The organism is Caulobacter sp. 602-1 (genome assembly GCF_003931565.1).
Classification (GTDB): Bacteria; Pseudomonadota; Alphaproteobacteria; order Caulobacterales; family Caulobacteraceae; genus Caulobacter.
In genome coordinates this window covers 394389-509731 of the sequence record NZ_RRYI01000002.1, presented here as the reverse complement: position 1 = coordinate 509731, position 115343 = coordinate 394389, and the positions used below count along the sequence as shown (strand labels likewise).

Here is a 115343-nt window from a genome sequence, read left to right as displayed (position 1 = left end):
GCATCATCGGCAGCGACCTGGAGGCCCAGATGATCGCCCAGACCCCGCTCGGCCGCATGGGCCAGCCGTCGGACATCGCGCCGGTGGCGACCTTCCTGGCCTCGCCTGAGAGCTTCTGGATCACCGGTGAGATCATCGCCGTTGCTGGCGGCAACCGCTAACCGTTCGTCTGGAGCGCGTCCGGGCGGCGAACCGCCCACACTTCGCCGGACGCGCTCACGTCACGCCATCCGATAGTGCCGCGCCAGGCGCTGCAGGGCGAGTTTAAGGACCGTCTTGCCCGCCCGGCGCGGCAGCTTCAGCGACCGCTCGGCCATCTCCAGCGCCGAGCCGAGCAAACAGACCCGTTCCAGGATTTCCCGAAGCCCCGGGCCGACCGCCGCCAGCGCCTGGGCGATCCGCTCGCGGGTCGCGATGTCGCGCTCGGCGGGCGCCAGGCTCGGTCGACCGCCATCGACGCGAGGCGTGGCGTCCCAGCGCATGGTCATCCGGCCCTGGGTCCCCAGGCTCTCGAACTCCTCGCGCAGCCGCTCGCCGGCGGCGACCTCGACCGGCGTCAGCCAAGGCCGCCCATCCCCGTCGCGACGGCGCGCCAGCCAGGCGATCGGCGACTCGCCGAGATTGCGCCGCACCGGGCCATCCGGCCCGGCGACCTCAGCCTCGATCACGCCCGGCCGTCCCGGCGGCGGCGACGCGACGGGCTCCGGCCGCGCCGTCATCGTCCAGCCGCCCTGGGCGCGCGGCCGCAGCGTCGCCTCGCGGGCCAGCACCTGGAACGCCGCCTCGTCCAGACTCAGCATCACGCACCGTCGGCGACTGGCGCCCAGGCGCACGCCGTAGCCCGTGCCCCGCGCCTCGATCACCGCGCCGGGGCGGGACAACAGCCGCATGGCGCGTTCGGCCTGACGGCGGGCTTCAAGCTCCGCGTCGAAGATCTCGTCGGGGGCCGCGCTCACGCCGGAATCTCCTCGGCATGGGCCGGCGCCTGCCGCAGGCAGGCTTCCAGGTCCGAGAGCCGGCGATCGAAGGTCACATCCTCGCGCATGTCCTCGATCTTGCGGCAGGCGTGGCCACAGGTGGTGCGGTCGCGACCGAACGCGAAGGCCACCCGCGCCAGCGACCAGTGGAAGGTGATGTGGGTCAGGTAGATGGCCATCTGCCGCGCGCGAACGGCGGCGTGGGTGGCGCGGCGGGGCGCGCTGATCTCGACCGCCGGCACGCCGGTGGCCAAGGAAACGAGATGGGTGACAAAGCCGACCGTCAGGCGGTCGCGGCGGGGATCGGGCGTGATCGCCCAGATGTCCTCAAGGGCTTCAACCAACATGGCGTCCTCTCCTCCCTGCCGCGAGCGCGGCGGGCGAGAACCACTATAGGTATATTTTCATAGAGAGAGGAAGATATTCCTATTTCGCTCTAGCTTCGAGACGATAAGCCATTGATTTTTCTAGGCGGCGACATAGGCAACTCCCGCGCAGGAACGGGGATTGGCGTCCGAAGATGTTGCCTCTCCCCTCGCGCGACTCGCCGCGCGGATGATCCGGATCATGGGCACGCGATCGAAATCCGCCGCCATGCGGCTCACCCAAGCTTCGTCGATTTTCGTGCGGGCCTCGCGCAGCTCGCGGCAGGCCGAGACGGCGGCCTCGACGCCAGTCACGGGACTGGCGGCGAGGATCTCCTCCGGGCAATGAACCCTTAACTCCCGTTCGATCTCCTCCGGGGCCGGAGGCCCTTCGCGTAGCCACCGCTCGGCGCGCCGAAAACCATCCGTGCCGAACAGGCGCATCATGTAACCGGTCTTGGACTGCAGCAGCACGCGTTCCTCACGGTCGACGATCAGCATCGGGAATAGCGGCGCCAGGGCCGGCAGGACCGTATTGGCGTAGGTGCGCACGCCCCAATAGAGTTCGGTGATCTGGGCGAAATGCGCCGCATCGCGCAAGAGCTCGAAGCCGGACTCCGCCATCGGCAGGATCTCGACCTTGGCCTTGTTGACGTCGACCGTATCGTTGGAAACGTCCACATAGAGCGGTCCGAACTGGATCGCGTTCTGCAGGTAGAGTCCGCGCAGGGCGCCCCAGATCAACGTGCCTCGACCGCCATGTCGGAAGAAGGCGTCCAGCGCGCGCTCGCCCGGCGATCGTCGGCGGGCCGCCGCCTGACGTAACCGGCCGATCACATCGGCGGTGATCTCGTAGCAATAGCCGTAGGGATAGGGCTTGTCCCGCCGCGCCGTCGCGCCCGGCGCCAGGATCGCGTCCGTCTCGGCGCGAATTTCCAGAAGCGCCGCCTCCACGGCGGGCAAGGCGGGAAGCAGAAAGCGTTTCGTCAGCGCCGTCTGCAGACGGTCAGGGACGAGATCCTCGGGAGGTTGAAGCATGGCGAACACAAAAGACAAAGCACGCGGCTAGGCCCCTAGGGCCAAGCCGTGCGGGAGAATAGCGCCCCTGTGCGAGACCACCAGCGCGGCGAGCGCGTGCGCGCGTCGCACCGCTTCCGGAATGGGGAGTCCTCCAAGCCGAGACGACAGGTACGCGGCGTTGAAGCTGTCGCCCGCTCCCGTCGTGTCGACAGCCTTCACCCGGCCCGGCGGCGGCGTCGCCGTGCGACCTTCCGGCTGGTGGACATTGACCGCGTGGCTCTCGTCGCGGGCCACTACTTCGGCGCCGGCCGCGGCCCATTCGGCGGCCAGGTCCTCGGCCTCACGTCCATAGAGCGGTCGGCTGTCCTCGCTGCTCAGCGAGATGTAGCGGCACGAGGGCACGACGCCGTCCAACGCCGCGCGGGCAGCTTCAGCGCTGGGCCACAGGGCCGGGCGGTAGTTGAAGTCCAGCGCCACGGCGACGCCCAGCGAGTGAATATAGGCGAGAATGTCCTTCAGGCGCGCCCGGCCGATATCGCCGACCACCGCCAGGGTGACACCCGACAGGTAGACGAGATCGCTGGCCTTGGCCGCCTCGATCAGCTGGTCGGCGGTGTGGGCCGAGAACAGGTCTCGGATCGGAGCCCGCTCGCGCCAGTAGTGGAACTTCCGCTCGCCGTGCTCGTCCAGGACGATGGCGTAGAGGCCCGGCAAGCGGTTCTCGATCTGGCGGACCAGCCGCGTGTCGATCCCCTCCCGGCGCATGGTCGACAGCACGCCCTCGCTGAAGGGATCGCCCTGCCCCAGCGCCGTGCAATAGGCGACCTCGTCGCCCAGCCGCGCCATGTAGATGGCCGTGTTGAACGTGTCGCCAGCGAAACCCATCCGGTAGAGACCGTCCGCGCTCTCGGGCGACAGCTCGACCATGCATTCGCCAAGCACCGTGATTCTAGCCATGGTCAGCCCTTCTTCTTGGCCGGCTGGGCCTGGGATTGCTGGTCGATCCAAGCGTCGATCCGGGTCTCCAGCACCGCCAGCGGCAGCGAGCCGTGCAGCAGCACCGCGTCGTGGAAGCCGCGCTCGTCGAACCGGTCGCCCAGCTTGGTTTCGGCCCGCTTGCGCAGGTCCAAGAGCCTCAGCTCACCGATCTTGTAGGCCAGAGCCTGGCCGGGCCAGGAGACGTAGCGCTTGAGCTCGACCTCGATATTGGTCGGCGACAGGGCGGTGTTGTCGGTGAAGCAGGCGCGGGCCTGTTCCAGGCTCCAGCCCTTCCAGTGCATGCCGGTGTCGGCCACCAGGCGGCAGGCGCGCCACATCTCGTAGGACAGGCGGCCGAAGACCTCATAGGGGTCGCGATAGATCCCCATCTCCTCGCCCAGCCATTCCGAATACAGGCCCCAGCCCTCGCCGAACGCGGTGAAGTAGAGGTTGCGGCGGAACTCCGGAACATTGACCTGTTCGCCGGCCAGCGAGGTCTGGATATGGTGGCCAGGCGCGCCCTCGTGCAGCACCAGGGCCGGCAACTCGTACAGTGGCCGCTGATCCAGCTCGGAGGTGTTGATCATCAGCCCGCCGGCCCGGCCGACCTTGGCGTCGCCTCCGAAATAGCGGCCGGTGGTGTAGCCCTTCTCGATACTGGCCGGCACGGGACGCACGCCATAGGTCAGGCGCGGCAGCACGCCGAAATGGGCCGGCAGCTGGTCGTCGGCGCGCTTGGCGATCTCGCTGGATTTCTCCAGCAGTTGCTGGCGGCTGGTGGCGTAGAAGCGCGGGTCCTTGCGCAACATGGCCAGGAAGGCCGGCAGGTCGCCCTGGAAGCCGGCGGCCTTCATGGTCTCCTCCATGCGAGCGCGGATGCGGGTCACCTCTGACTGGCCGATGTCGTGAATCTGGTCCGGCGTCAGAGTGGTGGTCGTGTGCCGGCGGGCCAGGAAGGCGTAGTAGCGCTTGCCGTCGGGCAGGTCCGAAGCCGCCAGGCTCTTGGCCGCGTGCGGGACGTACTCGTCGGTCATGAACTTCAGGAAGGCGGCGCGGGCGGGCGCGACCTTGTCGCTCATCGCCTTCTCGCCCTCGGCGACGAGGGCCTCGCGCGTGGCTTCAGGAATGCTGGCCGGCAGGGCGCGCAGCGGGGCCATCAGCGGATCGTCGGCCAGCGGCGTGGCGACGGCCCGCTGGGCGCGCTCCCTCACCGCCTGAGCGGTCGGTATGGCCTGGACGAAGCCGGTCTTCACGCCGCGCCGGGCGTTGTCGATATTGGCCGCATACCAGCCGGGCATGGCGTTCAGCAGGCCGATCCAGCGTCGAGCCTCGGCCTCGCTCTTCAGCTTCATGCCGCTGGCGCGGTACAGCATCATCACGTCGAAGCCGCCATCGCTGCTGAACGGCATCCGCGACTCGTCATAGCCGGCAGCCTCGATCCGGTCCTTGACGGTCCAAAGCAGGAGATCGCGGGTCAGCTTCTCCTCGTCGGAGAGGCCCCCGGCCTCCATGGACGATAGCGCGCCGGCGATGGCGTTCAGCTTGGTCAGGCGCTCGGCGTCGGCGGCTGGCGAGACATCGGGCAGACGCCAGCGGGCCTCGTTCGAGCCGCCGGAATCGGGATCCTCGTCGGCCGCGCCGAGCGCCTCGTAACGGGCGACCAGGCTGGTCAGGGTATCGGAGGGCGCGGCCGACGCGGCCGAAACGACCAGGGCGGCGAGACAGACGCCGGCCAGGGCGGCGCGCCAGGGTGCGATGCGAGTCATGAGGCTTAGCTTAGGCGAACGCGTATCGCCCCGCGACACGCGAATCGCCGACCGCGATCCCTTGGCGGCGACCGGTAAGAGGCGTCTGAATTTTCGGAAGAAGATCGAGAATGGAGCGGGCGAAGAGATTCGAACTCTCGACCCCAACCTTGGCAAGGTTGTGCTCTACCACTGAGCTACGCCCGCCCATTCGCGAGATATATAGTCGCTCCATTCCCCGGAAATTCCGGAAGAATGGAGCGGGCGAAGAGATTCGAACTCTCGACCCCAACCTTGGCAAGGTTGTGCTCTACCACTGAGCTACGCCCGCATCGGCGAGGCTCAAAAGAGCGCCCCGCGACGAGGAGGCGGCTTATGGCAGAGCGCTTCGCGGTTTGCAAGCACCCTTTGAGGGGTTGCCGACAGGCTTTTTTCGGAGGCTTGATCCGGACGGCTTTAGGCTGGGTTTTCTGGGGGCGGAGTTCTAGGCGTTGCGTCTGTTCGTGTTCGGTATGGGCTATGTCGGCGCGGCGTTTTCGCGCGCCTTGCGGGCCCGCGGGTGGGAAATCGCCGCCACGGCGCGGGACGCGGATCAGGCCGATCGGCTGCGCGCCCAGGGAATCACGTCCGCCGATCCGAACGACCGCGAGGCCATGGCCACCGCGCTCCAGGGGGTGAACGCCGTGCTGGTCACCGCCCCGCCCGGTCCCGACGGCTGTCCGGCCCTGGAATCGCTGGTTCCCGCCCTCGCCCAGGCACAGGCCTTCCCTGACTGGATCGGCTACCTGTCGACGACCGGCGTCTATGGCGACTACGAGGGCCGCTGGGTGTTCGAGACCGCGCCGCTGAAGGCCCAGTCGGTCGAGGGCGCCCGCCGCGTGGGGGCCGAGCGCGACTGGCGCGAGGTCGGGCGCGGCATGGGACTGACCGTCACCGCCTTCCGCCTGCCCGGCATCTACGGCCCGGGCCGCAGCGCCCTGGACCGCCTGCGCGCCGGCGAAGGCCGTCGCATCGTCAAGCCGGGTCAGGTGTTCAGCCGCATCCACGTGGACGACATCGTCTCGGGGCTGCTGACCTCGCTGGAGCGGCCCAGGGCGGGCGGGATCTACAACCTGGTCGACGATGAACCGGCCCCGCCTCAGGACGTCATGGAGCACGCCGCCCGTTTGCTGGGCGTCCCGGTCCCGCCGGACCTGCCTTTCAACGAACTGGGCATGTCGCCGGCGACGCGAAGGTTCTACGCCGAGAACAAGCGCGTCTCGAACGCACTGGCGAAGGCGGAGCTGGGCTGGCGGCCGGCTTATCCGACCTACCGCGAAGGCCTGGCGGCGATCCTGAAAGCGGGCGGTTGAGCTGGCTCCTCCCTAAGGGAGAGGGACTTTGAGCCTACTCATCATCAATCGCCGGGATCCTCGGCGTGATCCCCACCGCATCCAGGCCCGCCGCGTTACGCAACCGCGCGGCGCGCGCCAGGCGGCGAGAGACCAAGTCGCCCTCCTCCGGTTCGGCCAAGCCCTTGGCTTCCGCCACCGCCGCGACTAGGCGCTCCAGATCTTGGGGACGCGAGAGCCGATGGTCGCCATCCTTGATCAGGGTGAAGATGACGTCGTCGCTTTTGAGGACGTTCGCCAGTTCCAGAGCGTGGGTCCACGGCACGTCGGGATCGGCTCCGCCTTGCAGCACGCGCACCGGGACGTCGATCGGCACGGGTCCCGGCAGGATCGACCACCGCGCCCCGTCTTCGAGCAGTTCGCGGGTGATGGCGTAGCCGCCGTCATCATAGTCCGAGGGCCGGATCCAGAAGCCGTCGCGGGCGATGGCCGCCCTGGCCTCGGCCGACAACTCGGGCTCCATCAGCTTCTCGGTGAAGTCCGGCGCGGGGGCGATCAGCACCATGGCCTTCACCCGGTCAGGCCGGGCGATGGCGGCCAGGCACGACAGCCAGCCCCCCATGGACGAGCCGACCAGCACAAGCGGCCCCGCGGTCAGCGCGTCGATCACCGCCAGAGCGTCCTCGCGCCAGCGGCTGATCGTGCCGTCCTTGAAGGCGCCGTCGGACTCGCCGTGGCCGAAATAGTCGAAGCGGATGTAGGCGCCGCCGGTCGCCTTGGCCTGCTCGGCCAGCACCTCGGCCTTGGTCCCCGTCATGTCGCTGTGGAAGCCGCCCAGCCAGACAACCGTGGGGCCCTCGCCCTCGACACGGCGGAAAGCGATCTTCGAGCCGTCTTCGCGCGTCAGAGCGCCCGGGGATTCGGTCATGGCGTCGCCTTGATCCTTTCGATAACTAAAACGCGTTCGTTTCGCCGAGAGTCGCGTGCCCGACCTACCCGCCGACTTCACCCTGCTGCAAGTCACGCCTGAGCTGGAAACAGGCGGGGCTGAACAGACGACGATTGATGTCGCCCATGCCGTCGTGGCGCAAGGCGGCAAGGCCCTGGTCGCGACCAAGGGCGGACGCATGGCCTCTCGCCTGGAGGCCGACGGCGGCCGGCTGGCCCAGATGCCGGCCCAGACCAAGAACCCGCTGATCATGCTGGGCAACGCCGCGAGGCTGATCGACCTGATCCGGCGGGAGAAGGTCAGCCTCGTTCACGCCCGCTCGCGCGCTCCGGCCTTCAGCGCCCTGTGGGCGGCGCACGCGACCAAGGTCCCCTTCGTGGCCACCTATCACGGCGTCTACAACGCCAAGTCCAATCTGAAACGCTGGTACAACGCGGTGATGACCAAGGGTGATCTGGTCATCGCCAATTCGGAATACACCCGCGACCACGTCATCCGCGAACACAACGTCTCGCCCGATAAGGTCGTGGCCATTCCGCGCGGCGTCGACCTGTCGCGCTTCGAGCCCGGCGTGGTCAGCGCCGAGCGCATCCAGGCGCTGCGCAGGGCCTGGGGCATCGCCGACGGCGAACGGCGCCTGAAGGTGCTGCTGGCCGGCCGCCTGACCCGCTGGAAGGGCCAGGCCCTGATGATCGAGGCCATGACCCTGCTGAAGGCGCGGGGCGAGGATCGCGTGCTGCTGCTGCTGGCCGGTGACGACCAGGGCCGCAAGGGCTATCGCGCGGAGCTCGAGGCCGCCATCGCCGCCGCCGGACTGCAGGACGCGGTCAAGCTGGTCGGACACTGCGACGACATGCCCGCCGCCTATCTGCTGGCCGACGTCGCCATCGCCCCGTCGCTGGAGCCGGAAGCCTTTGGCCGCACGGCGGTCGAGCCGCAGGTCATGGGCCGTCCGGCCATGGCCTCGGACCATGGGGCGACGCGCGAGACCATCATCCCCGGCGAGACCGGCTGGCTGGTCGCGCCCGGAGACGCCGAGGCCTGGGCCGATGCTCTGCTCGAGGCCTGCGAAATCGGCGCGGCCGGACGACAGACCCTGGGCCAGGCCGCACGTCTTCGTGCGCGGCGGTTGTATTCAGTGGACGCTATGTGCGAAGCGACCCTCAAGGTCTATGCACGCATATTGGGTTCGGAGCGTTCGTCTTGAGCAAGGAGATCAAGAAGGTTCTGGTGATCAAGTTGGGCGCTCTAGGCGACTTCGTCCTCGCGCTCGCGGCGATGAAGAAGATCCGCGAGGCCCATCCCAAGGCCAAGATCACGCTCCTGACCACGCCCCCCTTCGAGGCTCTGGCCAAGCTCAGCCCGTACTTCAACACCGTTGAGACCGATGGCCGCCCCGACGATCTGGGCGAGACCCTGGCCATGATCGGTCGTGTCCGCAAGGCGCGCTACGACCGGATCTACGACCTGCAGACCAACACCCGGACCAACTGGTACTTCCAGCTGCTGCGCCCCTTTCCGCCGCAGTGGAACGGCGTCGCCTTCGGCGCGTCGCTGCCCCAGAAGGGTTCGGCCCGGCTGCGCATGCACACCCTGGAGCGCCAGGCCGACCAGCTGCGCGCCGCCGGCATCTGGCCCGACGCCCCAACAGAACCGGGCAGCGCGCCGCCGCCGGACCTGTCGTGGATCCTGCGCAAGCAGAAGGAACCGCGCCCCGTCGCCGGCGCCGCCGCGCCGCGTCCCTACGTCCTGTTCGTGCCGGGCGGCTCGGCTCACCGGCTGGAGAAGCGCTGGCCGGTCGAGAACTACGCCCAGCTGGGCTCGCTGCTGAAGGCGCGAGGGCTGGACATCGTCATCATCGGCGGTCCGCAGGAAAGCGCCATGGCCCGCCAGATCCAGAAGGCCGTCGGCGGGGCCCGAGACCTGACCGGCCGCACCGACTTCGCCCAGTTGGCCGTGCTGGGGGCCAAGGCCGCCCTGGCCGTCGGCAACGACACGGGTCCGACCCACCTGCTGGCCGCCGCCGGCGCCCCGACCATCGCCCTGTTCTCAGACGCCTCGGATCCCGAGCTGTGCGGCCCGCGCGGCCACGTGGCGGTGATCCGCTCGCCCGACCTCAAGGCCCTGCCGGTCAGCACCGTGGCCAGCGCGGCGATGGCGCTGCTGCCGCACTGATTTCGCGGGTCAGTACCCCGCGTACCGGCCCGGCTTGTGATTGGCGATGATCACCGCGCTCAACGCGACGGCGCTGGCGATCGACAGCAGCAGCTTGTCGAACGGAATCGTGAAGAAGGCCGCCAGGACGACCAGGCAGTCGGCGGCCATCTGGACCTTGCCGGCGCTGACGCCGCGCCGTTCGTGAAGATAGAGCGCCAGCACCCCCACCCCGCCGACGCTGGAACGGTGCCGCGCCAAGGCCAGGATTCCCATGCCGATGATCGTGCCGCCGAACACGGCCGAGAAGATCGGATCGACGCGTTCGACCTTCAGCCAGTACGGCATTCCAAAGGCCAGACCCGCCAGCAGCAGGTTGGTCACCAGGGTCTTGAAGGTGAAGCTCCAGCCCATGGTCCGTTGGGCCAAGACGTAGAATGGCAGGTTCAGCAGGAAGAACACCGTCCCCACGGGCCAGCCGCCCAGGTACGAGACGATCAGCGCCACCCCGGCCACGCCGCCGGTGACAAGGCCGGCGGCCTTGAGCAGGGTCAGCCCCACGGCGATGAAGCTGGAGCCGATCAGGAGGGCGTGAACGTCCTCCAAGGCGGTGTGGCGATGCTGATTCATGGAGCTCGGGCGGGTGTCTTGAAGAAGAAAACATGTCCCCGTCTCGCCGTTTCCACCCCCGCGCACGCTGGGATCAGAAAAAACTGGACCCGCTCGACGTCTCTTTGGTCGCCTTCGCTTGATAGAGCGAGGCTGGCGCGTCATATATCACTTTCTCGCGGCGCGCCCAGCGCGGTGCGCGCGCGTTCAGCTATACCTTTACGACTAGACCCTACGAACCACGCTTCACATCAACAGTACCGGAGCCGCCCCTATTCGCCGTCCTATGCAAACGCCGCCCGTTAAAGACGGACCGCGTATCAACGAAGACATCCGCGTCCCCCGCGTCCTGCTGATCGACCAAAACGGCGAGAAGCAAGGCGAAATGCCGACGTCCGCCGCTCTGGAAGCGGCAGAGGAAGCCGGCCTGGACCTGGTGGAAATCGTTCCGAACGCCAATCCGCCCGTCTGCAAGATCCTGGACTATGGCAAGTTCAAGTTCCAGGAGCAGAAGAAAAAGAACGAGGCGCGCAAGCGGCAGAAGGTGGTCGAGCTCAAGGAGATCAAGCTCCGCCCGAACATCGACATCCACGACTATGAAGTGAAGGCGAAAGCCATGACGCGCTTCTTCGAGGAAGGCGACAAGGTGAAGGTCACCCTGCGCTTCCGCGGTCGTGAAATGGCTCACCCCGAGCTGGGCATGAAGCTGCTCCACAAGGTCAAGGCCGACTTCGACGAAGTCGCCAAGGTCGAGTACGAGCCGCGCATGGAAGGCCGGCAGATGATCATGATCCTGGCCCCGCGCTAGGATCAATCATTGGGTAGACATCGAAACGCCCCGGCCCTCGCGGCCGGGGCGTTTTGTTTTATGCGTCCAAATTCGAGCGCTCGACACAAACGCGCGCCTTGGTAGAGTTGCGCATCGAGTTTGGGGGACTTCGTGCTCAAGACCTTGTTCGCCGCGACCGCGGCCTGCTTCGCCGTGCTTTCCGGCCCCGCCATGGCCGCTCCCAAGCCGGACCTGGCCATCTATGGCCAGCTCCCGACCATCGAGACGGTCGAGATCTCGCCCGACGGAACCAGGCTGGCGATTGTCGCCTCCAGCGGCGACCAGCGCATTCTGACCGTTCGCCAGATCGGCGGCGGCGTCATCAGCGGCATGAACATCGGGGCGGCCAAGCTGCGTGGCGTCGAGTGGGCCGGCCCGGATCACCTGCTGCTGGTGGGCTCTCAGACCACGATTGTCCCCGGTGTCCAGGGACCGAAGCAGGAATACTTCATGGTGTCCGACTTCGACGTCGCCACCGGCAAGCAAGCGCCCCTGTTGAACGATCAGGCCAGCGCGATGAACATCATCGTCGGCTGGCCGATGCCGCGCATCATCGACGGCCAGGCCGTCGCGATCCTGGAAGGCGTTCGTTTCGTCGACAACCGCGGCCAGGTCACGCTTTACCGGACGCTGATGTCCACCCGCGCCAGCAAAATCCACGACCTGGCGGGCGAGCCGAACACGAACGGCTGGCTGGTCAATGCCGCCGGCGAGGCCGTCGCCCAGTCGCTCTACGACCAGAAGCGCGGCGTCTGGTACCTCAAGACCAAGACCCGGGGCGCCTGGCGACAGATCGACGAGGCGGTGACGCCCATGGGCTCGTACGGGCTCGCGGGCTTCGGCCGCGACGGCAAGTCGATCCTGGTCTGGCGCACCGACGACAAGGACGAGAGCATCCTGCGCGAATACCAGATGGACGGTACGCACCAGGACCTGGCGCAGGGCATGGATCAGACAGCCCTGATCCATGACCCCGTCACCCTGGCGCTGCTCGGCGGCTACAAGCTGGACGGCGACGACCTGCGCTACACCTTCTTCGACGCCACGGCCCAGAAGACCTGGGACGCCGTCCGCAAGCCGTTCGGCGCGGACTATGTCAGCCTGGCCTCGTGGTCGCACGACCGGCGCAAGGTCGTCGTGCGCGCCGACTCCCAGACGGAAGGCCCCGGCTATTTCCTGGTCAATCTCGACACCAAGCGAGCCGACTTCCTGGGTCCAGTCTACAAGGGCGTGGACGCCAGCACCGTCTCGCCGGTGCGTTCCATCAAGTACAAGGCCGCCGATGGCCTCGAGATCAGCGGATATCTCACCCTGCCCAAGGGGCGCGATCCCAAGAACCTGCCGCTGATCGTGCTCCCGCACGGCGGCCCGCAGGGGCGCGACACCCCGGCGTTCGACTGGTGGAGCCAAGCGCTGGCATCGCGCGGCTATGCCGTTTTGCAGCCCAACTTCCGCGGCTCCGAAGGGTTCGGCTGGAACTTCATCAAGGCGGGCTTCGGCGAGTGGGGCAAAAAGATGCAGACCGACCTGTCGGACGGCGTCCGCGATCTTGCCAGGCAAGGTATCGTCGATCCCAAGCGCGTCTGCATCATGGGCGCCTCCTACGGCGGCTACGCGGCCTTGGCCGGCGCGACTCTGGACAAGGGCGTCTATCGCTGCGCCGTCTCCGTGGCCGGCCCGTCCGACCTGCAGGCCATGCTGGCGACGGACCGAGAGCTGCACAATGGCGAACGCTCGTCAGCTCAACGCTATTGGATGCGCTTCATGGGCGCCAACGGCCTTAGGGATCCCGACCTGGCCACCCTCTCGCCGGCGCGTCAGGCGGCCAAGATCGACATCCCCGTCCTGCTTATCCACGGCAAGGACGACACCGTTGTGCGCTATGACCAGAGCCAAACCATGGCCAGCGCGATGAAGCGCGCCGGCAAGCCGGTCGAGTTCGTCACCCTGGACGGCGAGGATCACTGGCTATCGCGCGGCGCCACGCGCCAGAAGATGCTGAACGCCGCCGTCGCCTTCGTCGAGAAGCACAATCCGCCGGAGTAAGGACGCCCCTTCGCGCCGCGCACGTCCGATTGCGAGCATCTGGACACCCCAGCGCCCCATGGTAGAGCTTGGCGCGACGGGGGGAGTTTTCAGTGCTCAAGTCTATTTTTGCGGCGGCCGCGGCCAGCTGGGTCATGCTGTGCACGCCGGCGCTTGCCGCGGACAAACCGAGTCTGGCGATCTACGGCGCACTGCCGAACATCGAGGAGGTGAAAATCTCCCCAGATGGCGCGAAGCTGGCGGTCATAGCCACGGACGGAGACCAGCGCTTCCTGTCGATCCGACAGGTCGGCGGCGGTGTCCTGAAAGGAATTATCGTCGGGTCGACCAAGCTTCGCGGTGTGGAGTGGGCCGGGCCCAACCATCTCCTGCTGATAACCTCGCGCACGACCGAGGTGTTCGGCCTGCAAGGCCCGGCGCGCGAATACATGATGGCGACCGACTACAACATCGCCACGGGAAAACAGACCCCCCTGCTGAAGGACCAGCCCGATGCGATGAACGTTATCATCAGCTGGCCCATGGTCCGAATGATCGACAACGAGGCGGTCGTCTTCGTCGAGGGCGTCCACTTCGTCGAGCAACGCGGCCGTGACATGCTCTACAGGATCAATCTGGACAAGCGCGCTACGCGGATGCTGGACTTCGGCGCACAGGAAGACACCGACGGATGGCTGGTCGACGCCGCCGGAGCCCCGGTCGCGCAGTCCCTGTATGACGAGCGGAACGGACGCTGGTCGCTGAAGATCAAGACCAACGGCGCATGGCGCAAGGTTGACGAGGCTGTCACGCCTATGGGGTCGTACGGCTTGTCGGGCTTTGGCCGCGACGGCCAGTCGATCCTGGTCTGGCGAACCGACGAGGAAAACAACGACCTGCTCCGCGAATACAGGCTGGACGGCGGGCATCAGGATCTGCCCAAGGACGTCAGCCTTTCAGGTCTGATCCACGATCCCGACACCCTGGCTCTGCTGGGCGGCTACAAGCTGAGCGGCGATGATCTGCATTATACCTTCTTCGACCCAAAGGCTCAGAAGACATGGAACATGGTGGCCAAGGCGTTTGGCGATGACCGTGTGAGCCTCGCCTCGTGGTCGCGGGATCGACGCAAGGTCGTGGTGCTGGTCGACTCCAAGACTGATGGACCAGATTACGCCCTCGTCGACCTTGATGCGCGCAAGGCCGAATTCCTGGGATCAGTGTATCGCGGCGTCAATGCAGACACGATCTCGCCCGTCCGATCCATTAAGTACAAGGCCGCCGACGGCCTGGAGATCAGCGGCTACCTGACCCTGCCCAAAGGGCGCGATCCCAAGAATCTGCCGCTGATCGTGCTCCCGCACGGGGGACCGGAAGGGCGCGACGAACCGGGTTTCAACTGGTGGAGCCAAGCCTTGGCCTCGCGCGGCTACGCCGTGCTGCGGCCCAACTTCCGCGGTTCCGAAGGCTTCGGCTGGGACTTCGTCAAGGCGGGCTTTGGCGAGTGGGGCAAGAAGATGCAGACGGACTTGTCCGACGGCGTCCGCGACCTCGCGCGACAGGGCGTCGTCGACCCCAAGCGCGTCTGCATCGTCGGCGCGTCCTATGGCGGTTACGCGGCGCTGGCGGGCGCGACCCTGGACAGGGGCGTCTATCGCTGCGCCGTCTCGGTGGCGGGGCCATCCGACCTCAAGAAGATGCTGCAGACGGTCCGCGACGCGCATAACGGCGACATGTCGGCGACCCAGCGCTACTGGTTGCGCTTCATGGGCGCGGACGGGATCAAGGATCCCGACCTCATCGCGATCTCGCCCGCCAAGCTGGCCGCCAAGATCGACATCCCCGTCCTGCTGATCCATGGCAAGGACGACACCGTGGTGCGCTACGACCAGAGCCAGGCCATGGCTGACGCCCTGAAGAAGGCCGGCAAGCCGGTCGAGTTCGTCACCCTGGACGGCGAGGATCACTGGCTGTCGCGCGGCGCCACGCGGCTGAAGATGCTGACCGAGGTGATCGCCTTCGTCGAGAGGAACAACCCGCCGGACTGAGTCGGGCTGACGGTGGCGGCGGCGCGCGAGTACTTCCAGGCCCTCGACTTGGATCTGGCCTGCGGCAAGCAGAAATCCCTCCTGCACGGCGCGAGAGAAATCAACTTAAGATTTACAAACCTCACCCTTTCGCCGCACTCTTCCGACGAGTTCTTAGGCTGGGGAGTTTGTGATGCTGAAGGTCATTCTGGCGGCGAGCATGGCAGCCGTCGTCGGCCTGGCGGCGCCCGCCGTCGCGGCGGACAAGCCCGACTTGGCTGTCTACGGCGCCCTTCCCAAAATCGAAGAGGTGGTCATCTCCCCCGACGGCTCGAAGTTGGCGGTGGTCACCACCGATGGAGGGCAACGTTACCTGACGGTGCGCAAGACCGAAGGCGGCGGCATCGCCGGCGTCGCGCTGAAGGCCACCAAGCTGCGCCACGTCATGTGGGCGGGCGAGGAGCATGTCGTGCTGGTCGTCTCGCAGGCCTCGCAGGGCATGACCCTTGCGGGTCCGCCGCGCGAATATTTCATGGCCAGCGACTTCAACATCGCCACGAACAAGCTGCGACCTTTGCTGGACGGCGCCAAGAAGGTCGGCACCAAGATCGGCGTGGAGGAAACCTTCAACATCATCGTCGGTCCGCCCCAAGTCCGCGTGGTCAAGGGTGATCCGGTGGTGTTTCTGGAAGGCGTCCGCTACCTGCGCGGGACCGCGGCCGACACGCTATACGCCATCAACCTCCGGACGGGCACGCTGCGTCTCGCTGAGAACACGCCGCGATACAGTACAGACGGCTGGCTGGTCGACATTGACGGAAAGCCGGTCGCCCAATCCACCTATGATATCAAAAGCGGCCGAGGCGCCCTTTTGATCAAGGCCGGCGGGGGCTGGAAGAAGGTCGACGAGGCCGACTCGCCGACGGGCTCGTACGGCATTTCCGGCCTGGGGCGCGACGGCAAGTCCGTGCTGGTCTGGCGTCGCGGCGACGACGACGTCCTGCGCGAATACAGCAGAGGCGGCGGGCGCGAGGCGCTGCCGGGCGATCTGGATTTCGACGGCCTGATCCACGATCCGTACAGCGCCCGCCTGCTCGGCGGCTACACCCTGGACGGCGACGAACTGCGCTACACCTTCTTCAACCCGGCGGTTCAGAGCGCCTGGTACGCCGCGATCAAGCCGTTCGGCGATGCGCGCGTCAGCCTCAAGTCCTGGTCCAGGGACTGGAGTCGCGTGATCGTGCAGGTGGATAAGCCCGCCGAAGGCCCGGCCTACTACCTGATCGACCTCAGGACCGGGAAAGGCTGGTTCCAGAGCCGCGTTTACGAAGCGGTGAAGCCCGAGGCGATCTCGCCGGTCCGCTCGATCAAGTACAAGGCCGCCGACGGCCTGGAGATCAGCGGCTACCTGACCCTGCCGCGCGAGCGTCAGCCCACGAACCTGCCGCTGATCGTCCTGGCGCATGGCGGCCCCGAAGGCCGCGACGCCCCGGGCTTCGACTGGTGGAGCCAGGCCTTGGCCTCGCGCGGCTACGCCGTACTGCAGGCCAACTTCCGGGGATCGGCGGGCTTCGGCAAGGATTTCGTGAAGGCCGGTTACGGCGAGTGGGGCCGCAAGATGCAGACCGACCTGTCGGACGGCGTCCGCGACCTCGCCAAGCAGGGCATTATCGATCCCAAGCGCGTCTGCATCATGGGCGCCAGCTACGGTGGCTACGCGGCCCTGGCCGGCGCGACCCTGGACAAGGGCGTCTATCGCTGCGCGGTCTCTGTCAACGGCCCGTCCGACCTCAACCTGGTTCGCCAAGAGGTCGTCTCGCCCAAATCGGTATGCTACTGGGTTTTCGACTGGGATACCCCCTGTCCGAAAACCGGAGCTGGCCCCGTCAATCCGGGCCGCATGCTGTCTTCGGACCTCGAAGATCACGGCGCCCGATCCTCGACCTCGCCGCGCTACTGGCTGCGCTTCATGGGATCGGACAAGAAAGCCGACCTCGACGCCATTTCGCCGGTGAAGCTGGCTGACCGCGTGGATGTCCCAGTGCTGCTGATCCACGGCACGGACGACACCATCGTCCGCTTCGAACAGAGTCAGGCCATGGCTGACGCGCTGAAGAAGGCGGGCAAGCCGGTCACGCTGGTGCCTCTGGAGGGCGAGGACCACTGGTTCTCGCGCGGCGCGGGACGCGTGAAGATGCTGACCGAGGCCGTCGCCTTCGTCGAAAAGAACAACCCGCCCGACTGATCGCGGCGATTGGCGGATCGCCAAGGCCGAGGTTCGGGCGTAAACCGCGCGTCCCCATGTCCGAACCCGCCAACAGTCCCCGCGCCCTGGCCGTCCTGCTCCTGGTTGTCTTCATCAACCTGGTGGGTTTCGGCGTAGTCATTCCGCTGCTGCCCTTCTACGCCAAGGCCATGCACGCCGCGCCGTGGCAGGTGACGACCATGTTCGCCGCCTACAGCCTGGGCCAGTTCTTCGGCGAGCCGTTCTGGGGGCGGATGTCCGACCGCATCGGCCGGCGGCCGGTTCTCATCGTCACCATCGTCGCCAACGCCATCGCCTACCTGGCCCTGGCCTTCGCGCCCAACATCTGGATCGCCATGGCCATCCGCCTGGTCGGCGGCTTCGGCAGCGGCAATATCTCGACCATCCAGGGCTACATGGCCGACGTCACCCCGCCAGAAAAGCGCGCGGGCCGCATGGGTCTGCTGGGCTCGGCCTTCGGGGCCGGCTTCGTGATCGGCCCGTCGCTGGGCGGTCTGCTGGCCCATCCCAGCGCCGGGAGGCTAGGCTTTCAGATCCCGCTGTTCGTGGCCGCCGGCATGGCGGCGCTGGCGACGGTCGGCGTCCTGCTGTTCGTGGCCGAGAGCCGCGCGCCCTCCGCCCCCGGCGTCAAGCAGCCCGGCCGCCGCGAGGCGCTCAGCGCGGCCTCGGCCCATCCGATCCTGTCGCGCGTGCTGCTGGTCACCCTGGTCTCGACGGGGGCTTTCGCGGGCATGGAGTCGATCTTCGGCCTGTGGGCCAACGCCCGCTTCGACTGGGGGCCGCGCGAGGTCGGCCTGTGCTTCGCGGTGATCGGCGTCATCGCTTCGCTCGGCCAGGGCCTGCTGACCGGCCGCCTGGCCCGGCGGTTCGGCGAAGGCCGGGTGCTGACCACCGGCCTCGTCATCATTTGCGCCAGCCTGTTCGTCTCGCCGTTCGTGACCCATCCGGGCCTCGCGATCGTCGCCGTCGGCTGCACGGCCTTCGGCCAATCCCTGGTCTTCCCGTGCGTCGCGGCCCTGATCTCGCGCGCCAGCCCGCCGGACCGCCAAGGCCAGATGCTGGGCCTCAACATGGCGGCCGGCTCCCTCGCCCGCATCGGCGGTCCGCTGCTGGCCGGCCCCCTGTTCGGACTCGCCACCGGCGGGCCCTACTGGTTCGGCGCGGCCCTGACGGTTCCGGCCATCTTCTTCGCCATGACCATCGTTCACCGCGCGAAAGCGGCGGCCTGAGGCCTAAGGCCTTGCCTTGGACGAGTCTTTCCCTTAGTAACGCCCCCTTTCCGGAACCGCCTGGCCAATTGGCATGCCATGGCGGTTCGTCTTGCTATCCCAGAGGACGGGGCGAAAGCTCCGACGCGAAATGCCTAAGTTGAAGACCAAGTCGGGCGCCAAGAAGCGCTTCAAGATCACGGCCACGGGTAAGCTGAAAGCCGGCGTCGCCGGCAAGCGCCACCGTCTGATCGGCCACAACGGCAAGTACATCCGCCAAAACCGCGGAACGAAGGTGATGAGCGAGGCTGACGCCAAGACCATCCGTTCGTACCTGCCCTACGGCCTTTAAGAGGAGCGCTGACACATGGCTCGCGTCAAACGTGGCGTCACCGCCCACGCCAAGCACAAGAAGGTTCTTGAACAGGCGAAGGGCTTCTACGGCCGCCGCAAGAACACCATCCGCACCGCCAAGGCCGCCGTCGACAAGGCCGGTCAATACGCGTACCGCGACCGCAAGGTGCGCAAGCGCGCCTTCCGTTCGCTGTGGATCCAACGCATCAACGCCGGCGCTCGCATCGAGGGCTTCACCTACTCGCAGTTTATCCACGGCCTGGACGTGGCGGGTGTGGTGATCGACCGTAAGGTCCTCGCCGACATCGCGGGCAACGACCCGGCTGCGTTCAAGGCTATCGCTGACAAGGTCCGCGCCGCCCTGGCCGCTTAAGGTCTTTTTCGGGTCCTACGATCCGAGTTCGATCTGAAAAGCCCTCCGGTGCGAACCGGAGGGCTTTTTGCTGCGCGTTATCCGGTTCCAACCGCCCCCGAAACCGCCTAGACGGATGCCCGTCATGACCGATCTCAACACCCTCGAATCCGACGTCCTGGCCCAGGTGGCCGGAGCGACGGACCTCCAAGCGCTCGACGCCGTCCGCGTGGCCGCCGTCGGCAAGACCGGCTCGATCTCGGGCCTGCTGAAAACCCTCGGCGCCATGAGCCCCGAAGAGCGCAAGACCCAAGGCGCGGCGATCAACGCCCTCCGCGACAAGGTCGCGAACGCCATCGCCGAGAAGAAGGCTGGCCTCGAAGCCGCCGAACTCGACGCGCGCCTGGCCAGCGAGACTCTGGACCTCTCCCTGCCCGCCCCGTATCGCCGCAAGGGCAGCGTCCACCCGACCATGCAGACCATGGACGAGATGATCGCCATCTTCGCCGAGATGGGCTTCGCCGTAGCCGAAGGTCCGGACATCGAGGACGACTTCCACAACTTCACGGCCCTGAACTTCCCGCCGAAGCACCCGGCCCGCGAGATGCACGACACCTTCTTCTTCAACACGAAGGAGAACGGCGAGCGCATGCTGCTGCGCACCCACACCAGCCCGGTGCAGGTGCGGACCATGGTGTCGCAGAAGCCGCCGATCCGCATCATCGCGCCCGGCCGCACTTATCGCGTGGACAACGACGCCACCCACACGCCGGTATTCCATCAGGTCGAGGGCCTGGTGATCGACAAGGGTATCCACATGGGCCACCTGAAGTGGACCCTGGAGACCTTCCTGGCCCGGTTCTTCGAGACCGACGCGGTGACGACCCAGTTCCGCCCGCACCACTTTCCGTTCACCGAGCCGTCGGCCGAGATGGACGTGCAGTGCGATCGCTCGGGCGGCGAGATCAAGATCGGCCAGGGCACGAGCTGGCTCGAGATCCTGGGCTGCGGCATGGTTCACCCGAACGTGCTGCGCGCCTGCGGCATCGATCCGGACGAGTACCAGGGCTTCGCCTTCGGCATGGGCGTCGACCGCCTGGGCATGCTGAAATACGGCATGCCGGACCTGCGCGACATGTGGTCGTCCGACGTCCGCTGGCTGGCGCACTACGGCTTTAGCGCGTTCGCCGCGCCGAACCCGGCCAGCGGCCTGAGCTGATCGCCCTTCTGGAATTCCACCAACCCCTGCGCCAAGCGTCGGGGCTTGGAGACGCAAGACGATGAAATTCACTCTCTCCTGGCTCAAGGACCATCTTGAGACCACCGCCACAGTCCCCGAGATCGTCGCGGCCATGACCATGGCCGGGCTCGAGGTCGAGCACGTCATAGATCCGGCGACGAAGCTCAAGCCCTTCACGGTCTGCAAGATCGTCGAAGCCGCACGCCACCCGAACGCCGATCGCCTGCAGGTCTGCCAGGTCGACACCGTCGACGGCCGCAAGGAGATCGTCTGCGGCGCGCCGAACGCTCGCGCGGGTCTGACCACGATCTACGCCCCGATCGGCGCCTATGTGCCCGGCCTGGACGTGACCCTGGTCGAGAAGCCCGTGCGCGGCGTCGTCTCCAACGGCATGCTCTGCTCGGCCGCCGAGCTGGAATACGCCACCGAGAGCGACGGCATCATGGAGTTGCCCGACGCCCTGCCGGTCGGCACGCCGGCCGTCGACGCCCTGGGCCTGGAAGCCGTGATCGACTTCGAGGTGACGCCCAACCGCCCCGACTGGCTGGGCGTGGTGGGCATCGCTCGCGATCTCGCCGCCGCCGGCGTGGGCAAGCTGAAGGACGTGTCGATCGCGTCGATCCCGGGGACCTTCCCGTCGCCGATCACCGTCAAGGTCGATGGCGAGGCCTGTCCGGCCTTCGCTGGCCGCTATATCCGCGGCGTCAAGAACGGCCTCTCGCCCAAGTGGCTGCAGGATCGTCTGACCGCCATCGGCCTGCGCCCGATCAACGCCCTGGTGGATGTCACCAACCTGATCACCTACGACCGCGCCCGGCCGCTGCACGTCTATGACGCGCACAAGCTGTCGGGCGCCGAGATCTCGACGCGCCTGGGCCGCCATGGCGTCCACGGCGACGAGCACCTGATCGCTCTCGACGGCAAGACCTACGAGCTGACGCCCGAGATGTCGGTGATCGCCGATGCGTCCGGCGAGCGCCCGATCGGCCTGGGCGGCGTGATGGGCGGCGAGAGCACTGGCTGCTCGGAAGAAACCACGGACGTCTTCGTCGAGAGCGCCTGGTTCGACCCGATCCGCACGGCCCAGACCGGTCGCGCCACCGGCATCGCCAGCGACGCCCAGTACCGCTTCGCCCGCACGGTCGACACCGGCTCGCTGGTCCCGGGCATCGAGCTGGCCACCAAGCTGATCCTGGAACTGTGCGGCGGAGAGCCGTCGGAAGTCCTGCTGGTCGGCGAGGCCCCGGCCGCGCCCAAGCCGATCCTGTTCGATCCGGCCTATGTCGGCCAGCTGTCGGGCCTGGAGATCGCGCCCGAGCGGTCCTTGCAGATCCTGCGCGACCTCGGCTTCACCGTCGAGCCGCCGAAGGACGTGTCGGCCGCCGACTTCGTCACCCATGCCGAAAGCGTGGTCTGCGTCACCCCGCCGACCTTCCGCCGCGACGTGGAAGGCAAGGCCGACCTGGTGGAAGAAGTCGCCCGCATCGCCGGCTACGGGGCCCTGCCCTCGACGCCGCTGCCGGAGGTTCCACGCGCCGTCGGCGGCATCCTGACCGCCAAGCAGGCCCGCGCCCGCACCGCCCGTCGCGCCCTGGCGGCGGCCGGCTATTCGGAAGCCGTGACCTTCAGCTTCACCAGCCACGAGACCGCGCGACTGTTCGGCGGCGGCCAGCCGGAGATGCTGCTGGCCAATCCGATCGCCTCGGAACTGGACTGCATGCGTCCGTCGCTGCTGCCCAACCTGATCGATGCGGCCGGCCGCAACGCGCGCCAGGGTTTCCCCGACGCGGCCCTTTTCGAGATCGGCCCGACCTTCCATGGCGAGCGTCCCAACGATCAGCGCACGGTGGTCGCGGCCATCCTGGTCCCCAAGGCTCCGCGCGGCTGGAACAAGGCCGCGCAAGACGACGTGTTCACGGTGAAGGCCGACCTGCTGGCGCTGCTGGAAGAGCTGGGCGCGCCGGTGGCCTCGCTGCAGACGGCGCAGGGCTCGGCCTCGTCCTGGTGGCACCCGGGCCGCTCGGCGCGCCTGCAGCTGGGTCCCAAGGCGGTGATGGCCGAGTTCGGCGAGATCCACCCGGCGGTGTTGAAGGCCCTGGACGTGGCCGGCCCCGTCTACGGCTTCGAGATCACCCTGGAGGCGATTCCCGAACCGAAGAAGAAGTCGATCAAGACCCGCCCGGCCTTCTCACCCTCGGCCCTGATGCCGCTGACCCGCGACTTCGCCTTCCTGGTCGAGAAGACCAAGGCGGCGGGCGATCTGGTCAAGGCCGCGGCCGGCGCCGACAAGGCGCTGATCACCGCCGCGCGCGTGTTCGACGTCTATGAAGGCCCCGGCGTGCCGGAGGGCTTCAAGTCGATCGCGATCGAGGTCGTCGTGCAACCGCGCGAAGCCACCCTGACCGAGGCCGAGATCGAGGCCCTGTCGGCCAAGATCGTGGCGGCGGCCGAGAAGGCCGGCGGTAAACTGCGGTCGTAAGAGAAAAGGGGCTGGTTTCGTACTGGCCTCTCCCCGGACCCAACGACCTCGCCTGTGAGATCAGGCGGGGTCGAGCGCCCAATTTTTGACCACCCCGCTCAGAAACAATCAAAACCTGCCCGCCCCCGCGACCGATCGCCCATCCCGCAGGCAAGACCTTGCGCGATGGCCACCGTCGCGCTACCTGTAACAAGCGCTAACTGGACTCATCGCTTCCACATGCAATCGACCTTCGCCTTCGCCGCCTTCGTGACCACCGGCCTCGCCGCCGTGGCTGCGATGTCGTGCGCCGTGGCGATGTGGAACATGATTAACCAGATTAAAACCGTGCCAATCCGGACGGGGCAAAATCGGCGCAAGCGGTAGGAAACCTACCCTCCACACAGCCGAAGGATCGCAAGATCTCCAAAAGCCCCGCTCCCACGAGCGGGGTTTTTTGTTGCGCGGTTCCTCGGTCCTCCAAGCCTCTCATGCATAGGACCACCCCCAATGAGCTACCTGCCCTCCCCACCTTCCTTCCATAGCGACCAGGAAGGCGTCACCGTCCACCAGCTGCTGCTGGCCGCCCAGGACGCGCCCAGCGCCCTCGAGGCCGTGCGCCAGGGCCTGAGCGACAGCGGCGCCGAGTTGTGCGGCCTGACGATGAAGCCGGTTGGCCAGATCGTCGAAGCCAGCCTGCGCGTCCGCCATCTTGGCGACCAGGCCGCCCGCCTGCTGGCCCGCGACCTGGCCGCCTGGCCCGGCGTCAACTCGGCCTCGGTCGAGCATCAGTGGTTCCGACCGTGAGCCCCCTCGTAGACCCTCTCAAACCGGACGAAGAGAAACGCCGTCTCTTCCTCATCACCACCGACGACACGCCCGACGCCCTGATGCGGGTGCTGGGCGTGGCCTCGGTGCAGCAGACCCGCCTGCGCGCCCTGTCCGCCGCTCCCGAGGGCCAGCACATGGCCATTAGAATCGAGATCGACGACCAGGGCGACGACCGGGCGCAGGTGCTGGCCTCGCGCCTGGCGGCCTGTCCCAGCGTGCGCGGCGTCGGTTTCGGCTGGCGGGCGTAACCTTTCGCCGCTTCCCTGCGTATCTAGGATCAAGTCCGCTTCTGGAGAGACTTCGATGCGCCGCCTGCTCGCCCTCCTCGCCACCCTCTTCGCCCTGACCGGCGTCAGCGCGTCCGCCGCGGCGACGCCGAAAACCGAGACCGCCGTGTTCGCCGGCGGCTGCTTCTGGTGCATGGAGCACGACATGGGCGGCATCCCCGGCGTGCTGAAGGTCGAAAGCGGCTACACCGGCGGTCACGTCAAGAATCCGACCTATCGCGACGTCACCAGCGAACGCAGCGGCCACTACGAGTCGGTGCGCGTCACCTATGACCCGGCCAAGCTGGACTACGGCTTCCTGCTGTATCGCTACTGGAAGCTGGTCGACCCGACCGATGACGGCGGCCAGTTCTGCGATCGCGGCCCGTCCTACCGCCCCGCCGTCTTCGTCACCCCCGCCCAGCGCCCGATCGCGGAGAAGTCGCAGGTCGAAGCCGCCAAGCGCCTGAAGTCCGGCACGATGAAGGCCCAGATCCTGCCTCTGCAGACCTTCTATCCCGCCGAGGAGTACCACCGCGACTACGCCAAGCGGCACGCGCTGGACTACAACCTCTACCGCGCCGGCTGCGGCCGTGACGCTCGTCTGAAGCAGGTTTGGGGCGGCTAGGTTTAAGCTCAACCCAGCCTAGACTCCGCCGCAATCCCGTGCTGTTTTACTTTTGTAAACACACGGGAGGACGTCCATGCACCGTCGCGCTTTGCTGGCTTCGGCTGGCCTGCTGCTGGTCCCTCTCACGGCCCGTGCTCAGGCTCGGGAGGTCTCGATCACCATCTACAATTCAGATCTGGCGCTGGTCGAGGACGCCCGCCCGCTGGACCTGAAGGCCGGCCGCCAGAAGCTGGAGTTCAAGGACGTCTCGGCCCAGATCCGTCCCGAGACGGTCAGCCTGTCGGCCCCTGGGGTCAGCATCCTCGAGCAGAACTTCGACTACGACCTGCTGACCCCCGACAAGCTGATGGAGAAGGCGGTCGGCCAGCAGGTGAGGATCGTCCGCACCAATCCCGGCGACGGCAAGGAAACCACCGAGGTCGCCACCGTGCTGGCGGCCAACCAGGGCGTGGTGCTGAAGATCGGCGACCGCATCGAGGTGCTGCGCGACGACGGCGTCCCCACGCGGGTGATCTTCGACAAGGTGCCAGAGACCCTGCGCGCGCGCCCGACCCTGTCGGTCAGCGTCGAGGCCGCCAACGCCGGTCCTCGCCAGGCCAAGCTGAGCTACCTGACCTCGGGTCTGTCGTGGAAGGCCGACTATGTCGCCCTGTTCGACGAGGCCAGGAACGTGCTGGACCTGCAGGGCTGGATCACCCTGTCCAACACCTCCGGCACGCCGTTCGAGAACGCCAAGACCCAGTTGGTGGCCGGCGACGTCAACCAGCTTAACTCGACCACCCCCTATCGCCCGATCCGGCGCGCCGTCCCCGGCAGCGTTCCCGGCGTGGTGCGCGCGGGCACGGAGAGCGGCGCGGGCGAACGGATCGCGGACTATTACGTCTATCCCCTGCCCGAGCGGACCACGATCGCCTCCAACCAGAACAAGCAGGTCGGCTTCCTGTCGGCCCAGGGCGTCGCGGCCAGGAAGGTCTACGAGGTGCGCGAGGGCTGGTTCTCCAGCCAGGCCGAGCCGGTCAAGGCCGTGGTCGCCATTCAGTTCGGCAATGGCAGGCTAGCGGGCCTGGGCAGCCAGCTGCCGGCCGGGGTCATGCGGGTCTACATGCGCGACGCGGCGGGCGATCCGAAGTTTGTCGGCGAGAACGCCATCGGCCATACGCCGGCCGGCTCGGAGCTGTCAATCAAGACCGGCGAGGCGTTCGACGTCTCCAGCCAGGCGACCCTTGTGGCCGAAACGCGGGTCTCCAAGACCCGCACCCGCTACGAGATGAAATACCTGCTGCGCAACGCCAAGGACCAGCCGGTCGTGGTCGAGCTGCGCCAGGGGGGTCTGTGGCGCGACGGCGAGGTCAAGGCCGAGAGCCTGAAGAGCCGCGTCATCGACGCCCGCACCCTGGGTTGGAGCGTCCCCGTACCGGCGAACGGCGAGACGACCCTGACCTTCTCCGTGGAGACGGGGTGGTGAGTATGCGCGCCCTGGCGGGCGCGCTCGCTTTCGCCGCCGCGCTCCCCGCCCACGCAGACACAATCGCCTCCCGCGCGCCCGAGACGGTGGCCGTAACCCTCTATCGCGACGGCGACGGACCGTTCCAGGCGCTGAACGCCTGGCAGCGCGCCCAGGCCGCCGAGAAGGGCCTGATCCTGGTCACCGAGACGCGCACGGTCGACCTGCCCGCCGGCCGTCATACGATCCGCTTCGACGGCGTGGCCGAGGGCCTGATCCCGCAGAGCGCGGCGGTCGAGGGCTTGCCTGGCAGGGCGGTCGAGCGCAACTACGACTACGCCCTGCTCAGCCCCGGAACCCTGGTCGAACGGTCGCTGGGCCAGCCAATCCAGGTGGTCCGCACCAACCGCAAGACCGGCCGCCAACGGACGGTCGACGCTATGCTGCTGCAGGGCCCCAACGGCCTGCTGGTCCAGACAGCCGATGGCGTCGAGGCCCTGGGCTGCTCCGGCGGGCCCGAGCGCCTGGTGCTGTCGTCCGTACCAGAGGGCCTAACCGACAAGCCCAGCCTGTCGACCATCGTCGACGTCCCCGCGCCCGCCCGCGTGAAGCTGACGCTGTCATACCTGGCACTGGGCGTGAACTGGCAGGCCGACTATGTCGCGCGCATCCATCCGGACGGCAAGCGGTTGGACCTGACCGGCTGGCTGACCCTGGTCAACAGCGGTGGCAGCCAGTTCGCCGACGCCAGAACGCAGGCCGTGGCCGGACGGCTCTCACGGCAATATGCGCGCGTCGACAAGGGCCAGCCTCTGCGGATCAACCGCACCTGCTGGCCGATGGACACCACGCATCTGATCGAAAGTGACTCGGACATCCAGGTCCAGGCTCGCGCGGCCTTCGGACCGCCACCGTTGCCCATTCCGCCGGTGATCTCCGCGGCTCCGCCGGTCCCCACCAACGCCGTCGCCCGAGCCAAGCTGGCCGAGCAATCGAACCTGGGCGACTACAAGCTCTACACCCTGCCCGCGCCGGTGACCCTGAACCCGCGCCAGACCAAGCAGGTGGCCTTTCTCGACCAGAAGGACGTCGCCTTCCAGCGGCTCTATGTCGTGACGATCAATCCGTGGGACAGCGGTCGCGAGGACGAGGGCTTCCGCGCGCCGGCCGTGACCCTGCGCCTGGACAACACGGTGCGAAACGGCCTGGGCAAACCCCTGCCCTCCGGCGCGCTCTCGGCCATGGAGACGATCGATGGCCGGCCGACCTTCGCCGGCGAACAGGCCGTGCGCGATGTCGCTGTCGGCGAGCCGCTGGATCTGGTCATCGGCCAGGCCGTCGACATCCTGGCCCGCCCGCGCCTGGTCGCCGAACAGAAACTGAAGAAGAGTCGCGTACGCCGGACCTACGAGGTCGATCTCTCGAACGCCAAGACCATCCCGGTGACCGTCGAGGTGCGGCAGAATCCGAACCTGACCAGCTTCAGGGTCGTCGCCGAACCGCACAAGCACGACATCCGCCAGGGCATGGTCGCCTGGCGCGTGACGCTCGCCCCCAACCAGTCCCGCGGCTTCCGCTACGCGATCGAGTACGACGGCTAAAGCGGCATCCAGCGGCGTTTGCGGCTGTAGCCGAGGTAGCCGACATTGGCCCCCAGGCGCAGGCCGACCCCGGCGCGGATCGGGGCCAGGGTGATGTCGTCAGCCTTCTGGTAGTTCACGCCCAGACCGCCGATGAGATAGGCGCTGCCCTCCACACCCGGGAAGCGGCGGTAGATGGCGTCGGGGTACTGCAGATTATAGCAAAGGGTGAAGACGCGGCTGGCGTTGCCGCCCCAGTCCCAACCGATCGACGGACCCTGCCAGAAGGTCTCCAGGGTCGGACGGCCCTTCATGTAGAGCAGGCCGCGACCATAGCGCAGACCGGCCACGAAGGCGCCCGAACCTTCCTCGCCGGCGATATAGGCGGTGGGCTGACCCTTGTCCTTGAAGATCTTCTCGATCGCCGCGCCGGCGCTCTCGGCCGTCACGCCCAGGAAATCGGACGTCGCCCGGATCATCTCGTCGGCCGAATAGGTCTGGGCCCGGCCGGTATCGTAGGCCGGCGTATTGCCGTTCGACGCCGGGGCCGGAGACGGCGGCGGAGAGGCGTAGGCGTCCCGAGCGACGGGCGGCGACGGCGACGCGTATGGGTCGCTCGGAGCGGGGCTGGCCGGACCGATCGGCTGCGGCGGCGGCAATTGTTCGCTGTAGCGGCTCTGGCGGGCCAGGGCCTCGGTCGCCACGGTGCTCAGACCGACGGCGGCGCCCGAGAGGATCAGCTTGCGACGGTCCATGTCAGGCCCTCCGGATCAGTTTCATTGCAACACTGTTGCAAGCCATTGAGACCGGTTTGCGGCTCCAAACTTAACGACCGGTTAAGCATGGCCGACCCGTCGCCGCGGACGGGACGTGTTCAGCCCTCGCGAAGCGGGCCAAATGTGCTATGCGCACGGCCATGACTTCGACGCCTCTCGACAAGATCCGCAACTTTTCGATCGTTGCCCATATCGACCATGGGAAGAGCACGCTCTCCGACCGCCTGATCCAGGAGACCGGCGGCCTGACCGCGCGCGAGATGAGCGCCCAGGTTCTCGACAACATGGACATCGAGAAGGAGCGCGGCATCACCATCAAGGCGCAGACCGTGCGCCTGAAGTACAAGGCCGACGACGGCGAGGACTACATCCTCAACCTGATGGACACCCCCGGCCACGTCGACTTCGCCTACGAGGTCAGCCGCAGCCTGGCCGCCTGCGAAGGCTCGATCCTGGTCGTCGACGCCTCGCAAGGCGTGGAAGCCCAGACCCTGGCCAATGTCTATTCGGCCATCGACAACAACCACGAGATCGTCCCGGTCCTCAACAAGATCGACCTGCCCGCCGCCGAGCCCGAGCGCGTGCGCGCCCAGATCGAGGACCTGATCGGCCTGGACGCCAGCGACGCCGTACTGGCCAGCGCCAAGTCGGGCCTGGGCATCCACGACGTGCTGGAAGCCATCGTCAAGCGCCTGCCGCCCCCCAAGGGCGACCGCGACGCGCCGCTGAAGGCCCTGCTGGTCGACGCCTGGTACGACGCCTATCTGGGCGTGGTCGTGCTGGTGCGAATCTTCGACGGCACGCTGAAGGCCGGCCAGCAGGTCCGCATGATGCAGACCGGCGCCACCCACCGCATCGACAAGGTCGGGGTGTTCACGCCCAAGGCCACCGACGTCGCCGAGCTGGGCCCGGGCGAGGTCGGCTTCTTCACCGCCTCGATCAAGGAAGTGGCCGACGCCGCCGTCGGCGACACCATCACGGACGAAAAGAAGCAGACCGCCCAGGCCCTGCCGGGCTTCAAGGAAGTCCAGCCGGTCGTGTTCTGCGGCCTCTTCCCCGTCGACGCCGCCGACTTCGAGGACCTGCGCGCCGCCGTCGGCAAGCTGCGCCTCAACGATGGCAGCTTCACCTACGAGATGGAATCCAGCGCCGCCCTGGGCTTCGGCTTCCGCTGCGGCTTCCTGGGCCTGCTGCACCTGGAGATCATCCAGGAGCGCCTGTCTCGCGAGTTCGACCTCGACCTGATCGCGACGGCCCCGTCGGTCGTCTACAAGATCCACATGCGCGACGGCACGGAGAAGGAACTCCACAACCCCGCCGACCTGCCCGACGTGATGCAGATCGAGAGCATCAGCGAGCCCTGGATCAAGGCCACCATCTTCACCCCCGACGAATATCTCGGCGGCGTGATCAAGCTGTGCCAGGACCGTCGCGGCATGCAGCGCGAGCTCAGCTATGTCGGCAACCGCGCCATGGTCGTCTACGACCTGCCGCTGAACGAGGTGGTGTTCGACTTCTACGACCGCCTGAAGTCGATCTCGAAGGGCTATGCCAGCTTCGACTACCAGGTCGAGGACTACCGGGTCGGCGACCTGGTGAAGATGTCGATCCTGGTCAACGCCGAGCCGGTCGACGCCCTCTCCATGCTGGTCCACCGCGACCGCGCCGAGAGCCGCGGCCGCGGCATGTGCGAGAAGATGAAGGAGCTCATCCCGCAGCACATGTTCGTCATCCCGATCCAGGCGGCCATCGGCGGCCGGATCATCGCCCGCGAAACCGTCCGCGCCCTGCGCAAGGACGTGACCGCCAAGTGCTACGGCGGCGACGCCTCGCGCAAGCGCAAGCTGCTGGACAAGCAGAAGGCCGGCAAGAAGCGCATGCGCCAGTTCGGCAAGGTCGAAATCCCGCAGGAAGCCTTCATCGCCGCGCTGAAGATGGACGAGGATTGATCGAGCCGACGCCGACCGATCTGAGCTTGAACGCCCTCGCCAGCGAAAGCCGGCGGGGGTGTTTTCTGTGGACCCCGGCTGCGGCGGCGGAGATAGAGTCTAAGCCGCCAACTTTGCGGCGGCGGCGTCGATGGTGAAGTGCCCCACGCGCCGCGCCAACTCGTGCGCCTCGTCGGCCAGAGACCGGCTGGCGGCGGTGGATTCCTCGACCATGGCGGCGTTCTGCTGCGTAACCTGATCCATCTGATTGACCGCGACAGCGACCTCGCCCAGTCCCTGCGACTGCTCCTGGGCTGCAGCGGCGATCTGCTCCATGACCTGGGCCGACTGCCTGACGCCGCCGACGATCCGCTCCAGCGCCTCGCCCGTCTGGCTGACGAGCAAAACGCCGCTCTCCACATGGTCCGAACTGGCCAGTATCAGGCTTTTGATCTCCTTGGCGGCTTCCGCCGAGCGCTGGGCGAGGGCGCGAACCTCTTGAGCGACCACGGCGAAGCCTCGACCTGCGTCGCCGGCCCGGGCGGCCTCGACCCCGGCGTTGAGCGCCAGGAGGTTCGTCTGGAACGCGATCTCGTCGATGACGCTGAGAATCTGTTCGATCTCGCGAGAAGACTTTTCGATGGCGCTCATGGCGACTATCGCCTTGCCGACAATGGCGCCGCCGCGCTCGGCGTCGTCGCGCGCGGTCTGGACCTGAGTCTGAGCCGAGGCGGCGCCGTCGGCCGAGCGGCGGACCGTCGCCAGCAGTTCTTCGAGCGCGGCGGCGGTCTGCTCTATGCTTGCGGCCTGGCGTTCGGTGCGCTGGGCCAACTGATCGGCGGCCTTGCTGATCTCGGACGAGCCACTGAGGATGCTGCTCGCGCCGCCGTTGATCGCCGCCATCGCGATGTTGAGATGCTGGATGGCCGCGTTGAAGTCTTCCTTCAGCTTGGCGGCGGTAGCGGGAAATCCGGTCTGGATCTTATAGGTGAGATCGCCGGCCGCCAGACGATCCAACGCCACCCCCAAATGTTCCACCACGATCGCCTGTTCACGGGCGTGGGCGGCGCGCTCGGCGTCATGGACCGCACGGTCGCGTTCGGCCGCCTGTCGCTGATCCTCCGCCTCTTGCTCCACCTTCAGCTTGTCGATCGCCGATTGCTTGAAAGCCAGAACAGCGTCGGCCATCTGCCCGATCTCATCGCCTCGTCCCACGGCGGGCACTTCGACGGTGTTGTCGCCGGCCGCCAGACTGCGCATCGTGCGGGTCATGTCGCGGACTGGATTGGCGATCGCCCGGGTGAGAATCCAGCCCATGGCGCAGGCGAGACCGATCGTCAGCAGGCCAACGATGACCAGGCCAATTTCAGCCCAGTAATAGAGCGCCGACAACGAGGCCTCACGCTGGCTCCGCGCGGACGCGGACGCCGCGGCGATCTCCTTGACAACCTTGCGGGTGGCGGTGAGGCGCCCCGCGGTCAGCAGCGATGCGCGGGCCGCTTCCAGCTTGGCGGGATCGCCACCCTTGGCGATCTGGAGATCAGTCTCCTTCGAGAAGGTTTGAACGGCGGCGTCGAAGCGCGTCAAACGGTCCTTGTCGCCGTCGTCGGTCGCCTCAGCGACCAGGACCTTGAGCGCCGCCGCATAGTCGGCCTTGAAACCGTTGTAGCGCTTGAGGAACGACGGATCGTTGGTCGCCAGATAGCCACGCACCGCGTTCTGCTGCTCGACCAAGGCGTCGGTGGCCTTGGCCATGAGGCTTTCGCGCGTCAGGTCGCGGCGATCCTCGGCCGCCCTGGCCTTGATGGTTTGCTCGCCGGCTAGGACCAGAACGCAGACCAGGGCCACCAGAGTCACCAGCACGGCGAAGGCCGCCACGAGCTTGTGGGCGATCTTTAGGGAGCCAAACATGTCGAACCTCGCTGATTGCGGGCCAAGATGCTCACGCGTGATCTTAACGGAGACTTTGGCTTGGGCCTTCCGCGTCAGTTAGTCGCGTTTTCAGGAGGGTCTGCATTCCGGCCTAACCCCACATGGTCAGTCCTGGCGCATAGCAGCGCTCGCCAGTTGCGCCTTACATATCGCGCGAAGCTGCTCCGCACGGTCTGAGCCGCCGCGCCCTGTCCGACTGGCCGCGTCGGCTTCGGAGTCTGGAAGCCCTCACCCGAACGGCGGCTTCATCCTGTAGAACCGCGCCTCGCCCAGCAGGCCGTAGACGCGGCGGATGCGGAAGGCTTCGGGGCGGGCCTCGGCGAGGTCGAACTCGGCCTGGCTGAGGCCGAAGGGAGAGACCTCGCCCGAAAGGGTGGTCTTGACCACGATCAGGCGCGGGGTCTCGTCCAGGCCAAAACCGATCACGTCGCAGCCGTCCGGATCGCCGTCGCGAGACGGACGGATCTTCGCCGCCAGGTCGGGTCGACCGCGATCGGACAGGCGGCGGGCCTCGAAGGCGATGATGCTGGAGACGCCCAGCCCCTTCAGAAAACGATCGTCGGCCTCGCGCCCGCCCATGTCGAAGCGCTGGATCACCCGGATCAGGCGCTCGTCCATCGGCATCGGCCGGGGCGGCGCGGCCTCGATCAGCGGCACGGCCGGCGGGGCGGTGAACAGCGAGGCGGGGCGAACGGCGGCGCTGAGCAGGGCCGGCTTGGCGGCCAGCTGCTCCTCGACCGCTTCCAGCAGCGCGGCGTCGTACGACCAGCGCGGCGGCTGGTCGCGCAGGATCGGCAGGCCGATCAGCGACAGCACCGCCGAGATCTCGCCCTGCTTCCAGGTGATCGGCATGTCGGACTTGCCTGTGACGAAGCGGACGGCGCGATCGTGAGCGCCGCGATCGACGGGCTTGCCGGCGAGCGTCTTCTCCAGCTGGGCGACATAGTCGCCCACCACCACGGCGAGGTCAGCCCCCGTCCACTCGCGCCCCGATTCCCCCGTCATCGGACGATGATGCGTCACGACGGAGTGTTTCGCCACAAGCTAGGGTAAACTTGGCTGTTTCATCGCGCCCGCCACGGCCATGGGCGCGTCCTGCACGGGCATCTGGTCGGCCTGCAGCTTGGCGGCCTCCATGGCGCGGCGCACGGTGGTCACCGGCGCGTCGGCGTCGACCTTGAAGGTCAGCACGGCGGTATGGGCCGGGTTCTCGCCGAGATTGGCGAAACCGCCGGTCCGCTCGGCATTGAAGGTCACGCCATAGGTGCGGTTGGCCAGCACCCGGCACAATAGGACGAAGGTCTTCTGATCGCCCAGCAACCGGGGCGTCTTCACGCAGTCCATCGGCTCCGCGCCCGGCGCGGGGGCATAGTTCCAGACGCTCGGCGACATCTGCTGGTCGAAGGCGGCCTTGAGGATCAGCACGCCCGGCGGCACGGTCTGGTCCTGGGCCGGATAGGTCGAGACCAGGTTCGGCGGCAGGGTCGGCGGCAGGATCAGGACGGGCGAGACGGTGTTGGGGGCTTCCGGAGCCGGCTTCGTCTGGGCGTGCGCGCCCGCGGCGGCCAACATGGCGAAAGCGATCAGGACGGGAACCGAACGGCGGCGCGACATCTTTCCAAAGTGACCCTCAAGCGCGGCCTTCTCAAGGCGCCTTCACAGGCCTACATCGCCTTCATGACCGACAAAACCGAAGTCCCCGCCGACGAGACGCCGATGCAGCGCGCCCTGCGCCTGAAGAAGGCCGCCCAGGGCAAGCACGGCCACGGGGCCAAGGCCTCGACCGGCAAGGTTGAGCGCGCCAGCGCCGCGGCCCCGACCGGCAAGTCGAAGCCCTGGATGACCCGGTGACGATCCCCAAGGTCCTCGGGCGCGCCTCGTCCATCAACGTCCGTAAGGTCCTCTGGACCCTGGACGAACTGGGCCTGGCCTATGAGCGCGAGGACTGGGGCCAGGGCTTCGCGCCCACCAGCGACCCGAAGTTCGTCGCGCTGAACCCCAACGCCCTGGTGCCGGTGCTGATCGATGAGCATGGCCCGGTCTGGGAAAGCAACGCTATCTGCCGCTACGTGGCGGCCGACACGCCGCTGTTCCCGGCCGACCGCCGCCAACGCGCGCTGGTCGACCAGTGGATGGACTGGCAGTGCACCGAGCTGAACACCGCCTGGCGCTACGCTTTCGCCGGCCTGGTCCGCAAGACGCCCGGCTTCGACGATCCCAAGCAGATCGCGACCAGCGTCGCGGCGTGGAACACGGCCATGGGCCTGCTCAGCGCGCGGCTGGTAGACACCGGGGCGTATGTCGCTGGCGACACCTTCACGCTCGCGGATATCGTGCTGGGCCTGTCGGTGCATCGCTGGCTGTTCAGTCCGATCGAGCGCGAGGACTGGCCCACGCTTACCGCCTATTACGAGCGGCTGAGCCATAGGCCGGCGTTTCGGACGTGGGCTGATCCGCGGGTTCCGTGATCGGCTCGGAGCCTTCCTGTGGCAGGCTGGAGATCGGCACGCCGGGCAATAGCGGCTCGCCCGTCCACTCCCAGTGCCAGGGCTCGTAGGCGTAGTTGACGAAGCCGAACCGCGGCGCGTTCACGACCATCCAGCGATAGACCGACGAGCGGGCCATGACGAGCCGGTTTGCGTCTGCGGAGCTGTCGGGCCTCGAGCCCGGCACGGCGTCGATGACCACGTCCATGGCCAGGCCCGTGCGGTGGGCGGAGCAGATGGTGCGCCTCAAGCCCTGGCAGTTCTTGTCTCGCGCGCACCGCTGGGCGTCGGCGTCCGGGGCCCGGAAGCCCGAGAAGATCGTCAGCGACTCCGGCCTCGGCAAGGCCCCCGCCGCCCGCGCCTCGGCGACCATCTTTCGATAGGCCTCCAGCGCGCCCGGCCGCAGGCGGATGGCCTTGCCGCCATAGCTCTCCTTGGGGCCGGCCAGAGCGAGGCTGGCCTCGGGCGGCGCGCCGGGGCACATGCCCTCGCGGTTCACGCGCACGAACGGTCGCGCCAGGTGCCAGCGCACCAGCATGGTCCCGAACACCGCCGGGTCGACGACACCCGTACCCCGCAGGCCATGCGCGCCCTGCCAACGCGCCAGGGCCGAGGCGAAACCGTTCGAGCCCGGGCCGCAGGTCGTGCCGATCTCGGCGGCGATGCGCGGGGCGTAGATCTCCCAGCCGGTCTCGGGCTTGCCGAACGGGCTCCAGGCCAGGCTCGACAGCGAGGCGGCGTTGGCGGCGGCGGCGCCCTCGGGAGCGTCACGCCCGTCGCAGGTCTCCGGCGCGCCCGCCAGCGGCGGGGGCGTCGGCGGCGGGTCGATCGAGGTGAAATGCTGTTCCGCCGGCGTCGCGTAGGCGGGCTCATCGCGCGGTTGGACGCCCGGGGGCGAGGCTGCACCGTTGGGCCACGTCACCCACAGCCAGAACCCGCCGCTCGCCAGCAGCAGAAGGCCAAGGCCCCAAAGCCATCGTCGCAGAACCCTCAAGTCATTCCCCGCATCCGGCCTCGCGATCCCACGGAACTTCGCCATGGCTCAAGTCTTGAGACGAGGCAGTCGTTCCGTCTTGGAGTCCTTATGACCGTCCTGGTTTCCCGCTTCGCACTGATCGCCGTGCTGGCCCTGTCGGCCTGCGATGACAAGCCACCGGCCAAGCCCACGCCGGCCAAGACGGTCCAGAAGTCCGCGCCCGCCCAGCCTCCTGTCGTCGCCGCGCCGGCGGCCGTCGCGGCCAGCTCGCCCCTGGCCCAGACGATCAACGCCGCCGCGTTCGATCCCGCCGCGACCGATCCCGAGGCGCACCGCAATCTGCTGGTCCGCGTCCAGACCCTGCTGGACCGCGCCCACTTCTCGCCAGGCGTCATCGACGGTCGCGACGGTACGAACCTGACCCTGGCGATCAAGGCCTTCCAGGCCTCGCGCGGCCAGACGGCCGACGGCCAGATCACGCAACAACTGATCGACACCCTGACCGCCGGAGACGGCGGGCCGGTGCTGGTCGACTACACGATCACCGCCCAGGACGAGGCCGGCCCGTTCTCGCCGCCGATCCCCAAGGACGACTACGAGGCGATGGCCAAGCTGCCGGCCCTGAACTACCAGACCCCGCTTGAGATGCTGGCCGAGCGCTTCCACATGGACGAGGCGCTGCTGCAGGCGCTGAATCCCGGCGTCGATTTCGGCGCGGCGGGAACGACGATCGTGGTGACGGCGGCCGGCGCGGACACCTTGGATCGCAAGGTCGACCGTATCGAGATCGACAAGGCTATCGGCCAGGTCCGCGCCTTCGACAAGGACAACACCCTGCTCGCGGTCTATCCCGCCACCGTCGGCAGCACCGAGCGCCCCGCCCCGTCCGGCGAATGGGCCGTGCGCACCCTGGCCCCGAATCCGACCTATACCTACGACCCGTCGCGCCTGACCTTCGGCAAGCCCAAGGGCAAGCTGACCATCAAGGCCGGACCGAACAATCCGGTGGGCTCGACCTGGATCGACCTGACCAAGGACACCTACGGCATCCACGGCACGCCCGATCCCAAGCTGGTCAACAAGCGCGCCTCGCACGGCTGCGTGCGCCTGACCAACTGGGACGCGGCCGAACTCGGCTCGGCCGTGAACAAGGGCGCCAAGGTGGTGTTCATGGGCGCGGAGGCGCGGGCGAAATAGCCCTTCCACACGCACCAAAATTGTCATCCCGGAAAGCCTGCAAGGCTTGTCCGGGACCCGGGGGGTGCGTGAGCGTCGTGCCGGCCGCCCCTGGTTCCCGGACAGCCTCTACGAAGCTTCCGGGATGACAAGGGTTTGCATCACTTTGGCTTGCGGAACTTCAGGATGAACTGATCCGTCTTTCCCCGAATGCCCGGGTCGAAGACGCTCGCCGTATGCGGATCCGCCGCGCTCGCCAACAGCGGGCTCTCGGCCTCCAGCTTGAACCCGGCGGCCTCGACCTCGCTCTTCACCTGGGCGATGTCGATGCGGTGCAGGGCGTCCGGCGCGGTCGTCGCGCCGGGCAGAGCCGCATGATCGATGACCAGGAAGACGCCGCCCGGCTTCAGCGACTTGAAGATCTCGGCATTGGCCTTGGCGGCCGTGTCGACCGGAAACGGCTTCACGTGCTGATCGTGATAGTTCTGGACGGTGATCACCACATCGGCGCCGTCCGGCAGGTCCAGCGCGGTCATCGGTCCGTTCAGCGGCTTGACGTTGGCGAGAGCGGCCGCGACCGTCTTCTGGTCCTCGCCGTACTGGGCCTTGAACTTGATGAACTCGGCCGGCTGGTAGGCATAGACCACGCCCTTGGGACCGACGGCGGCCGACAGGATGCGGGTGAAATAGCCGCCGCCCATGATGTAGTCGATGACCGTGTCGCCCGGCTTGACCTCGGCCAGGGCCAGAATCTCGCCGGGGTGGCGGGCGGCGTCGCGGGCCGTGTCGGCGGCCGGACGCGTCGGATCGGCCAGGGCCTTCTCGATATTGGCGGGGACCTGGGCGAACGCGCCGCCGCTGGCGCCGAACGCCCCGATCGCCAGAACGCCGGCGAGTACCGAAACCAAGTGTTTGCGGGCCATGAGCGCGCCTCCCTTTTCGCTGCGTCGAACCTAGCAGCCAAGCTGGGGATGGCGAACGACGTTCTCGCGACATTTCAGCCAGCTTTCGTCGAAAGCGGCCCTAGGCACGACCAAGCAGGCCCGACATGATCGGCAATAAACAAGGTGGCTTCATAAGCCAGATGGGGAGGCTCGGATGAAGTGGATCCTGCGCGGGATTGGCGCCTTGCTGGCGCTCGTGGCGCTGGCGGCGGCGACATTGATCGTCATCGACCAGGCCAGCCTGCCCAAGGCCCCTTCTCGCCAAGCCTTGCTGGACAAGGCCAAGGCCTACGACGTCCGCATCCGCCGCGACGAGTGGGGCGTGCCGCACGTCCTGGGCAAGTCCGACGCCGACGCCGCCTTCGGTCTCGGCTACGCCCAGAGCGAGGACGACTTCGCCACCCTGCAGGACGTGGTGCTGGCCACGCGCGGCGTGCTGGCCCGCGACAAGGGAAAGGCCGCCGCGCCGACCGACTACGTCACCGCCCTGCTCGACGTCTGGCCGACGACCAACGCCCACTATGCCGAACTGCCCGCCGACCTTCGCAAGATCCTGGAGGCCTATGCCGACGGGGTCAGCGTCTACGCCGCCAAGCATCCCGAAAAGGTCAAGGCGGGCCTGCTGCCTCTGACCGGCCACGACATCGAGGCGGGCTTCGTCTTCAAGCAGCCGTTCTTCTACGGGCTGGACGGGGAGCTGAAGCGCCTCACGACACCGCACGCCCCGCCGCCGCCGGCCAAGGGCTCGAACGGTCTGGCGACCGCGCCGTCCCGCAACGCCGACGGCGCCACGCGGCTGCTCGTCAATTCGCACCAGCCCTATACCGGCCCGGTCGCCTGGTACGAGGCCGTGGTCGAGAGCGGCGAAGGCTGGCACGTGGCCGGCGGTTTCTTCCCCGGCTCGCCGTTCATGCTGCACGGCCACAATGCCGATCTCGGCTGGGCCAATACGGTGTCCAAGCCCGACCTCGTGGACGTCTACCGCCTGACCCTCAATCCGGCCAACAAGAACCAGTACCGCCTCGACGGCCAGTGGAAGGACTTCGACAAGCGCTACGTCACCCTGCGCGTGAAGCTCCTGGGCCCCATCGTGCTGCCGGTGAGGAAGGCGGTGCTGCGCTCGGTCCACGGACCGGTGCTAGAGACCGATCACGGCGTCTTCGCCATCCGCTATGCCGGCATGGGCGAGTGGCGCCAGCCGTTGCAGTACTGGCGGCTGAACAGGGCCAAGACGATGGTGGAATGGCGCGCGGCCATCGCCACCCACGCCATCCCCAGCCTGAATTACGTCTATGCCGACAGGGCCGGGAACATCGGCTTCGTCCACAACGGCCAGTATCCGAACCGCGCGGTAGACGCCGACTGGAAAGGGATCCTGCCCGGCGACCGCTCCGACCTGATCTGGCAGGGTTACCGCCCGCCTGAGCAGACGCCGCAGCTGTGGAATCCGAAGTCGGGCCTGGTGTTCAACTCCAACAACAGCCCGTTCCAGGCCAGCGAGGCGGCCGACAATCTCAAGCCCGAGGCCTTTCCCGCCTCGATGGGCCTGCAGACCAACATGACCAATCGCGCCTGGCGGGCGCTGGAAACCTTCGGGATCGACCACGCGATCACCGACACGAGCTTCCGCGCCCACAAGTTCGACGTGGCGTTCAGCGACCGCTCGTCGGTGATGGAGATGGTCCGCGAGGTCACCGCGATCGACCCCAAGGGCGACGCCGATCTCGCCAAGGCGCAGGAAATCCTGCGCGCGTGGGACAAGAAGGCCGACATCCACGATCGCGGCGCGGCCCTGGCGGCGCTGATGACCCAGCCGATCCTGTTCGCCCGCTCGAACGACGATCCGGCGCCGACGCCGCTGGCCAGCCTCCAGGCGGCGATCAAGACGCTGAAGGCCCACTTTGGTCGCCTGGATCCCGAGTGGGGCGAGGTCAATCGCATCCGGCGCGGAACGGTGAACCTGCCGATCGACGGCGCCGCGGACACCTATCGCTCGGTCTGGGGCAAGCCGGAGATGGACGGCACGACCACCGCCGATGGCGGCGACACCTTCATCATGTTCGTCACCTGGGACAAGGCCGGGGCGCTGCGCTCGGAGAGCATCCACCAGTTCGGCTCGGCCACCCTGGACGCCAACTCGCCCCACTATGCCGACCAGACACCGCTGTTCGTGGCCATGAAGACCAAGCCGGTCTGGTTCACCGAGCAGCAGCTGAAAGGACACGTCAAGGTCGACTACCGCCCGGGCGAGCGTTAACTCTCAGAGCTAGACCGTTCAGGCGCCGTTCAGTTGGGGGACGGTTAGCTGGGCTTCACATGACGAAGCCTTCTTTGGTGGGGAAACAGAGACATGCGCAAGACCCTTGGCCTGATGGCCCTTTCCGTTGTCGCGTTCGCGGGCGCGGCCTCGGCCCAGGCGCCGAACTGGAACGGCCGCTATGACGATCCGCCGCGCGGCTCCTACACGCAGTCCTGCCGCGAGATCACGGCCTTCAACGGCCAGGTCTGGGCGCGTTGCCAAAGCAGCCGCGGCGGCTGGGAGTGGAGCAGCGCGCGCGCGCGCGACTGCGGCGGCCAGGGTCTGGAGAACCGCGACGGGCGTCTGCAGTGCGCCGGATTCAATGGTCCTGGCCAAGGCGGCGGCTGGGGCGGCAACAACGGCGGCGGCTGGAACAATGGCGGCGGCGGTCGTCCCCGAGACGGGGTCGTGCTGTTTGAGGATCCCAACTACCAGGGCCGCGCCTTCGAGGTGAACGGCGACATGCCCGACCTCGGCGCCGTGAAGTTCAACGACAGGGCCTCGTCGATCCAGATCGGCCGCGCCAGCGGTCGCTGGGAGATCTGCGAGCACGCCAACTACCAAGGCCGCTGCAGCCGTCTGGACGCCGACCAGGCCATCCTGCCCCGGGAATGGAACGACGCGATCAGTTCGATCCGTCGCGTCCGCTAGGAGATCGCCATCATGCGCAACATCGCCTTCCTGATCGCTTGCGGGGCCATGGCCCTGGTCGCCACCGGCGCCGTCGCCCAGGACCGTTACCAAGACCGCTACGATCGCTATGATCGCTATGATCGCTATGATCGTCGTGACGACAGACGTGATGACCGTCGCGACGATCGGCGTGATGACCGGCGGGGCGACCGTTGGGGTCCCGGCGGCCAGGTCGTGCTGTTCGAGCACGACGGCTTCCGCGGCGAGGCCCGCCCCCTGCGCGGTGACACGCCCGACCTGTCGCGCCTGGGCTTCAACGACCGCGTCTCGTCCATGCGCATCTCGCGCGGGACTTGGGAGTTCTGCGAGCACGCCTACTACCAGGGCAAGTGCTGGCGCTACGACTACGACATGGCCAGCCTGCCCAAGAAACAGAACGATCGCTACAGCTCGGTCCGCCGGGTGCGCTGATCCTTAAGCCGCGCCGGGCTCTTGAAGCTCGACGCGGCCCACGGTTAAGGTCCGCCGCCTTCCAAGCTGGAGCTCTGATCTATGCGTAAGTTCGTCGTTCTCGCCGCCGCCGCGGCCGCCCTGCTGGTTTCGGCCTGCAACACCATCGAAGGCGCCGGCCGCGACGTCTCGTCGGCCGGCAAGGCTGTCGCCGGCGCCGCCCGCGACGCCAAGCACTGATCCTAGGCGTCTTCCTCGCGCGAGGTCTCCGCGCCGATCGCTCGCTTTTCATGTGGAGCGACGGCGGCGTCCGATGCGTGACGGACGGCGTGTTCGGCCTTGGAGGCGCCGGCGCCCTTGCGCGGCGGCGTCTCCTGACCGGCTTCGGGTTTGGTAGGGCGGTCTGGCGTCATGGCGCGTCTCGGCTGCAATTCAGACGACCAACGCGGGCTCTCCACAACTGTTCCAGAGACCTTGGACCAAGGCCGAAGGTCCCGGGACGCGGCTTTTGAAATAACCAGCGTAGAACAGGATCTGCGCCCGCGCCGTCCAGATATCGTTTGCACCGTTTGATCGAAGCCGATTTCGCGGCGCATCCCGCTCCAATGACCGCAAAAATATACAAGATCTCACGACAAGCTTGGGCATAACGTCGCCGTGCGACGGCTGGTCGCCCTTTTCCCGCCGGATCCGAAAGCGCATATGGGTGGCATGTCAGAGCTTCAGTCCTCCGCATCGCCCCTGCTCGTCGGCCTTACGCGCGGCGTGCGACATCGCTGCCCCAACTGCGGCGAGGGCCGTCTGTATCGCGCCTACCTGAAGGTCGAGCCGGTGTGCGAGGCCTGCGGCCACGAACTGGGCAGCTACCCGGCCGATGACGGCCCGGCCTATTTCACGATCCTGCTGGTCGGCCACCTGGTCGTGGCCCCATTGCTGTTCTTCCCGGTGATCTGGGAGGGTCCGCCGCTGATCGTCGCGCCCATCTGCCTGACGACGCTGGCCGCCCTGACCCTGTTGCTGCTGCCGCGCGTCAAGGGCGCGGTGATCGGGGCGCTGTGGGCCATCCGCCTGCGCAAGGCCGAAGACACCCCCGCCTAGGCGGAACCAAACGGCGCGGAACCGACAAGCGCCGCCGCGTATTCCGAATGCAAGACCCTAGCGTCGCCGTGGTGGCGGACGCGGGCTTCTAGGACTTTCGGACCATGCTCGGCACGATCCTCATCATCATCCTGATCCTGGCCCTGATCGGCGCGCTGCCGACCTGGGGGCACAGTCGTTCGTGGGGCTACTTCCCCTCAGGCGGCCTGGGCCTGATCCTCATCATTCTGATCATCCTGGTTCTGCTCGGCCGCATCTAGCGCCTCTTCCGGAGAGCCGGATCATCCAATGCGATGAGCCGGTGGTTGCTCCGGAACGCGGTTCGCCTAAGCTCCCCTCCCAAACGGGAGGGGAGTTCACATGACGGCGAGCGCCGACGCGGCATCCGGAGCGCGACTGTCGCCCGTGGCCCGCGCCAAGGCCATCCTGGGCGGCTCCGCCGGCAATCTGGTCGAATGGTACGACTGGTTCGCCTACGCCGCCTTCACCCTGTATTTCGCGCCCGCCTTCTTTCCTAAGGGCGACCAGACCGTGCAGCTGCTGCAGGCGGCGGCGGTCTTCTTCCTGGGTTTCGTGGCCCGTCCTGTCGGCGCCTGGCTGATGGGGATGTACGCCGACCACGCTGGCCGCCGCGCCGCCCTGTCGGCGTCTGTGGCCCTGATGTGCGGCGGGGCGCTGATCATCGCCGTGACCCCCGGCTTCAACGCCATCGGCCTGTGGGCCCCGGCCATACTCCTGTTCGCACGCGTGCTGCAGGGCCTGTCGGTGGGCGGCGAGTACGGGGCCAGCGCCACCTATATGAGCGAGATGGCCGGCAAGAACCGCCGCGGCTTCTGGTCCAGCTTCCACTACGTGACCCTGATCGCCGGCCAGTTGATCGCGCTGGGCGTGCTGATCGTCCTGCAGCGAACCCTCGGCGAGGCCGAACTGAAGGCCTGGGGCTGGCGCATCCCCTTCATCATTGGCGCGATCCTGGCCGTGGTGGTGTTCTGGATCCGTCGAGGCCTGGAGGAGAGCATCGCCTTCAAGCGCTCCGCGCAGCGCGAGAGCCTTTCGCGCGGCCAGGTGGCCAGCGCCGCCGTCTTCCTGGCGCTGACGGTGATCGCCGGCGTCTTGGGCGTCACGACTGGCCCGCTGGCCAAGCCCGGCCAGTATCTGGGCGCGTTGTTCCTGCTGGCGTTCTTCGTGTCGCTGATCGTGCCGCTGGTCCGCCGCCATCCGCGCGAGAGCCTGCTGATCATGGGCCTGACAGCCGGCGGCTCGCTGACCTTCTATGTCTACACGACCTATATGCAGAAGTTCCTGGTCAACACGGCCGGCTTCAGCAAGGGCCAGGCGTCAGAGATCAGCGCGCTCAGCATGATCGGCTTCATGCTGGCCCAGCCCCTGGCCGGCTGGCTGTCGGACCGGTTGGGGCGCAAGCCGATGCTGATCCTCGCCTTCGGCGGCGGCGCCCTGACCATCTGGCCGATCATGACCGGCATCAGCCACGCGACCTCGGTGTCGAGCGCCCTGGCGCTGATCCTGGCCGGCATGGCCTTCCAGTCCTGCTACACCTCGATCAGCGCCGTGGTGAAGGCCGAGATGTTCCCGGCCGAGATCCGCGCCCTGGGCGTAGCCTTGCCCTACGCCCTGGCCAATGTCCTGTTCGGGGGCACGGCCGAGATGGTCGCACTGGCCTTCAAGCACGAAGAGATGGAGAGCGCCTTCTATCTCTATGTCGCGGCGGTGATGACGGTCGGCCTCGTCTGCTCGGTCCTCCTGAAGGACACGATGCGCAATAGTCTGATCCACGAGGATTGATCGGCGTTTTCCGACTCTCCGCGCCCAGTTAGGTTGGCGTCATGCCGCTGCTCGACATCATCGTCCTGACCGTATTCGCCGCGTGCTGGCTGCTGTACGAGCCGCTGCTCAAGCGGCTGGGCGAAGGCGGCGGCGTGCTCAATACCGACATGACCGTCATCCGCCGCCGCTGGATGCAGGAGATGGCGGTGCGCGAGGTCGCCCTGCTGGACGGGCAACTGTTGGGCCACGCGATCAATTCGGCCAGCTTCTTCGCCTCGTCGAACCTGATCCTGATCGCCGCCGCGGCCGGGGTGCTGTTCGGCGGCGACAGCGCCTGGAAAAGCGTGGAGGGCCTCGCCGTGCTGGCCAAGACCTCGCCGATGATGTTTCAAATCAAGCTGGGCTTGGTGCTGGTGGCCCTCGCGCGCGGGCTGCTCGACTTCATCTGGTCGATCCGCCAGATGAACTACTGCCTGGCCGCGATCGGCGCCGCGCCGATGTGGGCCCCGCCCGCCGTGCTGGCCGAATACGCCGAGGCCGCCGGCGGCATCCTCAACCCGGCCCTGTCGGCCTTCAACGCCGGTGTTCGCGCCTACTACTTCGCCCTGGCGGCGGCCGTGTGGCTGTTGGGGCCCGCGCCCTTCATGGTCGCCACCGCCGGAGCGATGAGCCTGCTGCTCTGGCGCCAACGCCGCAGCCGCGCCTCGATGGCCGTACGCAAGGTTCGCCAGATCCTGGAGCGCCAGCCCGTCGTCCACGGCCCTCATCTGGCCCCTCCGGACCGCGCGCCGCCGGAAGATCGCATCTAGAAGCTTGGCCGGAGGAACATCCGGTTCGCCACGGCGTTCCTATCGCGCCCCCTGAGACCGAGAGCCCTCTCGGACGCAATAAGCCCCGCCGGTGACTAGGTCTCCGGCGGGGCTAATGGGAAGTCTTGTGGGTAGACCCCTATTACATACCTTAACCGGCCGCGCTTCGCAACCGGCGTGATACGAGAATCCGACATTTCGTCGTGATTTCGGGTTGCAACTTCCGCTATTGCAGAGCTTCCCTCAGATTCCCGCGGCACGGCTCAAATATCGGAGGCAAAGCCCGCCCCCAACCCCAAGGCGCCCGGCGATCTTCAATTTACAGAGTTCTCCAAAGCGGGATTGCGCACCCCAAGTCTAGCCCGAAATTGAACCTCAAAACACTACCACTCCAAGCGCACTTCATCCTTGGATCAGAACTACATTTCGAAAACGCCCGATTACGTTCAAATTGACCTAAGGATTTGGCGATCACTCTCCGGAGGCGAAGCGGTCTTTGGACGGAAAGCCGGCGACACCCGCGCCAGCTATCGTCAAAAGTGTTCGACCTAGATCCCCAGCGCCGTCCAGATCGGCAGGGTCTTTTCACCCCACGCCTCCGCCTGGGATGTCAGCTCCGTCAGGTTGTCGTCCCCCTGCAGGGTCGCGCCGTCCTTGATGATGTTCTGGTTCTGGCCCTTGAGCACCGACCAGGCGAAGCCGGCCCAATCCGCCGCCGTCTTGCCGCCATTCTGCTTGCCGAGCCAGAAGAGCTGGCTGAAGCGCTGCGCCTGAACACCGCCGCCCGTGACGGGCGAAGCGAAGTAGACGATGTCGCCCACCGACAACGAGCGACGCGCTATGGCCTTGTTGAACGCCAAGCAGCGAGCCTTGGCCTTGCTGTAGTCCTGGGCCGGCGCGGCGGGCTGCACGACCCCCAAGCCGAACAGGATGTTCAAGGCCGAGCTCAGTTGGGAGAACGGGACACCCTTGCTGGCGAGGTGTGTCTCCAGCTCCAGGACCGTATGCGGCTTGTGGTCCAGCAACAGCTCATAGATCGGCTGGTAGATATTATCGAGCAATCCCGCTTCACCCAGGACGCCGCGCACCTTCGTGGGCAGATCGGCCTTGCCGACAGTCAGAACGACACGCTCCTCGCGCAACGCCGCTATCTGCTCGTGACCGACCAGCGCGCGCACCCCGCGGATCCAATAGTCGCGGCGGAACTGCTGGTTCACGCAGTAGTCGCGCACCGTTTCTCGCAGCGAGATATCCGGGACGCCGCGCATGAACTCCGTCTGCGCGGGGGTCATGTTCAGTTCGTAGAGATTGTCCAGCGTGTGGGCGGAGCTGGCGAAACCGACCTTGGCCTCGCTGAGCCAGTTCTCGATATCGGCGAAGTACATCGGGTTCCAGTCCCGGTTCATGTACTCGTGCGCCAGATACTTCCTGTCCTGCCCCTTGATCTGCTTCAGCCGCTCGACAGCGCCGGGATTGGCCTTGGCATAGCCCGGCTCCAGCGCCAGGAACTGGTCGATGAAGCCGAGAGCCGCGTCGGTCTGGGCGATGATCCCTTGCCCGGGCGAGCCCATCACATCGGCATGGCGCTTCATCAGGTGGCGCAGCGGCGCGGAGGCAGACCAGCCCGGAAGCGTGTTGTACGAGATGTACAGAACCCCGCCTGGGCGCAGCTTGCGACGGATGAAATCGACCAGCACGCCGCGATTGCTGTCCGAGATCCAGGTCCAGATGCCGTGAAGGCCGATGAAGTCGAAATCCGGGAGGTCCTGGCGACCGCAGAACTCGGAAAAGGCCTCGTCGTAGAGCTTGGCCTCGGCGCCCGAGAGACGGACCATTTCCGACGCGAAGGCGGCCTGGGACGGATTGAAGTCCGTGCCATACCAGTTGACGCCCGGCTGGGCGGCCGCGTGGATCGACACCGAAAGTCCCTGGCCGAAACCCAGCTCGCAGGCGTTTTCGATCCTCGGCGCGTGGCGACCGATCATCAACAGCGGAAGACGGCAACGCAGCGGATTCAACTCGCCGTAATAGCCGAAGGTGTAGTTAACGTCCGTGACGTAGCCGGCATTCCACTCAGTCGACACAAGTTCCCCGCGCTGCTGCTGGATGGTTTGATGAGATGCTTTTGACGCCCTGGCCGCTCGGCGCAGCCTTTCCCGTAGGTCCCGAACGCGACTACTCGTTATAGGTTCACTTCCACGCCGAACGTTGCAACACCCTTGTCGATGAAATCCAGTCTTCTTTCCCTCTGGCGACGCCTACCGGCGCCCGTGCGTCGTGCGGCGCACCTGACGGCCGGAGCGCCACGGGGACTGTATCTGTCGGCGAGCAAAGCCTTCGACGAGGCCGCCGAGGCCTGGGCGGAACGCCGCGCGCAAACCCGCGCGCGACGACGAGCCCGACGGCGGAACCTGCCCGCGACCCTGCCGGTGACCATCGTGGGCTTCCACGGCGCGGTGCATGGTCTGGGAGAAGGCGCCCGGATGCTGGCGCGCGGCTTCGCCGATGCGGGCATGCCGGTCCGCGTCGTCGATCTGTCGGCCGAAGTCGGCTTCCCGATCGATCTTCCCGCCATGTTCCCCGCGCCGACGGCCGAGGAGCGCGGCGTGGTGATCTCGCACATCAACCCGCCGGAACTGCTGCGCTGGACCCGTGACACCGGCGGCCGCCCGCTCGAGGGGCGTCGCCACATCGGCTACTGGGCCTGGGAGTTGGAAGATGTTCCAACCGATTGGGCGCCGGCCTTCGATCTGGTCGACGAGGTCTGGACGCCCTCGATCTTCGCCGCTGACGCCATCCGCAAGATCGCCCCCGCCCGGGTAAAGGTCTCGCCGGCTCCCTACCCGCTCTACCTGAACCCGCGCCCGACGCCGGACCGCGAGCGCTTCGCCCTACCGGACGACAGGGTCGTGGTGCTGATGGCCTTCGACCTGCGCTCAACGGCCCAGCGCAAGAACCCCTATGCCGCGTTGCGAGCGTTCCAGAAAGCGAGAACCGAAAAGTCCCTGCTCGTCTGCAAGGTCGTCGGCGCGGACCTCTATCCAGAGACCTTCCAGGCGCTACGGGACGAGGTCGCCGCCGATCCGGCGATCCGGCTGATGACCGAGAACCTGTCGGCGGAGGACATGGCGCGCCTGACCGCCAGCAGCGACATCGTTCTGTCGCTGCATCGGTCGGAGGGTTACGGTCTGCTGCTGGCCGAGGCCATCTGGCTGGGCAAGCCGACCCTGGCCACTGGCTGGTCGTCGAACGTCGAGTTCATGGACCCCGCGTCGAGCCAGTTGGTCGACTACACCCTGATCGCGGTCGAAGGCGATGGCGCGATCTATCGCGCCGGGCGCTGGGCGGACGCGGATGTCGAGGACGCCGCCGCCAAGCTGGCGCGCATGATCAAGGACGGCGCTTGGCGCGCCGAACTCGCGGCGGCCACGGTCCGCAATCCTCACGTCTCGTTCGATCGCGACGCGTGGCTGGCGATGACGCGCCGGCTGCTGCCGCTGACCTAGCTTTTCGGCGCGGTCTTGACCGGCGCTTCGTCGCTGAGCGCGGGCAGGTCGTTGATCGACTGCGGCGGCTCCACCTTGTCGGCGGACACGGGGGCGGCGGGCAGATCCGACGATGGCGGCCGGATCGGCGTGGTGTCCCCGGCCTGCGGCTTCTTCGGCTCCATCGGCAGGGCGATGTGATCCAGGGTCTGGACGATCAGATCCGTCGGCAACATGCCCTTGTAGCGGACCTTCTTGAAGTGCCGCTCGGGATCGTAGGACTGGACGCCCGGCGCCAGGTTGCCGACCTCCAGCGTCCCCACCTGGGCCAGGAGTTGCACGCGGCCGACATATTCGTTGGCCCGGCCCCGAACGAAGCTGATCTGGGCGTTCTGCAGTTCGGCCTGGGCGTTCAGCACCTCGATGGTGCTGCGCAGGGCGAACCGCTCTTCTTCACGCACGCCGTAGAAGGCGATCGTATCGGCCTTCATTTCCGCTTCCAGAGAGACCAGCGACTTGCGGGCGGCGACCAGGTTGTCCCAATACTGCGAGACGCTGAACACCGTGTTGCGGCGCGCGTCGTCGATCAGCAGCTTGTCGCGGTTGTTCTCCTCGATCGACTGACGGACCGAGGAATTCAGTTGGCCGCTCGAAAACAGCGGCTGGGTCAGGGTGATCGACGCATTGACCGAGTTGGAACGGTTCGAGTCTTTTGCGCTGTAGGGCAGGTAAGGCGCGTTGCGATAGTCAGCGCGCGCCGAGACAGAGAACAGGCGCTGGGCTCGCGCCTCGGCCACGCCCAGACGGGAGGCCTTCTCGGTGAAGAGCGCCGCGTTCAGCGTCGGATTGGCTTCCTCGGCCTGGTTGAAGGCCTCTTCCAAGGTGGCGGGCAGACCGTCGATATCCGGCTCGGGCTCGAGATCGGCGGGCAGATGACCAACCAGAGATGCATAGGAGGCGACGCTGACGTTCAGCTGCGCCTGGGCGTTGGCCAACTGCGTGCTGGCGGACGCCAGACGAGCCTTGGCCTGCTGAACATCCGTGAGGGTGACTTGGCGAACGCCATATTTGTCCTCGGTGTCCTGCAGTTGCTTGCGCAGGAAAGCCTCGCCGCCTTGGCTGATCCGCAACACCTCGCGATCCCGGCGAACCGACACGTAGGCGTTGGTCACCCGGATCAGGAGATCCATCTCGATGCGCCGGAGATTCTCACGGGACGCTCTTATCTGGGCCTCGACCCCGGCAAGACGCGCGGCGTAACGGCCGTTCGTGTAGAGCGCCTGGCTAACCGACAATTCGTTCGACTGGCTGATCGCCTCCTCGGATGTCCTTCTGTAGGAGGGGAAGGTGGTGGTCGTTTGCGGCCCCCGGGCGTAGGCATAGCCTTCCGAAACCGAAGCACTGGCCTGCAGGCCGTAGGCCGCCCGCGCCTGGGTGTAGTTCTCGTCCAGGGCGCGCATGGCGGCGCGCTGGGCCTGGATGTTCGGATTGCTCTGGTAGGCGGCGGTGATCGCGTCTGCCAGGGTCTCGGCGTGAGCGAGTTCGGCGCGACCGCTCACAGCCATGGCGATTGCCAGGGCGATGAAGGACGAACGAACGGACAGAACTTTCGACAGCACTCGCGTTTCCTAGACTTGGGTCAAACTCGCCGTAACCCGGCCTTCAACCCAAAATTTGTGGCTTAATCAAGAAGACGGCGGACCGTCTCATCCCATGTGACATTCTTATCGCGCCAGAGATCGCGCGCGGCGCTCCCCAATGACTTAGCCCGAACCTTGTCCGACGTCATGCGATCCATCGCATCGGCCAGGGCGCGCGGCGTCGGTTCGGCGACCGCGCCGGTGGCGTCGCTGACGATCTCCAGCAGGCCGCCGGAGTCGGTGACGGTCAGGACGGCCTTGCCCGCGGCGAAGGCCTCCATCGTCACATAGCCCACGCTGTCCTCGTCGAAGGGCAGATAGGCGCAGGCCAGGGCGTCATTGGCCCAGCGGGCGATATCGGCGCGCGGGTGGAAGCCGAAGCGCAGGTCAACGCGGTCCTTCAGATCCAGATTCTCGACCAGCTTGGTCAAACGGTCGGCGTAGGCCTGGTTCTCCGGCGGACCGGCGATGATCAGGCGCGGACCGCTCGGCAGCAGGGCCAGGGCCTCGATCAGCAGGTGCTGGCGCTTGCCCGCCGCCACCCGGCCGCCGGCGAAGATATAGTCGCCATAGTCGCCACCGGCGAACAGCTCGCCGTCGTTCAGCGGCGGGTAGAGCACCTCGCTGCCGACGCCGTTGAACCTCATCAGGCGATTCTGGGTCACCGGCGAGTTGCAGAAGATCTTCCGGCATTCGGCGAAACAGGCGTTGTCGGCCTGACGGATCGCCGCCTTCACCGCCCTGCCCGTCTCGTCGAAGTCGAGGTGGCTCTGGCCCGCTTCGGACAGGTCATAGGCTTGGCGGAACTGGTGCAGCAGCCACAGCACCTTGTCCGGGTGCGGGATCAGATAGGCCGGGAACTTCAGGCCGATCACGCGGTCGACATTGTACAGCCGCATCCCCTTGGAGATCAGCATCTCCTCGATCAGGCGCTCGGCGGGCTCCCAGGTGAAGGGCACGCGCACCAGTTCGGACTGTACCCCGGGCGTGGCGTTCAGGCGGCGGACCAGGTGGTCGGCCAGCTCCTCGGCGCCGCCGCGCTGGAACGGCGCGGCGTTGTTGACGACCAGAACCTTCATGCGGTCAGCCGATCCACGACGGTGCTCCAGTCGATCTTCATCTCGGCCAGACGGTTCAGCGAGGCGGTCCCCATCTTGGCGACGCCCGGCTTGTCGGCGTGCAAGCGGTCGAACTGCTCGGCCAAGGCGCGCGGATCGGGCGCGCTGATCAGGCCGTTGCGGCCATGCTCGACCAGCTCCAGAACGCCGCCGGAGTCGGTCGTCGTGACGACCGGCTTGCGGGCATGGGCGCCTTCCAGCGACGGGTAGCCGTAGCTGTCCTCATCCTTGGGCAGGTAGGCGATGGCCAGCGCGTCTTTCAGCATTTCGGCCTTCTCGTCCTCGCTGATCCAGCGATCCTCGAGAATGACGCGATCCTGGACGCCGAGGTCCTTGGTCATCTGGACCAGCTGGCGGCCGTACTCGGCGCTCGACGCCGTGCCAGCCAGACGCAGCTTCACGCCGGTCTTCACGTGCTGCATCGCCTCGATCATCAGGGCCTGGCGCTTGTGCGGCTCCAGGCGCGAGATGGCGACGATCTCGTCGCCGTAGCCGGTGTGAGTGAAGCGCTCCGGCTGGTAGATCGGCGGATACAGCGGCGTGGCGTCCAGGCCGTTGAACGCCTTCAGGCGGTCGGCGACCACCTGGGAGTTGGTGAAAACCGCCCGCGCTTCCGAGATCGCCCGCGTGTCGAGGGCCCGCAGATTGTCGCGGATCGCGCGGTGATGGGCGTCGTCGGGCATGCCGCGATAGGGCGTGTCCCACAGGTCGTAGAAGGTGCGGATGTGGTGGATGAACCACAGCACCTTGTTGGGGTGGTCCACCACATAGGCCGGCGGCCGGAAGCAGATCACCCGGTCGCACCATTGTGTCAGGTCCATGAGCCGCCAGGTGGCGATCTGGTGCAGGATCTCGTTCGGATCGTCGACGAACGGCAGGTAGAACCGCTCGACCTCGTGGCCGGCCTCAAGCAGCTTCTCCTCGAGCCACTCGACGATGAAGCGCGCCCCGCCGTTGATGAACGGCACGATCGAGGACAGCAGGACGATCCGCATCGGCTAGACCAGCACCTGGTCCAGGGCGGCCACGACGCGGTCGATGTCCGCTTCGGAGAGGCCCGCGTGGGTCGGCAGGTTCAGGCCGTCGGCGCCGCAGGCCTCGGCCTGAGTCAGGTCGTCCGTCGCCAGATGGGCGTAGGGCGGCATGACGTGCATCGGGTGGAAGACCGGACGGCTCTCGACGCCCAGCGCGTCCAGGTCCTTGATCACCTGGTCGCGCGAGGTCGACAGGCCCTCGCCCAGGCGCACGGTGTACATCCAGAAGACATGCCGGCCAGTGTCGGCGACGTACGGCTTGATCACACGGTTGCCGAGGCGCGAGAGCTTCTCGTCGTACCAGGCCACGACCTTCTCGCGGGCGGCCAGGTGGTGGTCGACGCGTTCCAGCTGGGCCAGGCCGATGGCGGCCTGAATGTTGGTCATGCGGTAGTTGAAGCCGACAACCGGGAACCAGTAGCGACGGTTCGGATCCATGCCCTGGCTGCGATACAGCCGCATGGTCTTGGCCAGTTCGTCGTCGTTCGTCGTGATCATCCCGCCTTCGCCGGTCGTGATGATCTTGTTGCCGAAGAAGCTGAAGGTCGCGCAATCGCCCAGCGCACCGGACATCTTGCCCTTATAGGTCGCGCCGACGGCCTCGGCCGCGTCTTCGATGACCATCAGCTTGTGCTTGCGGGCGATCTCCAGGATCGGGTCCATGTCGGCCACCTGGCCGTACAGGTGCACGGGCATGATGGCCTTGGTGCGCGGCGTGATCTTGGCCTCGATCAGCGCCGGATCGACGTTGAAGGTGCGCGGATCATTGTCGACCAGCACGACGGTGCCGCCACAATAGGTCACGGCGTTGCACGAGGCGATGTAGGTCAGGCTGGGGATGATCACTTCATCGCCCGGACCGATGCCCATGGCCACCAGGGCCAGGTGCAGCGCCGTCGTGCCGTTATTGCAGGTGATGGCGTGCTTGACGCCGCAATAGTCGGCGAAGGCCTTCTCGAAGTCGGTGATGAATCGGCCGGCCGACGAGATCCACGTCGAGTCCATGCACTCCAGGACATAGTCGCGCTCGTTGCCGTCGAGGCTGGGCGCGGCGACGGAAATCCGCGGCAGGCTGGTCAAGAACGCTCTCCTTTGATCCGGGCCGGCACGCCGACCGCCACGACGGACTCCGGCAGATCCCGCACCACGACGCCGCCGGCGCCGATGACCGTGTCGGCCCCGATGGTCACCCCTGGTATGGCCCGCGCGCCGACGCCGAGGAAGGCCCGCTCGCCGATGGTCACGCCGCCGGCCAGGGCCGCGGCGGGACCCAGGTGGCAGGCCGCGCCGAGGTCGCAGTCGTGGTCGACGATCGCGCCCGTATTGATGATGGCCAGATCGCCTATCCGGCTGTCGGCGTTGATCGCCACGCCAGCCATCACCGCCACGCCTTCGCCGAGACGCGCGGTCGGCGAGATCACGGCCGAGGGGTGGATGGCGCTGACCAGGGTGAAGCCGAGCTCGCGGGCCTCGCGACCCAGCTTCTCGCGCAGGCGGTTGTCGCCGATCGCCACGAACAGCTTCGAAAACCCCTGGCCGCGCAGATCCGCCAGCGCCAGGTCGTCGCCGATCACCGGGACGCCCAGCACGGCGCGAGGCGTGGGATCGGCGTCGACGATCGCCGCGACCGTCTCGCCGCCCGCCCGCAGGCTCTCGATGACCACCTTGGCGTGGCCGCCGCCGCCGATGATGACGACGCCGGTCGTCATCAGTTCCGCGACCGACGGACGATGTCCGCCTCGACCATTTCGGCGATCAGCGCCTGCATGGTGATCTTCGGCTCCCAGCCCAGCTTTTCCTTGGCCTTGGTCGGATCGCCCAGCAGCAGCTCGACCTCGGCGGGGCGCAGGAACTTCGGATTGATGGTGACGTGATCCTGGTAGTTCAGGCCGACGGTGGCGAAGGCCACCTCGCACATCTCGCGCACGGTCCAGGTCTTGCCGGTGGCGACCACGTAGTCGTCCGGCGTCTCCTGCTGCAGCATCATCCACATCGCCTCGACATAGTCCTGGGCGTGGCCCCAGTCGCGCTTGGCGTCGAGGTTGCCCAGCTCCACCGTCTTCTGCTGGCCCAGCTTGATGGCCGCCACCGCGTCGGTGACCTTGCGGGTCACGAACTCGATGCCGCGCAGCGGGCTCTCGTGATTGAACAGGATGCCGGCCGAGGCGTGCAGGCCGAAGCTCTCGCGATAGTTCACCGTCATCCAGTGGGCGTAGAGCTTGGCCACGGCGTAGGGCGAGCGCGGATAGAACGGCGTCTTCTCCGACTGCACCGGATGCTGCACCAGGCCGTACATCTCGGAGGACGACGCCTGGTAGAAGCGGGCCTGCGGGCACTCCAGGCGCACGGCTTCGAGCATATTGGTGGTTCCCAGCCCCGTGACCGAGCCGGTCAGGTGCGGCTGGTCCCACGAGGCGCCGACGAAGCTCTGGGCCGCCAGGTTGTAGACCTCGTCCGGCTGTAGGCGGCGCATCAGGCGCGACAGACCGCCGGCGTCCAGCAGGTCGCCCAGTTCCAGGCGAACGTCGTCATAGACGCCGATCCAGCGCAGACGGTCGCCGATCACGTCGGCCGAGGCCGAGCGACGCAGCATGCCGTGAACGGTGTAGCCCTTCTCCAGAAGCAGCTTGGCGAGATACGCCCCGTCCTGGCCGGTCACGCCGGTGATCAAAGCCGTCTTCGCCACTATCGACTCCAGTAAGAATGAAGGTGTCTGACTACACTATTGGAGACGATTGGAAAGCGGCCTTAAGCCGCTTTCCAAAAAGCTTGGGAAATCAGGCGGTTGAAATCCCGCCCCTACTCCTCGCGCATGGTGGTGCGCAGGGTGTCCCGCAGCGGCGAGAACAGGTATTGCAACACGGTGCGCTCGCCGGTCGGCACGATCACCTGGGCCGGCATGCCGGCGCTGACCTTGCTGCGGAATTCCTTCGGCAGTTGCTTCATGTCGACCCGGATGATGCCGAGGAAATACGTGGTCTTGCCTTCCGGATCGGACAGGCGGTCACGCGAGATCGACTGGATCTGCCCGTTCAGGATCGGGATCCGGCGCGAGTGGAAGGCCGGCAGGCGGACCTCGGTGACCATGCCCGCGTGGACGTTGTCGACGTCGGTGGGCGCGAAGTGGGCCTGGATGACGAAGGCTTCGTCGTCGGGCGCGATGTCGACCATCGGCTCGGCCGGGCGAACCACGGCCCCTTCCGTGAAGAAGCGCAGGTTCTGGGCCGTGCCGCTGACCGGCGAGACGACGTTGATCCGACGCTGGGTGTCGGAGGCCACGATCTCCTTCTCGGTCACCTCGGCCAGCTTCACGCGGGTCTCGCTGATGCTCTGGCTGACTTCCTCGAAGAACTGCTGCTTGATCTGGCGAATCTTGAGCTGGGTCTCGCCCATGCCCTGGACGGCCTTGGCGCGGTCGGCCATCAGACGGCCGATCGAGCCCGACAGCGAGGCCTGTTCGCGCTCCATGGCCAGCAGGCGTGGCCGCGGCACCAGACCCTTGTCATAGATCTTGCGCAGGTCGCCCAGCTCGTCCTCGATGAAGCCGAGTTGCTCCTTCAGGCCCTGGGTCTGGCGATCGATGCCTTCGATCTCGCTCTGGTACTGGCTGCGCTGGGCGTTCATCAGGTCCGTCTGGCCCTGGATCGTCTGGCGGCGCTCCTGGAACTGGACCTGCTCGTCCGAGAGGGCGCGGGCGACGGCGGGGTCGCTGCGCTGGCTGAGCAGATCCGCCGGGAAGCTGATGCTCGGGCGCTGATCCCGCTCGGCGATCAGACGAGCCTCCATGGCCTTCAAGGCCACGTACTGGTTCTTGGTGATGCCCGCGACGGCGTTGGCCTGGGTCGGATCGAGCTCGAACAGGATCTGCCCGGCCTTCACCTTCTGGCCCTCATGCACCAGGATCTTGCGGAGCATGCCGCCTTCGAGGTGCTGGATGGTCTTGCGATTGCCTTCCGCGGAAATGAAGCCGCTGGCGATCACGGCGCTGTCCAGCGGCGCGAACGCCGCCCAGCCCAGCAGGCCGACGAAGGTGAAGGCGATGACGGCGTAGCCGATACGGGCCACGCCCTTGTAGTTGTCCGTCGGACGCTGGATCTTGGGGGGCTTCATTCTGTTTTCAGCCTATGGGCGCGCCAGGCGGCGGCCTCTGGATAAGGATACGTACGGACGGATCAGTTGGCGCGGGCGGGCGCCGGCGCCAACGGCGGCGGACTCGGCGGCGGGGCTTGCCCCGTCAGCTTGGCCAACATCGCGTCACGCGGACCGAAGTCGGCGACCACGCCCTGGTTGATCACCATGATGTAGTCGGCCTGGCCCAGCAGGTTCAGCTTGTGCGTGGCGAAGATTACCGTCCGCTTGGCCGCCTTCAGCCGGTTCATGGCCTCCATCAGCGCCAGCTCGCCCGTCTGGTCGAGGCTGGCGTTCGGCTCGTCCAGCACCAGCAGGGCCGGCATCCGGAACACGGCGCGAGCCAGCGCCAGGCGCTGGCGCTGACCGCCGGACAGCGACGCCCCGCCTTCGCCGATCGGGGTGTCGTAGCCCATCGGCAGGGCCTGGATCATGTCGTGCACGCCCGACAGGGTGGCCGCGTCGATGACTTCCTGCGACTCGTACTCGGTGAAGCGGGCGATGTTCTGGGCCACGGTGCCCTGGAACAGTTCGATGTCCTGCGGCAGATAGCCGATGTGACGGCCCAGCTTCTCGGGATCCCACTGCTTGATGTCGTAGCCGTCCAGGCGGATGACGCCCGCCGCGCACGGCCAGACGCCGACGATGCCGCGCAGCAGCGACGACTTGCCGGCGGCGCTGGGACCGACGATCGCCACCGAGGTGCCGGCGTCGATGCGGAAACTGGCCTGGCGCATGGTCGGCTGCTGAGCGCCGGGGGGCACGATCGAGGCGGCTTCGGCCGACAGCACGCCGCGCGGATCGGGCAGCGGCATGTGGTCTTCGTCGTTCTTGGCGTCGCGAAGCATGCCTTGCAGGCGATCCCAGGAACCGCGCGCGCCCAGCAGGTTCTTCCATTGGCCCACGGCGCCTTCGATCGGCGCCAGGGCGCGGCCGACCAGGATCGAACCGGCGATCATCGAGCCGGCCGAGATCTTGCCCTGGATGGCGAGATAGGCGCCGCCGCCCAGGATCAGGGTCTGGACGACCTGACGGAACACCTTGATGCCCGACATCACCGCGCCGCCGGCGTCGCTGGCGGCGGCCTGCCAGGCCACCTGCTCGTCGCGACGGCCGCGCCAGCGCTGCTGCAGGCCGCCCCACATGCCCATGGCCTTCATCACCTCTGCGTTGCGCAGGGTGGAGCCGGCGTCGTTCTGGGCGGCGATCGAGGCCATGGTGGCCATCTGGATCGGATTCTTGGTGCTGCGGTCGTTCATTACGGCCAGGCCGAAGATGATGAAGCAGCTGATGACGGCCAGAACGCCGAAATACCAATGCAGCATGAACGAAACGATGATGAACACCGGCGTCCAGGGCGCGTCGCAGAAGGCGATCAGCCCGCCCGTCATGAACTCGCGGATCTGGTCCATGTCGCGGAACGCCTGACCGCCCTGGCCCTTGCGGGTCAGGGTCGAGTCCAACACCGCCCTGAAGATCGGGTCGCGGGCCACGCCGTCGAATTTCAGGCCGCCGCGCACCAGCACCTGGGTGCGCAGCGCCTCGAGCAGGCCGTAGACGATGAACAGGAAGACGCAGATGACCGTCAGCACCACCAGCGTCGCCACGTTGCGGCTGGACAGCACGCGGTCATAGACCTGCAGCATGTACAGCGGGCTGACCAGGGCCAGGATGTTGATGAAGAAGCTGAAGACCATGGCGGTGACCACCGCCGGTTTCATGACCTCGACCGCGCGATCGAGAATGGTGGGCTTCGCGCTGGAGCGAGTGAAGATCATGTCGAGCCTTCAAGACGCCGCGCCAGGAGGGCGGGCCGTATACAGTAACAACTGAGGTTGGCTCTCGACCACGAAATTGTGGCCGAAAGTGAGCAACGGGAACCTCAGGGCTAGATCACAAGGGAAACGGGTTCGCAAGAGGTCTGGCCCGCCAAGCGCTTCGCGGTCGCAACGTCTAGAACCCGACAAAAAGAAACCCCCGACGCGAACGCCGGGGGCTCTCGATAGTCGATCATCATCGGGATCGCCCGGCGAACCGGGCGATCCTTCAGGATGATTAGAACACGTACAGCGAGTCAGTCGTGACCGTGTCGATGCCGTGCAGGCCGGTGGCGCCGACCAGCTTGACCACGGTGTCCGAACCGCCGCCTTGAACGAAGACGTAGCTGTCGCTCAGGTATTGGAAGACAACCGAAGCGCCAGCGCCGACAGCAGCGCCGTCAGCCAGCGTGATGGCGTCAGCCAGGGTAGCCGGGCCAGCGCCGTTGAAGGTCAGCAGGCCGTCCTTCAGCGTGATGGTCGCCGTGGCGGCGATATCAGCGGCTTGGGCAGCGCCGGTGGCCTTCAGGACGTCGAAGTTGGTCACCAGAGTGGCGTTTTCGCCCGTGCCCAGCTCGACGCCTTGGATGGCGCGGCCGTTGCTCAGGGTGATGACGTCGTCGCCAGCGCCCAGCTTCAGCACCGAGCCGTAGCTCGCCGCGTTACGCATGTCGCTGAGGTCGAACGTCAGGGCGCCGGTAAAGGCCGAGGCGTCAACGCTGGTGACGGCGGCGGTGCCGACGACGAGATCCAGGGTCAGAGCCTTGTCGCCCGTGACGGTCACCGAAGTGATGTAGTCGCGGGTGGTCGAGGCGTTCACGGCCGAGGTGTAGTTCAGCACGTTCGACACGTTGGTGCCGCCCGAGGTCACGGTCAGGCTGGTCGCCACCGAACCCGTCACGTTCAGCGTGGCGGTGTTGGCCTTGGTGTCGGCATGGTCAGCAGCGAACGCGGCCGTCAGCGACGTAGCGTTCGTGGCGACGATGCCGGAGACCACGTCAGCCGTAGCCACGCCGTCGTTGGCGCCGTCCGTGTCGACCGTGACGGTCAGCGCGCCGGCGGTCTTCTGGGTCAGGTTCAGCACGCCTTGCTGGACGCCGGGGTCGAACGTGTTGGCGTCGTAGGTGTTGTCAGCGGTGGCGCGGAAGCCAACGCCGGCGCCGATGTTGCTCAGCGTGACGGACGGGAGAACGGCGGTCACGCCCGACGTGGCGCTCAGGGCGCCCGACGAGACGATCTCGCTGACGGTGTTCTTCGAGGCCAGGATGTCAACGTCCAGGTTGGTGGACATGCCGACAACGTCGAAACGCTCGAAGTTCGAGAACGCGCCGATGTTGGCCGAACCCACAACGCTCAGGCGCAGGGTGTCGATGCCAGCGCCGCCGTCGACGAAGTCGGTAGCAGCCACAACGCCCGTGCCGAGGAACTTGTCATCGCCATCGCCCAGGTCGACGGTCAGCTTGCCCGTACCGTGGCCCGTGTGAGTGATGGTGTCGTTGCCAGCGCCGCCCGAGACGGTGGTGGTGCCAGCGCCCGTGGTGTTGATGGTGATGGTGTCGTTGCCAGCGCCGGCGTTCAGAACGGCCGAAACGGTTTCGTCGGCGGGGGTGGCCGAGTTATCCTTGACGGTCGTCGTGGCGATCGTCAGGTCGTCCTTGCCAGCGCCGCCGACGATGTTGGCGACGTCGGTGTCACCGACGAAGGTGATCGCGCCGGTGCTGCCCGACAGGTCAACCGAGGTCACCTTGTCGGTGCTGCCCGCGTCGATAACCGTCAGGGTGGTGGTGAAAGCCGAGCTGACCGAGACCGACGTGACATCGTCACCGACCTTGAAGTTCAGAACGGTCGCGGCGACCGAGCCATCGCTGTTCGTGTCGGCGACGGTGCCCGACAGCGTGACGCTGGCCAGAGCATCCGAAGCCGAGCCATCGACGTTGACGGTGCTGGCTTCAGCGACGTTGCTCAGAGCGACCTTGGCCGAGGCGGCCGTGGCGTTCGTGGCGACGTCGAAGGTCGCAGCGGCAGTGAAGTTCTTAAAGCCGGCGATCACGCCCGTGGCCAGATTGGTCACGGCGTCTGCCTTGTTCACTTGCCACAGCTCTTGGACGCCCTGGTACTTCGAAGCGTCAGCCAGAGCAGCGGCGGTGGCGCCGGCGTTCAGGATGTTGACGATTTCGACGTTCTTCACGGTGGTCGAGGACGGGAGCGACATGTTGAAGCCGACGCCCGTGTCATCCGTGTAGATGTTCAGGGTGTCAACGCCCGCGCCGCCATCGATCGCGTCGAACGACGAGAAGGTGGTGGCGTTCGTGCCGTCAGCCTTGATCGACAGCGCGTTGAACGTGTCGTTGGCGTTGGTGCCCGTCAGCGGGTCGGCGCCCGGGGTCAGCGTGTAGGTGGTGCCCACGGCGCCGGCCGACGGATAGGCCGTCAGGATGTTCACGCCAGCGGCAGCGTCGGTCGACAGCGAGCCGTCCGACAGGTCGGCGATCATCGCGTTGGTCGAACCGGCATAGCCACCCAGGCCCGATTGGAAGGCGGCGTTCAGGATTTCACCGATCAGCGCGGCCTTGACGGCCAGGTCGATGTCGGCGGCCGTGGTCAGGGTGGTGTTCGCCTTCACGAAGTTCGTGAGGTAGGTGATGTTTTCAGCGCGGCTGAAGAACGCGACCGAAGCGGCCACGTCGACGCCAGCGGCGGTGGCGACCGAGTTGCCGATGATCTTGTCATAGGCCGTGGCGACGGTCTGAGCGTACGAAACCGAGCCGTACGAAGCGGCGAAAGCGGCGGCGCCTTCACCCGCGCCCGTGGCGAGGTTGATCGAGAAGTTGATGAAGCGGTTTTCCGCCGAGAACTTCGCGTAGTAAGCGTCGTTCAGGTCGTTGGCGTTCGTGGTCGAGTTGACCAGGTACGACAGACCCGCGGCCGACGGCGCGTGGTTGGTGAAGAACTGATAGGTTTCGATCGCGACGGCGGTCGTGTTGCCCACCAGCTTCAGGGTGTTGGCCAGAGCTTGCGTGTCGCTGTAGGCGCCCGTGGTCGTGCCCGAGGCGTAAGCGTCGATCGCCAGGGTGGTGGCGGCGTCCGGCGTCTTGCCGAGGTTGGCGTTGGTGTAAGCGTCCACCAACTGCTGCGTCGTATAAGCCATGTGGCTTGTCTCCCAAAAAAATCCCACACCCCCGTGCGACCTGATGGCGCGCATGGGAGCAGCGATGGCTATAGAGCAAACGTCATACGTCGACAATAGCCGAAATTCAGCTGTACAGCATTTTTCTAACCGGTACAGCAAATTCCTATATAGCGTTCCTTGTACCCCCGCTGCGAAAGGGGTATATGGGCATGTGATTTATTCGTCGGAGAGGCGAGCGCGCACTCGCGCGGCCCGGTCCGAACGACCCGCGAGGCTTTATAATGTATGGCAATCCGCAACGACGCAGCGCCACGGAGGTCCAGGATCTCCGCCGCGAAGGCGGCCGCTGGCTGAAGGAGCAACGCGAGGCCGCAGGCCTCTCGCAGCGCCAGCTCGCGGCCAAGGTGGGCGCCGACTACTACACCTTCATCTCCCAGCTGGAGACAGGTCGAGGGCGTATTCCGCCGGACCGTTACAGGGACTGGGCTCAGGCGCTTGAGGTTCCGGAGAAGACTTTCGTCCGCGAACTGCTCCGCTTCTACGATCCTATCACCTACGAAATCCTGTTCAGCGAAGCGTAGTTCGGTTAGGGTGAACGGCCGGCCCGGGAGCCGGCGCTTGTTTTAGGCGTGGGGAAACGTCCGCCGCATGGCCGCTCAGGTCCTTTCGTTCTTCCAGCGCTCGCCGCGCCACGCGCCGAAACCGGCCGACTGGAGCCAGCAGGAGCTGGCCGAGTTCTACCGCGTCGAGAGCGCCCTGATCCGCGCCGGCATCCGCGTCGGCACCGATCGCGGCATGAGCGACGAGAACGAGCCGTGGTTCTGCTTCTATCGCTCCGACGACGGCGAGGTGGTGATCCACTTCGCGCGCATCGACGGCGAGTACATGATCGCCGGCCCCGCCTATGAAGAGATCGCCCGCGGCTTCGACTTCTCGAGCCTGGTGCGCAACATGGTGGCGCGTCATCCGCTGATCCGGCGCGCGGACAGCGGCGGCAACATCTCGATCCACCCCGCCGCCCTGCTGGTGGCCGTGGTCGGCACCGCCTTCTTCAAGACCGGCGAGGCCCGCGCGGCCGAGACCGGCGCCGGCGCGCCCCAATCGCATCACAGCCGCCCCGCGCTGCTATCGTCCAGTTCGAACGCCGGCCTGACCGGCGGCGTCGCGCCGCTGTTCACGCCGACCCCGACCTACGACACCGCCCAGCTGCCGGCCAATCAGGCCGTGCTGATCCTGGCGGCCGCGCTGCTGGCGTCGGACTACAGCGTCGATCCGACCAGCCTGGATCCGGCCGCCCACGCGGCGATCTCGGCCGCCGCCGCGTCGCTGGACTTCGGTCCGGCCGCCGCCACGGTCCACAGCGTCGCGAACGACTTCACCCTCGCCACCGGCGCGCACGCCACGGTGATGGTCGACAACTCGCCGGCTCAGACCGTGTCGTCGGTGCTGTCGCTGGTGACGATCCTGGCGACCCTGCCGCAATCCGCCGACAGCTCGGCCGCGGCCGAGGCCCTGCTGAGCGCCGCGAGCGACTTGGCGCACCACGACCTCTCCCTGAACGCCCTGCCCTCGAACGAGAACGGTAGCTGGGCGCTCGATGTGCGCCTGGGCCTGAACCCCGGCGGCCTGCCCTCCGTCGAGGCCGTGCAGCTTGTGCGCGGCATCGCTGGCGACGCGGCCATGCAGAAAATCTCGGTGATCGAGGTCAGCAAGCTGCCCGAGGTTCTGGCGGACCTGGTCGCCAAGGGCGATCACTATACCGTCGCGCAGCCGCAGATCGCCCAGCCCACGGAGACCGTGTCCACGCCTACGCCGCCCACCACGATCACCGATCCGCCTCCGGCGAACGGCGGCGGCGGCGGCGGCGGCGGCGGCGGTAATGGTGGTAGCGGCGGCGGCGGTGATTTGCCGCCGATGGATCCCGGCCTGCCCGAGACCAAGCCGACTCCGAGCGATCCCGCCCCGACCTTCGCCTCGCCGACCCTGGTCAAGCAGTTCGTCGACTACTTCATCGCGCACACCGGCAGCGTCGAGATCATCGCGAAGGGCGCGGATATCGTGATGTTCGATTCCCGCGTCCTGCATGACACCGGCACGATCGGTCACCTCGGCAGCATGACCTTCGACTTCGCCGATGGCAGCTCGATCAGCCTCGTCGGTGATCATTCGTCCTTCCTGCACGACGGGATTCTGGTCTAGACGAAACGCCTGGAGCGTCCGCTCCGGATGTCGCGAGATCAGAGGAATGACGGCCTCTCGCGGGGCCGCGTTCGGGAAGGACTGCCTTGAGGCCCGCACGCCTGGACCTGGCGATTAGTTCCGCCATGCGCGCTCCCGCCGCCGAAACGCCGGAGGCTTCGCCCGCCCCGCCCGCCGGTCCGCCGCCGCGCCGCCGCTTCGGGTTCGCGCGCCGCCTGATCGGCCCGGTGCTGTCGCCGGTCGCCAACTATGCGCGCCGCTATCTGCAGGCCAGCGTCGAGCACGAGCTGCGCCAGGCCCAAGCCCACCTGAATATCCTGTCCGCCGACCTGCACGCGACCCAGGCGCGCCTGGATCACACCCAGAGCCTGCTGCATCTGGTGCTGCAACAGCAGCAGGTCGCCACGGCGACCCTGCAGACCCTGTCGGCCCAGCTGTCCCACGTCCAGAACCGCGGCGACCAGGCCTATGGCGAACTGGCTCGTCTGCCCGGCCTGTTCGGCCCGCGCTTCGACGAGCTGGAGATCAAGGCGCGGCCGCTGATCCATTACGACGCGGAGTCCACGGCCATCCGGATGCGCGATGGCTATATCCTGGCCCCGACCGCCCTGCCGACCTTCGTGACCATGCTGGCCAACGCCACCAGCCGTGGCTTGGAGCCCGGCACCGGCGACGTGCTGCGCCGCCTGGTCCAGCCGGGCATGGTGGTCGCGGACGTCGGCGCCAATATCGGCCTGCTTACGTTGATCATGGCGTGGGCCGCCGGCCCATCTGGCAAGGTCATCGCCTTCGAGCCCGAGGCGATCCCGCGCGCCAACCTCGAGAAGATGCGTCACCTCAACGGTCTGTCCTGGGTCGAGGTGCGCGATCAGGCCGTCGGCGCGCAGGCTGGCCAGCTGACCTTCCACGTCAGCGACATCATCGGCCACAGCTCCCTCTACGCCCTGCCCGAGACCGAGGGTTCGCGCGAGATCCAGGTCGAGGTCGTGCGCCTGGACGACGTCGCGCCCGCCAAACGCATGGACGTGGTCAAGATCGACGTGGAGGGCGCCGAACTGGACGTGCTGGCCGGCATGTCGGGCCTGATCGCCAAGAACAAGGACCTGGCCATCGTCGCCGAGTTCGGTCCCGAGCACCTGGGGCGCGTCGGACAGACCCCGGCCCAGTGGTTCAAGGCCTTCGCCGACGCCGGCTTCAAGGCCTACATCATCGACGAGACGACCGGCGCGGCCGAGCCGACGAACGCCAAGGCCGCCGCCAAGGTGGTCTCGGCCAACATCGCCTTCGTGCGCGCCGGCGGCGACGCCGAAAAGCGTCTGCTGGCTCGCTAGATGAAGATCTGCTGGGTGACGCCCTTCGTCCTGCGCTCGTCGATCGGCCGGGTGAGCGCCGAGGTCGCCAAGGCCCTGGCCCTACGGGGCCACCAGGTCGAGATCCTGCGCTGCGAGGAGCGGGACGACCCGGCCGAGCCGCTTCACCCGACCGCCCAGCGCATGCATCACTGGCGGTCCTACGACCTCTCGCGCCTGCGGACCGAGTTCGACGTGGTCGTCGTCAACATCGGCGACAACTATCCCTTCCACGCGGGCGTGTTCGCGATCCTCGACGCCGCGCCGTGCCTGGGGATCTTCCACGACTTCTACATCTACAACCTGTTCTCGGGCTGGCTGCATTACAACCGCCTCGACTATCGTCGACACGACGCCGAGATCGTCGCGACCTATGGCGAGGCCGCCCTGCCACACGCCGTGGCCGTCCGCTCGGGCCAGATGCTGGATATGGGCGAGATCGCCCAGCACCTGCCGATGACCGAATGGCTGGCCGACCGCTGCGAGGCCGCCCTGGCTCACGCCGAGTTCTACGCGCCCAAGCTGGAGGCGGTTGTTCAAGGTCCGGTCGCCGTCACCCCGCTGTGCTGCCCCGACCGCGCGACGCCTCCTGGGCCTCCGGAGGCCAAGGCCCAACTGACCCTCACCACGGTCGGGGTGATGAACCCCAACAAGCGCGTCGACGACGTAATCCGCGCCATCGGCGGCTCCGACACCCTGAAGGCATGCGTCTATCGCCTGGTGGGTCCGATCTCGGACGCGGAGCGCGCCAAGCTGGAAGTCACCGCCGCCGAGGTCGGGTTCGGCAATCTGATCATCGAGGGCGCGGTCGACGACGACACGCTGGACCGCCGCCTCGACGAAGCCGACATCATGATCGCCCTGCGCAAGCCGGTGCTGGAAGGCGCCTCGGGCTCGGCCTGCGAAGGCATGCTGAGCGGCCGCCCGACCGTGGTGGCCCGCGCAGGCTTCTACGGCGAGCTCCCCGATGACCTGGTCTTCAAGATCGACGGCGGAATCGTGATCGAGGAGTTGCGCGACGTGCTCGAGCGCCTAGTCGCCGATGAGGCCCTGCGCCGCCAGACCGGCCAAGCCGCCCGCGCCTGGGCGCTGGCCAACCTCAACGCCGCCCGCTACGCCGAAGCCATCGAGGACCTGGCCCAGGCCCAGGTCACCAGCCGCCCTCTGCTGGCCGTCGGCCGTCGCATCGGCGGCGAGCTGACCGCCATGGGCCTGACCGACGCCGACCCGGCCGCGGGGCGGATCGGGGCCACACTGCAGAAGCTGTTCGCGCCGCTCCCGATCTAGGCGCTCTTGCTCACCAGAGGCGCGCAGTAGCGGTCGAGGAAGGCCTGGTGCTGCGGCAGTCGGGCCACCATGCCGTCGATGTTGCGCTTGAGGTCCTCCAGCGCGCCCTTCAGCTGCTGAGGCGGCATCAGCCGACCCATGTGGTGGTAGGCGCGAGGCTGGATCCGCTGGCCCAGCAGCACCTGAAGCCACGAGTCGACCTGGAACAGCTCTCCAGGCGCCTGGTAGACCTGGGCGCTCTGGCGGAAGAGTTCGATGCGCTGGGCAAGGCTGTCGGGGATGCCCATCTCGCGCACGCGATCCCAGAACGGGCTGTCGGTCCGCTCGGTCGCCTTGTAGTGCAGGATGATGAAGTCCCGGATCTTCTCCAGTTCGTCGTCGGCCTGGCGGTTGTAGCGATCGACGGCCGCCAGGCTTATCCCGGCGAAGGGAAACAGCTGCATCAGACGCGTCACGCCGATCATGATCAGGTGGATCGAGGTCGACTCCAGCGGCTCGACGAAGCCGCTGGCCAGACCCAGCGCCACGACGTTCTTGTCCCAGGTCTTGCGGCGACGGCCTGTTCGATAGCGGATCAGTCGCGGCTCGATCAGGGTCTCGCCCTCGATCTCGCCCATCAACTTCGCGCGCGCATCGTCATCGGACATGAAGTCGCTGCAGTAGACGAGGCCATTGCCGACCCGATGCTGCAGCGGGATCTTCCAGCGCCAGCCGGCCTCGTGGGCGATCGCCCGGGTGTAGGGAACGGCGGGCTCGGTCGAACGGGTCTGCACGGCCAGGGCGCTGTTGGTCGGCAGCCAGTGGTCCCAGTCCTCGAAGCCGGCCTTCAGGGTTTGTTCGATCAGCAGGCCGCGGAAACCCGTGCAGTCGATGAACAGATCGCCCTCGACGACCTCGCCGTTCTCCATGACCAGGGCCTCGACGAAGCCGTCCTCGCCGCGCTGGCGGACAGAGGCGATCTTGCCCTCGACCCGGCGCACGCCCTCAGCCTCGGCCATGCCCCGCAGGAAGCGCCCGTAGAGGCCGGCGTCCAGGTGATAGGCGTAGTTCAGCGGACTCTCTTCGCCGGTGTAGAACCGGTTCTGCTCGGCGGCCTTCAGCTCCAGACAATAGTCGCCGAGGTCGCCGCCGAACCCCTGCTCGCGGGCCTGCATCCAGAAGTGATGGAAGCCGCCCATCCAGGTGGATTTGCCGACCTGGCCGAACGAGTGGATGTAGCGGTCGCCGACCTCGCCCCAATTCTCGAACGAGATGCCCAGCTTGAAGGTCGCCTGGGTGGCGCGCATGAACGCGGCCTCGTCGATGCCGAGCAGCGCATTGAAGGTGCGGGCCGTGGGGATCGTCGACTCGCCCACCCCGACCGTGCCGATGTCCTCGGACTCGACCAGGGTGATGTCGAGCAGCGGCCCGAGCTGCTTGACCAGCGCGGCCGCCGCCATCCAGCCGGCCGTTCCGCCGCCCGCGATCACCACCTTGCGGACCGTCTGCTGGGTCATCGCGCCCTCCCCTTGGTTCTTCTTATCGGTTCAGTCTTATCGGTTCAGGCGGTCGAGCAGATATGCTCTCAGCCGCCTGGCTTTCAGGTCATCCATCGGTCCCAGCGGTCCCCGCGCGGCCTCGGGCAAATGCGCCCCGGCGCGATCGGCGGGGCCGAACAGGTAGTAGTCGAACAGGACCTTCCAGCCCTGCTTCTCGAAGTCGGGCCGGTCGCGCAGGCTCAGAAGGCCGTGCAGCAGGGTGTTCATCGGCGTGTCGACGAAACCCGGCGAAGCGTTCCACCAGTAGTTCACCAGCACGTTGAACGGCTCCAGCGCCTCGACCTGATGCCACCACAGCGCCGGGTAGACGAGGACGTCGCCGGGCTCAAGCTCGGCGACCTGGGCGTTGGCGATCGCCTCGCGGAAAAGCGGATGCTGCTCGAAATCGGGCGTGTCAAAATCGACCAGGCTGACCACCTGGCCGCCGGGCGTCGGCTCCAGCGGGCCAGGGTAGAGATTGGCGACCTGGTCCGGCGGGAACAGGGTGAAGCGCCGCCGGCCGACGGCGCAGACGGCGATATTGTTGGACATGTCGTAGTGAGCCGCCGCGGTCGTGCGGTTGCCGATCCAGATGCCCGCCATCGGCGGCTGGGGGCCGAACACCTCGGGTCCAAGGCCCAGGTCGTTGGCGGCCTTCAGGCTGGGGAAATAGGCGTCGAGATCAGTCGAGCCGACATAGACCGACGGAGCGTCGTCGCGACCCTCGACCGCTTCGAGGCGGCTCAGAAAGGTCTCCAGCGGCGCGCGTTCGGCCTTGAAGTTCATGGCCGTCCGGGTCTCGTCGTAGAAGAACCGGCCATTGATCGACGGATCACCGCTATAGCCCACCACCCGGCCGCCCTGGTCGTGAGCGCGGATATAGTCGCGCGCCGCTTGGCTGGATTCGAGGCCTGCCCGTACTAACGGCCAATCCCGCGCCAGGCCCTTGAACACCATCGGCGTCTGGCCGGCCAACACGGCGTCGAACGGGATCTCGGCCGGCGTCGCGACCGTAGTCTCCAGCGTCCGGCGGGCCGTCAGGGCGGGCACGTCAGGCCAATCCAGAGGAAGCGGCGCGCTTGCGGGTCTTGCGGGCGATGAGGTCCTCGATATTGCCCATGGAGGCGATCATGGCCCAGGCCGCGCGCAGCAGGCCCGACTGGTGCAGCCGCTCCAGGTCCGTCCCGGCGACGGCCGCCAGGCGATCGGGCGCCAGGGTGAAGACGTCCGGCACGTCGTAGCTGGTCTGGTCGTCCAGCTTGATCTCGATGTCGATCGGCTCGATCAGGCCCAGTTCGTCGAAGGCCGCGAACATCGGGCCGGCCACTTCCAGGCCCTCGTGGATGAGACTCAGCGTGCGGTTGACGCTCTGCAGGTACGGCGCGGCGCCGCCGGCCGGCAGGAACAGGCGCTCGCCCGCGTTCCGGCTGACGCGCGGATGGTCGAGGTCGACATGGATCATCGGCCGCGGCTCGGCGCCCAGTTCGTCGCGTTGCAGGGCGATCGAGAACGGCCCGCGCCGCTGGACGGCGGGGATGTAACGGGCGTTCCAGCCGGTCTCGTCGAGGAACAGGTTCTCGTCGCGATCCAGGCCCAGCAGCGCCACGGCCTGGTAGGCGCCGGCGGCGTCCTTGCGGATCAGGATCGGATATTCGCGCTGCGCCGCCTCGAACTCTGTCGGCAGGAGCAGCGTCTGGTTGATCGCATCGCCGTAGGCGACGCCGTGGCCGGCGAGCACGCGCAGGTCGGCGTGATCGATGTTGTTGAGAAGCACTCGGTTCATCTGGGCTCGCTCACGCTGTCATACGCGTAGTTCAAAGGAAGAAAGGGGCCGCCGCAAGCGCGACGGCCCCCTGCCCCCAGCCTCTAGAGACTTCCGATCCTAGAAGCGGTAGCGAGCGCCGAGCAGGAAGCGGCGATCCAGCTCTTGGGCGAACCACAGCTGGTTCGGATCGCGACCGTAGGTGCGCAGGCTTTCCTTGGTGAGGTTGATGCCTTCCAGGGAAACCGCCAGCGCCGGCGTGATGTCGTAGCTGACGCTGAAGTCCAGCTGACCGAACGGCGCGACATAGACCGGGTTACGGTCGTTGCCGCGATTGGTGGCCTGCAGGAACTTGTCACGCCAGTTGTAGGCGATCCGCGCCGAGATCCCGTTCTTGTCGTAGATCAGGGTGGCGTTGGCCGTGTCCGACAGACCCAGCAGAGCGAACTGGTCCTGGCCGGGGCTGGCGCCGTTGTCGAACGCGACGTCGCCACGCACCAGGGTGTAGGCCCCCGACACACCAAAGCCGGTGTCGCCGAAGAAGTGCTGCGCCGCGATTTCGAAACCGTGGATCTTGCCGGTCCGGTTGTTGATCGGCTTGGAGACCTGGAAATTGAACAGCGGGTCGCTGGCGTTGGCGGTGATGTCCACCGCCGCCAGGATGGCGTCGGCGAAGGCCTGGTTCAGGTCGCCGCTGGGGCCGCGATTGGCCTGGAACTGGGCCGTCGCCGCCGCCGCCGAACCGCCGTTTTGCTGCAGCAGGGCCGTCATCGTGAACAGGTTCACGTCGGTCGGCCCGGCTCCGATGGCGTTCAGCAGATCCCTGGCCGTGCCGGAGCGCGTGCCAGCCTGACCGGACGTCGGGTCACGCAGGCCGAACAGATTCTGCATCACCGTGCCGGTGCCGACGAAGTTGTTGACGCGCTTCTCGAAGAAGCCGGCCGTGATGAAGCTGCTGGGCTTGTAGTACCACTCCAGCGAGACGTCGAAGTTGTCCGAGATCAGCGGCTCCAGGTCCGGGTTGCCGCTGGTGCCGAGCGGGGTGGCCCCGTTGGCGACCGGACGTCCCGGCGCGTTGACCGTCTGGGCGGCGAACAGGTTGCCGTAGTCCGGCCGCGCGATGGTGCGGCTGAACGAGAAGCGGCCCACCACGTCATCCCGAAGGTCGACCTGGAAGTCCAGCGAGGGCAGCAGGTTGTTGTACTTGCCCTTGCCCGACAGCGGCGAATAGGTCGACGCCGTGTCGATCCGGAAGTCGTTGTCCGACGTCCAGACGATGGCCGTCGGCGTACGCACCGCCGAGATCGACGTGACCTTGGTCTGCTCGTAGCGAACGCCCGTGACCAGGGTGGCCGGGAGGCCGGCCAACTCGGACTTCCAGGTCAGCTGGCCATAGGCCGCGGCGATGTCCTCGTCGACGCGGTTATTGTTCTGGCCGGTGACCCGCACCGGGTTGCCGCGGGCGGTGTAGACAGGCGACAGGGCGTTCAGCAGATCGACCGCGTCGGCGCGGAACGACACCAGGCCAGGGCCGGTCTGCTTCAGGTCCAACTCGCTGAAGCGACAGGCCATGCAGAAGGCCTTGACCAGGCTGCCGGCATATTGCTGGACGTCACGCGGGTTGGAGATGCCCCACGAGCCCAGTTCCTGCTCGGTGTTGGTCGTCGACTGGGTCATCTTCGAGGTGCGATAGTCCGCGCCGAAGTCCAGGCGGCTGCCGTTGTCGTCCAGGTCCCAGGTGAAGTCGATACGGGCTTCCTTGACCTCGTGCTCCTGGCGCTGCGCCGAGGTGCGGCCCACCTGGCTGCCCAGGTCGCCGACGTCGAGCTGACCGTTGCCGTTGCCGCGCGGGGCGGCGTCGTTGATCGTGATCGACTGGATCGGAACCTTGCCGCTGTAGTCAACCGAGTGCGACGAGATGATCGGCGCGCCGATGGAGACCATGGTCGAGCTGCTGCCGTTCGGCGCGCCCGGCTTGGAGTCCGACTTCGAGATGTGGCCGTCGATATTGACGCGGAAGCGGTCCGACAGGTCCCAGGCCGCGTTCAGGCCGTAGGACTTCAGGGAGTCCGTGTTGGCGCGATACTGCTGCTCGAAGCCCATGTCCTTGGTGCCGCTCAGGTTTTCCTGCAGCAGGACGGCGGTGGCCACGACCGGGTTGTCGTCGAAGGTCACCTTGTCGAACGGGCGGTTGAACCAGTTCGTGCTGTCGTTGCGGCGCTCGTACGACTTGTTCTTGGCGTACAGGGCGTCGGCCGTGATCGTCAGGCTTTCGGTCGGGCGGAATTGCGCGGTCAGCTGGCCGTTGACCCGTTCGCGCTGGCCTTGCGAGAAGTGGTAGCGGCTGTCGTTCGGGATCGCGACCAGGGTGTTCGGATTCGAAGGCGCGTTGGTGATCTGGGTCGCGCCGCCGTTCCGCACGAAGCCGTTCGCCGGATCGTTGAACTGAGCGAAGGTGCGGATGTTCCAGTCGTTCGAGGTGACCGAACGGCTGGTGAAGTTACGCTTCTGGTAGGCGCCGAACAGGGCGACGCCGAACTTCTCGCTTTCATCGAGATAGTTCAACAGGCCCGAAACTTCGGGCGTGTACTTCGACGTGTCCTCGAGCTTCTCGGACATGCTCTGGTCGTAGACGCCCTTGACCCCGATGCTGCCCGACAGGCCGTGCTCTCGGGCGTCCAGAGGATGGCGCGTCTTGACGTTGATCGTCGCGCCGATGCCGCCCGAAGGGATCGCCGCGCGACCGGTCTTGTAGACCTCCAGCGTGGTCACGCCTTCCGAGGCGAGATTCGAGAAGTCGAACGAACGGCTGGTGCCCGCGGCGAAGTCCGTGGACTGGTCGCCGCCGACCGTGGCGACGTTGGCCGTCGGCATGGTGCGGCCGTTCAGAGTCACCAGGTTGAAGCCGCCGCCAAAGCCGCGGACGGTGACCTGCGAGCCTTCGCCGTTGGTGCGGTCGATGGACACGCCGGTGATCCGCTGCAGGGATTCGGCGAGGTTGGTGTCCGGGAACTTGCCGATGTCCTCGGCGGAGATGGCGTCGACAACGCCGCTGTTATTGCGCTTGATCGCGATCGACCGTTCGAGAGAAGCGCGGATGCCGGTGACGACGATTTCGTCGACGGCGGTGTTTTCTTGGGTCTGCTGAGCCAGCGCTGAGCTGGCGAACATGGCCGCCGTGATGGCGACGCAAGAGGCAGACGCGTGCAAGCGACGAAGCCGCTTCATAAGCCGTTCCCCCTAATTAGCCCCTGTGGGGCGCTGTTTTTGTTACGCGCCGGAAGCATTCCCGGCTGCTCTTCCCGTCCCGCGAGCGCTGGAAAAACAACCACCGCACGAGGTACTAGTTAGCGGTAACATCGGTCGCGGACCGCTGCAATGACAAAATGACAGCGCTGGCAGGATTTTTTCAAGCCGGTTTGAGCTGGTTTCCGTGACGATGGAACGGAACAGTTCGGCCCGCCTAAAGCGGCGCCTGACCCCGCCAATTCAGGCCTTCGCGTCTTGGTTGCTCCATATTTCAGGACGGTAACCGGTGTCCTGCGGACAAATCGGCGGCTAAAGCCGGATGCGGAGTCCGAAACCGAAGGAACGCCCCGAGCGGCCGATCTGCAGCGGGCGGTCGCGCTGCCCCTCATAGGCGGCCTCGACCGTGTCGGTCAGGTTGCTGGCCTCGACGTATAGCGAGACGCGGGGACTCAGGTCGTAGGACCCGGCCGCGTCGAGATAGCCGGCGCTGGCCACCACGAAGCTGGACACCCCTCCCCCCTGCATGTCGGCCTCGGAGCCGAACGGCGAGCGCCAGGTCCAGGACAGGTGAGCGTGAAGCGGACCGCGCTCGACGAAGGGGCTGATAGACCAGGACAGGCGCGAGACGCCGTTCAGCCGGCCGCGCCGGCCCTGGTCGTCGCGGCTGGCGGCGTCGACCCAGGTGGCGCTGGTCCAGATCCCGACGCCGTGGGCGAAGCGCCGGCTGAAAGCGGCCTCCAGGCCCGTGACCTTCGCCTCGCCCGCGTTGCGCGGCCGGGACATCATCACCGTGGCCACCACCGGCGGCCCGGCGCGGGTGGCGAAGGCCAGGCGCTCGGGTCGCGCCGAGACGACGATGAAGTCGTCGATGGTCTTGTGGAACAGCGCCAGACTGACGCCGCCGAACCCCTCGAACTCACGCTCCAGCGAGAGGTCGTAGTTGGCGGCCAGGTACGGCTTCAGCGCCGGATTGCCGCCGACGCCGGAGAACAGGGTCCCCGGCGAGGGATTGTCGATCTCCGCCTGGCCGCGCTGGTAGAGGATCGAGACGAGACTGCTGGCCGGCACCGTGGCCGAGCGCAGGTCCGCCAAGGATGGCCGGGTGATGCTGCGCGAGGCCGCCAGCCGCAGCCGCCAGTGCTCATCCAGCGCGATGGCGAGGTTGACGCTGGGCAGGGCCACGGCGTGGGCGCCGGCATAGCGGACCGACTTGACGTCCATGGAGCCGGTCGGGGCGACGCCCAGCAGCGTGCCGGTCACGTCCGTCCGGGTCCGGGCGGTCCGCAAGCCGACATTGCCGGTGGCCGGCAGGCCCAGGACGCTCGTGGCGAAGTCCAGGCGACCGTAGGCGGCCAGGATTCGCTCGCCGACCTTGTAGGAGCCCTGCAGATCCGCGCCGGTCGGCACCAGGTCCTTGGCGTCGACGATCACCCGGTCGGCCTCGCCCGGCAGCACGAAGCCGGCGCGAAAGGCGGTGAAGTCGGCCGAGGTCCAGGCCGGCGGTCGCGCGGCGATCAGCCGGTCGAAAGCCTCGCCGGGCGTGCCGATGTCGAAGAAGCCGGCGTCGACGACCATCCCAGACCGTGGCGCGGCCTCGCGGTCGCGGCGCTGGAAGTCGCGCCCCCGATCGGTGACCTGCCCGCCCAGGCGCAGACGCTCGAACCGCAGGGGCCCCAGCGTCCAGTCGACCGGTCGCTCGACGGCGACCAGTCCGGTGACGTCGTGGTCGTCCACATGGGTGGCGCGGACGCCATAGCGCGAGAAGGTCAACTGGGCGGGATCGGTCAGGTCGAACGATGTCGACAGCAGCGGCGCCCTGCGGCGCTCGATGAGATCGGCCCCCAGGTCGAAACTGTAGGAGACGCCCAGCGGGCTGACCGCGCCGATCCGCTGCAGCGGCGTATCGAGGTTGGATCGGGCGCGGGACAGGCTGAGGCGCGGATCGAGCGTCCAGGCGCCGGCCTCGGCCTTCATGGCCAGGCTCACGGAGACGTTCTCGTGGACCTGGTCCGAAACCTCCAGATTGTCGCCGATCTGGCCGTCGGTGACGCGGCCGCCAAGCAGAGTGCGCCCCTCGATCCGCGCGTCGCCCGCCGCCAGGACCTGGGCCGCGTAGTCGCCGATCCCGTAGACGATGCGGTCCTCGCGGATGCTGTTGTCGAAACGCGAGGCCAGGGTGTCGAGATAGAGCGTGACGCTCGGCGCGACCCGCCACTCGGCCCCGGCGAAGGCCGTAGTCCGCGCGCGCTGCTCCTGCTCGATCGTGGTTCGGATATCCTCGGGAACGGTCAACGACGCGCCGTTGACGACAAGGTCGCGATAGCGCGAGACCTGAAAGCGGTCGTACTGGACCTCGCGCCGCTCGGTGGAGACGCCGGCGACCACGCCCAGCCGACCGTCGGCGCGCCGCCAGCGGCCGGAGATGGCGACATCCGGCGACACGGCGTCCGAACGCAGCTCGGCGTGGGCGTCGGCGCGGATCGACAGGTACGACGCCCCCTCCAGCCCGCGCACCGTGCGGATGTCGATGTTCGAGCCGATGCCGCCATCCACCAGATCGGCCGTCGCCGACTTGGCCACCACGGCCCCGGCCAGCAGGTCGGCCGACAGGGCGCGAAACCGGAACTGCCTGCCGCTCTGGGTGGAGTTGCGGATGTTCTCGTTGAACGCCACCGGCGCGCCGTTCAGGGTCACCGACTGGAACAGCGGCCCCAGGCCCCGGACGCTGACGAACTGCCCCTCGCCAACCTCGCGCTCGATGGCCACCCCCGGTACGCGCTGCAGGGCTTCGGCGAGGTTGGCGGCCGGGAGTTCGCCGATCCGGCCCGCCGAGACGGCGTCGACGATGGCGTCGGCGCGCCGCTTCTGGAGCAGAGAATCCTCGATGCCGGCCACGAAGGCGGCGGTGATCGTGACCGCATCCAGGTCTGTCGGCGCTTCGGGAGCCGGCGCGGCGCGAGGCGGCGCGAACGCCGCCTCGGCCCAGACCCGCACCGAGGCGCGGTCGACGATCTCGTAGCGCAGGCCCGTGCCCGCCAGCAGGCGCTTCAGAGCCTCCGGCCAAGGCATGGTCCCGGACACCGCATTGGCGCGATAGGCATGGCCTGGCTGGGTCGACAGGGCGAAGGCGCAGCCGGCCTTCAGGCACAGGGTCATCAGGGCGGCGCGGGCGTCCTGGGCGGGGATGTCGAAGCGCGGCGCCGGGCCTTGCGCGAACGCCGGCGCGGCCGCGGCCAGCGCCGCGATCGTCAGGGCGGGCACGCGACGGAAAGACATGCGGCGACTGGTGAAAACCCCCGGCGCTGCTGGGCGCCCCGGGGTCTGGTACCGCCGCTTCGTGACAGACTTGCGAAGAGCCTGCCCTGATCGGCGTTGTTCAAGCCGAGCAGGATAAGCAGGCGCGGCCAAAAGAGCCGGCTTTCTTGCGAGAAGCGCCTATCTCGCCGTGGCGACAACCTCGCCCGAACCGGTGCGCTTCAGCATCACCGGCAGCACCTTGGCGGCGCGGTCGATCACCGTCCCGCGGCCGTCCAGCGGCAGCATGGCGGTGACACGCTGACGGCCCAGGACCGGATCGGCCAGGCGGATCCTGACGTCGGTGTAGCGGTCCAGTTCGGCCAGCACCTCGGACAGCGCCGCGTCCTGGAACACCAGCCGGCGCTGGCGCCAGGCGACGGCGGTCGCCGGGTCGATCCGGGCCTCGCGCCGAACCGCGCCGCCGGCCTGGTAGGTGACCTGGTCGCCGGGGACAAGACGGACGGGCTCGGTCGAGGGTCGGGGCTGCGTCACCTCGACCGAGCCCTCCAGCAGCTCCACCCGGGCACGGCCGTCGCGGAGGCTCGTGGCGAAGTGGGTGCCGGTGACGATGACTTGCCGATCGGCCAAGGCCACCTGGAACGGGTGGGCCCTGTCGTGGGCGACCGCGAAATAGGCCGCGCCCTTGTCCAAGGCGAGGCGTCGGACCTTGCCGTCGACCCTGGCGCGCAGGGTGGTGGCGGTGTCGAGCGTGACGACCGATCCGTCGGCCAGGGTCACGTCGCGGATCTCACCGACAGCGGTCGTGTAGGTCGCGGCGCCGGCCAGAGGATCCTGAAAGCGGCTGAACAGGGTCGGGGCGACGGCCACCGCCAGCACGGCGGCGGCGAGGCCGCCGGCCAAGGCCACGGGCGTCCAGCCGGTCCTTTTCGGGCGACGCGCGACCATCGCCGCCGCCGGGATCAGGTTCAGCTCGCCGACGAGCTCGGCCCGCAGGTCGCGCGTCCCGCGCAGCAGACCCTTGGCGTCCTGATAGTCGGCGAGGTTCTTCGGATCGGCCGCCAGCCAGCGCTCGAAGGCCGCCAGGGTCGAGCGCGGCGCATCGGGACGGCCCAGGCGCACGACCCAGTCCTCCGCGGTGCGCGGCTTGGCTTCGAACAGGCTGGCGAGACGATCGAGCATCTTGGCGGTTAGGCCTTCCCAATGAGCAGCGTGGACCGGTCTTGCCCGGGGCGCATCTTCACAACGATCCACAAGCGCGACACCTCAGGTCCCCCGCGCGGCTTTCAGCCGACGTAGCGCCTCGGCCAGGTGCTTTTCCACCATGCTGACCGACACGCCGAGGCGGTCGGCGATCTGGCGATAGCTGAGGTCCTCGAAACGATGCAGCAGGAAGGCGTCGCGGCAGCGCGGCGGCAGCTCGCGAATGGCGGCCGCGACGCCGGCCAGGTCCTGGCGGGCGATCGAGCGGCGGTCGGCGGCCGGGTCCTCGCTGGGCGCGTTCTCCCAGGCCGCGGTCGTATCGTCGGTATCGAGCCACAAGGTGCGGGCCCGCTCGCGGCCGGCCTGCTTCCAGTGGTCCTTCAGGAGGTTCTTGGCGATGGCGAACAGCAGCGGCCGGCTGTCGGCCTGGCCGATCTCGTGACCGGCCCGATGGAAACGGACGAAGGTTTCCTGGACGATGTCCTCGGCGTCCTCCAGCGACTGGCCGCGTCGCTGGAGAAACAGCACCAGTTCGGCGCGCAGCCCCGTCATGCCGCCTCTCCAGTCGCTCCTCTTGGGACGCGCCGAAGCGCTCCCCCCGGCGAAGGGGGGAGCGCGCCCGGTGATGGCGTCCAGCGGGCTCAGAAGTTCATCCGCAGGCCGAGCGAGAAGCGCCGTCCCGACTTCTCGTACATGGTCGGGAACGACGGATCCATCGTGTAGCCCTTGGTGACCTCGTCGGTGACGTTGATCCCCTCCAGGCTCAGTTGGACGCGCTCGTTGACGTTGTAGCTGACCGAGATGTCGGTCTGGCCATAGCCCGAGCGCCAGATCGGATACATCTCGTAGCCGATGCCCTCGACGTACTTGCCCTTGTAGTTATAGGAGACGCGGGCCTGGAACCTGTCGTTCTCGTAGTAGAGCGTGAGGTTGTAGGCCTTGTCGGCCAGGCCAACCGGCGGGGTCGGGACGCCGATGATCGACTGGCCGCTCAGCGAGCTGTCCAGGATCGTGTAGTTGGCGTTGACGCCGAAGCCCTTGGCCGGTTCCCACAGCAGGCCGAACGGCACGATGGCCACCAGCTCGACGCCGTCGACATTGTACGAGCCCGCGGCGTTGATCGGCTGGTAGACGTCGAAGTCGTAGACGCCGTCGATCGTGCCGTTGGCGTTGTACTTGGTGACGCCCTTGACCGTGCCCGTCAGGGCTTGGCGGACGACGCCCTCGATCTTCTTCTTGAAGTACGAGACCGCCAGCAGGCCGCCTTCCGGCAGGTACTTTTCGAGGCCGACTTCGTACTGCTCGGCGAAGGTCGGCTTCAGGTTCGGGTTGCCGTCCGTGAAGCGGAACGAGTTCCAGCTCGCCGTGCGCTTGTAGGCCAGGTCGGTCAGGGCCGGGCGCATCAGGGTCTTCGAGGCTGCGCCGCGCAGCACGATACTGTCGGTGATGTCGGCGGTGAAGTTCACGCTCGGCAGCAGCTTGTTGTAGCTGCCGTCGCTGGACACCGGCGCAGGGGTATAGGTCGTGCCACCGGTCGAGGTCTGGACCTGGTGGTAGCCCGACGAGGTGATCGAGGTGTCGACATAGCGAACGCCGCCGTTCACCGCCACCGGCACGGGGCCGACGTCGAAGCCGAGGTCGGCCATGGCGTAGACGCTCGTGACCTTCTCATCGACCTTGTAGTAGTCGCCCGGCGTGAACGGCGTGGTGAAGCCAGCGTAGCGGAAGGTCTTGCGCGCGTAGTCGTTGGAGATCTGGCTCCAGGTGATGTCGCGGACCGTGTAGTCGCCGCCCGGCACCAGGTCGCCGATCGGCGTCAGCGGGCTGTCGGCCATGGTGCGGGTGTTGAGCCAGGCTGTGCTGCCGGGCCCCGGCCCCTGGATGTTCAGCGCGCCGTAGCGGCGCTCCTTGGACTTGTCGGTGTAGCGGGCGCCGACCTGGATGGTCTTCAGCGCCGGGAAGAAGCCGATCGAGAACTCCTTGGTGTAGTCGGCCTGGGCCGCGTACTTGTCGTCGGTGATCTTCTCCAGCGTCGTCTCATAGGCCTCGAACAGGTACTTCGACGGCGAATTGTACATGTCGATCGAGGCCGGATTGGCGCTCTTGATCGTCTCGCCGCCGGTGGCCGTCCAGCGGGTGCGCGACGGGGCGTAGGCCACGTGCTTCAAGTTCGAATAGTCGAGCGTCTTCTTGGCGCCCGAATAGCCGGCCAGGGCGTGCAGCTTCCAGGTCTCGCCGCGCCAGTTCAGGTCCGAGCCGAACTGGGCGTAGTCGGTCTTGTTGATCTGCTCCTTGCTGAGCATTTCGTGCTGGGTCGCGGTGTAGGAGACGTCGCGCAGCACGACCATGTTGTAGTCGGCCAGGGTGGTCTTGTCGTAGCTGTGGATGGTCTCCAGCGTGCTCTTGCTCGAGGCCGAATAGGCGGCCGCGTCGTACTGGTCCTCGGTCGCGTCATAGCCGCCCAGCATCAGGTCGAAGGCGATGTCGAAATTGGCCGAGGGCTTGTACTGCAGCGAAGCGGTGCCGCCCCACTGGTCCTGGGTGTTCAGGTAGGCGCGGTCGCCGACCTTGTCCTGGAAGATGATGCGGCCGGTCTCGTCGCGATTGGTGTTGCTCTTGACGACGACGCCGGCGTCGCGGGCCAGGACGGCGGCGGCCTGCGAGGCGCGCGTGCCGCCCGCTTCCAGGAAGCGGAACATCGGGCGGAAGTTGATGCCCGAGTTGGAGTCGGTGCGGTTCGTGCGGCGCGCGGCCGAGAACGACACCAGACCGCCCCAGTTCCCCCACGTGTCGCTGGCCAGGAAAGCGACCTTCGGGTCGGTCTTCTTGGAGATCGAGTTGTAGGCGCCTTCGGTCGAGGCGATCAGCTTGCGGCCGCTGTAGTCGAACGGGCGGGCCGTCGAGATGTAGATCGAACCGGCGATGCCGCCTTCCTCATCCGAGGCGCGCGGCGACTTCTGCACGGTCACCTGCTGGATGACTTCCGAGGCGAAGATGTCGAACTCGACGTCACGGCCGCCACTGCCCGACGCCGTGGCCAGGTTGTTGATGGTGACAAAGGTGAACTCGCTGGGCAGGCCGCGGACGCTGACCCGGCCGCCGAGGCCCTTGTTGCGCTCGATGGTCACGCCCGGCATGCGCTGCAGCGCCTCGGCCAGGTTCTGCTCGGGGAAGTTGGCGACGTCGGTGGCCACGATCGAGTCCGAGAAGCCGATCGTCTCGCGCTTCATGTCCACGGCCTTTTCCAGGCTGCGACGATAGCTGCCGGTGACGACGATCTCGTCGACCTGGGCGTTCTCGGCGGCCGCCGCGGCGACGGCCTGCGCTTGGGCGCCCGTCGCCGAGAACAGGCCGATGGCGGCGCAGCTGGTCATCAGCCAGGCCAGGTGGCGCGCGCGGCCGCCGTTCGTGTTCAGTCCGATCATCCGCTCAATCCCCGAGGTGTTGTTGCGACGGCGGGAGGACCGAACACGCTGGTTCGACCCACGCCCCCGACGGCTTCAACGACCGCCCCGGACGCCCCCTCAGCGGCGAGATGTTGATTTCATCAAAACTTCACGGCCGGGCGGGTGAGGCGCTCTTCGCGCCGCCTTGCGAGAGGATCGCGTCCAGCTCGGCGCGGGCCGCCTCCATGTCGCGGCGGAAGTACGGCGAGACGTGTTCCGCGCCGTAAATCGTCGCCCCCGACTGCATGCCGGCTTCGGTGGCGCTGACGCTGTGCGAGCCACAGACCCAGCGGCTTTCGGCGTAGTCGCGGCCCCGGGCGTAGAGCGCGTCGGCCCGGCTGGGGGCCAGCTCGGCCAGGATCATCGCCACGTGCATGCCGAACGCCGAGTGCCCCGACGGATAGTCCGGATTGCCGGCCAGGTGATCGCTCTTGGCCTCGCAGATCGGGGCGTTGGGCTTGTCCAGATAGGGCCGCTTGGTCCCCCAGTGGGTCTTGGCGACGCCAACCACCGAGCGGTCTTCGCCAGCGCGCTCCAGCAGAGCGGCGAGGATCGGGGCCTGGGTCGGGTCGATCGTGACGCCCAAAGCCTCGGAGAAGTGCTTCCAGGTCGCGCCGTCGACATCGTCGGTGGCCCGCTTCCAGCGCGCGGAGCCCTTCAGGCTTCGGCTCTGGTCGAAGATCGCCGCGTCGGCGATGGCGCGGGACGAGCCGGCGGCCGGCGGGGCGGCCAGGATCTTGGTGAGATCCGGGCGCTGGGCGGGGTTCAGATAGCCCTGAACCGGCGCGCCGGGCACGCTCTCGAACGGGGCGTCGCAGCCCTTGGCCATGCGGACGGGATTGCAGGTCGCCGCCTCGCCGCCGGTCAGGCGCACGGTGTAGCCGCCGGCGAAGCGCGGGTCGGCCCACAGGTAGTCGGTCGAGACGTATTGCGCGCCGCTGGACAGCGCGGCGCTGCGCATCGTCACGTCGTTCTTGCGGGCCTGGACGGTGTCGGCGTCGGCGCGGGTGCGGACGATGAAGCCGGCCTTCACGGCGGCGGCGATCCGCGCGCGCTGGCCCACGGGATCGTTGAGGGTCAGATAGGCGGCGGCCGGCGAGGCCTCGTCGGTGTTGACGAACATCGCCCGGCCTTCCAGCGACTTGCGGGCTCCGCGATAGGCCGCGACCTTCTCCGGGCTTTCGTCGAGGGCGAAGAACACCTTGCCGCGCGCCGCGCTCAGCGTCGGCCAGCCGTCGGCCAGCACCGCGTCGCGCAGGGTGGCGCGCTTGCCTTGGACCTGGTCTGGGGTGATCAGTTCGGCGTCGGCGAACACCGACCGGATCTCGGCGTCGAGGGCGTCGAAGGCTTTCTCGTCGAAGGGTAGGGCCGCGACGCCGCCGGGGAAGCTGGACGGACCGTCCTTGGCGTTCAGCAGGATCAGGATCGGCGCGTGGTCCGGGTGGGCCTTCGACCAGGCGCGAATCTGGGTCAGGCATTCGACGAAAGTCGGACAGGTCGTGCGGAAGTCGACGTCCTGCATGTGCAGGACCTTGTAGCCCGGCTTGGCCATGGCCGCCGCCCAGGCCGGCGCCGGGACGACGCCCTTGCCGAACGCGGTGGCCGGCTTGGCGAAGCGGCCGCCATCGGGATCGCGCGCCACGTCCAGCTCCAACTGCCGGGCGCCGGCATCCAGTTCCTCCGCCAGCGGACGATGGCTGTAGTCGAGCCCCAAGGCCCCCTGCCCCGCCGCCGCCAGCATGGCCGTCATCTCGTCGGCCGGGATCGCGGCCTTGTAGGAATTGTGGGTGCCGACCGCGAGAATGTCGTTCATCCGCGCCGCTTGGGCGCTGGGTTCGGCGGCCATCAGGGCCAGCAGCAGGCTCAGCATCGTCTTCTCCCGGTACAGGTCGAAGCGGAGCCGTAATGCGGTTTTGTGACAGTCGTGCGCGAGCGGCCAGGTCCTAGCCCGATCTTCAGTCGCCGAGTTTCAGGCGGGTTCGTTCAAAAGGCGACACGACCCGCCGAGCCGCGGAGCCCGTCCCTTCGTAGCCTGAGCACGCCTAATTCGTCGCGACCGACGATAGCGTTTTTGGAAACAGTGACTTTCCACCATTTCCATTTATGCGGCGATGCGTCGCGGCCAGAGTGAGCTTGTCAGAACAACGGGGCGGCCGGGAACGGTCCTCCACCCAACGCAAAAGGACATCCCATGACCCTCGTCGCCACGCCCACCGCCGGCCCGCAACTGCTGACCCCGACCGACCACACCCTGGTCATGATCGATTTCCAGTCGCAGATGGCCTTCGCGACCCACTCGATCTCGGCCACCGAGCTGCGCACCAACGCCGCCCTGGTCGCCCGCGCCGCCGCCGGCTTCGGCGCCTCGACCCTCCTCACGACCGTCGCCGAAAAGAGCTTCTCGGGCCCGATGTTCGACGAGATCAAGGACGCCTTCCCCGGCGTCGCCGCTCTCGACCGCACCTCGATGAACACCTGGGAAGACGCCGCCGTCATCGCCAAGGTCAACGAGATCGGCAAGCCGCGCATCGTGCTGGCCGGCCTGTGGACCAGCGTCTGCATCGTCGGCCCGGCCCTGTCGGCCCTCGCCCAAGGCTTCGAGGTCTATGTCATCGCCGACGCCTGCGGCGACGTCTCGGCCGAGGCCCACGATCGCGCCATGGATCGCATGGTCCAGGCCGGCGCCCGCCCGATGACCTCGTTGCAATACCTGCTGGAGCTTCAGCGGGACTGGGCCCGTTCGGAGACCTACGATCTGACCACCGGCATCGCCCGCGCCTATGGCGGCGCGTACGGCCTGGGCATCACCTACGCCAAGACCATGTTCGGTGCGTCGGAAGGCCACGCCACCGCCGCCTGACCCCTGTCCTCGGGGCGGGATCCCAAGGTCCCGCCTCACTTCAGTTCACGGAGCGTCGGCGATGAAACCCTACCTGCTGTCCCTCGGCGCCGGCCTGCTCGTCGGCGTGATCTATTCGCTGCTCGGCGTGCGCTCGCCCGCCCCGCCGGCCATCGCCCTGCTGGGCCTGATGGGAATGTTGCTGGGCGAACAGGCGGTCCCGATCGCCAAGCGCCTGCTGACCAGGGCTCCCGTCGTGGCCTACCTGAAGACCCCCGAATGCGCCGGTCAGGTGCTGGGCCCGCAGGCTGTCGACCCGCAAAAGGCCGAGGGCCAGGCATGACCCTCAATCGCCGCCAAACGGTCGCGCTCGGCGCGGCCTTCCTCTCCAGTCCCGCTTTCGCCCGGAGCCCCGGCCCAATGTCCTCCCAAGCCGACCTGCTGCTGATCAACGGCAAGTTCACCACCCTCGACCGCAGCAATCCGCGCGCCGACGCGGCGCTGGTTCGCGACGGCAAGTTCGCCGCCGTGGGCGAGGAGGGCGAGGTTCGCGCCGCGGCCGGCCCGAACCCGACGATCATCGATCTTGCGGGCCGCCGCGTGATCCCGGGCCTGATCGACAGCCACATGCACATCATCCGCGGCGGGCTGAACTACAACATGGAACTGCGCTGGGACGGCGTGCCCACCCTGGCCGACGCCATGGCCATGCTGAAGAAGCAGGCCGCCAACACCCCGCCGCCCCAGTGGGTGCGCGTGGTCGGCGGCTTTACCGAGCACCAGTTCGTCGAGAAGCGCCTGCCGACCCTGGACGAGATCAACGCCGCCGCGCCCGAGACGCCGGTGTTCATCCTCCACCTCTACGACCGCGCCCTCTTGAACCGCGCCGCCCTGCGCGCCGTCGGCTACACCAAGGACACGCCCAACCCGCCGGGCGGCGAGATCCAGCGCGACGCCTCGGGCGAACCGACCGGCCTGCTGCTGGCCCAGCCCAACGCGACGATCCTCTACGCCACCCTGGCCAAGGGCCCCAAGCTGCCGCCCGAGTACCAGCTCAATTCCACCCGCCACTTCATGCGCGAGATGAACCGCCTGGGCGTGACCGGGGTGATCGACGCCGGCGGCGGTTTCCAGAACTACCCCGACGACTACGAGATCATCGAGAAGCTGCACGCCGACGACCAGCTGACCCTGCGGATCAGCTACAACCTGTTCACCCAGAAGCCCAAGGCCGAGCTGTCGGACTTCCAGTCGTGGTCCAAGCAGGTCAGGCCGGGCCAGGGCGACGACACGTACCGCCACAACGGCGCGGGCGAGATGCTGGTCTACAGCGCCGCCGACTTCGAGGACTTCCGCGTCGAGCGGCCGGAAATGCCACCAAGCATGGAGACCGACCTGGAGCCGGTGATCCGTCACCTGGTCGAGAACCGCTGGCCCTGGCGGCTGCACGCCACCTATGACGAGACCATCACGCGGGCGCTGGACGTCTACGAGAAGGTCAATCGCGACATGCCTTTTGGCGGCCTGCACTGGTTCTTCGACCACGCCGAGACGATCAGCGATCGCAACATCGACCGCATCGCGGCCCTGGGCGGCGGCATCGCCGTGCAGCACCGCATGGCGTTCCAGGGCGAGTACTTCATGGAGCGCTACGGGGCCAAGGCCGCCGAGGCCACGCCGCCGATCAACAAGATGCTGAAGGCCGGGATCCCGGTCGGCGCCGGCACCGACGCCACCCGCGTCGCCAGCTATAACCCGTGGGTTTCGCTGAACTGGCTGGTCACCGGCAAGACGGTGGGCGGCGCGCGCCTCTACCCGCCGGCCAACCGCGTCGACCGCGAGGAGGCCCTGCGTCTCTGGACCACCGCCAACACCTGGTTCTCGAACGAGGAAGGCAAGAAGGGCCAGATCGCCGTCGGTCAGCTGGCCGACCTGGCCGTGCTGTCGGACGACTACATGACCGTGCCCGAAGATGAGATCCCGCACCTGTCGGCGGTGCTGACCCTGCTGGGCGGCAAGGTCGTTCACGGTCAGGGCGACTACGACAAGCTGGCGCCGGTGCTGCCGCCGCCCATGCCCGACTGGTCGCCGGTGCGGACCTTTGGCGGCTATCAGGACCGCTCGCGCGGCCACGCCCGGGCTCTCGCCAGCGCCTGCGGCTGCGCCAGCCGCTGCAACGTCCACGGCCACGACCACGCTTCGGCCTATGCCCGCGCGGCGCCGACCAGCGACGCCCGCTCCTTCTGGGGCGCCATGGGCTGCGGCTGCTGGGCGGTATGACCATGGACACCCCCGCCCCCATCTCCGTCCTCCTGCGCTCGACGGCGTTCGGAACCTTTGCCCGCGCGGTCCTGACCCTGCCCTACTGGTGGAGCGGGATCGCCAAGCTGACCGACCTCAACGGCGCCCTGGCCGAGGCCGCCCATTTCGGCCTCAAGCCGGCGTGGCTGGTCGTGGCCGCCACGGTGCTGGTCCAGCTGGGCGGTTCGATCGCCCTGATCCTGGGCCGGGCCGGCTGGCTGGCGGCCGGTGCCCTGGGCGTCTTCACCGCCTTCGCCACGCTGATCGCCCATCCCTACTGGACGGTCGCCGACCCGGTGGAGCGCTTTCACGCGCTGAACACCTTCCTGGAGCATATCGGCCTGATCGGCGGCTTCATGCTGGCGGCGATCCTGGTCGAACGGGAGAAGTGGGCGTGAGCGCGCCGTCGCCCCGCCTAGCCGCCGCCACTGGCGTCGGCATGGCCCTGGTCGGCGGCTATGTCGACGTGGTCGGCTTCGTCCTGCTGTTCGGCCTGTTCGTGAACCACGCCACCGGCAACCTCGTCATGCTGGGCGTCTCCCTGGCCGGCGGCGGCCAGGGCATCGCCACCAAGCTGCTGTCCCTGCCGGTGTTCATCGCCGCGGCGGCCGCGACCTATGTGATGATCTGTAGGCGCCGGGCGCGCGGCCAGGCCAACGAGGCGGCGGTGCTGCTGCTGCAGGCGGCGATGCTGCTGGTCTTCATGTTGCTGACCGTCGTCGCCCTGCCGGCCGACAACGCCGACCAACCGGCGGTGATGCTGGCGGGCCTTGTCGGCGTCTGCGCCATGGCCGTCCAGAACGTGGGCGCGCGGGTGGTGTTCAGTCACCTGGCCCCGACCACGATCATGACCGGTAACGTCACCCAGATCGCCATCGATCTGGTGGACCTGCTGACCTCAAAGAACGGACTGGACGAAGCTCTGCGGGCGCGGATCGTCAAGACCTGGCCGCCGGTCATGGCCTTCGCTGTCGGCGCGATCGGCGGCGCCATCGGCGTCCTGGCGGCCGGCGCCTGGAGCCTGCTGCCGGCGGCCGTGGTTGTCGCGATCCTGGGCTGCCTCTACGCCCGCGCGCCGCGCCCGGTGAAAGCATGAGGGCGGCGGTTCTTGCGGCGGCGCTGCTGACCGGCCCTCTCGCCACTGGAGCAGCCCAGGCCGCCGAGCCGCCCGCGTTCAAGCTGGTCCGGTCCGACGAGGACTACGCCTACCTGAAGTCCGCCCCGAACCTGACCGGCCTCGATCCGTTGCGCTATATCCCGCTGGGCGAGAACGGCCATCTAACGCTCGGCGGCGAGGCCCGCGTTCGGCTCGACACCATCGACGCCCCGCGCTTCGGCGTCGGCGGCGCCCAGGCCGACACCTTCGCGCTCTTCCGAGGCCTGGTCAGCGCCGATCTGCATCTGAACTCCGCCGTCCGGGTTTATGGCGAACTGGGCCTGCATCGCGACATCGGCAAGGGCGAGGCGCCGGCGATCACCGACCGTGACGGCCTGGACGCTCAGGTGCTGTTCGTCGACCTCACGCCCGCCCAGCACTGGCGCCTGCGCCTGGGTCGCCAGGAGCTGAGCTTCAACCCGACCCAGCGTTTCGTCTCGGTGCGCGAGGGCCCGAACATCCGCCAGAGCTTCGACGGCGCGCGACTGACCTATTCCGACAAGAGCCTGAAGGTCGACGCCTTCTACACCCACCCGATCGCGCTCGAACCCGGCGGGTTCAACGACAGCCACAACGCAAGCCAAGCCTTCTGGGGCGTCTACGCCACCGCCCCCGTGGGCAAGGCCGCCAGCCTCGATGTCTACAGCCTGAACCTCGACCGCGACCGGGTCCGCTTCGGGGCGGTCACCGGCGATGAGCGACGCCGCGGCGTCGGCGCACGCCTGGCCGGCAAGACCGGAGCGGTCGACTACGAGGTCGAGGGCATGGTCCAGCGCGGTCATTTCGCCGGTCAGGACATCCGCGCCTGGGGCGGCTCGGCCGGGGTGGGCTACAGCTTCACCGCGCCGTGGAAGCCGCGCCTGTCGGTGCGCCGCGACATCGGTTCCGGCGACAACGATCCGGCCGACGGCCAGCTGAAGACCTTCAACCCGCTGTTCCCCAAGGGGGCCTATTTCAGCGAGGCAGGCCTGGTCGGCTGGAGCAATCTCTCGGCCTGGCGGATCGCCCTGGGCGCCACGCCGACCAAGTCCGTCTCGGTCGGGGTCAGCCACACCGATCGTCGCCGCCAGGCTGGCCGCGACGCCATCTATCTGCAGCCGCTGGCGGCGCTGGCGGGGGGCGGCGCGTCGACGGCCAAGGCGGTCAGCGAGGACTGGCAGGCCGATCTCGGCTGGCAGGTCAGCCGCAACGTCAAGGTTTCGCTGGAGGCCGTCCACGCCGAGGCCGGCGCGGCGGTGAAGGCGGCCGGCGGACGCGACGTCGATTTCGCCATGGCGATCGTCCAGTTCCGCTTCTGAGGCTCCTCTCGGAGGCTCATTTCCGCGACAGCGCGCGACCGGCCGATACCCCATTTGGGGTAGTGAAATGTCACCCGTTGGCGGCTGACGCCGAACGCGTCCATCGACCATGGTCTCTCACGGACGAGACGCAGGCGCGCGTCGTGGCCAAACCCTGAGGGACGCTATGCTCAACGCCGTCGGAACCATCGAGACAGAACCGTTCGCCGTCGGCGATACAGGCATGATCTCCGAATTGCTGGACAAGGCCCTGCGCCTGTTCGAGGGCGACCGCATCGCGTCGCGCCGGCTGGTCGAGCAGGCCTTCACCCTGGCGGACCGCTCCACCCATCCCGCGCCGCTGGCTCAGGGGGCCCTGGCCGCCTGGCAGGCCCGGCGGATCGAGAGCTTCGTCGAGCATAACCTGTCGCGCCCGATCCGTATCGACGCGGTCGCCGCCCTGGTGTCGCTGAGCCCGAACTACTTCTCGCGCGCGTTCAAGGCGACGTTCGGCGTGACCTTCTCGCACTACGTGATCCAGCAGCGCATCACCCTGGCCAAGCAGATGCTGCTGACCTCGGACGCCTCCATCGCCGAGATCGCTCTGGACTGCGGCCTGGCCGACCAGTCGCACCTGACGCGCCTGTTCAAGCGCGCGGTCGGCTCGCCGCCGAACGCCTGGCGCCGCGCCGCCCGCTGCGACGCCTGGACGACTGGGGTCGCCTAGATGTCGATCAACCCGCGCCGCACCGCGACCGTGACGGCGTGGGTGCGATCGCAGACGCCCAGCTTGCCAAAGATGCTCTTCACATGGACCTTCACCGTCTGATCCGAGATCGACAGCCGCCGGGCCACGCCCTTGTTCGGCTCGCCGCGTGAGATCAGGCGCAGCACCGCCAATTCGCGGTCGCTGAGCCTGTCCTCGTTCATGTGCGACAGGATCTGCTCGGCGACCGTCGGCGAGACGTAGCGGCGGCCCGCGCCGACCGTGCGGATCGCGTCGACCAGTTCGCGGTGCAGCGAGCTTTTCAGCAAGAAGCCCAAGGCCCCCAGGCGCAGGGCGCGCTCGGCATAGGCGTCGCCGCCATAGGTGGTCAGCACCGCGATCCGGGAGTCGGGCGCTTCCTTCAGGATCACCGGGATCGCGTCCAGACCACCCAGGCGCGGCATCTGCAGGTCGATAAGGATGACGTCGGGCCTGAGAGTCCGCGACATCTCGATGGCTTCCGCGCCATCCGACGCCTCGCCGGCCAGTTCGAAGTCGGGTTCGGCCTGCAACGCGTTGGCGATGCCCTCCCGCATCAGGGGATGATCATCGACGACGAGCACGCGTGTCTTCCGGCCCTCGGGCGTCATGGCGTCATCGGATCCAAAAGCGGGATTTGGCCTCAGCAATACGCGGACAGGTCAGGACACTTTAGGCGAAACATGGCCACAACCAAAATGGGTTTGGCGATGGTTTCGGACGTCATGGCCAGTACGCCCTGCGAGACCGCCGACAACGCTTGCCCACACGACATCCGTGCGATCAGAGAGCCCATCCCCAGGCGTGAAGGTAACCGGCGACCTCAGCGCTCGACGCTCTGTCGCGACGAAGCTAAAAATGCGCCCGCGCGCCGGACTTGGCGAGGGCTCACGTCTGGACTGAAAGCGATCGGCGATGCCCTGGGGACGGGTTTTCCTACGCGCTCTGCCCCTGGCCCTCGCCTTGATTTGTGGATCCTTGACGCGCGCCGACGAGCCCCAACAACAGCTCCCGCGACTTCTGCACACAGCCTGGCGACAGGAGACCGGCGCGCCGCCGAACATCTGGGTGATCGGCCAGGCGCCGCAGGGCGACCTGTGGCTGGGAACCGGGGCGGGCCTTTACCGCTTCGACGGCGTGCGCTTTAGCCAGTTCCGGTCGGACGGCGTCCGCACCCTGCCCAGCGAGATCGTGACGGCGATGCTGGTCACCCGCGCGGGCGAGGTATGGGTCGGCTATCACGCCGGCGGCGTCTCGGTCATCCGCGACGGCAGGATCACCAACTACGCCAAGGGCCCTCCGGCCGGGACGGTGAAGCAGGTCGTCGAAGGCCGCGACGGCGCGATCTGGATCGCCGCGTTCGGCGGGGTGACCGTGTTCCGCGACGGTCGCTGGACGCCGATCCCGTGGGATCCGGCTTATGGACGCGCCTTCAATATGCTGGTCGCCCGCGACGGCGGCGTCTGGGTCGCGACGCAATACGCCCTGCTGCGCATCGATCCCGCCTCTCTGGCGGTCCGCGAGACCAACGAACCCGTCGAGGGGTCCTGGGCCCTGACAGAGGCGCCCGACGGGCGCCTGTGGTTCGCAGACCAGGCCCTGGGACTGCGGGCGCTGGATCCTGCGCGCCTGTTCGACCGCGTCGCGCCGACGCGAACGCCCCCCGCCAGACCGAACCGGCTGGTCTCGCGACGAGTGATTCTCGACAGTACGGGCGCTCTTTGGGGCGCGTTGGAGGATGGCAAGGGCGTCTATCGCATCCTCCATCCTGAACGCGTCCCGACCGGGCGCGTTCTCTCGAAAGCCGATGTCGACCAGACCTTCGGCGCCGCCCAAGGCCTGACCGCCGACCTGACCGCCGCCCTGTTCCAGGATCGCGAGCGCAATATCTGGGTTGGCAGCCTGCTGGGTCTGGACCGTTTCAGCGCCGCCGACATTGTCATCGAGCGCTCGATCCCGTCCAGCACGCGCGAGGGCTACCGCGCTGCGGTGACGCCGAGCGGCGCGCTCTATCTGACCGACGCGGACACGCTGTACCGGGTCGACGACGCCGGTCGGGCCCAGGCGCTGCATCGTGGCCTCGGTCGTTCCAACGAGCTTTGCGCCGGCAAGGACGGCGAGGTCTGGATGGCCGCCGACAAAGGTCTCTCGCGGGTCGACGGCCCGCGCGTCGTCCCGGTCCCCCTGCCCGCCGCGGCCCAGCATCGCGTCGTCCTGGCCTGCGCGCAGGACGCTCGGGGCGGTCTCTGGATCTCGATCGGCGGCGCAGGCCTCTTCCGCCAGGATGGCCAAACCTGGCGGCCGGTCACCGCCCATCTGCCCAAGGACTTCCATCCGCGAATCCTGGTGGCCAGCCCCGACGGAAAGATCTGGGCGGCCGAACCCGGCTTCGACCTCTATGCGATCCGCGGCGGCGGCGCGCGACGGTTCACGGACCAGGACGGCCTGGTGATCGGCGAACTGAAGACGCTCGCCATCGACCGTCAGGGCGTGGTCCTGGCCGGCGGCGAGCGCGGGATCGCGCGACTGACGGGCGATCGCTTCGTGTCCCTGACCGTCGACCGCCACCCGGCGCTCAGTCTCGTCTCGGGCTTGGCCTCGGACGGCCTGGGCGGCGTCTGGCTGGGAACGATCCGCGGCGTCTCGCGGATCTCCGCCGAGTCGCTGGACAGAGCATTCGCCGACGCCGACGCGCCGCTTGAGCAGAAGCGCTTCGACTATCGCGACGGTCTGCCCGGCGCGCCGCAGCAACACTGTTGCCACGGCACGGTGGCGGCGGACGGCGCCCACCGCGTCTGGCTGCTGACCAACCGCGCGGTGGCCTGGCTGGACCCGGCCGACCTGTCGCACAACCCCGTACCGCCGACGGTGACCATCACCGGCGTCACGGCCAATACCATGCCGCTCCCCGTCCGGCAGGACATGCGGCTGATGAGCGACATCCGCGACCTGCGGATCGATTTCGCCGCCCCCAGCCTGGTGGCGCCCGACCGGGTGCGGGTGCGCTATCGCCTGTGGGGCGTCGACGCCGACTGGGTCGATCCGGGCGCGCGACATCAGGCCTTCTACACGCGCCTGCCTCCCGGCCAGTATCGGTTCTCGGTCATCGCGGCCAATAACGACGGGGTCTGGAACCGCACCGGCGCGACACTGGCGTTCGTCATTCCGCCGACCTTCGTCCAGTCCAGGACCTTCCTGGGCCTCCTGATCCTGGGCCTGGCCCTGTTAGGGGGCGGGGCCTTCTACCTGCGCCATCGCCTCACCGCCCGCCGCGTGGCCCAGCAGTACGAGGACCGGATGGCCGAACGCGAGCGCATCGCCCGCGAGTTGCACGACACCCTGCTGCAGAACGTCCAGGCCCTGGTCCTGAAGTTCCACAGCCTGACCAAAACCCTGCCCGACGACGCCTCGCGCGGCCAGGTCGCCGAAGCCATCGACCGCGCCGAGCAGGTGGTGGTCGAGAGCCGCGAGCGGATCATGGATCTGCGCACTGCGCGCTCGAGCGAGGACCTGGCCCAACGCCTCGGCGTCGCCGCCGACTTCGCCGGCGCGATGGCCAAGCCGGAGCTGCGGGTGACCACGCTGGGCGAGACCCGCCAGCTGACGCCCTCGGTGCTGGACGAGGTCACCCAGATCGGCTCCGAGGCCATCCGCAACGCGATGCGCCACTCGGGCGGCGGCCTGGTCACCGTGGAGCTCGCCTTCGAGCCGTCCGCCTTCCGCATGGTGGTGCGGGATGATGGCGTCGGCATCCCGGCCGGCCGGCTGGACCGCGCCCAGCAGGCCGGCCACTACGGCGTCGTCGGCATGCGCGAGCGCGCCCGGCGCCTGAACGGCGCGCTGAAGGTCGAGAACGACGGCGGCGCGCGGATCGAGCTCACCGTCCCGTCGCGACAGGCCTATGGCCAGCACGGAAGGCTGGCCGGGTTTCTGGCCAGGATCCGTGCGAGATTTCCGGGAAACCAGTAGAAAACAGCGGCGCCCCGCCAAGCCGAGGGCGTTAGTCCGTTCAGCGCGCGACGCCCAGACTGAACATCAGGACATGGGTTGGCGCGGCGGGATCGAAATTGTCGTCGGACATCAGCACTAGGGTCCGGCGGCCGTCGCGCGAGGGTCCGAAGGCCATGGCCTCGAGATTACTGGTCGGAACGTTCGCGAGGCGATCGAAATTGACTAGCAGCTTCTTCCTCAGCGGGCGGACGGAATCGTCCAGCCGCTCGCGACCGGCCACGTCCGGGGCCCCACGCACGTCCACGACGTAGAGCCGGCAGTGATAGGCGAAGCGCCCGGCCGCGCCCTCGACGCCGGAGCGCTCCAGCACCAGCAGGCGGTGATCGTCAAGGGCCAGAATCTCGCTGATCCCGTTGTCGCCACGCCGGACGGGGGCGGCCTGGATCGGGTCGAGACGGTAGGCGTACTGGGCGGCGACCTTGCCCTGGCGGTCCAGACGGGTGATGCGCGTCAGCCCGCCCTCCGCGACGCTGCTGACCGGACCGTCCTGGGCTAGGGGCGCCTCCATCGACAGCCAAAGCCACCGACCCTCGGGCGAAAAGCTCAACCCCTCGAAGGTCAGGTTCGGCCGCGCGCCGTGGCTGAAGCGAAATGGCGTCGGGACCGCCCCCTTAGCGGCGCCCTGCCGATCCACCCAGCGCAAGGCTGGATCAAAACCGCGGGCGGCGTCCCCCTCGGTCGTCCAGAGCAAATCACCGCCCCGCGGATCGATCCGCAGCGTCTCGGCGTCGACGCGTTCGCCGGCCGGGCTGACGGTCGATGGGAAGGTCGAGCCGTCCTCGCGGCGCAGCGGAACCTGGCGCGTGACGGTCAGCCCCCTGGCGTCCAGCCGTCCGACGAAGACCCTCGCCGGGGCCTTGTCCGAGCGATCGTCGGAGATCATCAGCCACTCGCCGGTGCGCCGGTCATAGTCGAGGCCGGAGATTCCGCCGAACGGCGCGCCGTCGACGGCCAGGCCCTGAGGGACTTCAAAGCTCGCCAGCAGCTTCAGCGCCAGGGCGAGGCCGAGCAGCGCGCTCACGCCAGGAAGCGCACGCTGTCGCGCGAGATCAGCTCGACATTGAACACCACCCGCCGGCGCGGCTCGCCCCGGGCGCTCATCCGGCGGATCAGGGCCTCGACGGCGGCGGCGGCCATGTCCTCGACCGGCATGTCGATCGTGGTCAGGGCCGGCGTGTGCAACTGAGCCCAGGGGATGTCGTCGAAGCCCACGACCGAGACGTCGTCCGGCACGACAAGGCCCATGCTCCGGATGTGGCGCATGGCCCCGATGGCGATCAGGTCGGCCCCCGTGATCACCGCCGTGGCCGTGCGGCTCTCCAGCGCCTTCGTCACCTCGGGCTCCAGGTCCAGCGAATAGGCGTTGTGGACGTGCCAGACCAGATTACCGCGCTCGCGCACCGCGCTGATCGCCGCCTCGGCCCGCTGGCGGGCGCTGGAGGCGGCGTGGGGACCGGAGATCACCCCGATGTTCACATGCCCCGCCGCCAGCAGATGCTCGGCCGCGAGGCGCCCGCCGTCGGCATAGTCGGCCTGGATGACGTCATAGCCCGGCAGGTTGCGGTCCAGCACCACGGTGGGCACGCCCTCGATCAGCTTGCCGACCGGACCGTCGTCGGCGATCGGAAACCAGATCACCCCGTCGACCCCGTGGTCGATCATCAGATTCACGGCCCGCTCCTCGGCCTCGGCCGAGCCCTCGGTGTCGGTCAGGAAGACGCTGTAGCCGTGAGCGCGCGCGGCCTGGATCACCACCTGGGCCAAGCTTGGGAAGAACGGGTTGGTCAGGTCCGGCAGGATCAGGCCGATCGCGCCGGTCTTGCCGGTCTTCATGGCCTTGGCGCTCTGGTTGGGCCGATAGCCCAGCTCGGCGGCCACCTTCAGGATGTGCTCGCGCGTGGCCTCGCCCACCGAGCCCGCGCCGTTGATCGCGTAGGAAGCGCTGGCCAGCGACACGCCGGCGGCCTTGGCGACCTCTTTCAAGGTGGCGCGGCGCGGTAGGTCTTCGCTCTTGGCCATTCGGGGATTCCGTCGGGAGATAGCCAGGACGTGAAACCTTTCATGGGCAGCGTCAAGAAATGGGTCAAGGATCGGGGCGGATCTGACGACCCGCCCCTTCCGGAAGCGCCTAACAAGGGGAGAAGACGCTCCCGAACCTGACCCTAGAACCGCGCCTTCACCGAGAAGGTGTAGGTGCGCGGCGCGCCGACGAAGTAGCGGTCCAAGGTGCGGCCGTTCGGGTTCGCGGCGCTGTAGCCGAACTCCGGCTGGGTGGCCGTCGAGCCGCTGACCGCGCCGATGTAGTCCTCGTCGAACAGGTTATCGACGTTGAACTGGAAGCGCAGGTCGGGAACGCCTTGACGCTTCAGGTCATAGGTCGCAGTCAGCCCGACCAGGGTGTAGGCGTCGAGCATCTCGACACCCAGTTCCTGGAAGGTGGTCGGGGCGACGATGTGGCCGCCGACCCGCTTGCCGACATAGCGGACATTGGCGTCGATCTTCAGCCCGGCCAGCGGCTTCCAGCCGACCTGGCCGTAGACGCTGTCCTTGGGAATGTCGCGCACCCCGGCCCCGCCGATCACCGCGACGGCGGCCAGGGCGGCGCGGGCGGCGCTGCCGACGGCCGGGTTGTCGTGCTTGGCGTCCTGGTGCGAATACGAGCCATAGAGGTCAACGACGCCGAAGTCGTAATAGCCGGTCAGCTCGACGCCCTTGGTCTTGATCCCGGCGATGTTGACCGCCTTGGTCGCGACATTGCCGCGCACGACCTCCTGCGGGTCCAGGGTCGCGGTCGGATCGCGCGGCACGATGCCGACATTGTTCTTCAGATCGACGTCATAGGCCTGGATCGAAAAGGCCATGTTCGGCTTCACATAGCGCAGGCCCAGGTCGACATTCTCAGTCGAGACCGGGCTCAAGTCCTTGGGATTGATCACCGCCGTCGAGCCCAGGAAGGCGTCTTCCGGTATGCCGGCGAAGTTCTTGGCGTAGCCGCCGAACAGCTCCCAAGCGTCGGCCAACTGGTAGGTCGCGCCGAGCTTCGGATTGAGGTCCGAGTGCTGCGAGAACTTGACGTTGGCCTTGTATTCCAGCGGCGACTTGGCGTCGTACTTCACATTGTACCAGGTGACGCCGAGGTCGACCTTCAGCTTGTCGTCGAACGCCCGAAACTCGTCCTGGGCGTAGAACATGGTGGTCTCGACCGAGGCGCTGCGCTCGTACTCGACATAGTTCAGCTTGCCGCGGTCATAGGCGATGCTCTGGGCCGAGTTGATGATTGGGTAGAAGTTGCGCTTCTCCGTGGAGTCGCCGCCTTCCCACCAGCCGCCGAAGCGCAGGGCGTGAGCGCCGAGCCTGGCCTTCAGCTCGCCGGTCACGCCGTAGCGATCGCGATCACGGGGGGTCACCCTCATGTCGGCCGGACCGCCGACGAGGTTGCTGTTGCGGATCGTGGTCAGGGTCGGCCGCACAGCCCCGCCATTGGCGTTGTAGCCCGTCACCGCGCGCGGATCGCCGCCCGTCAGGACGCGCTGCCGGTCCTGGTAGCGGAAGGATTCGCCCTTGAGGTTCTGGTAGTACGGATTGACGTCCAGGCTGATCGCGTCGCTCAGCACGACGTGGCTGTTGGCGTAGGCCAGCCAGTCCTTGCGCCAGCCGCCCAGGGCGCCGCCGAAGTCGATGTCCTTGGCCGGTATGCCGGTGATGGCGTCCAGCGCCCGGTCGCTGCGCGGCGCGGCCTTGAACTCGCCCTTGGTGACGATGTTGAAGTCGTTGTCGGTCTGGTCGTTGTACGAGACGCGACCCTTCACGAAGGAGCCATTGTCAAAGTCCTTCACGACCTTCAGTTCGTAGTGATCGCGCTCCGAACCCCGGCTGGCGCGGCCGGCCCAGACGTCGTTCTCCTGGTGAGAGTAAGTGAAGTAGCCCGACAGACCCGGCGCGACCTCGCCGCTGTCGATGCGGCCATAGATGCGGCGGAAGTCGAACGAGCCGACACCGGCCTCGACCGTCGCGCCGAAGTCCTTGCGCGGGGCGTCGGTGACGAAGTCGATGAAGCCCCCCAGGGCGAAGCGCGACGGCGCGCCGATATCGCCGGCGCTCTGCGAAACGGTGATCCGGCCGATGTTGCTGCTCTCGATGAAGCGCTGCGGGGGCGAGCCGCCGTTGAAACGGCTGTCGCCCGTGGGAACGCCATCCAGGGTCAGGCCGACCTGCTCGTCGGACAGGCCGCGCATATAGATCTCGAACGAGAAGCTGCCGCCCCGGCTGTCGCCGGTCGAGACCTGCACGCCCGGAACCTTGACCAGGGCCTGGGTGATCTCGGCGCCGAGCGGGCGCTCCTGGATGTCCTCGGCGCCGATCGTGAACGTGGCGCGGGCCAGGCCCGAGCCGAAGCGTTCGGCGGTGACCACCACCTCGTCGACGGTCTCGGGCGCGGTCTGTTGCTGAGCCATGGCGGGCGCGGCCATGACCAGACACAGCGCGCTCGAAGCCAGCCAGATGGACGTCTTCATGTTCAAGCCCCCTTCAGGCGACCCGCCCTCGGCGGTGTCGGTACAATTTAGTGAAACGTTTCATATTCGAATTCAATGACAATTTCATCACAGAGGGCCGCCATTCGACACTGGATCGATTTGCTCGCTCACTTTGCAATTCCTGGGATTTTTCAGGCAGATCGGCCAAGCTCGGATGATAGCTCACCAAAACTGCCCTGTTGCCCACTTCCCTGATCCGTCGCTATTTCATTGAAACGTTTCACTCTCTATAGAGTCACCCTATCGCCGTCGGAGGGGACATGCCGGACAACGAAACCGCGCGGGCGCTGCTGGGCGTCGTGGCGTTCCTGGGGCTCGGCTGGCTACTGTCGGAGAACAAGCGCGCCCTGCCCTGGCGGCCGGTGCTGGTGGGCCTGGCCTGCCAGATCACCCTGGCCCTGTTGCTGACCAAGGTCCCCGCCATCACCGCCGGCTTCGCCGCCGCCACCCACGCGGTCGACGCCCTGCAGGCGGCGTCACGGGCGGGATCCAGCTTCATGTTCGGCTATCTGGGCGGCGGCCGCGCGCCGTTCAGCGTGGCCGACCCCAGCGCCGCCTTCATCTTCGCCTTCCAGGCCCTGCCGGCCATCCTGCTGGTCGGGGCGCTGTCGGCGCTGCTGTGGCACTGGAAGGTGCTGATCGTCATCGTCCGCGCGGCGGCCTGGGCGTTCGGCAAGCTGTTCGGGGTCAGCGGCCCGGTCGGGGTCTCGACCTCGGCCTGCGTGTTCCTCGGCATGGTCGAGGCGCCGCTGCTGGTGAAGCCGTTCCTGCCGCGCCTGACCCGCGCCGAACTGTTCATCATCATGGTCGACGGCCTGTCGGTGATCGGCGGCTCGATGATGATCGTGCTGGGTTCGCTGATCGCGGCCAAGGTGCCCAACGCCTTCAGCCACCTCTTGATCGCCTCCCTGATTAGCACCCCGATGGCGATCGGCATGGCGAGATTGATCATTCCCGGCGAAGCCAGCGCGACGCGCGAACCGATCGTCCTGACCAGCCCCTATCGCAGCAGCTTGGAAGCCCTGACCTTCGGTACGCTGGACGCGGTCAAGATGGTGCTGAACATCGCCGGCCTGCTGATCGTCTTCGTCGGCCTGATCGCGCTCATCAACATGGGCCTGGCCGCCTTCCCGCACGCCGGAGCGCCCCTGACGCTCGGCGGAATCCTGGGCTGGCTGCTGACGCCGATCGTCTGGCTGACCGGCGCGCCGCTGCCTGACCTGCAGGCCGTGGGCGCGATCCTCGGCACCAAGGTCGCCGCCAACGAGGTGGTGGCCTACAGCGACATGATGGCCCTGCCGCCTGGCGCGCTGAGCGACAAGAGCCTGCTGATCCTGACCTACGCCCTGGGCAGCTTCGGCAATGTCGGCAGCGTGGCGATCCTGATCGGCAGCCTCTCGTCCATGGCTCCCGAGAAGGTCGGCGAGGTCGTCGAGCTGGGCTTCAAGGCCTTGGCAGCCGCCTTCCTGACCACCTGCCTGACGGCGACGATCATGGGACTGATCAGCGGCTAGACAGCAACGCCCCCGCCGCCGCGATTCCAGCTTCGGCCGCCGCGCGCGGCGAGCCGCCTCCAATCAAAACCGCCAGCGCCGCGCCGGCGAAGGTGTCACCGGCGCCTGTCGCGTCGTCGACGGACAGCGGCGCGACCGGCAGGTCGAACACCTCGCCCGCCTCCACGCGGACGCCGTCCGCCCCGCGTGTCTCGAACAGGATCTGGCCCGCGGGCGCGGGACCGGTCCGGCCGGCCTCCAGCCAAGCGCGTTCGCCTGCGTTGCAGAACACGACCTCGGCCCGCGCCGTGAGCCGCGCTACAAGCTCGGGCGGGAAGCAGGCCGGGTCGTCCTTGGCGATCCAGGCCAGGCGCGGGCCTTCGATCTCGAGCAGACGCGCGGTGACCGCCGGCGGCGCGGCGGCGATCACCAGCCACTCGGCGGCGGCGGCGAGGCGCAGCTGGGCCTCGGTCAGTTCGGCGGGCCCCGGCCGCAGCAGACAGCCATAGCTTCCATCGGCGTTGTAGATCAGCAGGCACCGCGTCGACGGCGCGCCGGGCGTGATCGCGACGCCGTCCAGCGCCCCGCAGACCGCGCGATAGGTCGCGCCGTCGGCGTCGTCGCCGATCCAGGTCAAGGGCGCGGCGGCCACGCCCGCCTCGACAAGCGCCGCGCTGGCGTACAGGGCGGCCCCGCCGGCGCGCGGCCAGGCCGCTTCGCGCATTAGCCGCGTGCCCCGGCCGGTGAAGTCGCCCTCGACCCGGACCACATAGTCGATCGTCGCAAACCCCGCGACCGCCACCCGCACCATCTCGCGCCTCTCGTTTCAGCGACTTGACTGAAACGTTTCACTTGCTAGTTTGCAAGGACATTCTTGTCTCGGATCACCCCATGCAGCCGCCCAGTTTCATCGCGTTCACCGGCGTCGACCGAGTCGAGCTGCTGCCGGGCGCGAGGGCGCTGTCGGCCCGCTATCCGATCGAGTGGGGTGTGCTGGTCGATCCGGCCCAGGAGGACACCGCGCTCTTTCCGCGCGCCGAAATCCGCAACACCCTGCTGGCCGCGCGCGACCTGCGCTGGGCGGCCCATGTGTGCGGCGAGGCGGCCAAGGCGGTCGCGACTGATCCCTTGAACGCTCCACTGGCCCCGGCCGGCGTCCAGCGGGTGCAGGTCAATCACAGCTTCAAGGGCAGCACCCCGACCCAGGTCGCCGCCGCCCGTGACTACGGCCGCCGCCTGGGCGTCCGGACCGTGCTGCAGTGCTCGGGCGCCTTTCCGCTGAACCAGACCGGCGTCGACTGGCTGTACGACGTCTCGTTCGGCACGGGCGCGCGGCCTGATCGTTGGCCCGCGCCGTCGCCGGCCGACGGACCGTTCTGCGGCTATTCCGGCGGCATCGGGCCCGACACGGTCACGGACATCCTGGCCCGCATCGCCGCACCCGACGGCGCGCTCTACTGGATCGACATGGAGTCGGGCGTTCGCACCGACGGGGCCTTCGATCTCGCCAAGTGCGAGGCCGTCTGCCGCGCGGTCTACGGATGACCACCGCGCCGAGGCTGGTGATCCTCGACACCGATCCAGGCGTCGACGACGCCCTGGCCCTGCTCTATCTGCGCGCCAGAAGCCAGCGGGAAAGGCCTGACCTGCGCTTGCTGGCGATCACGACCGTGTTCGGCAACGCGGATATCAAGACCACGACCCGCAACGCCTTGTGGCTGCGCCAGCGCCTGGGCCTCCAAGCGCCGGTCCACGAGGGCGCGGCAAAGCCCTTGAACCGGCCGCGCGGCCGCTCCCCCGTCCATGTCCACGGCGAGAACGGCCTGGGCGACATCGATCTTTCCGGCCCCACCCCGCCGCCGGCTGATCGTGGCGCGGCGCACCAGAAGATCGTCGACCTCGTCCGCGCCCTTCCCGGCCAGGTGACGATCGTCGCCATCGGTCCGCTGACCAACCTGGCCCTGGCCCTGAGCGTGGCGCCCGACATCGCCAGCCTGGTCGCCGAGGTCGTGATCATGGGCGGCGCCTTCGCGCGCGGCAACGTCACCCCGTTCGCCGAGGCCAACATCCACAACGATCCCGAGGCCGCCGCCGAGGTGCTGGCCGCGCCGTGGCCCGTCACCCTGGTCCCGCTGGACGCGACCCTGCCCTGCGTGCTGACCGACGCTACCGCGCGCGCCATGGCCGAGACCGGCGATACGGGCCGCTTCGTCCACGACCTCACGCGAGGCTACGCGGCGACCTATGCCCGCCACGAGGGTCTGGAGGGCTGCGTGCTGCACGACGTCGCGGCCCTGATCCGCCTGACCGACCCTGAACTGTTCGAGGTCCGGTCCGCGCCGGTGTCGGTGACCCTGGACGGCGACCGTCTGGGGCAGACCACCTGGTCCGAACAAGGCCCGGCGCGGCAGGTCTGCCTGAACGCGAACGGTGCTGAGGTCGTGCGGCGCTTCCAGCGGACACTGGCCTAAGTCCGGCCATCCGGTTTAGCTGGCAAGCCAGTCACGACCGGAGACGCCCATGCCCTTGCTTGCCCTGCTCGCCGCCTTTGCCTTGTCGCCGCCAGCCGCCCAGGTCCCCGCGCAGCCGGCGCTGACCGAAGCGATCGCAGCCCGGGACGCCGCCCTGTTCGGCCTGATGTTCAACGGGTGCGACCCCGCCGCCCTGACGGCCTTGGTCACGGATGACATGGAGTTCTACCACGACAAGGGCGGGCTGATGGGCCACGACGCCTTCGTCGCCGATTACGCCAAGAGCTGCGCGGCAAAGCGCGCCCCGGACGCCTGGCGATCGCGCCGCGAACTGGTGGCAGGAACCTTGAAAGTCTACGCCATTCCAGGCTTCGGCGCGGTCGAGGAAGGGGCGCACGTCTTCTACGAACGTAAGGGCGATGGCCCCGAGCGGCTGGCCGGCAAGGCGCGGTTCTCGATCCTGTGGAAGCTGGGCGCCGACGGCCAATGGCGCATGGCGCGAACCTTCAGTATCGACCACGCGGCCGCTCCCTAAAAAAACGGCCGGCGCTCTCATGCGCCGGCCGCTAGGGGGAGGCAGTTCCGGCCTGGCGATAGGGATAAGGACCCGTCGCCAAGCCTCGCGTTCGACTAGAACCGCGCGGTCACGCTGGCGTAGACCACCCGGCCCTCGACGTCATAGGTCGCCGAGAACGTGTTGTTGGAGGGGGCCGACGAGCCGACGATCGGCGGGTTCTTGTCAAACAGGTTGCGGACGCCGGCGGTCAGCGAGATGTCCTTGGTCACGTCATAGCCGCCGGTCAGGTCGAAATAGTTCTGAGCCTTGATGGTCGGGGTGGTCAGCGTCGCCTTGTCGGGGAACGCCGCGCCGAGACGCTTGGGCAGCAGATAGGTGTCGACCGTCACCTCGCCGATATAGCGATGGCGCAGGCTGAGCGTCGCCGGGCCCGAACGCCAGGTGATGCGCGAGGCGCCCTTCCAGCGCGGGATCGGCTGGCCGCAGGTCGGGCCGAACGAACCGACGCAGTAGTTCTTGGTCGCCGGCAGCGCCTGGACCGGCGTGGCGGTGAACTCGTCGGTATAGGTGAGGTTGGTTCCGATATCGAAGCGGCTGTCGCCGAACGGACCCCAGGCCAGGTTGAAGCGGTAGTTGGCGTTGATGTCGACGCCCGAGGTCTTCAGGCCGCCGGTGTTGCCGTTGGTGGTGGTGACATAGCCTGGCGCGGCGATCTGGCCGGTCAGGGGATCACGGGTGATCGCCTTACAGAACACGCTGCTGGCGTCCTGGATCGTGTTGTAGCAAAGGCTCAGCGTGTTCGCGATGCCGCCGCCCAGGGGCGCGATGGCGCCGTCCAGGTTGATCTTGAAGTAGTCGATGCTCATCGCCAGGCCGGGGACGAACCGCGGCTGCAGCACCACGCCGAAGGTGGTGGTGTCCGACTTTTCAGGGCCGACATTGGGATTGCCGCCCGAGACCTGGCTGATGAAGGTGTTGGGCTGAACCGACAGGGTGAAGACCGAAGCCGCCGGCACGCCGGTGGCGACGCAGATCGCCCGCACCGCCGCCGTCTGCTGGGACGTCGGCTGACGGCTCGAGCAGGGGTCGACCGCCGAGGGGCCGCTGGTGGTGTTGCCGCCGAACAGTTCGCCGACGTTCGGCGCGCGGATGGCGTGCTGGAACTGGCCGCGCAGGGTGACGTCGGAGATCGGCGCGTACTCGCCGCCCACCGAATAGGTCCAGACGCCGCCGACGCCCGGGAGATTATAGTCGGAGTAGCGGAAGGCGCCGTTGACGCTGGCGCGTTCGCCCAGGGGCGAATCCTTCAGCACCGGGACGCGGACTTCGCCATAGACCTCTTTGACGGACTCCGAGCCCTGGGTCGGTTTCGCGGCGTTGAAGCCGGAGACGTCGCCAGAGGCCAGGAAGCTGTCGGGCACGAACCGCGCCGAGGCCTTGCGGTATTCGGCGCCGGCGCTGAAGTCGATCGGACCGGCCCAGGTGTCGAACAGCTCGCCGGCCAGGCTGGCGGCCAGCACCTGCTGCGAGGATTCGGTGTAGTTGGTGGACGCCACGGAGATCGAGGCCGCGCCCTCCGGCGACAGGTTGGCGCCGAAGATGTTGAGGACGGGCGGAGCCCCGTTCACCGACAGCAGGCCGGCCTGCACCTTGCTCAGCGAGATGGCCCCGTTGGAGGTGCTGGTGTCGGTGGTGCGGGTGTAGGTGTAGTAGGCGTCGTACTTCAGGTTTCGCAGATAGCTGTCGGAGACGCTGCCGAGGTCGCCGCGCAGGCCGATCGCCGAGCGGAAGGCCGAGCGGTCGGCGGTGTTGGCGCGGTTGCCTGTCTCCGGCGTGCGCCGGTTGATGTTCAGGATCGCCAGGCCGTCGCCCGCGGTCGTGGTCAGGGACGAGGTGCCGTTCGTCGCCCGAACCGTGCCGACTTCAAGCTGGTCGAGCTGGCGCAGAACGTCCTGAAGCTGCGGCGTCAGATAGGGGTTGTTCACGTTCAGCAGGAAATTGCCGCCGAAGCCGCTGGGCGCCAACTGCATCGAGACGCGGTTGTTGCTGTAGTTGGCCTCGGCGTAGCCGGTCACGTGGGAGTTGAACTCATAGTGGCCGGCCATGTTGGCCAGCCAGCGACGCTGGGGGATGACGATGTAGTTGGCCGGGGCCAGATCGTAGTCGTCGCCCGGCGTCGTCGCCGGCCGGGCCACCTTGCCGGCGTTGTCGAAGGTGAAACCCCGCGAACCCAGGCCGCTCAGGCCCGCGGCCGCCAGGGCGGCGGTCAGCGAAGGGCTCGAAGGCGAGCCGACCGGAACGAAGCGACCGTTCGGAATGGTGCCGCTGCCGCCGAAGATCAGGCCCGGACGGCCGCCGGCCGTCAGACAGGTCTGACCGGCCGGAATGGCCATGGGCGTCCCGGGCCGCGTGGCGCTGTAGCTGGAGGCGGTGACGCAGCCGTCGGCCATGGTGGGCATGGCCCAGCCGCCGCGGTCAGCGCGCGAGTAGCCCCCACGGTCCAGGTAGTTCAGGGCCACGACGACATTGCCGCGATCGTCGGCGAAATTCGTGCCGAAGGTCAGGTCCGCCGTGTAGGTCTTGGTCTTGGTGTGGGTGTCCTGACGCGCCTCGGCGGTCATCTCCACGCCCTGGAAGTCGTCCTTCATGATGAAGTTGACGACGCCGGTGATCGCGTCCGAACCGTACACGGCCGAGGAGCCGCCGGTGACCGTCTCGACGCGCTTGATCAGCGCCGCCGGGATCGTGTTGATGTCGGTCGTCTGATCAGGCCCGGTGATCGTGAAGCGGCGACCGTTGACCAGGACCAGGTTTCGCTGCGCGCCAAAGCCGCGAAGGTTCAGCGTCGCCGTGCCGCCCGGGACGGTGTTGGCCGTGGGACCGTTGTTTTGCGACCCCAGGAACTGCGGCGTGTCGTTCAGCAGCGTCTCGACGTTCTGCGTGCCCGACAGGCCGATCTCCTCCGAACCGATCACCGTGACCGGGGTCGGGGCCTTGAACCCGCGCGCCGACAGGCGCGAGCCCGTGACGACCACTTCTGTGACGGTTTGGTCGTCGGCCGGAGCCGGCGCTTGCGTCTGCGCGATTGCCAGCGCTGGCACAAGAAGGGCGGCGGCCATCGCCAGCGCGGTCTCGCAGCCCATGAATAGACGTTTTTTGTGGTTGGCGCTCATCGTCCCCTCCCAAAGTTACCGCTATCATCTGCGGCCGTTTTCAAGACGCTAAAGCGAAATTCCGATATGTGCAATAGCTGTCCACAAAATGATACGACTGCGATAGTGAGCCGGCGAGGCGCCGAAGCGTCCGCGTAGTGGCCTAGGAGGCGATTTTGACGGTTATGGATCTATCCCGACGCGCCGTGCTGATGGCGGCCCTGGCCGCGCCCGGCCTGGCCGAGGCGGCCGACGAGTGGGCCAAGGCCCGCGTCATCCAGCGATCGGTCCACTTACCGGTATTCCCCTCGCGAGTCTGGAACATTGTGGCCGCCGGCGCGGCCGAGGGCGATGTCGAGGCGACCAGCGCGGCCATCGCCAAGAGCATCGAGGCCTGCGCGGCGGCCGGCGGCGGACGCGTGCTCGTGCCGGCGGGCCGCTGGCCGACCGGCGCCATCCGCCTGCGCAGCCGCGTCGAGCTGCATCTCGCCAAGGGCGCGGCCCTGGTCTTCAGCACCGACCCCGCCCGTTATCCCATCGTCGCCACGCGATGGGAGGGGGTCGAGCTGATGAACTATTCGCCGCTGGTCTTCGCCGATGGCGAGCACGACGTGGCGATCACCGGACGCGGCGTTCTGGACGGCCAGGGCCCAGCCTGGTGGTCGTGGAGCAGCGGCCCGCAATTCGGCTGGCGCCCGGGCATGCCCAACCAGCACAAGGCGCGCCAGGCTCTGTTCGACATGGCCGAGCGCGGGGCGCCGGTGGCCGAGCGTGTCTTCGGCGAGGGCTCGTACCTGCGGCCGATGATGGTGCAGTTCCAGAACTGCGCCAGGGTGCTGGTCGAGGGCGTGACCTTGCGCGACGCCCCCTGCTGGACCCTGCACCCGGTGCTGTGCCGTGATGTCACCGTCCGCGACGTCACGGTGATCGGCCACGGCCCCAATACCGATGGCTGCGACCCCGAGTCGGTCGACGGCATGGTGATCGAGCGCTGCACCTTCGACTGCGGCGACGACTGCATCGCCATCAAGTCGGGCCGCAACGCCGACGGCCGTCGCCTGGCCAAGCCGACCCGCAACATTCTGATCCAGGACTGCGTGATGAAGGACGGTCACGGCGGCGTGGTGATCGGCAGCGAGGTGTCCGGCGGGGTCGAGAACATCTTCGTCCAGCGCTGCCACATGGACAGCGAGGGCCTTTGGTACGCCCTGCGCTTCAAGAACAACGCCATGCGCGGCGGCGTCATCCAGGACATCTATTGCCGCGACATCACCGTCGGGCGCGTGGCCCGCGCGGCGATCACCTGCGACTTCAATTACGAGGAAGGTGCGCGGGGCGGCTTCAAGCCCGTGCTGCGCAAGGTTCGGATCGAGCGGATGCGGGCCAGCGCCGCCGCCCAGGTGCTCGATCTGCAAGGCCTGCCCGGCGCGCCGCTGGGCGACATCGTGCTTCGCGACTGCCGTTTCGACGGGGTGACCAAGGCCAGTGTCGTGACGCACACCAACGGACTGAGGCTGGAACGCGTCACGGTCAACGGCCGGCGCGTCCCCTCCCCCGCCCTGCTCAGCGCGCCACCGACCTGACGTCGACCCAGTCGAAGTCGGCCACGCCCGGCTTGGCCTGGCTCGGGTCGCCGTAGCTGAACAGCGCCGGTCGCGCCCCCTTCCACCAGCTGAAGCGCGGCAGGATCCCGCCGCCCATGTCGACGAAGGTGCGGCCGCCGTCGCGGCTATAGCTGTAGTTCGCGGCCTGATCCGCCACGGCCACCCGCAGGTCGACCACGCCGGCCGGCAAAGCCGGTCCCAGGGTGTCGACGCCCCGCAGCGAGAAGACGATGCGGTTCCGGCTGTCCTTGCGGATCACGCCGATGGCCCCGACGCCCGCGCCGAACATGGCCAAGCCCGCCCGCTGTCCCTCGACCAGCCCCTTGGCGTCGAGGCGCGTGGTGATGATCGCCGACCGGCTCTGCAGCGACTGGGTCAGGGTGTTGCGGGCGCTGACCAGATTGACCGCGGGTCCGCCCGTCAAGCGCAGGAAGCCGGGCCGCGCCGTCAGGCTCCAGTGCCTGTCGTCGGGATTGTGGTTCCACTCCCATTGCGGCCCCAGCCTGGCGGTCGAGAAGCCATCCGACGTTTGCGGCGAGACAGCCGGGAAGCGTCGGCCGACATCGGGCAGGGCGTGCGTGGCGACAGGTTGGCCGCCGTGCGCATCGGGTCCGGCGCCGGGGATCGGCTCGCCGATGAATGGCCAGTCGCCCCTCCAGACCAGCGGCTGCAGGTGGACGATGCGGCCATAGGCGCCGGCGCTGTTGAAGTGGATGAACCAGCCCTGGCCGGAGGGCGTCTCGACCCACCCGCCCTGGTGCGGGCCCTTCAAGCCGCTCTTGCCCGGAACCAACACTTCGCGGTGCTCATAAGGTCCCCAGATCGACCTCGACCGCATCACCGCCTGGGGGCCGGTCTCGACCCCGCCGATCGGCGCGAAGATGTAGTACCAGCCGTTGCGCTTATAGAGCTTAGGGCCTTCCAGCACCGGCAGGGCCTTGGCGTCCTCGACGATGACCTTGCCCTCGTCGAGCACCGACTTGCCGTCCGGGGCCATGCGGTGCAGCACCAGCGGCCCCGCGCCGACCTTGCCGTGCACCAGATAGGCCTGGCCGTCGTCGTCCCAGAACGGACACGGATCCTCGAGGCCCGGCCCCGCGACCACCGCCACGGGTTCGGTCCATGGGCCGTCGACCTTGGTCGCCGTCGACATGAAGATCCCCTCATAGGGGGTGGCGAAATAGACATAGAACTTGCCGTCGTGGTGACGGATCGACGGCGCCCAGACCCCGCCGGCGTAGCGCTGGCCGGAAGTGCGCAGATCCCGCGGCGTCCGCGCGCCGGCGTCGTTGGTCGGCACGGGTCCCGGCAGGTCGTATTCCGGCGCGAACGGCAGCTTGGGCAGCACATGGCCCGCGATCGTCCAGTGGACCAGATCCTTCGACGTCAGGATCGGCACGCCCGGCGAGAAGTGGAAGCTGGACGCCACGAGGTAGTAGGTGTCGCCGACGCGAATGACGTCGGGGTCGGAATAGTCGGCCGGCAGGATCGGGTTGCGATAGACGGCCGCCGCCGATGGCTTTGGCGCGGCGAGCGCCGGCCCGGCCAGGACCAGAGCCGTCGCGGCGAGTAGTCCCAGCCGTTTCACGCGCATCACAGGCATCCCGCTAGAACGATTGGGTGGTGGTCTCGTCGATCCGCCGGTCGGGCAGCCAACGGCTGCCGAACGACCGGAAGCCCGTGACCTGGTCGAGCAGGAAGCTGGGTCCCTTGGGCAGGCGCAGCCGGAAGAGGTCGATGTCCTCGACATCGTTCAACCAGAACGCCGGACGCGCATCCGCCGCCTCGGTGACGATCTCGACATTGCTCATCTCGATATTGCGGGCGTGGCGGATGAAGAAGCCGCTGGCCGGCAGATCGCCGAACATGTCCGGGTCGGGATAGGCCTTGTCGGCCTCGGGCGGCCGGCGCTTGGCCAGCTCGGCCGAACCGCCGCCCAGGGAGTGGAAGTAGACGTCGCTGATCTTGACGTCCTCGACCGGATGGCCGGCCACGCCGGCGATGATCGACGGCTGGGGCGTGGCGCCATGGCTGACGATGTTCTGAATGGTGATCCGCCGCAGCTTGCCCACCGGAACGCTGGCCGGACCGCGCATGCGGCTGCCCAGGCGCAGGAACAGCGGCGGGAAGCCCAGGCCCCGCATGGTGATGTTGCTGATGGCGATGTCTTCGGTCAGCGCCCCGTCCATCGTCTCCAGCGCGATGCCGTAGCAGTGGTCGAACACGCAGTTGGTGATGGTGACGTTCTTGAAGCCGCCGTTCGACTCCGTACCCAGCTTGATGCGGCCATAGCCGTGGAAGCCCGGCGGCATCTTCTTCCAGGTCCCGTCGATCACCGAACCCATCTCGTAGTTGCCGGTCAGCAGGCAGTCGGAGATCGTCAGGTTCTCGGTCGGGCGGGCATAGCCCAGCGCGAACGAGCTCTTGGGACAGATGCCATCGTCCCACGGCGAGTTGATCGTGCAGTTGGTGACGCGGACATTGCGGCAGCAGTCGATGTCGAGACCGTCGCGGTTGGTGTCGACGATCAGGTTGTCGATCGTCATGTTGTCGACGCCCGTGGCCAGCAGCGCGAACCAACCGCCCTGGAGGATCTTGAAGTCGCGCAGCAGCACGTTGCGGCAGTTCTTCAGGGCGATGGCCTTGTCGCCGACGCCGGGGCCGGAAATATCCGGCGGATCGTCGGGGAATCGGTGGCCGCGGGTCAGGCCCTTGCCCCAGATCAGACCCGTTCCGACGATGGACACGTCGTGCAGGCCCTCGCCGAAGATCAGGCTGTTGTTCCAGTGGCTGTGGCCATAGTCCTGGAAGGCGTTGCCCGCCCCGGGACCAGGGTCGTCATAGCCGTTCGGCGCGACGCCATTGGGCGCGGCGGCCAGGATCACGGCGCCCTCGCCCAGGTGCAGGGTGATGTTGCTTTTCAGGCGGAGCGTGTAGCAGGCGTAGGTCCCGGGCGGGAAATGCACCACGCCGCCGCCCAGCGACGCCACGTGATCGATGGCCTTGTTGATGGCCGGCGAATCGATCGTCGCCCCGTCGCCGACGGCGCCGAAGTCGCGGACGCTGAACAGATGCGGCGCGGGTCCTCGCGCGGGGCCGGCCGGCGTCGCGGCGCGGGCGGCATGGGGTGGAACCAGTACGGCGCCGCCGAGCATGGCCCCCAGCATCAGCCCTCGTCGATCCATGGTCATCACGCCCTCCCACTGCCCGTTCCTCGGGTCTGGCGGGAGACAAGCAAGCCGATCGCGATGGTGTCAACGACATTTTGTTACCGGTAGCATCGACAATGCCAGCGTTGGCGCCCTATCGTGCTAGCGCTGGCCATGGCAGTTCGCGATCCATAATCGCGGCGCGAAAGGCCGTGGGGGAAACTGATGAGGATCGATCCGGCCGCGAGCATGGCGGTGACCATCGACGACGTCGCCAGAGCGGCGGGCGTCTCGATCCGTACCGTGTCGCGCGTGCTCAACGACTCGCCCAAGGTCGGCGACGAGACCCGCCTGGCCGTCCAGGCGATCATCAAGGATCTCGGCTACAGCCCCAGTTCGCGGGCCCGCGCCCTGGCCTCGGGCCGTTCCTATCTGATCGCCGTGGTGCAGGACGATCCCAACGCCCACGTGATCGGCGTCCTGCAGCGCGGCATCGTCGAGGTCTGTTCCCAGCACGGCTATGAGCTGGTCGTTCACCCGGTCCGCTTCGACGATCCGGACGTGGCCCTGGACATCGAGCGGTTCGTCCATCGCTCGCGGGTCGACGGCCTGATCGTCCTGCCGCCGACGTCCGAGATCGCGGCCATTCCCGAGCGACTGTCGGCCCTCGGCGTGCCGGCGGTCGGCATCGCCTCGATCGCGGTGTCGCCCTATCCCAGCATGTTGATCAGCCAGGAACGCGCGGCCAGCGCCGAACTGGCCCGCCACCTTCTCGACCTGGGCCACCGGCGCATCGCGATGATCGAGGGCCCGCCGCACTTCCGCTCGGCGCAGGAGCGCAAGGCCGGCTTCCTGGCGGCCCTGACCGCCTCGGGCCTGCCGCTGGAGGTGGAGCTGCGTACCGGCGACTACGGCTTCGAGAGCGGCCTGGCCGCCGCCGAGTCGCTGCTGGCGCTGGAGCGGCCGCCGACCGCGATCTTCGCCTGCAACGACACCATGGCCGCCGCCGTCGTGAAGACGGCGCGCGAGGCCGGCGTCTCGATGCCCGACCAGCTGTCGGTCGCCGGCTTCGACGACGCGGACCTGGCCTCGATGATCTCGCCCAGCCTGACGACCATCCGCCGTCCGCTGCGCGACATGGCCAAGACCGCGACCGAGCAGCTCCTGACGATGATCCATGAACGGACGTCGACCATGCCGCCCGAGTCCGTCCATCTGAGCCTGATCGTTAGACGCTCGACCGCACCAGCCCCCACCGTTTGAAAGTCCGGCCGCCCCACGCCACTTCGCGACAGCCACGCCCTCTTCCCCTTCGGATCAAAAGGCCTGAGCCGCGCTGCGAGCCCCTTGCGCGCGTCGTCGGGCCGGGGCAAGTTACTTGCATAACAATACGAACGCGACCCGGAGGCGGCGACGGCCTCAGGGCTGAAAGACTCGTCGCGCCAGGAGGAAGCCGTGCGTCCAAGCCCCCCCGAGCGTGTCGCGGAATATCGTCGGCTGGGCTGGTGGCGCGGCCGCACCATCGACCAACTGTTCTCCGAAGCCGTTCGCGCCCGCCCCGACGCGGTCGCGCTAGTCGACGCCCCCAACCGCATGGCGCTCACGGACTCCGCGCCGCAGAGCCTGACCTTCCGGGAAGCCAACGCCCGCGTCGACACGCTGTGCCATGTGCTGGCCGACCTGGGCGTGGGTCGTGGCGACGTCGTCTCCACCCAGTTGCCCAACATCGTCGAGGGCGTGCTGTGCTTCCTGGCTTGCGCGCGGATGGGCGCGATCCTCAGCCCGCTGGCCATGACCTATCGGGCCCACGAGCTGCGCCAGATCCTGCCCAGCATCGCCCCCAAGGTCGTGATCACCCTCGACCACTTCCACGGCTTCGACCACGTGGCGATGATCGCCGGCCTGGGAGCGGAAGGCGCGACTTCGGCAGAGATCATCACCCTTTCGGAAGGCTCGACCAGCGACTCGCATAGCCTGATCGACCTTTCCGCCAAGGCTTCTCCGGAGCCTTTCGCCTCGCCTGCCGACCTCGATGCGGCCGAGGCTCTGACCGTCTGCTGGACCTCGGGCACCGAGGCCATGCCCAAGGGCGTGCCGCGCCACCACGACCACTGGGTGGTCAATGGCGAGGCGCTGGTCGAGGCCGCGGGCCTGCGGACGGGCGACGCCATCCTCAACCCCTTCCCGCTGATCAACATCGCCGCGATTGGGGGCATGGTGATGACCTGGCTGCTGTGCCAGGGCCGGCTGGTCCAGCATCACCCTTTCGACCTGCCGCTGTTCCTGCGACAGATGCAGGACGAGAAGATCGCCTACACCGTCGCGCCGCCGGCGGTGCTGACCATGCTGCTGCAGAACGAGGCGCTGCTGGCGAACCTGGACCTCTCCAACCTGCGCTGCATGGGCTCGGGCTCCGCGCCCCTGCCGCCATGGATGGTGCGCCGCTGGCAGGAACAGTACGGCGTGACGATCATGAACGTCTTCGGCTCGAACGAGGGCGCGTCCCTGTTCTCGACGGCGGCCGCCATTCCCGATCCCGAGCAGCGGGCCATGTACTTCCCCCGCTTTGGCGCGCCGGGCGTGGACTGGCCCTCCGCCTTCCCCGCCAAGATCCGCACCCGCCTGGTCGACCTGGCCACCGGCGAGGACATCGTCACGCCCGGCCGCGAGGGCGAACTGCGGATCTCCGGCGCCATGACCTTCGACGGCTATTGGAACGCGCCGGAGATCACCAAGGCCGCCTTCGACGACCAAGGCTTCTTCCGCACCGGCGACCTGTTCGAGATCGCGCCCGACACGGACGATCGCTTCTATCGGTTCGTCGAACGCAGCAAGGAGATCATCATCCGGGGCGGGTTGAACATCTCGCCGGCCGAGCTGGACGGCCTGATCGAGAGCCATCCCGCCGTCCGCGAGGCTTGCTGCGCGGCCTATCCGGACGAGCGCCTGGGCGAGCGCGTCTGCGCGGTCGTGGCCTTGCGGCCGAACCAGGCGCTGACCCTGGACGAGCTCACCGCGCACCTGAAGTCGCGAGAACTGGCCACCTTCAAGCTGCCGGAAAAGCTGCGCATCGTCGACGCCCTGCCCCGCAACGCGCTAGGCAAGGTGGTCCGCCGCGACCTCGCCGGCGTGGCGGCTACTTAAGCCCATTGGAGACTTGCATAACCGCACCTGTTCCGCGACCCTGATCAACGATTAGTCACGGTCAGGACGCGGAGCGATGAGCGCCCCGAAATTCATCAGGACTTGTTCGATCTGGCGCGCGCTGGAGGTGGTCGGGGACACGGCGGTGCTGCTGATCCTCGAGGCTAACTGGATCGGCGCGCGACGCTTCGACGATCTGCGCGACCGCACCGGCCTTCTGCAATCCAAGCTGAGCGACCGTCTCAAGAAGCTGGTGGCCGCAGAGGTGCTGGAAAAGAGCGCCTATTCGACCAGTCCGCCGCGCTACGAGTACCGGATGACCCGCAAGGGCCTGGACCTCTACTGGCCGGCCCTGATGATGCTGCGCTGGGAGCGGCGCTGGTCGAACAACCCCGCCAAGCTGCGGCTGAACCTGCGCCACCGGACCTGCGGCCACCTGTTCGAGCCGGTCCCGACCTGCCTGAAATGCGGCGACGAGATCAATCCGCGCGAGGTCGACTGGGCCGAAGGCCCGGGCGTTGGCTGGATGGTGCCGCTCTACAGCCGCCGTCGCCAGCAGCGCGGCGCGGCCGAGGAATCCTCCAGCCTGATGGTCGACGTCGCCCAGATCACCGGCGACCGCTGGGCCAGCCTGGTGCTGCGCTCGATCTTCACGGGGCTGCGGCGCTTCGACGAGATCCATCGCGACACCGCCATGGCGACCAACATCCTGTCCGAGCGCCTGGCCTGGCTGACCGCCCAGGGCGTGATCCGCGCCCACGAACGGGTCGGCAAACGCTTCGAATACCGCCTGACCGAGAAAGGCCTCGACTACTATCCCGTCCTGCTGATGCTGCTGCTCTGGGGCGACAAGTACTACGTCTCGCCCGAAGGTCCGCCGCTGATCCTGCGCCACAAGGTCGGCGGGCACCTGCTGGAGCCGGCGGTGACCTGCTCGTGCTGCGGCCAGCCGGTCGAGCCGCACGACGTCTCGTTCGAGATCATCGAGTCCGAACAGCGGGCGCCAGAAATCGCAAATCGAGAACCGGCCCAATAAGACGCGCCGACCGTGGATTTCATACTTTCATAACGAGACTTACCGGGTTAGGGTCTCCTCGATAGGGAGGAGACATGGCGTATCGCGTCATCCAGTGGGCCACGGGCGCCATGGGCAAGAGCTGCCTGCGGACAGTGATCGACCACCCGTCGACGGAGCTCGTGGGCCTCTATGTCTATGGCGAGGCCAAGGCGGGCCGGGATGCGGGCGACATCGCCCGGCGCGGCGCGACCGGCGTTCTGGCCACGCGCGACATCGATGAGATCCTGGCGCTGGACGCCGACGTGGTGATCCACGCCGCCCGCCTGGCCCCGCCCTACGGGTCGCACGACGCCGAGATTCTGGCCCTGCTGGCCAGCGGCAAGAACGTCATCAGCATCAACGGCTACAGCGATCCCAGCCACTGGGGCGACGCGCGGCTGGCCGCCCTGGAAGCGGCCTGCGCCAAGGGCGGCTCGACCCTGATGGGCGCGGGGCTGAACCCCGGCTTCGCGGCCGAACAGCTGGCGGCGGTCGCCAGCGGCGTCTGTTCGGAGCTCGACGCGATCGAGGTGATCGAGAGCGTCGATTGCCGCGCGGTGCGCAGTCCCGACTACGTCTTCGGCGTGCTGGGCTTTGGCCAAGATCCGGCGTCGGTCGATCCGAACGATCCCGACTGGGGTCCGGCCTCGTCGCTGAACGGCATGTACGCCGAGGCCCTGGCGGCCCTGGCCAAGCGGCTGAACCTGACGCTGGAGCGGGTCGACACCAACCACCGCGTGTTCGGCGCGTCTCAAGAGCTTTCGATCGCGGCGGGTACGATTGCGCAAGGAACGATCAGCCACGTCAACTGGCGCTGGATCGGCCGCGCGGAAGGCGGTCGCGATCTCATCATCTCGATCCATTGGTTCATGGAGACGGCGCATCTGGAGACCGAGGCCCCTCCCCTGTGGAGCCTGCGCCTGACCGGCCAGCCCAGCGTGCGCATGACCCTCGACCTGGATAAGCGCCCCGGCGACCAGACCCCGACCTCGGCCGAGCAGTGGGCCGTGGCCGGCAGCGTGATCAACGCCATCCCCCATGTCGTGGCGGCCCCACCGGGCGTCATGACCCGCCCTCTGGCCACCCCGTTCGACGGAGCCTTGGCGCGAAGAGCCTGAGACTGAACGAGACCCACGTCGGCGGAACGATCGACGGGAAACGAAGGAGGAAACGATGAGCCATCAGGACGGTCCGCACGCCGGTCGCGTCGTCATCGTCACCGGGGCCGGCAAGGGTCTCGGGCGCGCCTATGCACTGGATCTGGCGCGTCAGGGCGCGGCGGTCGTGGTCAACAATCGCTGGGCCGTGCGTAGCGAGCCTTCCAGCGCCCAGCAGGTGGTCG

At 67.7% G+C, this 115343-nt stretch carries 95 protein-coding genes and 2 tRNA genes (2 of these 97 cut by a window edge); 54 read left to right on the top strand and 43 right to left on the bottom strand.

What is annotated here, in order from left to right; genetic code table 11:
* On the top strand, positions 1-161 hold the final stretch of the coding sequence (locus EIK80_RS07030) for a glucose 1-dehydrogenase (protein ID WP_125156249.1). The gene continues 589 nt to the left of window position 1, outside the view; 161 of the gene's 750 nt are visible here — the last part of the coding sequence; the start codon falls outside the window, past its left edge; its stop codon occupies positions 159-161.
* Between the two features lie 60 nt (positions 162-221).
* Here EIK80_RS07030 and EIK80_RS07025 read toward each other — a convergent pair whose 3' ends face one another.
* The 7 genes from EIK80_RS07025 to EIK80_RS06995 all read right to left on the bottom strand — a co-directional run bounded on the left by EIK80_RS07025 (position 222) and on the right by EIK80_RS06995 (position 5416).
* Positions 222-890: a DUF6456 domain-containing protein gene (locus EIK80_RS07025; protein ID WP_125156640.1), complete on the bottom strand. Its 669-nt coding sequence runs from the start codon at positions 888-890 to the stop codon at positions 222-224.
* A gap of 62 nt (positions 891-952) precedes the next feature.
* Positions 953-1324, bottom strand: coding sequence for a helix-turn-helix domain-containing protein (locus tag EIK80_RS07020; protein WP_125156248.1), 372 nt, complete (start codon positions 1322-1324; stop codon positions 953-955).
* Positions 1325-1444: 120 nt separating this feature from the next.
* The gene (locus EIK80_RS07015) at positions 1445-2380 is read right to left on the bottom strand and encodes a hypothetical protein (RefSeq protein WP_125156247.1); all 936 of its coding nucleotides are present in this window, start codon (positions 2378-2380) and stop codon (positions 1445-1447) included.
* A 27-nt stretch (positions 2381-2407) separates the two neighbouring features.
* A complete protein-coding gene (locus EIK80_RS07010) occupies positions 2408-3319 on the bottom strand; it encodes a sugar kinase (RefSeq protein ID WP_125156246.1) in 912 nt (303 codons plus the stop codon).
* 2 nt (positions 3320-3321) lie between these two features.
* Positions 3322-5106 carry a DUF885 family protein gene (locus EIK80_RS07005; RefSeq protein ID WP_125156245.1) on the bottom strand — a complete coding sequence of 595 codons (1785 nt, stop codon included), beginning with the start codon at positions 5104-5106 and terminating at the stop codon, positions 3322-3324.
* Between the two features lie 111 nt (positions 5107-5217).
* Positions 5218-5292 (bottom strand) — tRNA-Gly (locus EIK80_RS07000).
* Between the two features lie 49 nt (positions 5293-5341).
* Positions 5342-5416, bottom strand: a tRNA-Gly gene (locus EIK80_RS06995).
* A 160-nt stretch (positions 5417-5576) separates the two neighbouring features.
* Between EIK80_RS06995 and EIK80_RS06990 the strand changes: the two genes are divergently transcribed.
* Positions 5577-6437, top strand: coding sequence for an SDR family oxidoreductase (locus tag EIK80_RS06990; protein ID WP_125156244.1), 861 nt, complete (start codon positions 5577-5579; stop codon positions 6435-6437).
* Positions 6438-6471: 34 nt separating this feature from the next.
* Here the strand turns inward: EIK80_RS06990 and EIK80_RS06985 are convergent, their stop codons facing one another.
* Entirely contained in the window at positions 6472-7344 is an 873-nt protein-coding gene (locus EIK80_RS06985) for an alpha/beta fold hydrolase (RefSeq protein WP_125156243.1), read from the bottom strand.
* Positions 7345-7399: 55 nt separating this feature from the next.
* Between EIK80_RS06985 and EIK80_RS06980 the strand changes: the two genes are divergently transcribed.
* A complete protein-coding gene (locus EIK80_RS06980; RefSeq protein WP_125156242.1) occupies positions 7400-8572 on the top strand; it encodes a glycosyltransferase family 4 protein in 1173 nt (390 codons plus the stop codon).
* A complete protein-coding gene (locus EIK80_RS06975; protein WP_125156241.1) occupies positions 8569-9540 on the top strand; it encodes a glycosyltransferase family 9 protein in 972 nt (323 codons plus the stop codon). The genes EIK80_RS06980 and EIK80_RS06975 overlap by 4 nt, the downstream gene beginning before the upstream one ends.
* A 9-nt stretch (positions 9541-9549) precedes the next feature.
* Here the strand turns inward: EIK80_RS06975 and EIK80_RS06970 are convergent, their stop codons facing one another.
* A complete protein-coding gene (locus tag EIK80_RS06970; protein ID WP_125156240.1) occupies positions 9550-10149 on the bottom strand; it encodes a YitT family protein in 600 nt (199 codons plus the stop codon).
* A gap of 265 nt (positions 10150-10414) precedes the next feature.
* Between EIK80_RS06970 and infC the strand changes: the two genes are divergently transcribed.
* From infC to EIK80_RS06895, 15 genes are all read left to right on the top strand, one after another.
* Positions 10415-10936, top strand: a complete 522-nt coding sequence (gene infC, locus EIK80_RS06965) for a translation initiation factor IF-3 (protein ID WP_125156239.1) — start codon at positions 10415-10417, stop codon at positions 10934-10936.
* Between the two features lie 132 nt (positions 10937-11068).
* The gene (locus EIK80_RS06960; protein ID WP_233586465.1) at positions 11069-13003 is read left to right on the top strand and encodes a S9 family peptidase; all 1935 of its coding nucleotides are present in this window, start codon (positions 11069-11071) and stop codon (positions 13001-13003) included.
* A gap of 134 nt (positions 13004-13137) precedes the next feature.
* Complete coding sequence (locus EIK80_RS06955) at positions 13138-15030, top strand: S9 family peptidase (protein WP_125156638.1); 1893 nt, start codon at positions 13138-13140, stop codon at positions 15028-15030.
* A gap of 172 nt (positions 15031-15202) precedes the next feature.
* A complete protein-coding gene (locus tag EIK80_RS06950) occupies positions 15203-17254 on the top strand; it encodes a S9 family peptidase (protein ID WP_125156238.1) in 2052 nt (683 codons plus the stop codon).
* Positions 17255-17310: 56 nt separating this feature from the next.
* Positions 17311-18504 (top strand): MFS transporter, encoded by a 1194-nt coding sequence (locus EIK80_RS06945; RefSeq protein WP_125156237.1) that lies wholly within the window; start codon positions 17311-17313, stop codon positions 18502-18504.
* Between the two features lie 130 nt (positions 18505-18634).
* Positions 18635-18835 carry a 50S ribosomal protein L35 gene (gene rpmI / locus EIK80_RS06940; RefSeq protein ID WP_018061454.1) on the top strand — a complete coding sequence of 67 codons (201 nt, stop codon included), beginning with the start codon at positions 18635-18637 and terminating at the stop codon, positions 18833-18835.
* A 15-nt stretch (positions 18836-18850) separates the two neighbouring features.
* Entirely contained in the window at positions 18851-19210 is a 360-nt protein-coding gene (rplT, locus tag EIK80_RS06935) for a 50S ribosomal protein L20 (protein ID WP_047407297.1), read from the top strand.
* Positions 19211-19334: 124 nt separating this feature from the next.
* Positions 19335-20408: a phenylalanine--tRNA ligase subunit alpha gene (gene pheS, locus EIK80_RS06930; RefSeq protein ID WP_125156236.1), complete on the top strand. Its 1074-nt coding sequence runs from the start codon at positions 19335-19337 to the stop codon at positions 20406-20408.
* A 61-nt stretch (positions 20409-20469) separates the two neighbouring features.
* The gene (pheT, locus tag EIK80_RS06925) at positions 20470-22908 is read left to right on the top strand and encodes a phenylalanine--tRNA ligase subunit beta (protein ID WP_125156235.1); all 2439 of its coding nucleotides are present in this window, start codon (positions 20470-20472) and stop codon (positions 22906-22908) included.
* Positions 22909-23127: 219 nt separating this feature from the next.
* A complete protein-coding gene (locus EIK80_RS06920; RefSeq protein WP_125156637.1) occupies positions 23128-23274 on the top strand; it encodes a hypothetical protein in 147 nt (48 codons plus the stop codon).
* Between the two features lie 123 nt (positions 23275-23397).
* A complete protein-coding gene (locus EIK80_RS06915; RefSeq protein WP_125156234.1) occupies positions 23398-23694 on the top strand; it encodes a hypothetical protein in 297 nt (98 codons plus the stop codon).
* Positions 23679-23966: a hypothetical protein gene (locus tag EIK80_RS06910; RefSeq protein ID WP_125156233.1), complete on the top strand. Its 288-nt coding sequence runs from the start codon at positions 23679-23681 to the stop codon at positions 23964-23966. Before EIK80_RS06915 ends, EIK80_RS06910 begins: the two co-directional genes overlap by 16 nt.
* A gap of 55 nt (positions 23967-24021) precedes the next feature.
* Positions 24022-24612, top strand: coding sequence for a peptide-methionine (S)-S-oxide reductase MsrA (gene msrA, locus EIK80_RS06905; protein WP_125156232.1), 591 nt, complete (start codon positions 24022-24024; stop codon positions 24610-24612).
* Between the two features lie 76 nt (positions 24613-24688).
* The gene (locus EIK80_RS06900; RefSeq protein ID WP_125156231.1) at positions 24689-26080 is read left to right on the top strand and encodes a DUF4139 domain-containing protein; all 1392 of its coding nucleotides are present in this window, start codon (positions 24689-24691) and stop codon (positions 26078-26080) included.
* A gap of 2 nt (positions 26081-26082) precedes the next feature.
* Entirely contained in the window at positions 26083-27660 is a 1578-nt protein-coding gene (locus EIK80_RS06895; protein ID WP_125156636.1) for a DUF4139 domain-containing protein, read from the top strand.
* Here the strand turns inward: EIK80_RS06895 and EIK80_RS06890 are convergent.
* A complete protein-coding gene (locus EIK80_RS06890; protein ID WP_125156230.1) occupies positions 27657-28394 on the bottom strand; it encodes a DUF1134 domain-containing protein in 738 nt (245 codons plus the stop codon). The two genes, EIK80_RS06895 and EIK80_RS06890, sit on opposite strands and share 4 nt — an antisense overlap.
* 161 nt (positions 28395-28555) lie before the next feature.
* On the opposite strand from EIK80_RS06890, the gene lepA reads away from it, so the two are divergent.
* Entirely contained in the window at positions 28556-30364 is a 1809-nt protein-coding gene (gene lepA / locus EIK80_RS06885) for a translation elongation factor 4 (protein WP_125156229.1), read from the top strand.
* A 99-nt stretch (positions 30365-30463) separates the two neighbouring features.
* Here the strand turns inward: lepA and EIK80_RS06880 are convergent, their stop codons facing one another.
* From EIK80_RS06880 to EIK80_RS06870, 3 genes are all read right to left on the bottom strand, one after another.
* Positions 30464-32254, bottom strand: a complete 1791-nt coding sequence (locus tag EIK80_RS06880; RefSeq protein WP_125156228.1) for a methyl-accepting chemotaxis protein — start codon at positions 32252-32254, stop codon at positions 30464-30466.
* A gap of 249 nt (positions 32255-32503) precedes the next feature.
* Positions 32504-33280 carry a DUF3883 domain-containing protein gene (locus tag EIK80_RS06875; protein ID WP_125156635.1) on the bottom strand — a complete coding sequence of 259 codons (777 nt, stop codon included), beginning with the start codon at positions 33278-33280 and terminating at the stop codon, positions 32504-32506.
* Between the two features lie 39 nt (positions 33281-33319).
* Positions 33320-33889, bottom strand: coding sequence for a hypothetical protein (locus tag EIK80_RS06870; RefSeq protein WP_125156227.1), 570 nt, complete (start codon positions 33887-33889; stop codon positions 33320-33322).
* Between the two features lie 63 nt (positions 33890-33952).
* Between EIK80_RS06870 and EIK80_RS06865 the strand changes: the two genes are divergently transcribed.
* Together EIK80_RS06865 and EIK80_RS06860 are read left to right on the top strand one after the other, a co-directional pair.
* The gene (locus EIK80_RS06865) at positions 33953-34126 is read left to right on the top strand and encodes a hypothetical protein (RefSeq protein WP_125156634.1); all 174 of its coding nucleotides are present in this window, start codon (positions 33953-33955) and stop codon (positions 34124-34126) included.
* Positions 34123-34743 (top strand): glutathione S-transferase family protein, encoded by a 621-nt coding sequence (locus EIK80_RS06860; protein WP_125156226.1) that lies wholly within the window; start codon positions 34123-34125, stop codon positions 34741-34743. The genes EIK80_RS06865 and EIK80_RS06860 overlap by 4 nt, the downstream gene beginning before the upstream one ends.
* On the opposite strand, the gene EIK80_RS26955 is transcribed toward EIK80_RS06860, so the two are convergent.
* Positions 34673-35755, bottom strand: a complete 1083-nt coding sequence (locus tag EIK80_RS26955; RefSeq protein WP_125156225.1) for a D-alanyl-D-alanine carboxypeptidase family protein — start codon at positions 35753-35755, stop codon at positions 34673-34675. The genes EIK80_RS06860 and EIK80_RS26955 overlap by 71 nt on opposite strands.
* A 90-nt stretch (positions 35756-35845) precedes the next feature.
* Here EIK80_RS26955 and EIK80_RS06850 point away from each other — a divergent pair, with 90 nt between their 5' ends.
* On the top strand, positions 35846-36934 hold the full coding sequence (locus tag EIK80_RS06850) for a L,D-transpeptidase (RefSeq protein ID WP_125156224.1): 1089 nt from the start codon (positions 35846-35848) through the stop codon (positions 36932-36934).
* Between the two features lie 140 nt (positions 36935-37074).
* Here EIK80_RS06850 and EIK80_RS06845 read toward each other — a convergent pair whose 3' ends face one another.
* The gene (locus EIK80_RS06845) at positions 37075-37836 is read right to left on the bottom strand and encodes a class I SAM-dependent methyltransferase (protein ID WP_125156223.1); all 762 of its coding nucleotides are present in this window, start codon (positions 37834-37836) and stop codon (positions 37075-37077) included.
* Positions 37837-38011: 175 nt separating this feature from the next.
* On the opposite strand from EIK80_RS06845, the gene EIK80_RS06840 reads away from it, so the two are divergent.
* The 4 genes from EIK80_RS06840 (at position 38012) to EIK80_RS06825 (ending at position 41479) form a co-directional block, all read left to right on the top strand.
* Entirely contained in the window at positions 38012-40114 is a 2103-nt protein-coding gene (locus EIK80_RS06840) for an acylase (RefSeq protein ID WP_125156222.1), read from the top strand.
* A gap of 93 nt (positions 40115-40207) precedes the next feature.
* Positions 40208-40807, top strand: a complete 600-nt coding sequence (locus EIK80_RS06835) for a beta/gamma crystallin family protein (RefSeq protein WP_125156221.1) — start codon at positions 40208-40210, stop codon at positions 40805-40807.
* Positions 40808-40819: 12 nt separating this feature from the next.
* Entirely contained in the window at positions 40820-41260 is a 441-nt protein-coding gene (locus EIK80_RS06830; protein WP_125156220.1) for a beta/gamma crystallin-related protein, read from the top strand.
* A gap of 81 nt (positions 41261-41341) precedes the next feature.
* Positions 41342-41479 (top strand): entericidin A/B family lipoprotein, encoded by a 138-nt coding sequence (locus EIK80_RS06825; RefSeq protein WP_099580356.1) that lies wholly within the window; start codon positions 41342-41344, stop codon positions 41477-41479.
* A 2-nt stretch (positions 41480-41481) separates the two neighbouring features.
* On the opposite strand, the gene EIK80_RS26065 is transcribed toward EIK80_RS06825, so the two are convergent.
* Complete coding sequence (locus EIK80_RS26065; RefSeq protein WP_158624645.1) at positions 41482-41652, bottom strand: hypothetical protein; 171 nt, start codon at positions 41650-41652, stop codon at positions 41482-41484.
* Between the two features lie 289 nt (positions 41653-41941).
* On the opposite strand from EIK80_RS26065, the gene EIK80_RS06820 reads away from it, so the two are divergent.
* The 4 genes from EIK80_RS06820 (at position 41942) to EIK80_RS06805 (ending at position 44931) form a co-directional block, all read left to right on the top strand.
* Positions 41942-42337: a DUF983 domain-containing protein gene (locus tag EIK80_RS06820; protein ID WP_125156219.1), complete on the top strand. Its 396-nt coding sequence runs from the start codon at positions 41942-41944 to the stop codon at positions 42335-42337.
* A 104-nt stretch (positions 42338-42441) separates the two neighbouring features.
* Positions 42442-42597, top strand: a complete 156-nt coding sequence (locus EIK80_RS06815) for a DUF3309 family protein (RefSeq protein ID WP_099580360.1) — start codon at positions 42442-42444, stop codon at positions 42595-42597.
* Between the two features lie 100 nt (positions 42598-42697).
* On the top strand, positions 42698-44140 hold the full coding sequence (locus tag EIK80_RS06810; protein WP_125156218.1) for an MFS transporter: 1443 nt from the start codon (positions 42698-42700) through the stop codon (positions 44138-44140).
* Between the two features lie 41 nt (positions 44141-44181).
* Positions 44182-44931 (top strand): DUF599 domain-containing protein, encoded by a 750-nt coding sequence (locus EIK80_RS06805; protein WP_125156217.1) that lies wholly within the window; start codon positions 44182-44184, stop codon positions 44929-44931.
* A 548-nt stretch (positions 44932-45479) separates the two neighbouring features.
* On the opposite strand, the gene EIK80_RS06800 is transcribed toward EIK80_RS06805, so the two are convergent.
* On the bottom strand, positions 45480-47015 hold the full coding sequence (locus EIK80_RS06800; RefSeq protein WP_125156216.1) for a class I SAM-dependent methyltransferase: 1536 nt from the start codon (positions 47013-47015) through the stop codon (positions 45480-45482).
* 186 nt (positions 47016-47201) lie between these two features.
* On the opposite strand from EIK80_RS06800, the gene EIK80_RS06795 reads away from it, so the two are divergent.
* Positions 47202-48437, top strand: a complete 1236-nt coding sequence (locus EIK80_RS06795) for a glycosyltransferase (RefSeq protein WP_233586464.1) — start codon at positions 47202-47204, stop codon at positions 48435-48437.
* Here EIK80_RS06795 and EIK80_RS06790 read toward each other — a convergent pair.
* From EIK80_RS06790 to EIK80_RS06750, 9 genes are all read right to left on the bottom strand, one after another.
* Complete coding sequence (locus EIK80_RS06790; protein ID WP_125156633.1) at positions 48434-49981, bottom strand: TolC family protein; 1548 nt, start codon at positions 49979-49981, stop codon at positions 48434-48436. The two genes, EIK80_RS06795 and EIK80_RS06790, sit on opposite strands and share 4 nt — an antisense overlap.
* Positions 49982-50097: 116 nt before the next feature.
* Positions 50098-51135, bottom strand: coding sequence for a glycosyltransferase family 4 protein (locus EIK80_RS06785; protein WP_125156214.1), 1038 nt, complete (start codon positions 51133-51135; stop codon positions 50098-50100).
* Positions 51132-52169 (bottom strand): glycosyltransferase family 4 protein, encoded by a 1038-nt coding sequence (locus tag EIK80_RS06780; protein ID WP_125156213.1) that lies wholly within the window; start codon positions 52167-52169, stop codon positions 51132-51134. The genes EIK80_RS06785 and EIK80_RS06780 overlap by 4 nt, the downstream gene beginning before the upstream one ends.
* 3 nt (positions 52170-52172) lie before the next feature.
* Entirely contained in the window at positions 52173-53288 is a 1116-nt protein-coding gene (locus EIK80_RS06775; RefSeq protein ID WP_125156212.1) for a DegT/DnrJ/EryC1/StrS aminotransferase family protein, read from the bottom strand.
* Positions 53285-53917, bottom strand: a complete 633-nt coding sequence (locus EIK80_RS06770; protein WP_125156211.1) for an acetyltransferase — start codon at positions 53915-53917, stop codon at positions 53285-53287. Before EIK80_RS06770 ends, EIK80_RS06775 begins: the two co-directional genes overlap by 4 nt.
* The gene (gmd, locus tag EIK80_RS06765) at positions 53917-54894 is read right to left on the bottom strand and encodes a GDP-mannose 4,6-dehydratase (RefSeq protein ID WP_125156210.1); all 978 of its coding nucleotides are present in this window, start codon (positions 54892-54894) and stop codon (positions 53917-53919) included. The genes EIK80_RS06770 and gmd overlap by 1 nt, the downstream gene beginning before the upstream one ends.
* 113 nt (positions 54895-55007) lie before the next feature.
* Complete coding sequence (locus tag EIK80_RS06760; protein WP_125156209.1) at positions 55008-56318, bottom strand: HlyD family type I secretion periplasmic adaptor subunit; 1311 nt, start codon at positions 56316-56318, stop codon at positions 55008-55010.
* Between the two features lie 62 nt (positions 56319-56380).
* The gene (locus EIK80_RS06755) at positions 56381-58111 is read right to left on the bottom strand and encodes a type I secretion system permease/ATPase (protein ID WP_125156632.1); all 1731 of its coding nucleotides are present in this window, start codon (positions 58109-58111) and stop codon (positions 56381-56383) included.
* Between the two features lie 280 nt (positions 58112-58391).
* Positions 58392-61301, bottom strand: a complete 2910-nt coding sequence (locus tag EIK80_RS06750) for a hypothetical protein (protein WP_125156208.1) — start codon at positions 61299-61301, stop codon at positions 58392-58394.
* A gap of 263 nt (positions 61302-61564) precedes the next feature.
* On the opposite strand from EIK80_RS06750, the gene EIK80_RS06745 reads away from it, so the two are divergent.
* From EIK80_RS06745 to EIK80_RS06730, 4 genes are all read left to right on the top strand, one after another.
* On the top strand, positions 61565-61864 hold the full coding sequence (locus EIK80_RS06745; RefSeq protein ID WP_125156207.1) for a helix-turn-helix transcriptional regulator: 300 nt from the start codon (positions 61565-61567) through the stop codon (positions 61862-61864).
* Positions 61865-61931: 67 nt separating this feature from the next.
* Positions 61932-63482, top strand: coding sequence for a hypothetical protein (locus tag EIK80_RS06740; RefSeq protein WP_125156206.1), 1551 nt, complete (start codon positions 61932-61934; stop codon positions 63480-63482).
* Positions 63483-63568: 86 nt separating this feature from the next.
* Positions 63569-64813, top strand: a complete 1245-nt coding sequence (locus EIK80_RS06735) for an FkbM family methyltransferase (protein ID WP_199743406.1) — start codon at positions 63569-63571, stop codon at positions 64811-64813.
* On the top strand, positions 64814-66118 hold the full coding sequence (locus tag EIK80_RS06730; protein WP_125156204.1) for a glycosyltransferase family 4 protein: 1305 nt from the start codon (positions 64814-64816) through the stop codon (positions 66116-66118). It begins immediately after the preceding gene.
* Here EIK80_RS06730 and EIK80_RS06725 read toward each other — a convergent pair.
* The 9 genes from EIK80_RS06725 to EIK80_RS06685 all read right to left on the bottom strand — a co-directional run bounded on the left by EIK80_RS06725 (position 66115) and on the right by EIK80_RS06685 (position 82420).
* A complete protein-coding gene (locus EIK80_RS06725; RefSeq protein ID WP_125156203.1) occupies positions 66115-67614 on the bottom strand; it encodes a tryptophan halogenase family protein in 1500 nt (499 codons plus the stop codon). The two genes, EIK80_RS06730 and EIK80_RS06725, sit on opposite strands and share 4 nt — an antisense overlap.
* A 36-nt stretch (positions 67615-67650) precedes the next feature.
* Positions 67651-68685, bottom strand: coding sequence for a cupin-like domain-containing protein (locus tag EIK80_RS06720; protein ID WP_125156202.1), 1035 nt, complete (start codon positions 68683-68685; stop codon positions 67651-67653).
* A 1-nt stretch (position 68686) separates the two neighbouring features.
* The gene (locus EIK80_RS06715) at positions 68687-69418 is read right to left on the bottom strand and encodes a SapC family protein (RefSeq protein ID WP_125156201.1); all 732 of its coding nucleotides are present in this window, start codon (positions 69416-69418) and stop codon (positions 68687-68689) included.
* A 99-nt stretch (positions 69419-69517) separates the two neighbouring features.
* Positions 69518-72625: a TonB-dependent receptor gene (locus tag EIK80_RS06710; RefSeq protein WP_125156200.1), complete on the bottom strand. Its 3108-nt coding sequence runs from the start codon at positions 72623-72625 to the stop codon at positions 69518-69520.
* A gap of 330 nt (positions 72626-72955) precedes the next feature.
* Entirely contained in the window at positions 72956-75922 is a 2967-nt protein-coding gene (locus tag EIK80_RS06705) for a TonB-dependent receptor (protein ID WP_125156199.1), read from the bottom strand.
* A gap of 159 nt (positions 75923-76081) precedes the next feature.
* The gene (locus tag EIK80_RS06700; RefSeq protein WP_125156198.1) at positions 76082-77083 is read right to left on the bottom strand and encodes a FecR domain-containing protein; all 1002 of its coding nucleotides are present in this window, start codon (positions 77081-77083) and stop codon (positions 76082-76084) included.
* An 84-nt stretch (positions 77084-77167) separates the two neighbouring features.
* Positions 77168-77656 (bottom strand): RNA polymerase sigma factor, encoded by a 489-nt coding sequence (locus EIK80_RS06695; protein WP_125156197.1) that lies wholly within the window; start codon positions 77654-77656, stop codon positions 77168-77170.
* Between the two features lie 89 nt (positions 77657-77745).
* Positions 77746-80529, bottom strand: coding sequence for a TonB-dependent receptor (locus EIK80_RS06690; protein ID WP_125156196.1), 2784 nt, complete (start codon positions 80527-80529; stop codon positions 77746-77748).
* A gap of 130 nt (positions 80530-80659) precedes the next feature.
* Positions 80660-82420, bottom strand: a complete 1761-nt coding sequence (locus tag EIK80_RS06685) for a Ca2+-dependent phosphoinositide-specific phospholipase C (protein ID WP_125156195.1) — start codon at positions 82418-82420, stop codon at positions 80660-80662.
* 321 nt (positions 82421-82741) lie between these two features.
* Between EIK80_RS06685 and EIK80_RS06680 the strand changes: the two genes are divergently transcribed.
* The 7 genes from EIK80_RS06680 (at position 82742) to EIK80_RS06650 (ending at position 88850) form a co-directional block, all read left to right on the top strand.
* Positions 82742-83410, top strand: coding sequence for a hydrolase (locus EIK80_RS06680; protein WP_125156194.1), 669 nt, complete (start codon positions 82742-82744; stop codon positions 83408-83410).
* A 61-nt stretch (positions 83411-83471) separates the two neighbouring features.
* Positions 83472-83732 (top strand): DUF1427 family protein, encoded by a 261-nt coding sequence (locus EIK80_RS06675; protein ID WP_125156193.1) that lies wholly within the window; start codon positions 83472-83474, stop codon positions 83730-83732.
* A gap of 77 nt (positions 83733-83809) precedes the next feature.
* A complete protein-coding gene (locus tag EIK80_RS06670; RefSeq protein WP_199743405.1) occupies positions 83810-85669 on the top strand; it encodes an amidohydrolase in 1860 nt (619 codons plus the stop codon).
* 2 nt (positions 85670-85671) lie between these two features.
* Positions 85672-86088, top strand: a complete 417-nt coding sequence (locus EIK80_RS06665) for a DoxX family protein (protein WP_125156191.1) — start codon at positions 85672-85674, stop codon at positions 86086-86088.
* Complete coding sequence (locus EIK80_RS06660) at positions 86085-86786, top strand: YoaK family protein (RefSeq protein ID WP_233586463.1); 702 nt, start codon at positions 86085-86087, stop codon at positions 86784-86786. Before EIK80_RS06665 ends, EIK80_RS06660 begins: the two co-directional genes overlap by 4 nt.
* Entirely contained in the window at positions 86783-88144 is a 1362-nt protein-coding gene (locus EIK80_RS06655; RefSeq protein WP_125156190.1) for an alginate export family protein, read from the top strand. The genes EIK80_RS06660 and EIK80_RS06655 overlap by 4 nt, the downstream gene beginning before the upstream one ends.
* A gap of 166 nt (positions 88145-88310) precedes the next feature.
* Positions 88311-88850 carry an AraC family transcriptional regulator gene (locus tag EIK80_RS06650; RefSeq protein WP_158624644.1) on the top strand — a complete coding sequence of 180 codons (540 nt, stop codon included), beginning with the start codon at positions 88311-88313 and terminating at the stop codon, positions 88848-88850.
* Here EIK80_RS06650 and EIK80_RS06645 read toward each other — a convergent pair.
* Positions 88847-89479 carry a response regulator transcription factor gene (locus EIK80_RS06645; RefSeq protein WP_125156188.1) on the bottom strand — a complete coding sequence of 211 codons (633 nt, stop codon included), beginning with the start codon at positions 89477-89479 and terminating at the stop codon, positions 88847-88849. The genes EIK80_RS06650 and EIK80_RS06645 overlap by 4 nt on opposite strands.
* A 367-nt stretch (positions 89480-89846) precedes the next feature.
* Between EIK80_RS06645 and EIK80_RS06640 the strand changes: the two genes are divergently transcribed.
* Positions 89847-92837 carry a sensor histidine kinase gene (locus EIK80_RS06640; RefSeq protein ID WP_125156187.1) on the top strand — a complete coding sequence of 997 codons (2991 nt, stop codon included), beginning with the start codon at positions 89847-89849 and terminating at the stop codon, positions 92835-92837.
* A 40-nt stretch (positions 92838-92877) separates the two neighbouring features.
* Here EIK80_RS06640 and EIK80_RS06635 read toward each other — a convergent pair whose 3' ends face one another.
* From EIK80_RS06635 to EIK80_RS06625, 3 genes are all read right to left on the bottom strand, one after another.
* A complete protein-coding gene (locus EIK80_RS06635; RefSeq protein ID WP_125156186.1) occupies positions 92878-93900 on the bottom strand; it encodes an esterase-like activity of phytase family protein in 1023 nt (340 codons plus the stop codon).
* Entirely contained in the window at positions 93897-94898 is a 1002-nt protein-coding gene (locus EIK80_RS06630; protein ID WP_125156185.1) for a LacI family DNA-binding transcriptional regulator, read from the bottom strand. The genes EIK80_RS06635 and EIK80_RS06630 overlap by 4 nt, the downstream gene beginning before the upstream one ends.
* Positions 94899-95041: 143 nt before the next feature.
* Positions 95042-97393, bottom strand: coding sequence for a TonB-dependent receptor (locus EIK80_RS06625; protein ID WP_125156184.1), 2352 nt, complete (start codon positions 97391-97393; stop codon positions 95042-95044).
* Between the two features lie 281 nt (positions 97394-97674).
* Here EIK80_RS06625 and EIK80_RS06620 point away from each other — a divergent pair, with 281 nt between their 5' ends.
* Positions 97675-98928, top strand: a complete 1254-nt coding sequence (locus EIK80_RS06620; protein WP_125156183.1) for a NupC/NupG family nucleoside CNT transporter — start codon at positions 97675-97677, stop codon at positions 98926-98928.
* Here the strand turns inward: EIK80_RS06620 and EIK80_RS06615 are convergent.
* Positions 98918-99718: a carbohydrate kinase family protein gene (locus tag EIK80_RS06615; RefSeq protein WP_125156182.1), complete on the bottom strand. Its 801-nt coding sequence runs from the start codon at positions 99716-99718 to the stop codon at positions 98918-98920. The two genes, EIK80_RS06620 and EIK80_RS06615, sit on opposite strands and share 11 nt — an antisense overlap.
* Before the next feature lie 80 nt (positions 99719-99798).
* Between EIK80_RS06615 and EIK80_RS06610 the strand changes: the two genes are divergently transcribed.
* The 3 genes from EIK80_RS06610 to EIK80_RS06600 are packed head-to-tail and all read left to right on the top strand — an operon-like array spanning position 99799 to position 101913.
* Positions 99799-100452: a phosphoribosylanthranilate isomerase gene (locus EIK80_RS06610; RefSeq protein ID WP_125156181.1), complete on the top strand. Its 654-nt coding sequence runs from the start codon at positions 99799-99801 to the stop codon at positions 100450-100452.
* Positions 100449-101378: a nucleoside hydrolase gene (locus EIK80_RS06605; RefSeq protein WP_125156180.1), complete on the top strand. Its 930-nt coding sequence runs from the start codon at positions 100449-100451 to the stop codon at positions 101376-101378. Before EIK80_RS06610 ends, EIK80_RS06605 begins: the two co-directional genes overlap by 4 nt.
* A gap of 49 nt (positions 101379-101427) precedes the next feature.
* Positions 101428-101913 (top strand): nuclear transport factor 2 family protein, encoded by a 486-nt coding sequence (locus EIK80_RS06600; RefSeq protein WP_125156179.1) that lies wholly within the window; start codon positions 101428-101430, stop codon positions 101911-101913.
* A gap of 95 nt (positions 101914-102008) precedes the next feature.
* On the opposite strand, the gene EIK80_RS06595 is transcribed toward EIK80_RS06600, so the two are convergent.
* Complete coding sequence (locus EIK80_RS06595) at positions 102009-105068, bottom strand: TonB-dependent receptor domain-containing protein (protein WP_125156178.1); 3060 nt, start codon at positions 105066-105068, stop codon at positions 102009-102011.
* A 164-nt stretch (positions 105069-105232) separates the two neighbouring features.
* Here EIK80_RS06595 and EIK80_RS06590 point away from each other — a divergent pair, with 164 nt between their 5' ends.
* Positions 105233-106630 (top strand): glycoside hydrolase family 28 protein, encoded by a 1398-nt coding sequence (locus EIK80_RS06590; protein ID WP_233586461.1) that lies wholly within the window; start codon positions 105233-105235, stop codon positions 106628-106630.
* On the opposite strand, the gene EIK80_RS06585 is transcribed toward EIK80_RS06590, so the two are convergent.
* Complete coding sequence (locus EIK80_RS06585) at positions 106611-108245, bottom strand: glycoside hydrolase 43 family protein (RefSeq protein ID WP_125156177.1); 1635 nt, start codon at positions 108243-108245, stop codon at positions 106611-106613. The genes EIK80_RS06590 and EIK80_RS06585 overlap by 20 nt on opposite strands.
* 13 nt (positions 108246-108258) lie before the next feature.
* Positions 108259-109842, bottom strand: a complete 1584-nt coding sequence (locus EIK80_RS06580) for a glycoside hydrolase family 28 protein (protein WP_255414581.1) — start codon at positions 109840-109842, stop codon at positions 108259-108261.
* Between the two features lie 183 nt (positions 109843-110025).
* On the opposite strand from EIK80_RS06580, the gene EIK80_RS06575 reads away from it, so the two are divergent.
* The 5 genes from EIK80_RS06575 to EIK80_RS06555 all read left to right on the top strand — a co-directional run.
* Positions 110026-111063, top strand: coding sequence for a LacI family DNA-binding transcriptional regulator (locus EIK80_RS06575; RefSeq protein ID WP_125156176.1), 1038 nt, complete (start codon positions 110026-110028; stop codon positions 111061-111063).
* Positions 111064-111255: 192 nt separating this feature from the next.
* Positions 111256-112944: a class I adenylate-forming enzyme family protein gene (locus EIK80_RS06570; protein WP_125156175.1), complete on the top strand. Its 1689-nt coding sequence runs from the start codon at positions 111256-111258 to the stop codon at positions 112942-112944.
* Positions 112945-113020: 76 nt separating this feature from the next.
* Positions 113021-113980, top strand: coding sequence for a helix-turn-helix domain-containing protein (locus EIK80_RS06565; protein ID WP_125156174.1), 960 nt, complete (start codon positions 113021-113023; stop codon positions 113978-113980).
* 74 nt (positions 113981-114054) lie between these two features.
* Positions 114055-115119 (top strand): hypothetical protein, encoded by a 1065-nt coding sequence (locus EIK80_RS06560; protein WP_125156173.1) that lies wholly within the window; start codon positions 114055-114057, stop codon positions 115117-115119.
* A gap of 55 nt (positions 115120-115174) precedes the next feature.
* Positions 115175-115343, top strand: partial view of an SDR family NAD(P)-dependent oxidoreductase gene (locus EIK80_RS06555; RefSeq protein WP_125156172.1) — the 5' portion only. 716 nt of this gene lie beyond the right edge of the window; only the first 169 of its 885 coding nucleotides appear in the window; the start codon lies at positions 115175-115177; the stop codon falls past the right edge of the window.

Excerpts from the sequence above, each read along its gene's own strand:
- EIK80_RS07025 (WP_125156640.1), bottom strand. The coding sequence starts at position 890 with ATGCGGCTGTTGTCCCGCCCCGGCGCGGTGATCGAGGCGCGGGGCACG.
- EIK80_RS07020 (WP_125156248.1), bottom strand. The coding sequence starts at position 1,324 with ATGTTGGTTGAAGCCCTTGAGGACATCTGGGCGATCACGCCCGATCCC.
- EIK80_RS07015 (WP_125156247.1), bottom strand. The coding sequence starts at position 2,380 with ATGCTTCAACCTCCCGAGGATCTCGTCCCTGACCGTCTGCAGACGGCG.
- EIK80_RS07010 (WP_125156246.1), bottom strand. The coding sequence starts at position 3,319 with ATGGCTAGAATCACGGTGCTTGGCGAATGCATGGTCGAGCTGTCGCCC.
- EIK80_RS07005 (WP_125156245.1), bottom strand. The coding sequence starts at position 5,106 with ATGACTCGCATCGCACCCTGGCGCGCCGCCCTGGCCGGCGTCTGTCTC.
- EIK80_RS06985 (WP_125156243.1), bottom strand. The coding sequence starts at position 7,344 with ATGACCGAATCCCCGGGCGCTCTGACGCGCGAAGACGGCTCGAAGATC.
- EIK80_RS06970 (WP_125156240.1), bottom strand. The coding sequence starts at position 10,149 with ATGAATCAGCATCGCCACACCGCCTTGGAGGACGTTCACGCCCTCCTG.
- infC (WP_125156239.1), top strand. The coding sequence starts at position 10,415 with ATGCAAACGCCGCCCGTTAAAGACGGACCGCGTATCAACGAAGACATC.
- EIK80_RS06955 (WP_125156638.1), top strand. The coding sequence starts at position 13,138 with ATGCTGTGCACGCCGGCGCTTGCCGCGGACAAACCGAGTCTGGCGATC.
- EIK80_RS06950 (WP_125156238.1), top strand. The coding sequence starts at position 15,203 with ATGCTGAAGGTCATTCTGGCGGCGAGCATGGCAGCCGTCGTCGGCCTG.
- EIK80_RS06945 (WP_125156237.1), top strand. The coding sequence starts at position 17,311 with ATGTCCGAACCCGCCAACAGTCCCCGCGCCCTGGCCGTCCTGCTCCTG.
- rpmI (WP_018061454.1), top strand. The coding sequence starts at position 18,635 with ATGCCTAAGTTGAAGACCAAGTCGGGCGCCAAGAAGCGCTTCAAGATC.
- rplT (WP_047407297.1), top strand. The coding sequence starts at position 18,851 with ATGGCTCGCGTCAAACGTGGCGTCACCGCCCACGCCAAGCACAAGAAG.
- pheS (WP_125156236.1), top strand. The coding sequence starts at position 19,335 with ATGACCGATCTCAACACCCTCGAATCCGACGTCCTGGCCCAGGTGGCC.
- pheT (WP_125156235.1), top strand. The coding sequence starts at position 20,470 with ATGAAATTCACTCTCTCCTGGCTCAAGGACCATCTTGAGACCACCGCC.
- EIK80_RS06920 (WP_125156637.1), top strand. The coding sequence starts at position 23,128 with ATGCAATCGACCTTCGCCTTCGCCGCCTTCGTGACCACCGGCCTCGCC.
- EIK80_RS06915 (WP_125156234.1), top strand. The coding sequence starts at position 23,398 with ATGAGCTACCTGCCCTCCCCACCTTCCTTCCATAGCGACCAGGAAGGC.
- msrA (WP_125156232.1), top strand. The coding sequence starts at position 24,022 with ATGCGCCGCCTGCTCGCCCTCCTCGCCACCCTCTTCGCCCTGACCGGC.
- EIK80_RS06900 (WP_125156231.1), top strand. The coding sequence starts at position 24,689 with ATGCACCGTCGCGCTTTGCTGGCTTCGGCTGGCCTGCTGCTGGTCCCT.
- EIK80_RS06895 (WP_125156636.1), top strand. The coding sequence starts at position 26,083 with ATGCGCGCCCTGGCGGGCGCGCTCGCTTTCGCCGCCGCGCTCCCCGCC.
- EIK80_RS06890 (WP_125156230.1), bottom strand. The coding sequence starts at position 28,394 with ATGGACCGTCGCAAGCTGATCCTCTCGGGCGCCGCCGTCGGTCTGAGC.
- lepA (WP_125156229.1), top strand. The coding sequence starts at position 28,556 with ATGACTTCGACGCCTCTCGACAAGATCCGCAACTTTTCGATCGTTGCC.
- EIK80_RS06880 (WP_125156228.1), bottom strand. The coding sequence starts at position 32,254 with ATGTTTGGCTCCCTAAAGATCGCCCACAAGCTCGTGGCGGCCTTCGCC.
- EIK80_RS06875 (WP_125156635.1), bottom strand. The coding sequence starts at position 33,280 with ATGACGGGGGAATCGGGGCGCGAGTGGACGGGGGCTGACCTCGCCGTG.
- EIK80_RS06870 (WP_125156227.1), bottom strand. The coding sequence starts at position 33,889 with ATGTCGCGCCGCCGTTCGGTTCCCGTCCTGATCGCTTTCGCCATGTTG.
- EIK80_RS06865 (WP_125156634.1), top strand. The coding sequence starts at position 33,953 with ATGACCGACAAAACCGAAGTCCCCGCCGACGAGACGCCGATGCAGCGC.
- EIK80_RS06850 (WP_125156224.1), top strand. The coding sequence starts at position 35,846 with ATGACCGTCCTGGTTTCCCGCTTCGCACTGATCGCCGTGCTGGCCCTG.
- EIK80_RS06845 (WP_125156223.1), bottom strand. The coding sequence starts at position 37,836 with ATGGCCCGCAAACACTTGGTTTCGGTACTCGCCGGCGTTCTGGCGATC.
- EIK80_RS06840 (WP_125156222.1), top strand. The coding sequence starts at position 38,012 with ATGAAGTGGATCCTGCGCGGGATTGGCGCCTTGCTGGCGCTCGTGGCG.
- EIK80_RS06835 (WP_125156221.1), top strand. The coding sequence starts at position 40,208 with ATGCGCAAGACCCTTGGCCTGATGGCCCTTTCCGTTGTCGCGTTCGCG.
- EIK80_RS06830 (WP_125156220.1), top strand. The coding sequence starts at position 40,820 with ATGCGCAACATCGCCTTCCTGATCGCTTGCGGGGCCATGGCCCTGGTC.
- EIK80_RS06825 (WP_099580356.1), top strand. The coding sequence starts at position 41,342 with ATGCGTAAGTTCGTCGTTCTCGCCGCCGCCGCGGCCGCCCTGCTGGTT.
- EIK80_RS26065 (WP_158624645.1), bottom strand. The coding sequence starts at position 41,652 with ATGACGCCAGACCGCCCTACCAAACCCGAAGCCGGTCAGGAGACGCCG.
- EIK80_RS06820 (WP_125156219.1), top strand. The coding sequence starts at position 41,942 with ATGGGTGGCATGTCAGAGCTTCAGTCCTCCGCATCGCCCCTGCTCGTC.
- EIK80_RS06815 (WP_099580360.1), top strand. The coding sequence starts at position 42,442 with ATGCTCGGCACGATCCTCATCATCATCCTGATCCTGGCCCTGATCGGC.
- EIK80_RS06810 (WP_125156218.1), top strand. The coding sequence starts at position 42,698 with ATGACGGCGAGCGCCGACGCGGCATCCGGAGCGCGACTGTCGCCCGTG.
- EIK80_RS06805 (WP_125156217.1), top strand. The coding sequence starts at position 44,182 with ATGCCGCTGCTCGACATCATCGTCCTGACCGTATTCGCCGCGTGCTGG.
- EIK80_RS06790 (WP_125156633.1), bottom strand. The coding sequence starts at position 49,981 with ATGGCTGTGAGCGGTCGCGCCGAACTCGCTCACGCCGAGACCCTGGCA.
- EIK80_RS06785 (WP_125156214.1), bottom strand. The coding sequence starts at position 51,135 with ATGAAGGTTCTGGTCGTCAACAACGCCGCGCCGTTCCAGCGCGGCGGC.
- EIK80_RS06780 (WP_125156213.1), bottom strand. The coding sequence starts at position 52,169 with ATGCGGATCGTCCTGCTGTCCTCGATCGTGCCGTTCATCAACGGCGGG.
- EIK80_RS06770 (WP_125156211.1), bottom strand. The coding sequence starts at position 53,917 with ATGACGACCGGCGTCGTCATCATCGGCGGCGGCGGCCACGCCAAGGTG.
- EIK80_RS06760 (WP_125156209.1), bottom strand. The coding sequence starts at position 56,318 with ATGAAGCCCCCCAAGATCCAGCGTCCGACGGACAACTACAAGGGCGTG.
- EIK80_RS06750 (WP_125156208.1), bottom strand. The coding sequence starts at position 61,301 with ATGGCTTATACGACGCAGCAGTTGGTGGACGCTTACACCAACGCCAAC.
- EIK80_RS06745 (WP_125156207.1), top strand. The coding sequence starts at position 61,565 with ATGTATGGCAATCCGCAACGACGCAGCGCCACGGAGGTCCAGGATCTC.
- EIK80_RS06740 (WP_125156206.1), top strand. The coding sequence starts at position 61,932 with ATGGCCGCTCAGGTCCTTTCGTTCTTCCAGCGCTCGCCGCGCCACGCG.
- EIK80_RS06730 (WP_125156204.1), top strand. The coding sequence starts at position 64,814 with ATGAAGATCTGCTGGGTGACGCCCTTCGTCCTGCGCTCGTCGATCGGC.
- EIK80_RS06725 (WP_125156203.1), bottom strand. The coding sequence starts at position 67,614 with ATGACCCAGCAGACGGTCCGCAAGGTGGTGATCGCGGGCGGCGGAACG.
- EIK80_RS06715 (WP_125156201.1), bottom strand. The coding sequence starts at position 69,418 with ATGAACCGAGTGCTTCTCAACAACATCGATCACGCCGACCTGCGCGTG.
- EIK80_RS06710 (WP_125156200.1), bottom strand. The coding sequence starts at position 72,625 with ATGAAGCGGCTTCGTCGCTTGCACGCGTCTGCCTCTTGCGTCGCCATC.
- EIK80_RS06705 (WP_125156199.1), bottom strand. The coding sequence starts at position 75,922 with ATGTCTTTCCGTCGCGTGCCCGCCCTGACGATCGCGGCGCTGGCCGCG.
- EIK80_RS06700 (WP_125156198.1), bottom strand. The coding sequence starts at position 77,083 with ATGCTCGATCGTCTCGCCAGCCTGTTCGAAGCCAAGCCGCGCACCGCG.
- EIK80_RS06695 (WP_125156197.1), bottom strand. The coding sequence starts at position 77,656 with ATGACGGGGCTGCGCGCCGAACTGGTGCTGTTTCTCCAGCGACGCGGC.
- EIK80_RS06690 (WP_125156196.1), bottom strand. The coding sequence starts at position 80,529 with ATGATCGGACTGAACACGAACGGCGGCCGCGCGCGCCACCTGGCCTGG.
- EIK80_RS06685 (WP_125156195.1), bottom strand. The coding sequence starts at position 82,420 with ATGCTGAGCCTGCTGCTGGCCCTGATGGCCGCCGAACCCAGCGCCCAA.
- EIK80_RS06680 (WP_125156194.1), top strand. The coding sequence starts at position 82,742 with ATGACCCTCGTCGCCACGCCCACCGCCGGCCCGCAACTGCTGACCCCG.
- EIK80_RS06675 (WP_125156193.1), top strand. The coding sequence starts at position 83,472 with ATGAAACCCTACCTGCTGTCCCTCGGCGCCGGCCTGCTCGTCGGCGTG.
- EIK80_RS06670 (WP_199743405.1), top strand. The coding sequence starts at position 83,810 with ATGTCCTCCCAAGCCGACCTGCTGCTGATCAACGGCAAGTTCACCACC.
- EIK80_RS06665 (WP_125156191.1), top strand. The coding sequence starts at position 85,672 with ATGGACACCCCCGCCCCCATCTCCGTCCTCCTGCGCTCGACGGCGTTC.
- EIK80_RS06655 (WP_125156190.1), top strand. The coding sequence starts at position 86,783 with ATGAGGGCGGCGGTTCTTGCGGCGGCGCTGCTGACCGGCCCTCTCGCC.
- EIK80_RS06650 (WP_158624644.1), top strand. The coding sequence starts at position 88,311 with ATGCTCAACGCCGTCGGAACCATCGAGACAGAACCGTTCGCCGTCGGC.
- EIK80_RS06645 (WP_125156188.1), bottom strand. The coding sequence starts at position 89,479 with ATGACGCCCGAGGGCCGGAAGACACGCGTGCTCGTCGTCGATGATCAT.
- EIK80_RS06630 (WP_125156185.1), bottom strand. The coding sequence starts at position 94,898 with ATGGCCAAGAGCGAAGACCTACCGCGCCGCGCCACCTTGAAAGAGGTC.
- EIK80_RS06625 (WP_125156184.1), bottom strand. The coding sequence starts at position 97,393 with ATGAAGACGTCCATCTGGCTGGCTTCGAGCGCGCTGTGTCTGGTCATG.
- EIK80_RS06620 (WP_125156183.1), top strand. The coding sequence starts at position 97,675 with ATGCCGGACAACGAAACCGCGCGGGCGCTGCTGGGCGTCGTGGCGTTC.
- EIK80_RS06615 (WP_125156182.1), bottom strand. The coding sequence starts at position 99,718 with ATGGTGCGGGTGGCGGTCGCGGGGTTTGCGACGATCGACTATGTGGTC.
- EIK80_RS06610 (WP_125156181.1), top strand. The coding sequence starts at position 99,799 with ATGCAGCCGCCCAGTTTCATCGCGTTCACCGGCGTCGACCGAGTCGAG.
- EIK80_RS06605 (WP_125156180.1), top strand. The coding sequence starts at position 100,449 with ATGACCACCGCGCCGAGGCTGGTGATCCTCGACACCGATCCAGGCGTC.
- EIK80_RS06600 (WP_125156179.1), top strand. The coding sequence starts at position 101,428 with ATGCCCTTGCTTGCCCTGCTCGCCGCCTTTGCCTTGTCGCCGCCAGCC.
- EIK80_RS06595 (WP_125156178.1), bottom strand. The coding sequence starts at position 105,068 with ATGAGCGCCAACCACAAAAAACGTCTATTCATGGGCTGCGAGACCGCG.
- EIK80_RS06590 (WP_233586461.1), top strand. The coding sequence starts at position 105,233 with ATGGATCTATCCCGACGCGCCGTGCTGATGGCGGCCCTGGCCGCGCCC.
- EIK80_RS06585 (WP_125156177.1), bottom strand. The coding sequence starts at position 108,245 with ATGCGCGTGAAACGGCTGGGACTACTCGCCGCGACGGCTCTGGTCCTG.
- EIK80_RS06580 (WP_255414581.1), bottom strand. The coding sequence starts at position 109,842 with ATGACCATGGATCGACGAGGGCTGATGCTGGGGGCCATGCTCGGCGGC.
- EIK80_RS06575 (WP_125156176.1), top strand. The coding sequence starts at position 110,026 with ATGAGGATCGATCCGGCCGCGAGCATGGCGGTGACCATCGACGACGTC.
- EIK80_RS06565 (WP_125156174.1), top strand. The coding sequence starts at position 113,021 with ATGAGCGCCCCGAAATTCATCAGGACTTGTTCGATCTGGCGCGCGCTG.
- EIK80_RS06560 (WP_125156173.1), top strand. The coding sequence starts at position 114,055 with ATGGCGTATCGCGTCATCCAGTGGGCCACGGGCGCCATGGGCAAGAGC.